Annotated in this window: 101 protein-coding genes, 1 tRNA gene and 5 pseudogenes (1 of these 107 running past the window's edge); 64 read left to right on the top strand and 43 right to left on the bottom strand. The window is 72.7% G+C overall.

The window, feature by feature from the left end:
* The 4 genes from tmk to B9W62_RS17465 form a co-directional block, all read left to right on the top strand.
* Positions 1-2,509 carry the 3' portion of a dTMP kinase gene (tmk, locus tag B9W62_RS17480; protein ID WP_087808025.1) on the top strand. The gene continues 770 nt to the left of window position 1, outside the view, so the window shows 2,509 of its 3,279 coding nt (coding positions 771-3,279); the start codon falls outside the window, past its left edge; it ends in the stop codon at positions 2,507-2,509.
* A gap of 174 nt (positions 2,510-2,683) precedes the next feature.
* Positions 2,684-3,889, top strand: coding sequence for a DNA polymerase III subunit delta' (locus B9W62_RS17475; protein ID WP_087808024.1), 1,206 nt, complete (start codon positions 2,684-2,686; stop codon positions 3,887-3,889).
* Between the two features lie 194 nt (positions 3,890-4,083).
* Positions 4,084-5,703, top strand: a complete 1,620-nt coding sequence (locus B9W62_RS17470; RefSeq protein ID WP_087808023.1) for an alpha/beta hydrolase — start codon at positions 4,084-4,086, stop codon at positions 5,701-5,703.
* Between the two features lie 113 nt (positions 5,704-5,816).
* Positions 5,817-5,893 (top strand) — tRNA-Thr (locus B9W62_RS17465).
* Positions 5,894-6,017: 124 nt separating this feature from the next.
* Here B9W62_RS17465 and B9W62_RS17460 read toward each other — a convergent pair.
* Positions 6,018-6,821, bottom strand: a complete 804-nt coding sequence (locus B9W62_RS17460; RefSeq protein WP_256976461.1) for a hypothetical protein — start codon at positions 6,819-6,821, stop codon at positions 6,018-6,020.
* Positions 6,822-6,908: 87 nt separating this feature from the next.
* Positions 6,909-7,079: pseudogene (locus B9W62_RS41220) on the bottom strand (helix-turn-helix domain-containing protein); the annotation flags it as partial.
* A gap of 1,081 nt (positions 7,080-8,160) precedes the next feature.
* Here B9W62_RS41220 and B9W62_RS17455 point away from each other — a divergent pair.
* The 3 genes from B9W62_RS17455 (at position 8,161) to B9W62_RS17445 (ending at position 11,894) form a co-directional block, all read left to right on the top strand.
* Positions 8,161-9,456, top strand: coding sequence for a Clp protease N-terminal domain-containing protein (locus tag B9W62_RS17455; protein ID WP_087808021.1), 1,296 nt, complete (start codon positions 8,161-8,163; stop codon positions 9,454-9,456).
* A 37-nt stretch (positions 9,457-9,493) separates the two neighbouring features.
* On the top strand, positions 9,494-11,140 hold the full coding sequence (locus tag B9W62_RS17450; RefSeq protein WP_179235531.1) for a sensor histidine kinase: 1,647 nt from the start codon (positions 9,494-9,496) through the stop codon (positions 11,138-11,140).
* Positions 11,141-11,252: 112 nt separating this feature from the next.
* Positions 11,253-11,894 (top strand): response regulator, encoded by a 642-nt coding sequence (locus B9W62_RS17445; RefSeq protein WP_087808019.1) that lies wholly within the window; start codon positions 11,253-11,255, stop codon positions 11,892-11,894.
* Positions 11,895-11,925: 31 nt separating this feature from the next.
* Here B9W62_RS17445 and B9W62_RS17440 read toward each other — a convergent pair whose 3' ends face one another.
* The 3 genes from B9W62_RS17440 to B9W62_RS17430 all read right to left on the bottom strand — a co-directional run bounded on the left by B9W62_RS17440 (position 11,926) and on the right by B9W62_RS17430 (position 15,256).
* Positions 11,926-13,617 (bottom strand): bifunctional 3'-5' exonuclease/DNA polymerase, encoded by a 1,692-nt coding sequence (locus tag B9W62_RS17440; RefSeq protein ID WP_087808018.1) that lies wholly within the window; start codon positions 13,615-13,617, stop codon positions 11,926-11,928.
* Positions 13,618-13,781: 164 nt separating this feature from the next.
* Positions 13,782-14,555 (bottom strand): Clp protease N-terminal domain-containing protein, encoded by a 774-nt coding sequence (locus tag B9W62_RS17435; protein WP_087808017.1) that lies wholly within the window; start codon positions 14,553-14,555, stop codon positions 13,782-13,784.
* A gap of 68 nt (positions 14,556-14,623) precedes the next feature.
* Positions 14,624-15,256: a LysE family translocator gene (locus B9W62_RS17430; protein ID WP_087811956.1), complete on the bottom strand. Its 633-nt coding sequence runs from the start codon at positions 15,254-15,256 to the stop codon at positions 14,624-14,626.
* Positions 15,257-15,341: 85 nt separating this feature from the next.
* Here B9W62_RS17430 and B9W62_RS17425 point away from each other — a divergent pair, with 85 nt between their 5' ends.
* The gene (locus B9W62_RS17425; RefSeq protein WP_087808016.1) at positions 15,342-16,526 is read left to right on the top strand and encodes a DUF2786 domain-containing protein; all 1,185 of its coding nucleotides are present in this window, start codon (positions 15,342-15,344) and stop codon (positions 16,524-16,526) included.
* Between the two features lie 159 nt (positions 16,527-16,685).
* On the opposite strand, the gene B9W62_RS17420 is transcribed toward B9W62_RS17425, so the two are convergent.
* Genes B9W62_RS17420 through rpmB form a run of 3 tightly spaced genes read right to left on the bottom strand, consistent with a single transcriptional unit; the run spans position 16,686 to position 17,966 of the window.
* Complete coding sequence (locus B9W62_RS17420) at positions 16,686-17,372, bottom strand: hypothetical protein (RefSeq protein ID WP_306426454.1); 687 nt, start codon at positions 17,370-17,372, stop codon at positions 16,686-16,688.
* A gap of 52 nt (positions 17,373-17,424) precedes the next feature.
* Positions 17,425-17,730, bottom strand: a complete 306-nt coding sequence (gene rpsN / locus B9W62_RS17415) for a 30S ribosomal protein S14 (protein WP_087808014.1) — start codon at positions 17,728-17,730, stop codon at positions 17,425-17,427.
* Complete coding sequence (gene rpmB / locus B9W62_RS17410) at positions 17,730-17,966, bottom strand: 50S ribosomal protein L28 (RefSeq protein WP_087808013.1); 237 nt, start codon at positions 17,964-17,966, stop codon at positions 17,730-17,732. Before rpmB ends, rpsN begins: the two co-directional genes overlap by 1 nt.
* A 72-nt stretch (positions 17,967-18,038) precedes the next feature.
* Between rpmB and rpmG the strand changes: the two genes are divergently transcribed.
* From rpmG to B9W62_RS17385, 5 genes are all read left to right on the top strand, one after another.
* Positions 18,039-18,203 carry a 50S ribosomal protein L33 gene (rpmG, locus tag B9W62_RS17405; RefSeq protein WP_007451968.1) on the top strand — a complete coding sequence of 55 codons (165 nt, stop codon included), beginning with the start codon at positions 18,039-18,041 and terminating at the stop codon, positions 18,201-18,203.
* 6 nt (positions 18,204-18,209) lie between these two features.
* On the top strand, positions 18,210-18,464 hold the full coding sequence (locus tag B9W62_RS17400; protein WP_087808012.1) for a type B 50S ribosomal protein L31: 255 nt from the start codon (positions 18,210-18,212) through the stop codon (positions 18,462-18,464).
* Complete coding sequence (locus B9W62_RS17395) at positions 18,461-19,651, top strand: CobW family GTP-binding protein (protein ID WP_087808011.1); 1,191 nt, start codon at positions 18,461-18,463, stop codon at positions 19,649-19,651. Before B9W62_RS17400 ends, B9W62_RS17395 begins: the two co-directional genes overlap by 4 nt.
* A 3-nt stretch (positions 19,652-19,654) precedes the next feature.
* A complete protein-coding gene (gene rpsR / locus B9W62_RS17390) occupies positions 19,655-19,894 on the top strand; it encodes a 30S ribosomal protein S18 (protein ID WP_087808010.1) in 240 nt (79 codons plus the stop codon).
* A gap of 303 nt (positions 19,895-20,197) precedes the next feature.
* On the top strand, positions 20,198-20,449 hold the full coding sequence (locus tag B9W62_RS17385) for a DUF397 domain-containing protein (protein WP_011028968.1): 252 nt from the start codon (positions 20,198-20,200) through the stop codon (positions 20,447-20,449).
* A 109-nt stretch (positions 20,450-20,558) separates the two neighbouring features.
* On the opposite strand, the gene B9W62_RS17380 is transcribed toward B9W62_RS17385, so the two are convergent.
* Positions 20,559-21,023, bottom strand: coding sequence for an ATP-binding protein (locus B9W62_RS17380; RefSeq protein ID WP_087808009.1), 465 nt, complete (start codon positions 21,021-21,023; stop codon positions 20,559-20,561).
* A 378-nt stretch (positions 21,024-21,401) separates the two neighbouring features.
* Between B9W62_RS17380 and B9W62_RS17370 the strand changes: the two genes are divergently transcribed.
* The 5 genes from B9W62_RS17370 (at position 21,402) to B9W62_RS17350 (ending at position 26,281) form a co-directional block, all read left to right on the top strand.
* Positions 21,402-22,226, top strand: a complete 825-nt coding sequence (locus B9W62_RS17370; protein WP_087811955.1) for a helix-turn-helix domain-containing protein — start codon at positions 21,402-21,404, stop codon at positions 22,224-22,226.
* A gap of 75 nt (positions 22,227-22,301) precedes the next feature.
* Positions 22,302-23,762 carry an aldehyde dehydrogenase family protein gene (locus tag B9W62_RS17365; protein ID WP_087808007.1) on the top strand — a complete coding sequence of 487 codons (1,461 nt, stop codon included), beginning with the start codon at positions 22,302-22,304 and terminating at the stop codon, positions 23,760-23,762.
* A 45-nt stretch (positions 23,763-23,807) separates the two neighbouring features.
* The gene (locus B9W62_RS17360; protein WP_087808006.1) at positions 23,808-24,449 is read left to right on the top strand and encodes a PadR family transcriptional regulator; all 642 of its coding nucleotides are present in this window, start codon (positions 23,808-23,810) and stop codon (positions 24,447-24,449) included.
* 93 nt (positions 24,450-24,542) lie between these two features.
* Entirely contained in the window at positions 24,543-25,484 is a 942-nt protein-coding gene (locus B9W62_RS17355; protein WP_306426473.1) for an ATP-binding cassette domain-containing protein, read from the top strand.
* 38 nt (positions 25,485-25,522) lie between these two features.
* Positions 25,523-26,281: an ABC transporter permease gene (locus B9W62_RS17350; RefSeq protein WP_087811954.1), complete on the top strand. Its 759-nt coding sequence runs from the start codon at positions 25,523-25,525 to the stop codon at positions 26,279-26,281.
* A gap of 22 nt (positions 26,282-26,303) precedes the next feature.
* Here the strand turns inward: B9W62_RS17350 and B9W62_RS17345 are convergent, their stop codons facing one another.
* Entirely contained in the window at positions 26,304-27,731 is a 1,428-nt protein-coding gene (locus B9W62_RS17345) for a glutamate decarboxylase (RefSeq protein WP_087808004.1), read from the bottom strand.
* A 119-nt stretch (positions 27,732-27,850) separates the two neighbouring features.
* On the opposite strand from B9W62_RS17345, the gene B9W62_RS17340 reads away from it, so the two are divergent.
* Positions 27,851-28,612 (top strand): MerR family transcriptional regulator, encoded by a 762-nt coding sequence (locus B9W62_RS17340; RefSeq protein WP_087808003.1) that lies wholly within the window; start codon positions 27,851-27,853, stop codon positions 28,610-28,612.
* A 78-nt stretch (positions 28,613-28,690) separates the two neighbouring features.
* Here B9W62_RS17340 and B9W62_RS17335 read toward each other — a convergent pair.
* A pseudogene (locus B9W62_RS17335) lies at positions 28,691-29,054 on the bottom strand (YbjQ family protein).
* Positions 29,055-29,189: 135 nt separating this feature from the next.
* On the opposite strand from B9W62_RS17335, the gene B9W62_RS17330 reads away from it, so the two are divergent.
* Complete coding sequence (locus tag B9W62_RS17330) at positions 29,190-30,116, top strand: DedA family protein (RefSeq protein ID WP_087808002.1); 927 nt, start codon at positions 29,190-29,192, stop codon at positions 30,114-30,116.
* On the opposite strand, the gene B9W62_RS17325 is transcribed toward B9W62_RS17330, so the two are convergent.
* Both B9W62_RS17325 and B9W62_RS17320 read right to left on the bottom strand, forming a co-directional pair.
* A complete protein-coding gene (locus tag B9W62_RS17325; protein ID WP_179235529.1) occupies positions 30,113-31,822 on the bottom strand; it encodes a threonine/serine exporter family protein in 1,710 nt (569 codons plus the stop codon). The two genes, B9W62_RS17330 and B9W62_RS17325, sit on opposite strands and share 4 nt — an antisense overlap.
* A gap of 113 nt (positions 31,823-31,935) precedes the next feature.
* Positions 31,936-32,427: an inorganic diphosphatase gene (locus B9W62_RS17320; RefSeq protein ID WP_007452023.1), complete on the bottom strand. Its 492-nt coding sequence runs from the start codon at positions 32,425-32,427 to the stop codon at positions 31,936-31,938.
* 79 nt (positions 32,428-32,506) lie between these two features.
* Here B9W62_RS17320 and dacB point away from each other — a divergent pair, with 79 nt between their 5' ends.
* The 7 genes from dacB (at position 32,507) to B9W62_RS17285 (ending at position 41,366) form a co-directional block, all read left to right on the top strand.
* Complete coding sequence (dacB, locus tag B9W62_RS17315; protein WP_179235528.1) at positions 32,507-34,108, top strand: D-alanyl-D-alanine carboxypeptidase/D-alanyl-D-alanine endopeptidase; 1,602 nt, start codon at positions 32,507-32,509, stop codon at positions 34,106-34,108.
* A 213-nt stretch (positions 34,109-34,321) separates the two neighbouring features.
* On the top strand, positions 34,322-35,449 hold the full coding sequence (locus tag B9W62_RS17310; protein ID WP_087808000.1) for a zinc-dependent metalloprotease: 1,128 nt from the start codon (positions 34,322-34,324) through the stop codon (positions 35,447-35,449).
* A gap of 192 nt (positions 35,450-35,641) precedes the next feature.
* Entirely contained in the window at positions 35,642-36,700 is a 1,059-nt protein-coding gene (gene tilS / locus B9W62_RS17305) for a tRNA lysidine(34) synthetase TilS (protein WP_087807999.1), read from the top strand.
* Between the two features lie 73 nt (positions 36,701-36,773).
* Positions 36,774-37,334, top strand: coding sequence for a hypoxanthine phosphoribosyltransferase (hpt, locus tag B9W62_RS17300; RefSeq protein WP_007452004.1), 561 nt, complete (start codon positions 36,774-36,776; stop codon positions 37,332-37,334).
* A 195-nt stretch (positions 37,335-37,529) separates the two neighbouring features.
* Complete coding sequence (ftsH, locus tag B9W62_RS17295) at positions 37,530-39,569, top strand: ATP-dependent zinc metalloprotease FtsH (RefSeq protein WP_087807998.1); 2,040 nt, start codon at positions 37,530-37,532, stop codon at positions 39,567-39,569.
* Between the two features lie 133 nt (positions 39,570-39,702).
* A complete protein-coding gene (gene folE, locus B9W62_RS17290) occupies positions 39,703-40,308 on the top strand; it encodes a GTP cyclohydrolase I FolE (protein WP_087807997.1) in 606 nt (201 codons plus the stop codon).
* A 68-nt stretch (positions 40,309-40,376) separates the two neighbouring features.
* On the top strand, positions 40,377-41,366 hold the full coding sequence (locus tag B9W62_RS17285; protein ID WP_256976459.1) for a hypothetical protein: 990 nt from the start codon (positions 40,377-40,379) through the stop codon (positions 41,364-41,366).
* Between the two features lie 10 nt (positions 41,367-41,376).
* Here B9W62_RS17285 and B9W62_RS17280 read toward each other — a convergent pair whose 3' ends face one another.
* The 6 genes from B9W62_RS17280 to B9W62_RS17255 form a co-directional block, all read right to left on the bottom strand.
* Positions 41,377-41,865: a DUF3180 domain-containing protein gene (locus B9W62_RS17280; RefSeq protein ID WP_087807996.1), complete on the bottom strand. Its 489-nt coding sequence runs from the start codon at positions 41,863-41,865 to the stop codon at positions 41,377-41,379.
* A gap of 70 nt (positions 41,866-41,935) precedes the next feature.
* Positions 41,936-42,547, bottom strand: a complete 612-nt coding sequence (gene folK, locus B9W62_RS17275; RefSeq protein ID WP_087807995.1) for a 2-amino-4-hydroxy-6-hydroxymethyldihydropteridine diphosphokinase — start codon at positions 42,545-42,547, stop codon at positions 41,936-41,938.
* Positions 42,544-42,903, bottom strand: coding sequence for a dihydroneopterin aldolase (gene folB / locus B9W62_RS17270; protein ID WP_052836365.1), 360 nt, complete (start codon positions 42,901-42,903; stop codon positions 42,544-42,546). Before folB ends, folK begins: the two co-directional genes overlap by 4 nt.
* Positions 42,904-43,172: 269 nt before the next feature.
* Positions 43,173-43,676, bottom strand: coding sequence for a nuclear transport factor 2 family protein (locus B9W62_RS17265; protein WP_087807994.1), 504 nt, complete (start codon positions 43,674-43,676; stop codon positions 43,173-43,175).
* Positions 43,673-44,536, bottom strand: a complete 864-nt coding sequence (gene folP, locus B9W62_RS17260) for a dihydropteroate synthase (protein ID WP_087811951.1) — start codon at positions 44,534-44,536, stop codon at positions 43,673-43,675. Before folP ends, B9W62_RS17265 begins: the two co-directional genes overlap by 4 nt.
* Before the next feature lie 205 nt (positions 44,537-44,741).
* On the bottom strand, positions 44,742-46,538 hold the full coding sequence (locus B9W62_RS17255; protein ID WP_087807993.1) for a phosphatidylglycerol lysyltransferase domain-containing protein: 1,797 nt from the start codon (positions 46,536-46,538) through the stop codon (positions 44,742-44,744).
* A 190-nt stretch (positions 46,539-46,728) separates the two neighbouring features.
* Between B9W62_RS17255 and B9W62_RS17250 the strand changes: the two genes are divergently transcribed.
* Positions 46,729-47,862, top strand: coding sequence for an alpha/beta hydrolase (locus tag B9W62_RS17250; RefSeq protein WP_087807992.1), 1,134 nt, complete (start codon positions 46,729-46,731; stop codon positions 47,860-47,862).
* Between the two features lie 250 nt (positions 47,863-48,112).
* Positions 48,113-49,321 carry a hypothetical protein gene (locus B9W62_RS17245; RefSeq protein WP_087807991.1) on the top strand — a complete coding sequence of 403 codons (1,209 nt, stop codon included), beginning with the start codon at positions 48,113-48,115 and terminating at the stop codon, positions 49,319-49,321.
* Between the two features lie 77 nt (positions 49,322-49,398).
* On the opposite strand, the gene B9W62_RS17240 is transcribed toward B9W62_RS17245, so the two are convergent.
* Complete coding sequence (locus B9W62_RS17240; protein ID WP_087811950.1) at positions 49,399-50,709, bottom strand: PH domain-containing protein; 1,311 nt, start codon at positions 50,707-50,709, stop codon at positions 49,399-49,401.
* 395 nt (positions 50,710-51,104) lie between these two features.
* Positions 51,105-51,734 (bottom strand): PH domain-containing protein, encoded by a 630-nt coding sequence (locus B9W62_RS17235; RefSeq protein WP_256976457.1) that lies wholly within the window; start codon positions 51,732-51,734, stop codon positions 51,105-51,107.
* 31 nt (positions 51,735-51,765) lie between these two features.
* Between B9W62_RS17235 and B9W62_RS17230 the strand changes: the two genes are divergently transcribed.
* A complete protein-coding gene (locus tag B9W62_RS17230; RefSeq protein ID WP_087807989.1) occupies positions 51,766-52,917 on the top strand; it encodes an NADH-quinone oxidoreductase subunit D in 1,152 nt (383 codons plus the stop codon).
* Here the strand turns inward: B9W62_RS17230 and B9W62_RS17225 are convergent.
* Positions 52,882-53,979, bottom strand: a complete 1,098-nt coding sequence (locus tag B9W62_RS17225) for an SAM-dependent methyltransferase (RefSeq protein WP_087807988.1) — start codon at positions 53,977-53,979, stop codon at positions 52,882-52,884. The two genes, B9W62_RS17230 and B9W62_RS17225, sit on opposite strands and share 36 nt — an antisense overlap.
* A gap of 118 nt (positions 53,980-54,097) precedes the next feature.
* Here B9W62_RS17225 and B9W62_RS17220 point away from each other — a divergent pair, with 118 nt between their 5' ends.
* The 3 genes and pseudogenes from B9W62_RS17220 to B9W62_RS17210 form a co-directional block, all read left to right on the top strand.
* The gene (locus B9W62_RS17220; protein WP_087807987.1) at positions 54,098-55,303 is read left to right on the top strand and encodes a sensor histidine kinase; all 1,206 of its coding nucleotides are present in this window, start codon (positions 54,098-54,100) and stop codon (positions 55,301-55,303) included.
* 56 nt (positions 55,304-55,359) lie between these two features.
* Positions 55,360-56,034, top strand: a complete 675-nt coding sequence (locus B9W62_RS17215; protein WP_087807986.1) for a response regulator — start codon at positions 55,360-55,362, stop codon at positions 56,032-56,034.
* 87 nt (positions 56,035-56,121) lie between these two features.
* Positions 56,122-56,413: pseudogene (locus tag B9W62_RS17210) on the top strand (ATP-binding protein); the annotation flags it as partial.
* 36 nt (positions 56,414-56,449) lie between these two features.
* On the opposite strand, the gene B9W62_RS17205 reads toward B9W62_RS17210, so the two are convergent.
* A complete protein-coding gene (locus B9W62_RS17205; RefSeq protein ID WP_087807985.1) occupies positions 56,450-57,556 on the bottom strand; it encodes a DUF5937 family protein in 1,107 nt (368 codons plus the stop codon).
* 159 nt (positions 57,557-57,715) lie between these two features.
* Here B9W62_RS17205 and B9W62_RS40195 point away from each other — a divergent pair, with 159 nt between their 5' ends.
* Entirely contained in the window at positions 57,716-57,931 is a 216-nt protein-coding gene (locus B9W62_RS40195; RefSeq protein WP_179235526.1) for a hypothetical protein, read from the top strand.
* 106 nt (positions 57,932-58,037) lie between these two features.
* Here B9W62_RS40195 and B9W62_RS17195 read toward each other — a convergent pair whose 3' ends face one another.
* Entirely contained in the window at positions 58,038-59,261 is a 1,224-nt protein-coding gene (locus B9W62_RS17195) for a threonine aldolase family protein (protein ID WP_087807984.1), read from the bottom strand.
* Between the two features lie 219 nt (positions 59,262-59,480).
* Between B9W62_RS17195 and B9W62_RS17190 the strand changes: the two genes are divergently transcribed.
* The 10 genes from B9W62_RS17190 to B9W62_RS17140 all read left to right on the top strand — a co-directional run bounded on the left by B9W62_RS17190 (position 59,481) and on the right by B9W62_RS17140 (position 67,879).
* Positions 59,481-60,455 (top strand): Rossmann-like and DUF2520 domain-containing protein, encoded by a 975-nt coding sequence (locus tag B9W62_RS17190; protein WP_087807983.1) that lies wholly within the window; start codon positions 59,481-59,483, stop codon positions 60,453-60,455.
* Positions 60,452-61,462: a pantoate--beta-alanine ligase gene (gene panC / locus B9W62_RS17185; protein ID WP_087807982.1), complete on the top strand. Its 1,011-nt coding sequence runs from the start codon at positions 60,452-60,454 to the stop codon at positions 61,460-61,462. Before B9W62_RS17190 ends, panC begins: the two co-directional genes overlap by 4 nt.
* Positions 61,459-63,192: an L-aspartate oxidase gene (locus tag B9W62_RS17180; protein ID WP_087807981.1), complete on the top strand. Its 1,734-nt coding sequence runs from the start codon at positions 61,459-61,461 to the stop codon at positions 63,190-63,192. The genes panC and B9W62_RS17180 overlap by 4 nt, the downstream gene beginning before the upstream one ends.
* 5 nt (positions 63,193-63,197) lie before the next feature.
* Positions 63,198-64,187 carry a carboxylating nicotinate-nucleotide diphosphorylase gene (gene nadC, locus B9W62_RS17175; RefSeq protein ID WP_087807980.1) on the top strand — a complete coding sequence of 330 codons (990 nt, stop codon included), beginning with the start codon at positions 63,198-63,200 and terminating at the stop codon, positions 64,185-64,187.
* Positions 64,188-64,192: 5 nt separating this feature from the next.
* Positions 64,193-64,990 (top strand): type III pantothenate kinase, encoded by a 798-nt coding sequence (locus B9W62_RS17170; RefSeq protein WP_003975453.1) that lies wholly within the window; start codon positions 64,193-64,195, stop codon positions 64,988-64,990.
* A 418-nt stretch (positions 64,991-65,408) separates the two neighbouring features.
* Positions 65,409-66,011: a hypothetical protein gene (locus tag B9W62_RS17160; RefSeq protein ID WP_087807979.1), complete on the top strand. Its 603-nt coding sequence runs from the start codon at positions 65,409-65,411 to the stop codon at positions 66,009-66,011.
* A gap of 23 nt (positions 66,012-66,034) precedes the next feature.
* Positions 66,035-66,214: a hypothetical protein gene (locus B9W62_RS17155; protein ID WP_042826696.1), complete on the top strand. Its 180-nt coding sequence runs from the start codon at positions 66,035-66,037 to the stop codon at positions 66,212-66,214.
* Positions 66,215-66,352: 138 nt separating this feature from the next.
* Positions 66,353-66,751, top strand: a complete 399-nt coding sequence (locus B9W62_RS17150; protein ID WP_076974913.1) for a BlaI/MecI/CopY family transcriptional regulator — start codon at positions 66,353-66,355, stop codon at positions 66,749-66,751.
* Between the two features lie 9 nt (positions 66,752-66,760).
* On the top strand, positions 66,761-67,270 hold the full coding sequence (locus tag B9W62_RS17145) for an amino-acid N-acetyltransferase (protein ID WP_087807978.1): 510 nt from the start codon (positions 66,761-66,763) through the stop codon (positions 67,268-67,270).
* A gap of 273 nt (positions 67,271-67,543) precedes the next feature.
* Complete coding sequence (locus tag B9W62_RS17140; protein ID WP_003975458.1) at positions 67,544-67,879, top strand: histone-like nucleoid-structuring protein Lsr2; 336 nt, start codon at positions 67,544-67,546, stop codon at positions 67,877-67,879.
* Here B9W62_RS17140 and B9W62_RS17135 read toward each other — a convergent pair whose 3' ends face one another.
* The gene (locus B9W62_RS17135; RefSeq protein WP_087807977.1) at positions 67,880-68,617 is read right to left on the bottom strand and encodes an SCO3374 family protein; all 738 of its coding nucleotides are present in this window, start codon (positions 68,615-68,617) and stop codon (positions 67,880-67,882) included.
* Positions 68,618-69,058: 441 nt separating this feature from the next.
* Here B9W62_RS17135 and B9W62_RS17125 point away from each other — a divergent pair, with 441 nt between their 5' ends.
* Positions 69,059-71,584: an ATP-dependent Clp protease ATP-binding subunit gene (locus tag B9W62_RS17125; protein WP_087807976.1), complete on the top strand. Its 2,526-nt coding sequence runs from the start codon at positions 69,059-69,061 to the stop codon at positions 71,582-71,584.
* Positions 71,585-71,660: 76 nt separating this feature from the next.
* Here B9W62_RS17125 and B9W62_RS17120 read toward each other — a convergent pair whose 3' ends face one another.
* The 4 genes from B9W62_RS17120 to B9W62_RS17105 all read right to left on the bottom strand — a co-directional run bounded on the left by B9W62_RS17120 (position 71,661) and on the right by B9W62_RS17105 (position 80,653).
* Entirely contained in the window at positions 71,661-74,612 is a 2,952-nt protein-coding gene (locus tag B9W62_RS17120; protein ID WP_087807975.1) for an NACHT domain-containing protein, read from the bottom strand.
* Positions 74,613-74,669: 57 nt separating this feature from the next.
* Complete coding sequence (locus B9W62_RS17115; protein WP_087807974.1) at positions 74,670-75,341, bottom strand: HAD family acid phosphatase; 672 nt, start codon at positions 75,339-75,341, stop codon at positions 74,670-74,672.
* Positions 75,342-75,472: 131 nt separating this feature from the next.
* Positions 75,473-78,058, bottom strand: a complete 2,586-nt coding sequence (locus B9W62_RS17110) for an NACHT domain-containing protein (protein ID WP_087807973.1) — start codon at positions 78,056-78,058, stop codon at positions 75,473-75,475.
* Between the two features lie 9 nt (positions 78,059-78,067).
* Complete coding sequence (locus B9W62_RS17105) at positions 78,068-80,653, bottom strand: NACHT domain-containing protein (RefSeq protein WP_087807972.1); 2,586 nt, start codon at positions 80,651-80,653, stop codon at positions 78,068-78,070.
* 398 nt (positions 80,654-81,051) lie between these two features.
* On the opposite strand from B9W62_RS17105, the gene B9W62_RS17100 reads away from it, so the two are divergent.
* Positions 81,052-81,738, top strand: coding sequence for a M23 family metallopeptidase (locus tag B9W62_RS17100; protein WP_087807971.1), 687 nt, complete (start codon positions 81,052-81,054; stop codon positions 81,736-81,738).
* On the opposite strand, the gene B9W62_RS17095 is transcribed toward B9W62_RS17100, so the two are convergent.
* A complete protein-coding gene (locus tag B9W62_RS17095; protein WP_179235525.1) occupies positions 81,735-82,346 on the bottom strand; it encodes a TetR/AcrR family transcriptional regulator in 612 nt (203 codons plus the stop codon). The two genes, B9W62_RS17100 and B9W62_RS17095, sit on opposite strands and share 4 nt — an antisense overlap.
* A gap of 171 nt (positions 82,347-82,517) precedes the next feature.
* Here B9W62_RS17095 and B9W62_RS17090 point away from each other — a divergent pair, with 171 nt between their 5' ends.
* Positions 82,518-84,113 carry an MDR family MFS transporter gene (locus B9W62_RS17090; protein WP_087807969.1) on the top strand — a complete coding sequence of 532 codons (1,596 nt, stop codon included), beginning with the start codon at positions 82,518-82,520 and terminating at the stop codon, positions 84,111-84,113.
* A 71-nt stretch (positions 84,114-84,184) separates the two neighbouring features.
* Here B9W62_RS17090 and B9W62_RS17085 read toward each other — a convergent pair.
* Positions 84,185-84,538: pseudogene (locus B9W62_RS17085) on the bottom strand (ATP-binding protein); the annotation flags it as partial.
* Positions 84,539-84,696: 158 nt separating this feature from the next.
* Here B9W62_RS17085 and B9W62_RS17080 point away from each other — a divergent pair.
* Positions 84,697-85,533, top strand: a complete 837-nt coding sequence (locus B9W62_RS17080; protein WP_087807968.1) for a helix-turn-helix domain-containing protein — start codon at positions 84,697-84,699, stop codon at positions 85,531-85,533.
* Positions 85,502-85,771: a DUF397 domain-containing protein gene (locus B9W62_RS17075; RefSeq protein ID WP_087807967.1), complete on the top strand. Its 270-nt coding sequence runs from the start codon at positions 85,502-85,504 to the stop codon at positions 85,769-85,771. The genes B9W62_RS17080 and B9W62_RS17075 overlap by 32 nt, the downstream gene beginning before the upstream one ends.
* Positions 85,772-85,783: 12 nt before the next feature.
* On the opposite strand, the gene B9W62_RS17070 is transcribed toward B9W62_RS17075, so the two are convergent.
* Positions 85,784-86,236, bottom strand: a complete 453-nt coding sequence (locus B9W62_RS17070; RefSeq protein ID WP_087807966.1) for a hypothetical protein — start codon at positions 86,234-86,236, stop codon at positions 85,784-85,786.
* A gap of 6 nt (positions 86,237-86,242) precedes the next feature.
* On the bottom strand, positions 86,243-86,686 hold the full coding sequence (locus tag B9W62_RS17065) for a GNAT family N-acetyltransferase (RefSeq protein ID WP_087807965.1): 444 nt from the start codon (positions 86,684-86,686) through the stop codon (positions 86,243-86,245).
* 273 nt (positions 86,687-86,959) lie between these two features.
* Here B9W62_RS17065 and B9W62_RS17060 point away from each other — a divergent pair, with 273 nt between their 5' ends.
* Positions 86,960-87,793 (top strand): aminoglycoside phosphotransferase/kinase family protein, encoded by an 834-nt coding sequence (locus B9W62_RS17060; RefSeq protein ID WP_087807964.1) that lies wholly within the window; start codon positions 86,960-86,962, stop codon positions 87,791-87,793.
* 20 nt (positions 87,794-87,813) lie between these two features.
* On the opposite strand, the gene cseC is transcribed toward B9W62_RS17060, so the two are convergent.
* From cseC to B9W62_RS17035, 5 genes are all read right to left on the bottom strand, one after another.
* Entirely contained in the window at positions 87,814-89,370 is a 1,557-nt protein-coding gene (cseC, locus tag B9W62_RS17055; RefSeq protein WP_087807963.1) for a two-component system sensor histidine kinase CseC, read from the bottom strand.
* Positions 89,371-89,386: 16 nt separating this feature from the next.
* Positions 89,387-90,091 carry a two-component system response regulator CseB gene (gene cseB, locus B9W62_RS17050; RefSeq protein ID WP_087807962.1) on the bottom strand — a complete coding sequence of 235 codons (705 nt, stop codon included), beginning with the start codon at positions 90,089-90,091 and terminating at the stop codon, positions 89,387-89,389.
* Positions 90,092-90,260: 169 nt separating this feature from the next.
* Positions 90,261-90,944 carry a hypothetical protein gene (locus tag B9W62_RS17045; protein WP_179235524.1) on the bottom strand — a complete coding sequence of 228 codons (684 nt, stop codon included), beginning with the start codon at positions 90,942-90,944 and terminating at the stop codon, positions 90,261-90,263.
* Positions 90,932-91,465, bottom strand: a complete 534-nt coding sequence (locus B9W62_RS17040; RefSeq protein ID WP_003975479.1) for a SigE family RNA polymerase sigma factor — start codon at positions 91,463-91,465, stop codon at positions 90,932-90,934. Before B9W62_RS17040 ends, B9W62_RS17045 begins: the two co-directional genes overlap by 13 nt.
* 274 nt (positions 91,466-91,739) lie before the next feature.
* Complete coding sequence (locus B9W62_RS17035) at positions 91,740-92,666, bottom strand: HhH-GPD family protein (RefSeq protein WP_087807961.1); 927 nt, start codon at positions 92,664-92,666, stop codon at positions 91,740-91,742.
* A 152-nt stretch (positions 92,667-92,818) separates the two neighbouring features.
* On the opposite strand from B9W62_RS17035, the gene B9W62_RS40190 reads away from it, so the two are divergent.
* Positions 92,819-93,661, top strand: coding sequence for a hypothetical protein (locus B9W62_RS40190; RefSeq protein WP_179235523.1), 843 nt, complete (start codon positions 92,819-92,821; stop codon positions 93,659-93,661).
* A gap of 39 nt (positions 93,662-93,700) precedes the next feature.
* Here B9W62_RS40190 and disA read toward each other — a convergent pair whose 3' ends face one another.
* Both disA and radA read right to left on the bottom strand, forming a co-directional pair.
* Entirely contained in the window at positions 93,701-94,825 is a 1,125-nt protein-coding gene (gene disA / locus B9W62_RS17020; protein ID WP_030404779.1) for a DNA integrity scanning diadenylate cyclase DisA, read from the bottom strand.
* An 81-nt stretch (positions 94,826-94,906) separates the two neighbouring features.
* Positions 94,907-96,316 carry a DNA repair protein RadA gene (radA, locus tag B9W62_RS17015; protein WP_087807959.1) on the bottom strand — a complete coding sequence of 470 codons (1,410 nt, stop codon included), beginning with the start codon at positions 96,314-96,316 and terminating at the stop codon, positions 94,907-94,909.
* 1,064 nt (positions 96,317-97,380) lie between these two features.
* Here radA and B9W62_RS17005 point away from each other — a divergent pair.
* Positions 97,381-98,649, top strand: a complete 1,269-nt coding sequence (locus tag B9W62_RS17005; RefSeq protein WP_373433690.1) for a BACON domain-containing protein — start codon at positions 97,381-97,383, stop codon at positions 98,647-98,649.
* Between the two features lie 19 nt (positions 98,650-98,668).
* On the opposite strand, the gene B9W62_RS17000 is transcribed toward B9W62_RS17005, so the two are convergent.
* Positions 98,669-99,547 carry a DUF3109 family protein gene (locus B9W62_RS17000; protein ID WP_087807958.1) on the bottom strand — a complete coding sequence of 293 codons (879 nt, stop codon included), beginning with the start codon at positions 99,545-99,547 and terminating at the stop codon, positions 98,669-98,671.
* A gap of 71 nt (positions 99,548-99,618) precedes the next feature.
* On the opposite strand from B9W62_RS17000, the gene B9W62_RS16995 reads away from it, so the two are divergent.
* From B9W62_RS16995 to ilvD, 4 genes are all read left to right on the top strand, one after another.
* Positions 99,619-100,551, top strand: a complete 933-nt coding sequence (locus B9W62_RS16995) for a Ppx/GppA family phosphatase (protein WP_087807957.1) — start codon at positions 99,619-99,621, stop codon at positions 100,549-100,551.
* Positions 100,552-100,706: 155 nt separating this feature from the next.
* Positions 100,707-101,567 carry a sugar phosphate isomerase/epimerase family protein gene (locus B9W62_RS16990; RefSeq protein ID WP_087807956.1) on the top strand — a complete coding sequence of 287 codons (861 nt, stop codon included), beginning with the start codon at positions 100,707-100,709 and terminating at the stop codon, positions 101,565-101,567.
* On the top strand, positions 101,564-102,184 hold the full coding sequence (locus B9W62_RS16985) for a TetR/AcrR family transcriptional regulator (RefSeq protein WP_087807955.1): 621 nt from the start codon (positions 101,564-101,566) through the stop codon (positions 102,182-102,184). The genes B9W62_RS16990 and B9W62_RS16985 overlap by 4 nt, the downstream gene beginning before the upstream one ends.
* A 122-nt stretch (positions 102,185-102,306) precedes the next feature.
* On the top strand, positions 102,307-104,160 hold the full coding sequence (gene ilvD / locus B9W62_RS16980; protein ID WP_087807954.1) for a dihydroxy-acid dehydratase: 1,854 nt from the start codon (positions 102,307-102,309) through the stop codon (positions 104,158-104,160).
* Positions 104,161-104,186: 26 nt separating this feature from the next.
* Here ilvD and B9W62_RS16975 read toward each other — a convergent pair whose 3' ends face one another.
* Entirely contained in the window at positions 104,187-106,316 is a 2,130-nt protein-coding gene (locus tag B9W62_RS16975) for a serine/threonine-protein kinase (protein WP_087807953.1), read from the bottom strand.
* Between the two features lie 183 nt (positions 106,317-106,499).
* Here B9W62_RS16975 and B9W62_RS16970 point away from each other — a divergent pair, with 183 nt between their 5' ends.
* From B9W62_RS16970 to B9W62_RS16935, 8 genes and pseudogenes are all read left to right on the top strand, one after another.
* Positions 106,500-106,829: an SH3 domain-containing protein gene (locus tag B9W62_RS16970; protein ID WP_087807952.1), complete on the top strand. Its 330-nt coding sequence runs from the start codon at positions 106,500-106,502 to the stop codon at positions 106,827-106,829.
* Between the two features lie 150 nt (positions 106,830-106,979).
* On the top strand, positions 106,980-107,663 hold the full coding sequence (locus B9W62_RS16965) for a DUF4232 domain-containing protein (protein WP_087807951.1): 684 nt from the start codon (positions 106,980-106,982) through the stop codon (positions 107,661-107,663).
* A 41-nt stretch (positions 107,664-107,704) separates the two neighbouring features.
* The gene (locus B9W62_RS16960) at positions 107,705-108,208 is read left to right on the top strand and encodes a hypothetical protein (RefSeq protein ID WP_087807950.1); all 504 of its coding nucleotides are present in this window, start codon (positions 107,705-107,707) and stop codon (positions 108,206-108,208) included.
* Between the two features lie 421 nt (positions 108,209-108,629).
* Positions 108,630-109,454: a class I SAM-dependent methyltransferase gene (locus B9W62_RS16955; RefSeq protein ID WP_087807949.1), complete on the top strand. Its 825-nt coding sequence runs from the start codon at positions 108,630-108,632 to the stop codon at positions 109,452-109,454.
* Between the two features lie 82 nt (positions 109,455-109,536).
* Entirely contained in the window at positions 109,537-110,382 is an 846-nt protein-coding gene (locus B9W62_RS16950; protein ID WP_087807948.1) for an ABC transporter ATP-binding protein, read from the top strand.
* Positions 110,379-111,179: an ABC transporter permease gene (locus B9W62_RS16945; protein WP_087807947.1), complete on the top strand. Its 801-nt coding sequence runs from the start codon at positions 110,379-110,381 to the stop codon at positions 111,177-111,179. The genes B9W62_RS16950 and B9W62_RS16945 overlap by 4 nt, the downstream gene beginning before the upstream one ends.
* Before the next feature lie 221 nt (positions 111,180-111,400).
* Positions 111,401-112,213 carry a pyrroline-5-carboxylate reductase gene (gene proC, locus B9W62_RS16940; protein ID WP_179235522.1) on the top strand — a complete coding sequence of 271 codons (813 nt, stop codon included), beginning with the start codon at positions 111,401-111,403 and terminating at the stop codon, positions 112,211-112,213.
* A gap of 27 nt (positions 112,214-112,240) precedes the next feature.
* Positions 112,241-112,420: pseudogene (locus B9W62_RS16935) on the top strand (AraC family transcriptional regulator); the annotation flags it as partial.
* Here the strand turns inward: B9W62_RS16935 and trpS are convergent.
* On the bottom strand, positions 112,375-113,385 hold the full coding sequence (gene trpS, locus B9W62_RS16930; RefSeq protein WP_087807945.1) for a tryptophan--tRNA ligase: 1,011 nt from the start codon (positions 113,383-113,385) through the stop codon (positions 112,375-112,377). The pseudogene B9W62_RS16935 and the gene trpS overlap by 46 nt on opposite strands.
* Positions 113,386-114,115 lie beyond the last annotated feature (730 nt).

The raw sequence follows: 114,115 nt of genomic DNA, 5'->3' as shown, positions 1-114,115 counted from the left end.
GGAGCTGCCCGCGATGCGCACCCCGCGCGCGCGGTCGCCGCTGGAGGGCCTGCGCCGCCCCAAGAGCGGCGACGGCGTCGACAAGGGCCGCACCGGCGCGCTCCCGCTGCTGGTGTTCGCCTGCGCCGCGGTCGCCGCGGTGGTGGCCGCCACGGTCGCCGTGGCGGTGCTGCACGCCAAGGACCTGGGCGGCGGCCCCGTGCTGTACGGGCTGACGGTGGGCGCGCTGACCGGCGGCGTCGTCGTCGGCATCCGCACCGCCCCCGCCCTGCTGCCCTCCCTGTCCCGCCGGCGGCTGCTCGCCCTGGCCATCGCCTTCGCCGGCGTCTCCCTGCTGGCCGCCGGACTCGTCCCGGACGACACCACCGTCCTGCTGCTCCTCGCGCTGGCCGGGGTCGGCGCGGGCGTGGCCGCGAACACCGGGCACGCGCTGCTCGACCAGGAGACCGAGGACCACCGCCGGGCACGGACGACCGAGCACCTGCACGCGGTCGTCCGGGTCTACGTGGCGCTCGGAGCGGTCCTCGGGCCGGTCGTGGCCGCGGCGATCGGACCGCACCGGCTGGAGAACGGCAAGTTCGTCTTCGCCCACGGCGGCGCCGCGTTCGTCCTGATGCTGCTCGGCGCGCTGCTGCTGCCGCTGGCCGCGCTGGTCCTGGCCAAGGTCGACGACCGCTCCGGCGTGCCGCTGCGGCACGACCTGCGGGACGCGCTGCTCGGCGGCGACGACCCGGTGCCCACCCCCGCCGGGACCGGCTTCTTCATCGCCCTGGAGGGCGGCGACGGCGCCGGCAAGTCCACCCAGGCCGAGGCCCTCGCCGAGTGGATCCGCGGCAAGGGGCACGAGGTCGTGCTCACCCGCGAGCCCGGGGCGACCCCCGTGGGCAAGCGCCTGCGCTCCATCCTGCTGGACGTCTCCAGCGCCGGACTGTCGCACCGCGCGGAGGCCCTGCTGTACGCCGCCGACCGCGCGGAGCACGTCGACACCGTGGTCCGGCCCGCCCTGGAGCGCGGCGCCGTGGTCGTCTCCGACCGCTACATCGACTCCTCGGTCGCCTACCAGGGCGCCGGACGCGACCTGTCGCCGACCGAGATCGCCCGCATCAACCGCTGGGCCACCAACGGGCTCGTACCGCACCTGACCGTCCTGCTGGACGTGTCGCCAGAGGCTGCCCGCGAGCGGTTCACCGAGGCGCCGGACCGTCTCGAGTCGGAGCCCGCCGAGTTCCACGCGCGCGTGCGCTCCGGTTTCCTCACCCTGGCCGCCGCCGACCCCGGGCGCTACCTCGTCGTGGACGCCGGTCAGGAGGCGGAGGCCGTCTCCACCGTCGTACGGCACCGGCTGGACCAGGTGCTGCCGCTGTCCGAGGCCGAGATCAAGGCCCAGGAGGAGGCGCGCCGCAAGGCGGAGGAGGAAGCCCGCCGCAAGGCCGAGGAAGAGGCCGCCCGCAAGGCCGAGGAAGAGCGCCTGGAGCGCGAGCGCCTCGAAGAAGAGGCGCGGGTGCGTGCCGAGGAGGAGGAGCGCAAGCGGCGCGAGCTGGAGGAGGCGCAGCGGCGCGAGGCCGAGCGGCAGGCCGAGGAGGCCAGGCAGCGGGCCGAGGAGGCGCGCCGCAAGGCGGAGGAGGAGCGGGCCCGGCTCCTCGCCGAGGAGAAGGCGCGCGCCGAGGAGGAGGCGCGGCTGCGGGCCGAGGAGGAGCGGCGCCGCAAGCAGGCCGAGGAGGAGGAGCGGCTGCGTGCCGAGGCCGAGGCCCGGCGCCTGGAGAAGCAGCGCAAGGCCGAGGAGGCCCTGCTGCGCGCCGAGGAGGCACGCCGGGCGGCGGAGCAGGCGGCGGCCGCGGCCGCGGCCGGCCCCAAGTCGGCGGCCCCCGCGGCGGCGGACGCGCCCCGCCCGAAGCCGGCCGCCTCGGCCCCCACCGACGCGGCGACCGTGCCGACCCCGATCGTGACCCCGACCAACGCCTCCGGCGGCCCGGTGGAGGACACGGCCGTACTGCGGCCGGTCCGCGACACGCCCGACGACGACCGGGCCGACGAGGTGCAGGACGGCGGCCGGACGTCCGGCGACTCCGAGTCCGAGTCCGAGGTGACGACCGAGCTGCCCATGCCGCCGGTGCCGTCCGGCGCGGCCGACGAGACGGCGGTGCTGCCGGCGGTGGAGCCGCGCGACGCCGACGAGACGGCCGTACTGCCGCCCGTGCCGCCGCCGGGAGCCGCCGACGAGACGGCTGTCCTGCCCCCCGTGCGCGAGGACGACCCCGCCGACCGGGTGCCGCCGGGCTACTTCCGCGAGGAGGCCCCGGCCGAGGAGGCCCAGGACCGCACGCGCGAGCTGCCCCAGATCGACCCCGACCAGGCACCGCCGTCCCGCAGGCGCCGCTCCGACTGGGCCGAGGAGACCCCGCTGGACGACCTGCCGACGCTGGCGGACGAGCTGCTCGGCCCGCACGACGAGGACGAGGGCGGCCGCGACGACGAGGGCCGCGGCGGCCGGGGCCGGGGACGACGCTGAGCATCGGGACCGCCGGGCCGGGCACGACGCTGAACATCGGGACCGCCGGGGGCCGTGCGTGCCCCGGCGGTCCCGCCGCGTTGTCAGTGCCGGCCCGCACAATGGAGGTCGCGACGGGAACAGCGCGGCTGCTCAGTGCGGTCGGCTCGGTGTGAGGGAAGGACGGCGTGACCCATGACCGTATGGGACGACCTCGTCGGGCAGGAGAAGGTGTGCGAGCCGCTCGCCGCCGCTGCCCGGGACGCCGACGCCTTCGTCACCGCGGCCGCGGGCGGGGGGCCCCCGCCGGAGGCGACGAGCATGACGCACGCCTGGCTGTTCACCGGCCCGCCCGGCTCCGGCGTGGCGCAGACGGCCCGGGCGTTCGCCGCCGCATTGCAGTGCGTGAGCCCCGACCGCGCCCTGGGCGGCGTCCCCGGCTGCGGCTTCTGCGACGGCTGCCACACGGCGCTGGTCGGCACCCACGCGGACGTCAGCACCGTGGTCGCGCTGGGCGCCGAGATCCGCGCCCAGGACATGCGGGACACCGTCCGCAAGTCGTTCACCTCACCCGCGAACGGCCGCTGGCAGATCATCCTCGTCGAGGAGGCCGAGCGGCTGAACGAGAAGTCGGCCAACGCCGTCCTGAAGGCCGTGGAGGAGCCGGCGCCGCGGACGGTCTGGCTGCTGTGCGCCCCCTCCGTCGAGGACGTCCTGCCCACCATCCGCTCCCGCTGCCGCCACCTGAACCTGCGCACGCCGTCGGTCGAGGCCGTCGCCGACATGCTCGTACGGCGCGAGGGCATCGAACCGGACGTCGCCACCGCGGCGGCCCGCGCCACCCAGGGCCATATCGACCGCGCCCGCCGCCTGGCCACCGACAAGGCCGCCCGCGACCGCCGGGCCGCCGTGCTGAAGCTGCCGCAGCGGGTCGAGGACGTCGGCGGCGCCCTCAGGGCGGCCCAGGAGCTCGTCGACGCCGCGGCGGAGGACGCCAAGCAGCTCGCCGAGGAGATGGACGCCAAGGAGACCGAGGAACTGAAGGCCGCCCTGGGCGCGGCCCAGGGCGGCCGGCTCCCGCGCGGCACGGCCGGCGTGATCAAGGACCTGGAGGCCGACCAGAAGCGCCGCAAGGCGCGCACCCAGCGCAACAGCCTCGACCTCGCCCTGAGCGAGCTGACCGGCTTCTACCGCGACGTCCTCGCCCTCCAGCTCGGCACCCGCGTGGCCATCGCCAACGCCGACGCGGAGGACGCCCTGGAGCGGCTCGCCCGGGGCAGCACACCCGAGTCCACGCTGCGCCGCATCGAGGCGATCGCCGCCTGCGGGGAGGCCCTGGACCGCAACGTGCCGCCACTGCTGGCGGTGGAGGCGATGACGATGGCGCTCAGATCGGGCTGAGCACCCGCCCGGGCTGAGCACCCGGCCGGGCCGAGCACCCGCCCGGGGCAGGCAGGTGTCCGGACCGCGCCGATGTGCCGCCGATGTGTCGCCGACGTGCCGCCGACGGTCCAGCCCGGTTGACGCCGTAACACGTACGAGGCACGTGAGCCACGCAACGCAACGAGTCGGTCGCGGAGAGTTACGCTCGCTGAATGCACACAAGGCGCACTCACCGCAGGACCCGCACCGGCAGCACCCGTTTCCGAGGCGCGCTGCTCGCTGCCGCGCTGCTCGCCACCGCCTGCTCGGCCGGGGGCGCGTCGACGTCCGCGGGATCTCCCGCGGCGAAAGCGGTGGGCTCGACGGAGGCGGCCACGGCGGCCCTGACCCCGCTGCCGAAGGCCACGCCCGCCGAGCTGTCGCCGTACTACGGGCAGAAGCTCGCCTGGCGCGACTGCGGCGTCCCCGGCTTCCAGTGCGCCACCATGAAGGCCCCGCTCGACTACGCCAAGCCCGGCGAGGGCGACGTCCGGCTCGCGGTGGCCCGGAAGAAGGCCACCGGACCGGGCAAGCGGCTCGGCTCGCTGCTGGTCAACCCGGGCGGACCGGGCGGCTCGGCGATCGGCTACCTCCAGCAGTACGCGGGCATCGGCTACCCGGCGAAGGTCCGCGCCCAGTACGACATGGTCGCGGTCGACCCGCGGGGCGTGGCCCGCAGCGAGCCCGTCGAGTGCCTCGACGGCCCCGAGATGGACGCGTACACCCAGACCGACGTCACACCGGACGACGCGGGCGAGAGGGACGAGCTGGTCGACGCCTACAAGGAGTTCGCCGAGGGCTGCGGCGCCGACGCGCCGAAGCTGCTGCGCCACGTCTCCACGGTCGAGGCGGCACGCGACATGGACGTCCTGCGCGCGGTGCTGGGCGACGAGAAGCTGACCTACGTCGGAGCGTCGTACGGCACGTTCCTGGGCGCGACCTACGCCGGTCTGTTCCCCGACCGGACGGGCCGCCTGGTCCTGGACGGCGCGATGGACCCCTCCCTGCCCGCCCGCCGCCTGAACCTGGAGCAGACGGAGGGCTTCGAGACGGCGTTCCAGTCCTTCGCGAAGGACTGCGTACGGCAGTCCGACTGCCCTCTCGGCGACAAGGACACCACCCCGGACCAGGTCGGCAAGAACCTGAAGTCCTTCTTCGACGACCTGGACGCGAAACCCCTCCCCGCCGGAGACGCCGACGGCCGCAAGCTCACCGAGTCCCTCGCCACCACCGGCGTGATCGCGGCCATGTACGACGAGGGCGCCTGGCAGCAGCTGCGCGAGTCCCTCACCTCGGCGATCAAGGAGAAGGACGGTGCCGGCCTGCTGATCCTGTCCGACAGCTACTACGAGCGCGAGGCCGACGGCGGCTACAGCAACCTGATGTTCGCCAACGCCGCCGTGAACTGCCTCGACCTCCCCGCCGCCTTCTCCTCCCCGGACGAGGTGCGCGACGCCCTCCCGGAGTTCGAGAAGGCCTCCCCGGTCTTCGGCGAGGGCCTCGCCTGGTCCTCCCTGAACTGCGCGTACTGGCCGGTGAAGCCCACGGGGGAGCCGCACCGCATCGAGGCGGCCGGCGCCACCCCGATCGTCGTGGTCGGCACCACCCGCGACCCGGCCACCCCCTACCGCTGGGCCGAGGCCCTCTCCGACCAGCTCTCCTCCGGCCGCCTCCTCACCTACGAGGGCGACGGTCACACCGCCTACGGCCGCGGCAGTGCCTGCATCGACTCGGCGATCAACACGTACCTGCTGAGCGGCACCGCCCCGGACGACGGCAAGCGCTGCTCGTAGCCCCCACCCGCCCCACCCGCCCCGGAGCCCACGCCTCCGGGGCGGGTTCGGAGCACCCCGGGAAACTGTGTAGACTTACCGACGTTGCTGATCGCACCATGGGTGCACAGCGCGCCGCCTTAGCTCAGATGGCCAGAGCAACGCACTCGTAATGCGTAGGTCTCGGGTTCGAATCCCGAAGGCGGCTCCACTCGAAGCCCAGCTCAGACGTTTCTGAGCTGGGCTTTTTTCATGGTCTTTCATGGTCGGGACCGGTGGAGACGACGGCGGTGCATCGCCGCGGCGGGTGGTGGCTCCCGTCGTACGAGCAGCGGTCAGTTCAGCCGGTCGGTGTAGGTGACGTAGACGACCTCGGAGACGGTGTCCAGCTTCTCGCGCACGGCGTCGGCGATGAGGGACTCCCAGGCGGACGTATCGGCGAGTCCGGCGGTGGCGAAGACTTCGGAGGGGGCGGCGACGGTGATGTGCAGCCGGGATTGCCGGCGCTCGACGCCGGCGACGCGGCATCTGCGGAACATCTCCGCCTCCGTGGGCGGCATGCCCTTCTCCTTCCATTGCTGCCGGTCGAAGAGGGCGGTCCATACCTCCTGGACGGTGCGCTCGGCCTCGTTGTCGCATTGCGTGCACTGCTTCGTGCGGCCGTCGGCCTGGTCCGAGAGCCTGATCCGCTTCACCGCGGTGCACAGCCGGCAGCGCACCGTCCAAGGCACGTGGTAGCCCCGGTAGCGCTCGGCGGGGACATAGCCCGCGGAGGACAGGAGTTGGGCGGCCTGCTCGGCTGTTACCCGTCCGGAAGGGTCCTCCGCCGCTTCGGCCTCTCGCAGGTCGAGCAGGGCTCTGGAGGCGTTCAGCTCCGCGGCCCGGTGCCGCCGTACGCGTGCCCACGCCTGGAGCCATTCCGCGTGGTCCCGCTCGGGTACGTCGCAGGCGCGCAGGAAGGCCACCAACTGCTCGGGTGAGCTGGGCACCTGCCGGCGGCTGACGATGCGCTGAGCGGCGCTGCTGGACAGCGTGGCTCTGGCGGCCCGGGCTCGGCGCTCCATCTCACGGCGCGAGGGGGCTCCCGCTCTCTCGTGGATGTCGGCCAGTCCGGTGCCGAGGTCTGCCGGATCTCGCATCATCCGCGGCTTGGGAACAGATCTGCGCTTCGTGGCGTGATCCTCCGAGTGTTCCTCGCGGCGTGCTTCCAGCCACAACCGGTCGGTCTCATCCACGTCCAGGCCACAGGCCGTGGCATACGCGCGGGCCACTTGGCGTCCGGGCACGCTCCGCCCGCCGGCCGCGCGCTGTAGTGTCGCTGCGCTGTAGGCCGATGTGCGCTGGGCCAGTTCCGCGTAGCTGAGCCCTTTGCGGGAGCGCCCCTTGCGTAAGAACACGGCGAGTTCGGCTCTGGCTGTGCCCGGCCAGGGCACCTCTCGTTCTGGCCTCCCCACGTTCGTTGCCCGTCACTGGCACGACGCCGCGGTACGCCCGCGTCGTGGGGGCCGTACCCGGTCGTTGCCGGCCAGCGCCGCCAGGGCGGAGATGCCCGCCGCGGCCTGTGCGGCCACAGCGATGGTGCTGGTCAGGGGGAGGCCTGACAGCACAAGAACGATCACGACAATGACAACTGCGCCAGTGGCCGTGGCGGGCACGCACGCCTGCCTGGAGAAGCAAGGCACGCGGCGTGACCGGGCGATGAGAGAATGCTGGGGCAATGGGTCCTCCTGACCTATGAAATGCGGACGTCGGCAGTGGCCGCACGACCACGCTCCTGGCTCCAAAGTGATTCGGCCGGTGAGGAGTAGGCGCTCCTGAACGGCTCCCGAAATCCTGCCAGGAGCAGCACCACCGCAGGACCGAACCGGGTGGGTTGACGCGTTTCTGAGTCAGCCCGCAAATCGGACCCAGCCGTCTGGTCAGCGCCGCGTATGCCACCAGCAGCCCGCTTTTCGCTCTGGCACGATCTGAGTCAACCCGCTGAACAGGAATTCCGCGGCAGGACCAGCGGGACACCCCGCACCTTGATCGTTCAAGGGTGATCGGAAAAGTCACTTCGGTCCACTCCCGCTTGTCTCAACGCACCCCGCCGGACAGGCTCATGGCTGCCGATGCCGAGAACATCGGTTCCTCCCTGACGCTCCTGGCTCCACCATCAGCGGTACGGGAACTTCCAGTGGGCCAGGTAGGCGCGTGGCTCGCTTCGGGGCCGGCCCGCGCATGGGACCGGCCCCCCCCCGCCAGGTCCTCCGTTTTTGGCGGACTGGGCGGCAGACATTCCCCAAGGGCGGCTCTGTTTTTGAGACCCGCAGGGCGGACATCCGGCCTGCGGGTCTTCCTTTTTCCTCGCGGTGCTCGCGGGGCGGGCCGATCGGATCGGGAGTCTGGCCGGTTGGCAGGCGCGGGGGCGGGGTGGGGGTGTCTAGCGTCGTTCGCGTAGTCGGGGTGGCGGAGCGCCGCGTGGTGAGGAGAGGTCTGATGGGGCAGCGAGGGACGACGGCAGATCTGGTCGGGCTCGGGGTGACGACGGAGTTCGAGCCGGACGTCATGGAGGTGCTCGTCGCGACGGTGCGCCGGGCGGTTCGCGGCGAGTCGGCGTTCGCGGGGACGGACACCTTGCTGGCGGAGCTGGTGATGGGGGACTCGGCGGCGGGGGCGGTGATCGCTCCGGGGATGCGGAAGTCCGGTGGGCTCAGTGGTTTCATCCAGGCTCGCGCGGGTCTGGGCTGGGTCAGTGAGGACGAGGCTGGCGGTGGCGGTGGCGGTGGCGGTGGCGGTGGCGGTGGCCAGGGGGCGTGGGCCGACGAGGTCGAGGTCGAGGCCGCCTGGCGTGAGGCGTGGTGGCGATTTGGGCTGGGGCTGCGCGAGTCGGCGCGGGAGGGCATCCCGGCCGTGCCGCCCGCGCTGAGCGGGGCGATGCGGAGCTGCCTGCTGCGCGCGCTGGCGTCCGCGCGTGCCGAGGGCACGGTCTCCGTGCGCTGCCGTCATCTGGCCAGGGCGCTGCTGGAGCTGCCGGACAGCAGGGCGCGGGAGGCGCTGCTGCTCCGGCGACTGGACGCGGCCGAGGCGCTGACCCGCCTTGACCGGCTGGACGCCGAGGCCGCGGGGTCGGACGAGGCGGGCGAACGGCCGGAGTCGTACGGCGTGCTGCTGCTGCGCCGGGCCGGGACGGTGGGCAGGAGCGGCAACCGGCTGTCCCGCGCGTTCACTTCCTGGACTGCCCAGTCCGGGGTGAACGGCTCACCAGTGCTGTTCGCCGTGAACGTCGAGGCCACACGTCAGGCGGTGCGGTGCGGGCGGGACACGGCGGAACCGGTGGATCTGCTGCTGGGGGCGCTGGCCCTGGACCGGGCGTTGGCCGTGGCGGGGCATGCCCTTCCGGAGGGTCTGGTGGAGGCCAATGCCGCGTCGGCCGTCCTGCGCCGGCACGGGGCGCGGCAGGTGTCCCTCGTCGCTTCGGCCGCGGCCTCGGTTTCGGCCGGTTCCGTCGCTTCGGCCGGGGCTTCGGATTCGGCAGGCTCCGTCGCTTCGGCTGCGTCGGTCGACGGCGGTGCCGACCAGGCCGGGGGAGGGCGGGCGAGGCTGTCCGCCGCTGCCGAACGCGCCGTCGCGGTCGCCCGGCTGCGGGCCGCCGAGCGGGGAGCACCCACCGTCGGTACAGTCCATCTGCTGTCCGCGCTGCTCGACGATGCCGGTGTGGCGGAGTTGCTGGCCGCCGGGCAGGTCGATCTGGCCGCGTTGCGGGACGAGCTGGACGGCCTGGCGGGTGCGTGAGAGAGGGGATGGCCGCCGGGCCGATAGCGTTCCGGGGATGCGGGTGCGTTTCAGCGGTCAGGACTCCGACGGCAGGCAGCACGGGCCCCGGCCGTCGGCCCGGGTGCGGCACGCGCTGGCCGCCGCGCCGCGCCGGGTGCGGCGGGAGGCGGTCGCCGGCTGGGCCGAGGTGCGCGGGGCCGGACGTCGTACGGTCGTCGTCGACGGGCTGCTCTGTCTCCTCACAGCCGCCTTCGGGCTGGTGCCCCTGTTGCTCGTGGTGCCCGAGCGGCCGGGGCTCGCGGTGGCGGAGGCCCTCTGGGCGGTACTGCTCGTCGCCCTGCGCCGTGGGCGACCGGGCGCCGCCGTCCTGGGGTCCTCCCTGCTGGTCGTGGGGGTCAACGTGTGGACGCTGGCGGTGGCGCCGCTCGTCGTGATGTCCGCGACCCGGCGCATCGCACCGACGCGACGTGCGTGGCAGGTCGTCGGGGCGGCCTCGGCCGTGGTCGGGGTGCTGACCGTCGTCATCGTGCCGTTCCGGACCGAGCGCCTCGCGTTCCAGCTGGTGGGCAACGCGATCTCCCTGGCGCTGCTCCTGGTGCTTCCCGCCCTGGCCGGGACGCTGCTGGGGCAACGGCGGCCGCTCGTCAGCCTGTTGCGTGAACGCAACGCCTACCTGGAGCAGGCCCGCGCCCTCACCGCCGAAGCGGCCCGGGCGGAGGAACGGAACCGGATCGCGGGCGAGATGCACGACCTCTTGGGCCACCGGCTGAGCCTCATATCCGTGCACGCGGGGGCACTTGAACTGGCGGCCGCTCGGCAAGCGCCGGCCCTCGCCGGGCAGACCGAGATGCTGCGCACGACGGCCGGTACGGCGATGGAGGAGCTGCGCGAGATCCTCGGCGTCCTGCGGCACGCCGATGTGGCCGGTACGGGGGACGACCGCCCCGGGGACGAGCGCGGGACCCGGGAGGACATCGCCGCGCTGGTGGCGGAGTCCCGGCGGACCGGCAGCGCCGTCGAGCTGGACTGGTCCGTCCCCGACGGGGCGGAGCTGGGGCCGCGGACGCGGCAGGCCATTCACCGGGTGGTCCGCGAAGCGCTGACCAACGTGCTGAAACACGCGTCCGGCGCGCCCACCCGGGTGCAGGTGACGAACGTCGGCGGCGGGATCGAGGTTTCCGTCACCAACGCCCCACCGCCCGTGGCCGGGCCTTCCCGCGGGGGCAGTCGCAGCGGACTGGCCGGCTGTCAGGAGCGGGTCGGGCTGCTCGGCGGCACGTTCGAGGCGGGCGCTCTGGTGAACGGCGGCTTCCGCGTCGCCGCCCGGCTGCCCGCGCCGGGGCACCGGGGCCAGGGAAGCGGCGGCGCCGCACAGGGCGCCGCCGACCGCGCTGTGCTCGATCGCGCTGTGCTCGATCGCGCTGTGCTCGATCGCGCCGTGCTCGACCATCCTGTGCTCGACGGTCCTGTGCTTGATGGGTCTTCGGCCGCCGTGCCTTCGGCCGTCGGGCGCACGGCACCCGATCGACCGGCTTCTCATCACCCCCTCGTCCGGCGAGGGGCCGAAGGCACCCGTGCCCCGCTGCCGGACGAGATCCTGACCTGGCCGCGCGTCCTCGGCTCGGGCTGCGCGGCGCTGGCCGTGGTCCTGCCCACGGCGGGCTTCCTCGTCGTCCTGCTGGTGTTGGCCGTCCTGGGATGAACGGAGGACGCCGGGTCGGTACAGAGGAACGACCGCGGATGACGGCGGATGACGGCGGATGACCGCGGGTGACTGCGGGTGACCTGACGGTCGGCGGTCCTAGGATGAGCCGATGATCCGAGTCCTGGTCGCCGACGACGAGGCGCTGATGCGCGCCGGAATCCGGCTCATCCTGGAGAACGCCGACGACATCGAGGCGGGCGACGGCAGGGAAGCCGCGGCGGCCTGTCGCGAGCAGGACGTCGACGTCGCCCTGGTCGACGTCCAGATGCCGGTCCGGGACGGTATCGCCGCGGCCGAGGACATCTCCCGCCTCTCGCCCCGCACCTGTGTCGTGATGCTGACGGCCTTCGGGCAGGACGCGCACGTGACGCGGGCCCTGCGCGCCGGGGCCAGCGGCTTCCTCCTCAAGGACACCGGCCCCGCCGACCTGATCCGCGCCGTCCAACTCGCCGCCAAGGGCGAGCCGGTGCTGGCCCCGCGGATCACCCGGCGGCTGCTGGAGCGGCAGGTGCGGTCCGGCCGGGACACCGAGGCCGCGCTGCTCCGGATCGACGGGCTGGCCCCGGCCGAGCGCGATGTGCTGCGGTTGCTCGGCACCGGTCTGTCCAACGTGGAGATCGCCGACCGGCTGTATCTGAGCACCGGTACGGTCAAGGCGCACATCAGCCGCATCCTCACCCGCACCGGTTGCGCCAACCGAGTCCAGGCCGCCGTACTCGCCCACGACGCCGGGCTCCTGGACGAGCAATGAGTCATTCCCTCCGGCGTCCGCCCGGCCCCGTTCATTTCGCGTCCGCGTAGCACTCCACCACCGCCGTCGTGAACGGGAACCGCACCGGCGTCGTCCCGAACGTCAGCCGTCCCGCCAGCTCCGCCGCGTCCCTGATCGCCGCGACGACGGTCTCGGCCTCCTCCTCGGGACAGTGCACGATCACCTCGTCGTGCTGGAAGAAGACCAGTTCGGCCGCCATGTCCGCGCAGGTCCGGCGCAGCGCGGCGAGGAGCAGCAGGGCCCAGTCGGCGGCGCTGCCCTGGACGACGAAGTTGCGGGCGAAGCGGCCCCGTGCGCGGGCGTTGGTGGAGGCGTACCCCGGCACCCACTCCTGGGGGCGGTCCCCGGCGTCGGCGGGGTCGTCCTGCGGCAGGCCCGCCTCCTCGGTGCCGTCGGCCGCGCCGGCCGCGGGCGGGCAGGTGCGGCCCAGCCAGGTGCGCACGAGCCGCCCCTCCTCGCCCGCGCGGGCCGCGTCGTCGACGTACGCCACCGCGAGGGGGAAGCGGCGTCTGAGTGCCGCCAGGTTCTTCAGGCCGTCGCCGGACGTCTGGCCGTAGACCGCGCCGAGCACGGCGAGCTTGGCCTGGGCGCGGTCGCCGGAGAAGGCGCGGTCGGAGACGGACTGGTAGAGGTCGGTCTCGCGGCCGGCCACCTCCATCAGACCGGGGTCCCGGGAGATCGCCGCCAGCACGCGCGGCTCCATCTGGTCGGCGTCGGCGACGACCAGCCGCCAGCCGGGGTCGGCGACGACGGCCCGCCGGATCACCTTGGGGATCTGCAGCCCGCCTCCGCCGTTGGTGACCCAGCGCCCGGTCACGGTGCCGCCGGCCAGGAACTCGGGGCGGAACCGCCCGTCGTGCACCCAGTCCTGGAGCCAGGACCAGCCGTGGGCGACCCAGATTCGGTACAGCTTCTTGTACTCGATCAGCGGCTTCACGGCCGGGTGGTCCAGCGACTCCAGCTCCCAGCGGCGGGTGGAGCGGACCTTCACGCCCGCCTGCCCGAACGCCTTGACCACGTCCGCGGGCAGGTCGGGCCGCACCCGGCGGCCGAACGCGGCCGACACCTCCTCGGCCAGCTCCGCCAGGCGGCGCGGCTCGCCCCCGCCCGCATACCGCTCGCCCAGCAGGTCGTGCAGGACCTCGCGGTGCACGTCGGCCCGCCAGGGCAGCCCCGCGCGGTTCATCTCGGCGGCCGTCAGCATTCCCGCCGACTCGGCGGCCGTCAGCAGCCGCAGCCGCTCCGGGTGCGCCGAGCGGTCGTGGCGGCGCTGCTGCTCGGCGTAGACGGCGAGCAGGTCGGACAGGGGGAGGTGGACGGCCTGGGGTTCGAACAGCGAGGACTGCGCGCCGGGCTCGGCGGAGCGCTGCGGCGGGTCGGGCGGCACGGGGCCGCCGCGCAGCCGGGCCAGGGCGGCCGCGGCCGAGTGCGGCTCCCCGTGCCGCCCCTCGTGGCCGAGCAGCAGGGCCTCGGCGGCCTCCATGTCGTAGCACCGCTCCACCCGCACCCCCGTGGCGAGCAGGCGCGGTGCGATCTCGGCGGTGGACCGCCACACCCAGCGCGTGACCTCCGGTCTGCTGCGCACCGCCTCGCCGAGGTCGGGCTCTCGCCGCACGGGCCCGGCGGGCAGCCCGTCGGGGCCGAGGGCGGCGACCTCCACGCCACCGCCCTCGGCCACCGCGAGCGCGCACCTCTCGGCCATGTCGCGAGTGTCGCAGGCGGGTCTGACAACGCAGGCGAGGCAACGCAGGCGAGGCAACGCACACGCGGCGACATACCTGCGGCGACGCACCTGCGGCGACGCACCTGCGGTGACCTACCCGAGGCAACGCGTCCGCGGCGACGCGCCCGCGGCGACGGCCGCCCTCAGCCCTCTTCGGGCGCGGGCCCCGCCGACCCGGTCTCCGCGGCCTTCTCTTGGGTGAGCTGGATGAACTCCCCCACCGCCTCGACCACGTACCGCTCGGTCGCCTCCTTGTCGAGACCGAGTCCGCTCAGCACGCCCGTGCCGTCCTCGTGCTCCAGCAGGGCGAGCAGGATGTGCTCGGTGCCGATGTAGTTGTGCCCCAGGCGCAGGGCCTCGCGGAAGGTGAGTTCGAGGACCTTCTTGGCCGCGGCGCCGTAGGGCACCAGCTCCGGGACCTCCGCGGCGGCCGGCGGGAGCGCCGCGGTCGCCGCCTCGCGGATCGCGTCCAGGGTCACGCCCTGCGCGGCGATCGCCTTGGCGGAGAGGCTCTCGCGCTCGGTGACCAGGCCGAGGACGAGGTGTTCGGGCAGGCCCTCGGCGTTGCCGGCGGTCTTGGCCGCGTTGTGGGCGCTCATCACGACGTTGCGCGCGCGGGGCGTATAGCGGCTGAAGCCCTGGCTCGCGTCCAGGTCGGCCGACTCCTTGGTCACGAAGCGCTTCTGCGCCGCCTGGCGGGTGACGCCCATGCTTTTGCCGATGTCCGTCCAGGACGCGCCCGAACGCCGGGCCTGGTCCACGAAGTGGCCGATGAGGTGGTCGGCCACCTCGCCGAGGTGCTCTCCGGCGATGACGGCGTCCTGGAGCTGTTCCAGCGGCTCCGGGTGCACCTTCTTGATCGCGTTGATGAGTTCGTCGAGGCGTACGGAAGACGTGATGCTCGGGTTCGTCGTCATGTGTCAACCGTAGGTTGCGCTCAAGGGGGTGTCAACTGTCGGTTGACACCCCACCGCGCGGCCCGCCGTCACTTCGGTGACGCCACCACCAGACGGACCGCCAACCCCGTGAAGACCGTCCCGGAGACGATGTTGAGCCAGCGGTTCACCCGGGCGCTGCGCCTGAGGAGATTCGCCAGCCGCCCCGAGAGCAGCCCGACGAAGCCGTCCCACAGTAAGCCCATCACCACCAGCGTCCCGCCGAGCACCAGCAGCTGGCCCGGCACGTGCCCGAGCGCGGGGTCGACGAACTGCGGCAGGAACGCCACGTTGAAGAGGATCACCTTGGGATTGAGCAGATTGGTGATCGCGCCCTGCCAGAAGGCCCGCCGCATGCCCGCGGCCCTCGGCGCCGCATCGTCCTCGCCCGGCACCGACCGGTCGCGGAACGCCTTCACCGCCAGATACAGCAGGTAGGCGGCGCCCGCCCAGCGCAGCACGTGGTAGAGCGTGGGCAGCGTCGTGAAGAGGGCCGACAGCCCGAGTGCCGCGGCGACCGCGTGCACGAGCATCGCGCAGGCCACCCCGAACGCGGCCATCACACCCGCCGTCGGCCCGCCCCGGCCGCCCATCGCCACGATGAACATCATGTCGGGGCCCGGAGTGATGCACAGGGCGAAGGCGGCGACCAGGAACGCCGTGTAGAGAGTTGTGTCCACCATGTACGTCATGTTGGCCCCGGCGGGCGCGGGCCCGGCCGGATTCCGCGGAGTGAGACGGGCCCGGCGGCCGTGGCACCATCGCCGGGTGAGTACGCCCCGCACCGTCGACCGTGCCTTCGAGACCGCCCTGTACGACATCGCCGACGACGCCCTCGACACCGCCGCCTCGCTGCTCGCGGCCGATCCCGCGGCGGACGCGGAACTGGCCCGGCGCGGCGAGGAGTTCGTGGCCACGGCCTGGCGGCGCGGCTGGCAGCCCGCCGACCTCGTACGGGTCGTGCGCCGCGAACTGGACGACGTGCACGTACGGCTGGTGGCCGCCCTGATCCGCGCCCAGGCACCGCACGACCGTGCGCGCGGTCCCCGCTGGGCCGCGCAGCTCGACGACCTGCCGGACGCGGAGGCGACGGCGCCGCCCCGCACCGACCGCTTCTCGCACGCCACCGCCGTACTGGAGCTGTACCGCCTGCTGCTGCGGCTGCCCGGCCTGGAGCCCCTGGAGCCCCTGGAAGCGGGGGCGGCGGGGGCGGCGCCGCGTCGGGGCCGGGAGAACCGGCCGGAGTCCCGCGCCCTCGCCCGCATCCGCGCGCTGCTCGCCAAGGCGGAGGCGACCGGGTATCCCGAGGAGGCGGAGGCGCTGAGCGCCAAGGCGCAAGAGCTGATGGCCCGGCACAGCGTCGACGAGGCGCTGCTGGCCGCGCGGGCGCAGGGGACGGCGGCCTCGCCCGACACGCCGGGGGCCTGCCGGATCGGGGTGGAGCCGCCCTACGAGCAGGCCAAGGCGGTGCTGCTGGACGCGGTGGCCGACGCCAACCACTGCCGGGCCGTGTGGAACGAGACCTTCGGCTTCTCCACCGTCGTCGGTTTCGAGGCCGACCTGGAGGCGGTCGAACTCCTCTACACCTCCCTGCTGGTGCAGGCCGAGGCCGCGATGACGAAGGCGGAGGCCGGACAGCGGGCCGGCGGGCGCAAGCGCACCAAGACCTTCCGGCAGTCGTTCCTCGCCGCCTACGCCCACCGCGCGGGCACCAGGCTGCGGGCCGCCGCGGAGGCGGCCACGGAAGCGGCCACGACGGGGGCGGCGGACGCGAACCTCCTGCCGGTGCTCGCCTCCCGCGAGGTCGCGGTCACCGACCGCGTGGAGCGCATGTTCCCGCAGACGACCACGACCCGGTTGCGCGGCGCCGCGGACGCGGCCGGTTGGACGGAGGGCACCCGCGCCGCCGACGCCGCCCGGGTCGGCCACCACCGGCCACTGAAACGGGGCTGAGGCGGCACCGGCCCCGACCGTCCGGCTCCGGCGGTCCGGCTCCGATCGTCCGGCTCCCCCTGTCCGGCTTCGATCATCCAGCTCCGACTGTCCGGCTCCGACCGGTCCGCTCCGACCGTCCGGCTCCGACTGTCCGGCCCCCGCCCGTCCGACCCCCGTTCAGGAACCGAGGCCGGCGGTCGGCAGGCCGGGCGGGAGCGAGCCGCCCTCGGACCTGGTGTACGTCTCCTCGCCGAGTTCGCCCTCCCAGGCCACCGTGAGCGAGGTGGCGTCGACCGCCCCGACCTTGCCGGTCGTCCGGTCGTCGTTGCCGTCGGTGCACTTGAGGTGGATCGTCCGGGTGCCCGAGGTCTCCTGCGTCGTACCGCTGCACACGGTCCCGCCGGTGGCGAACAGGGCCGCCTTGTCGCCGGTGACCATCAGGGCGACGGCCTGGCCGTCGGTGGTCGCCAGCCAGCTGCCCTCCAGCTTCCCGGCGGCACCGGCGGACGGGGACCCGCCCCCGCCGTCGCCCGGCTCCGTGCTCGCGGACGCGCTGGGTGCCGCCGAGGACGTGTCGCCGCCGGCCGAGCCTTCGCCCGAGCCGCCGTCGGAGCCCCCGTCGTCGGTGCACGCGGTCAGGACCAGCGCGCCGGCCAGGCCGAGGCCGAGCGCCGCGGCCCGCACGGACGAGCGCGCCCGCCGGTGCGGGACCCCGCCGCGCGGAACGTCCGCACGCGGCACGGTGGCCGCGCCCGCCGTACCCGCCGCGTTCGCCGTGCCCGTGGCCCGCGCCGTCCCCGTGGTCGGCGTCGTGCGCCCCGTGTTCTCCGTGCTCGCCCTGTTCCCCGCAGTCACCCACGTCACCGGAAGCTCCAAGCTGTAGCCGGACGGCCGTTCGGCCCCGAACAGCCGCAAGCTACCAGGAGGATTTGCGCACCCCGGGAAGATGCCCGGCATGCGCCTGCTCGCGCAGATTCACCCGGGAGAGCCCGAAGACGCGGAAGTACCCGCGCGGGCGCCCGTCCACCTGGTCGCGGTTGCGCACCCGCGTGGGGCTCGCGTCGCGCGGCTGCCCGCGCAGTTCCCGCTGGGCGGCGAGGCGTTCGGCCTCCGTCGACGAGGGCCGGCGGAGGATCTCCTTCAGCTCGGCCCGGCGCGCGGCGTACCGCGCGACGGTCTCCCGCCGCTGCTCGTTCTTCGCGATCTTGCTCTTCTTCGCCATCAGACCCTCACCCCACGGGCACGGATGCGCGCCACGGCCGCCTCGACGCCGATCGAGTCGACCGTCTTGATCCCCTTCGTGCTCAGCCGCAGCCGTACGTGCCGGTTCTCGGTCGGCAGCCAGTAGCGCTTGGTCTGGATGTTGGGGTCGAAGCGCCGCGAGGTGCGCCGGTGGGAGTGCGAGACGCGGTTGCCGAAACCGGGCTTGGTCCCGGTCAGCATGCAGTGGGCGGACACGGTGACGTACCTCTCCTCCGGGCCGGACGGGCCCTAGCTGTTAATGGAATTCATTTTCAGTAAGATAGCAGCATGGCACGCAACGAACTCCGCCCGGTCATCAAGCTCCGGTCCACCGCCGGGACCGGCTACACCTACGTCACCCGCAAGAACCGCCGCAACGACCCGGACCGCCTGGTCCTGCGCAAGTACGACCCGATGGCCGGCCGCCACGTCGACTTCCGAGAGGAGCGCTGAGCCGCCGTGCGCAAGGGAATTCACCCCGAGTACCGCCCCGTCGTCTTCCGCGACCGGGCCGCGAACTACGCCTTCCTCACCCGCTCGACCATGACGAGCGAGCGCACCGTCGAGTGGGAGGACGGCCACACCTACCCGGTCGTCGACGTCGAGATCTCCCACGTCAGCCACCCCTTCTACACCGGCACCGCCCGCGTCCTGGACACCGCCGGACGCGTGGAGCGCTTCGAGCGCCGGTACGGGAAGCAGGACGGGGCATGAGCGGGCAGGGCCGCTTCCGCGAACCGCCGGTGGTGATCGTCGGCGGGCTGCACGCCGACGCGCGCCGGGCGGCCGTGGCCCGGCTGCTCGCCGACGTGCCCGGCAGCGTCGTGCTCCACCACGACCTGGCGACGGCCACCGCGGGGACGGTCGTGCGGACCGTGCGGGACGCCACCGGCATCCTCTCCGCCGGCGAGGCGCCCCTGGTCAACGACTGCGCGTGCTGCGCGCTGCGCGAGGACCTCGTCCCCGAGCTGGTGCGGCTCGCGGAGGCCGGCGGCACCCCGCTGGCGGTCGTCGAACTGTGGGACTCCGTCGAGCCCAAGGCGATGGCGGAGGTGGTGACGGCCGGCGGTTTCACCGTCGCCGGCGTGATCACCGCCGTCGACCCCGCCCTGGTCCTGCCGTACCTCGGCAACGGCGACGACCTCGCCGAGGGCGGCCTCGCCGCGGCGGCCACCGACCAGCGCACCGTGGCCGACACCTTCGCGCGGCAGCTCGAGTACGCCTCCGTCCTCGCCCTCGCCGACTCCCTCCCCGGCTCGCCGGAGGCCGACGAGGAGGACCACGAGTTGCTGGCCCAGCTGCATCCGACGGCCCGCCGGGTCCCGATCGGCCACGGGAACCCGGCGGGCGCTCCGCACGCGAGCCCGGAGCTGGCGCGGGCCGCCCTCGCCGGGTTCGACGTGGAGGCCGCGGCCGCGGCCCAGCACCCGGCCTGCGCGCTGCTGCCCGCCGAGGCCGACGCGCACGGCGTCGCCACCCTGGTCTGGCACCGCCGCCGCCCCTTCCACCCGGAGCGGCTGTACGCGGCGCTCGAGGACCTGACCTGCGCCGCGGCCCGCAGCCGGGGGCGGTTCTGGCTCGCGGGCAAGGGGGACACGCTGCTGCACTGGGACGCCGCGGGCGGTGCCCTGTGCGTGGAGAGCGCGGGACCGTGGCTCGCCTCGCTCCCCGACGCCGCCTGGGAACTGGTGCCGCCCGTGCGCCGCGCCGCCGCCGCGCTGGACTGGCACCCCGAGCACGGCGACCGCTGCCAGCACCTGGTCTTCACCTCCCCCGGCCTCGACCGGGACGGCCTGGAACGGCTCCTGGAGTCCTGCCTGCTGACCGACGTCGAGTACGCCGCGGGGCAGGCCGCCTGGGACCGGCTGCCGCCCGCCTTCGACACCCTCCTGGAGGTCTGAACCATGCCCGCGCCCCGAAAGAGCGACCGCAAGCCCGCCCGGCAGCGTCCCAACCCGCTGGACCAGGCGGGGGTGACGTACATCGACTACAAGGACACCGAGCTGCTGCGCCGGTTCCTCTCCGACCGCGGCAAGATCCGCAGCCGCCGCGTCACCCGCGTGACGTCCCAGCAGCAGCGGCAGCTGGCCAGGGCGATCAAGAACGCCCGTGAGATGGCGCTGCTGCCGTACGGCACCCGCTGACCGGCCTGCCGTACCTCACGCACCAGCGACAACACCGGGGACGCCCGTACCGTTCGGGCCCCGGTGTTGTCGCATGTTGTTGCATATTCTTCGAATCCGGGGGCACATGCGGGAACGACTTCCCGGGCCTCGGCGTCGTAGTGGGCAGGGCTCGGTAAAGCGGTCGTCAAAGCTGTAACCGCGGGAACACCGCACGTGCACGTGCATTTGCTCATGCATCTGCACGTGAACAGGGTTATGATCCGGATCAGTTGACCACTGCATCAATGGCCACATCAGCCAGTGCACACCGGGGAGCGACCTGTGGACCACGACGTGTACGACGTGTACAACGGCATGGCCGCCACGCAGTTGCACGATGCGGCCTGGCAGAAGAGCCGGCGCAGCAACTCGCAGGGATCGTGCGTGGAGTTCGCGCGCCTGCCCGACGGTGCGGTGGCGGTACGCAACTCCCGCTTCCCCGACGGCCCCGCGCTCGTCTACACGCGTGCCGAGATCGAGGCCATGCTGCTGGGCGTCAAGGACGGCGAGTTCGACCACCTGATCGCGAGCTGACCCGGTGGCCGGCCCGCCCGGCCGGGGCAACCGGGTGACCAGGTCGACCGGGTGATCAGACCAGCCAGCCGGGTGACCAGACTGGCGGGGCGGTGCCCGGACGCGGAACCTAGACGCGGAACAGCGCCCAGACCACCTTGCCGTTGAGGGTCCCGGCCAGCGGGTGCCAGCCCCAGCTGTCGCTGAAGGAGTCGACGAGGAACAGGCCGCGGCCGGACTCCGCCGAGAAGTCGTCCGTCTCGCGGGCCACCGGGCTGTCGTGGCTGGGGTCGCGCACCGCGCACACCAGCCGCTCGGTCCAGCGCATCAGGTGCAGCCGTACCGGGCCGTGCCGTTCGTCGTGGCGCGGGGTGTCCGCCGGCAGCGCGTGCCGCAGGGCGTTGGTGACCAGTTCCGAGACCACCAGGCATACGTCGTCGAAGCGGTCGCCGGTTTCCCAGCCGTCGAGCGTTCTGCGGGTGAACCTCCGGGCCTCGCGCACCGCTTCGAAACGCGGTGGCAGCGCACAGGAGGCGGCGTTGGACACGGCCGAGGGGTCGAGTGGCGGAAGGCCCTGCCGTAACGGCTCGAGCATGGTCGATCCATTCGTCCCCATGCGAGGCACTCCCGGGAATTCGCGGTCGTAGCGATGCGGCGCGGTGGTGCGGGGACCATGGTTTCGGATGCGTACCTCAGATGCAAGGGCAGATGCACGTGCACGTGACCGAAATGGACCTGCCCGTACCGCTTGTTGGTCAATTTTTCCGTCATCTTCGCCTCCCCTTCATCTCCCACGGAGGCTGGTTCCGACCCGCCGCGTGCATGATCCTGCACATTTCCTTTGGCTCGATTCCGTTTCCGTAACCGGACGAGTACTGCTCGAAGTGTTTTAGTGGCAGACTGCGGCCCCTGAAGACGGTTGGGGAGGCTGGCGAACGTGAGCGCGGGAGAGCCCGGATCGGTGGTGCGGCGCATGCTGCTCGGATCACAACTCAGGCGACTGCGTGAGACGCGGGGGATCACGCGAGAGGCCGCGGGCTACTCGATCCGCGCCTCCGAGTCGAAGATCAGCCGGATGGAGCTGGGCCGGGTGAGCTTCAAGACGAGGGACGTCGAGGACCTGCTGACGCTGTACGGCATCACGGACGAGCAGGAGCGCGCCTCCCTGCTCTCGCTGGCCAAGGAGGCCAACGTCGCGGGCTGGTGGCACAGTTACTCCGACGTGCTGCCCAGCTGGTTCCCGACGTATGTCGGTCTGGAGGGCGCCGCCTCGCTGATCCGGGCCTACGAGGTGCAGTTCGTGCACGGCCTGCTCCAGACCGAGGAGTACGCCCGCGCGGTCGTCCGGCGCGGCATGAAGGGCGCCGGCGAGGCGGACGTCGAGCGGCGGGTGGCGCTGCGCCTGGAGCGGCAGAAGCACCTGGTCGCGGAGAACGCCCCGGAGTTCCACATCGTGCTGGACGAGGCCGCCCTGCGCCGCCCGTACGGCGACCGCGAGGTGATGCGCGGCCAGCTCCAGCACCTGATCGAGGTGTCCGAGCGCCCCAACGTGCGCCTTCAGGTCATGCCGTTCGGCTTCGGCGGGCACTCCGGCGAGAGTGGCGCGTTCACGCTCCTCAGCTTCCCCGAGTCGGACCTCTCGGACGTCGTCTACCTGGAGCAGCTCACCAGTGCGCTGTACCTGGACAAGCAGGAGGACGTCACCCAGTACGAGACGGCGCTGAAGGAACTCCAGCAGGACAGCCCGGGGGCGGACGAGAGCCGGGACCTTCTGCGGGGACTCCTTCAACTCTCCTGAAACGTCAGTACGATGACGCCCAATCAGGCGGCTCGCTCGCGGCGGCTGCGGGAGTTCAGGGGATTGAGGGAACACATGTCGTCGTACTTCACCGACCTCGCCCAGCAGTACATCGACGGCGAGTGGCGTCCGGGCACCGGCTCCTGGGACATCATCGACTTCAACCCGTACGACAACGAGAAGCTCGCCTCGATCACGATAGCCACCGTCGACGAGGTCGACGCCGCCTACCGGGCCGCCGAGCGCGCGCAGAAGCAGTGGGCCGCGACGAACCCGTACGCGCGCCGCGCGGTGTTCGAGAAGGCGCTGCGCCTGGTGGAGGAGCGCGAGGCCGAGATCAGCGAGGCGATCGTCGCCGAGCTGGGCGGCACCCGCCTGAAGGCCGCCTTCGAACTGCACCTCGCCAAGGAGTTCCTGCGCGAGGCGGTCCACCTGGCGCTGCGCCCCGAGGGCCGGATCATCCCCTCCCCGGTCGACGGCAAGGAGAACCGCGTCTACCGGGTGCCGGTCGGCGTCGTGGGCGTCATCAGCCCCTTCAACTTCCCCTTCCTGCTCTCCCTGAAGTCGGTCGCCCCGGCCCTCGCCCTGGGCAACGGCGTCGTCCTCAAGCCGCACCAGAACACGCCGATCGTGGGCGGCACGCTGGTCGCGAAGATCCTCGAGGACGCGGGACTGCCGGGCGGCCTGCTCAACGTCGTGGTCACCGACATCGCGGAGATCGGCGACGCCTTCATCGAGCACCCGGTCCCCAAGGTGATCTCCTTCACCGGCTCCGACAAGGTCGGCCGCCACGTGGCCACGGTCTGCGCCGCCAACTTCAAGCGCTCCGTCCTCGAACTGGGCGGCAACAGCGCGCTGGTGGTCCTGGACGACGCCGACGTCGACTACGCGGTCGACGCCGCCGTCTTCAGCCGCTACGTCCACCAGGGCCAGGTATGCATGGCCGCCAACCGCGTGCTGGTCGACCGCGCGGTGGCCGACGAGTTCACCGAGAAGTTCGTCGCCAAGGTGAGCACCCTCAAGACCGGTGACCCGCGCGACCCCGAGACCGTCATCGGCCCGGTGATCAACTCCTCGCAGGCGGACGCGATCTCCGGCGTCGTCGAGCAGGCCCTCGCCGAGGGCGCCACCGCCCTGGTGCGCGGCGCGGTCACCGACAACCTGGTCGAGCCGTCGGTCCTCATCGGCGTGCCCGCCGACTCCGCCCTGCTGCGGCAGGAGGTCTTCGGCCCGGTCGCCTTCCTCGTCCCCTTCGACGGCGAGGAGGAGGCCGTGCGCCTCGTCAACGACACGCCGTACGGGCTGAGCGGTGCCGTGCACACCGGGGACATCGAGCGCGGGGTCAACTTCGCCAAGCGGATCGACACCGGCATGTTCCACGTGAACGACGGCACCGTGCACGACGAGCCGATCGTGCCCTTCGGCGGCGAGAAGCACTCCGGCATCGGCCGTCTCAACGGCGACACCATGCTGGACGCCTTCACCACCCAGAAGTGGATCTCGGTGCAGCACGGGCGCAGCGGCTTCCCGTTCTGAGGGCCCCGGCGGGCGGAGCCCGGTGCCCGATCTAGGCTGGACCCCATGTCAGCGATCCGTCTCCTCGTGCTCGGCGCCGTCCGCCAGCACGGGCGGGCCCACGGCTACCAGGTGCGCAACGACCTGGAGTACTGGGGCGCGCACGAGTGGTCCAACGCCAAGCCCGGTTCGATCTACCACGCGCTGAAGCAGATGGCGAAACAGGGGCTGCTCCTCGCGCACGAGATCGCGCCGTCCACGGCGGGCGGGCCGCCGCGGGTGGAGTACGAGATCACCGAGCAGGGCACCGAGGAGTACCTCACCCTGCTCCGTGCCTACCTCACCGCCTACGACCAGCGGCCGGACGTGCTCACCGCGGCGCTCGGCTTCATGGTCGACCTCCCGCGCGAGGAGGCGCTCGCGCTCCTGGAGGAGCGGGTGCGCCGGATCGAGGAGTGGCGCAGCGCCGTCACCGAGTACTACCTGCCCGCGGAGGGGCCCGGCCAGTACGGGCACATCGGCGAGATCATGAACTACTGGGTGCACTCGGCAGACTCGGGCGCCGAGTGGACCCGCGGCCTCATCGAACGCGTCCGGGGCGGCGCCTACACCTTCGCCGGCGAGGGCGATCCGTTCGTCGGGGTGCTGGCGGAGGGGGAGGAGAACCCCTTCGCGGCGGGGCGGCCGCACTACGGGGACGCCCGCTAATCAAGTTTGACCAATCGGAGAGCGGGCACTACCTTCTGAGCAAGTAGTCAAATTTGGCTAGCTCGGGCTCTCGAAAGGGAATGGGGAGTGACAGTGGCCGACACGGCGATCACCGTCGAAGGCGCACGCAAGAGGTACGGCAGCAAGAACGCACTGGACGGGCTCGACCTGACCGTCACGCGCGGCACGGTGCACGGCGTACTGGGCCCGAACGGAGCGGGCAAGACGACCCTGGTCCGGATCCTGTCCACCCTGCTGCGGCCCGACGCGGGCCGCGTCGAGGTGGCCGGACACGACGTGGTCGCCGAGGCGTACGCGGTGCGGCTGCGCATCGGCCTGCTCGGCCAGCACGCGGCGCTCGACGAGGAGCTGGGCGGCCGGCAGAACCTGGAGATGTTCGGCCGCCTCCACCACCTGGGCGCACGACGGGCACGCGCGCGTGCCGACGAACTGCTCGCCCGCTTCGACCTCTCCGACACCGGCCGCAAACCGGTCAGCGCCTACAGCGGCGGTATGCGGCGCCGCCTCGACCTGGCCGCCTCCCTGATCACCGAACCGGAGGTGCTCTTCCTGGACGAGCCGACCACCGGCCTCGACCCGCGCGGCCGCGCCGAGGTGTGGGACTCGGTCCGCTCCCTGGTCGGCGCCGGTACGACGGTCCTGCTCACCACCCAGTACCTGGAGGAGGCCGACCAGCTGGCCGACCGCATCTCGGTCGTCGACGCCGGCCGCGTCGTCGCCGACGGCACGGCGGACGAACTCAAGGCCGCCACCGGCGGGGACCGCGTCGACGTCGTCCTGCGCGACGCCGGCCACCTGGGCGCCGCGGTGGCCCTGCTGCCGCTCACCGGCGTCCGCGTGGACCCCGACCGCCGGCTGCTCAGCGCCCCGGTCACCGACCGGATGGCGGCGCTCTCCGGCGTCGTACGGGCGCTGGAGGAGGCCGGGATCGAGGCCGAGGACGTGGCGCTGCGCCGGCCGACCCTGGACGAGGTGTTCCTGCACCTCACCGACCGCACGAAGGAGGCCGCGTGAGTACGAGCACCCTCACCACCACCCCCACCCCCACCCCCATGACCCACGCCCTGTCCGACTCCTGGACCATGACCCGCCGCGAGCTGGCCCGCTGGGGGCGGCAACCGGTGGCGGTCGTCGTCAACCTGGTCTTCCCGGTCATGCTGCTGCTGATGTTCGGCTACCTGGTCGGCGGCGGCCGGGGCCTGAGCGGCGACTACGTCGACTACCTGGTCCCCGGGATGCTCGCCCTCACCATGGCCTTCGGCCTGGAGGGCACGATGATCGCCGTCACCCGGGACCTCGACAAGGGCGTCGTCGACCGCTTCCGCTCCCTCCCGATGGCCAACGGCGCGGTCCTGGTCGGCCGTTCCGCCGCCGACATGCTCCAGTCGGTGCTCGGCCTGGTCGTACTGATCGGCGTCGGGTACACGCTCGGCTGGCGCGCCCACGGCGGTCCCGGCGCCTTCCTCGGCGCGGTCGGCCTGCTCCTGCTCTTCCGCTTCGCCATGCTCTGGATCGGCATCTTCCTGGCCCTGGTGGCCGGGAAGGCCGAGCTGGTGCAGGCGGTGCAGATCCTGGTCTGGCCGGTCGGCTTCCTCTCCAACGCCTTCGCCACCCCCGACTCCATGCCCGGCTGGCTGGGCACGGTCGTCGAGTGGAATCCGATGTCCCAGACCGCCACGGCCGTCCGCGACCTCTTCGGCGGCCCGGGCGGCGAGGCGGGGCACGTCTGGGCGGCCGTCGCCTGGCCGCTGGCGCTGCTCGCGGTGTTCTTCCCGCTGGCGGTGGCCAGGTTCGGGCGGCTGAGCCGCTGACGACCCCGGCCCGGCACGGGCCCTAGTGGTGGAAGCCGGTGGCCGCGCCCTTGTCCCGGGTCAGCGGGTGCGGCTGCCGGCGCAGCTCCGGCAGCAACCGTTCCAGGTCGTCGAGGAGCAGGTCCGCCATGTCCGCCGAGAAGCCGTTGCGGCACACCACCCGCAGCACGGAGAGGTCCTCGCGGTGCGGCGGGAAGGTGTACGCCGGCACCAGCCACCCGCCCTCGCGCAGCCGCCGGGACACGTCGAAGACGTCGTACGCCGTCACGTCGTCCGCCGTGGTGAAGGCGAACACGGGCAGCTGGTCGCCGCGCGTCAGCAGCCGGAAGTCGCCGAGCGCCGCCACCCGCCGGGCGACGGAGCCCGCGATGTCCCGCGCGTTCTGCTGCACGGCCCGGTAGCCCTCGCGGCCCAGCCGCAGGAACGTGTAGTACTGCGCCACCACCTGCGCGCCGGGCCGGGAGAAGTTCAGCGCGAAGGTCGGCATGTCGCCGCCCAGGTAGTTCACCCGGAACACCAGCTCCTCGGGCAGCGCCTCCGCGTCCCGCCACAGGGCCCAGCCCACGCCCGGGTAGACCAGCCCGTACTTGTGCCCCGAGGTGTTGATCGAGGCGACCCTCGGCAACCGGAAGTCCCACACCAGGTCCTCGTCGAGGAAGGGCGCGACCATGCCGCCCGAGGCGCCGTCCACGTGCACCGGGACGTCGAGTCCGGTCCGCTCCTGGAGGGCGTCCAGGGCGGCGCACAGGTCGGCCACCGGCTCGTAGGAGCCGTCGAAGGTGGAGCCGAGGATGCCGACGACCCCGATGGTGTTCTCGTCGCACAGCTCGGCGGCGGCCTGCGGGTCCAGGTGGAAGCGCTCGCCCTCCATCGGGACCTGGCGGGCCTCCACCTCCCAGAAGTTGCAGAACTTCTCCCAGCAGACCTGGACGTTCACGCCCATCACCAGATTGGGCCGCACGTCCTTCGCCGGGTACCGGTCGGCGTTGCGCAGCGCCCAGCGCCGCTTGAGCGCCATCCCCGCCAGCATGCACGCCTCGCTCGACCCGGTCGTCGAGCAGCCCACGGCCGCCGCCGGGTCGGGCGCGTGCCACAGGTCGGCGAGCATCGCCACGCAGCGCCGCTCCAGCTCGGCGGTGCGCGGGTACTCGTCCTTGTCGATCATGTTCTTGTCCCGGCACTCGCTCATCAGCACCCCGGCCTGCGGTTCCATCCAGGTGGTGACGAAGGTGGCCAGGTTCAGCCGTGCGTTGCCGTCCAGCATCAGCTCGTCGTGGACGAGGCGGTACGCGGTCTCCGGCGGCAGCGGGGAGTCGGGCAGCCGGTGGGAGGGCGGGGCCTCGGTCATGCCGCCGAGCGGGTTCGCCTCCGCGTGGAAGGGGTTCACGGCGAGCCGGCGCCGGTCGCGGTCGTCGCCGTGGGGCGGGCGGGGACCCTTGTGCAGTGACATGCAACCGACGGTAGGCCGGGGCCCGGGGCCCCGCACCCGGGGCCGCACCGGCGGGTCCGGGCTTGCACCTCACGTCACGTGAGGAGGCAGCGTGGAGGACGTCAGAGAAGGGAGCGGAAGTGAGCTACTCCGTGGGACAGGTGGCCGGCTTCGCCGGAGTGACGGTGCGCACGCTGCACCACTACGACGACATCGGCCTGCTCGCACCCGGCGAGCGCAGCCACGCGGGCCACCGGCGCTACAGCGACGCCGACCTCGACCGGTTGCAGCAGATCCTGTTCTACCGGGAGCTGGGCTTCCCGCTCGACGAGGTCGCCGCCCTGCTCGACGACCCGGCCGCGGACCCGCGCGCGCACCTGCGCCGCCAGCACGAGCTGCTGACCGCCCGGATCGAGAGACTGCGGAAGATGGCGGCGGCCGTGGAGCAGGCCATGGAGGCACGCAGCATGGGAATCAACCTCACCCCCCAGGAGAAGTTCGAGGTCTTCGGCGACTTCGACCCCGACCAGTACCAGGAGGAGGTCCGGGAACGCTGGGGCGACACCGACGCCTACCGCCAGTCCAGGGAGAAGACCGCCTCCTACACCAAGGAGGACTGGCAGCGCATCCAGGACGAGGCCGACGAGCTCACCCGGCGCTTCGTCGCCCTGATGGAAGCCGGTGAGCCCGCCGACTCCGAGGGCGCCATGGACGCCGCGGAGGACCACCGGCAGGGCATCGCCCGCAACCACTACGACTGCGGGTACGAGATGCACACCTGCCTGGGCGACATGTACGTCTCGGACGAACGTTTCACGCGAAACATCGACGCCGCCAAGCCGGGCCTCGCCGCCTACATGCGCGACGCGATCCTCGCCAACGCCGTCCGGCACACCCCCTGACGCCAACGCCGTCCGGCACACCCCTGAGCGGTGGTCGTGACCCAGGGACTCGTTTCCCGGCGCCCGCCCCGCGGGGGCTCACTCCCGGGTCACGACCACCGCCGTCCCGCACGCACACCTCGGTGCCCACGTCCGCGGCCGTCGTCACGTCGAAGCGGAACGCCAGCACCGCGTTGGCCCCCCGGGTGCGTGCCTGCTCGACGAGCCGCTCCATCGCCTCGTTGCGCGTCTCCACCAGCGTCTTCGTGAGCCCGCGCAGCTCACCGCCGACCATCGACTTCAGCCCGGCACCGATCTGGCTCCCCAGGTGCCGGGAGCGCACGGTCAGTCCGAAGACCTCTCCGAGCACCTCCTGCACCCGGTGGCCCGGCAGGTCGTTCGTGGTCACCACGAGCACGTCGGGCTGCGGGCCCTGGCCGCCGCCGTATTCTTCAATACCCATGGTTCTCAGGCTTCCCCGGGAAACGTCACAGCGCACCCCAAGGAGCCCCGTGGAACCTGGGACGCCACGGCTGCGTTGTACGTTTGGGCAGCCAGGTTCAGCCCGCCTCCCCCCAGCAGCAGGAGCCACAATCCCGTGACCACCCTTGCGCTCGGTCCTGAGTGGATCAGCCCGGACTACCTGATCGAGACGTTCAGTCTGCCCGGCATCCTGCTCATCGTCTTCGCCGAGTCAGGACTCTTCGCGTTCCTGCCCGGCGACTCGCTGCTGTTCACCGCGGGCCTGTTCGTCGCCCAGGGCCAGTACATCAGCCAGCCGCTGTGGCTGGTGTGCACCCTGATCGTGGCCGCCGCCGTCCTCGGCGACCAAGTCGGCTACATGATCGGCAAGTTCTTCGGTCCGAGGCTCTTCAGCCGCCCCAACTCCAAGCTCTTCAAACAGGAGAATCTGGAGAAGGCGCACGAGTTCATGGAGAAGTACGGCCCCAAGGCGATCGTCCTGGCCCGGTTCGTGCCCATCGTGCGCACCTTCGCCCCCATCGTGGCGGGCGCCGGCCGCATGAAGTACCGCACCTTCCTCACGTACAACGTGATCGGCGGCGTGGCCTGGGGCACCGGCGTCACCCTCGCGGGCTACTGGCTCGGCCAGATCGAGTTCATCCGGGCCCACGTCGAGGGCATCCTCGTCCTGATCATCCTGGTCTCGGTCGTCCCGATCGCCATCGAGTACCTGCGCGAGCGCAAGAAGAAGCAGCGGGCCGCCGCGGCCGCCCCCGCCACCCCGGCGCCCCAGCAGCAGCACCAGCCCGCGTACCCGGTGATGGACGACGCGACGACCCAGCTGCGCCGGGTCGACCCGTACGACCAGCCGCAGCAGCAGTACGACCCGCAGTACGACCAGGGCTACGGCGGCCGGCAGCCCTACGGCGGCCAGCAGCCCCCGCAGCAGCCCTACGGCGGCCAGCAGCCCCCGCAGCAGCCGTACGCCCAGCAGTACCCGCAGGGCTACGGCGATCAGCCTCAGCAGTACGGCGACCAGTACCCGTACAACCAGGGGCGCTAGAACCCCCGCGTCCGCTTGGCCGCCCGGCGTCCCGCCGCACTCGCGGCGCCGGGCACCTTCAGGAACAGCCGGGAGATCTCGCCACCGAGGTTCACCCCGATCGCGATGGCCATCGCCAGGGCCACCGCGTTGGACAGCGACAGCAGCCCCGAGTCGACCTCGCCCTGCGCGATGCCCAGCAGACCGAAGTACGTCGCCGAACCGGGCAGCAGCGGTCCGATCGCCGCGGTCGTGTACGGCAGCGCCGACGCGAACCGGTACCGGGACATCAGCTGCCCGAACAGGCCCACGAGCCCCGCCGCGGCGGCCGTGGAGGCCACCGGCGAGATGTCGCCGGCGTAGTGCATGGCGCCGTACACGCACCAGGCGATGCCGCCGTTCAGGGTCACCGCCAGCACCGTGGCCCGTTCCTGCTGGAGCAGGATCGCGAAGGCCAGCGACAGCAGCATCGAGGCGAAGATCTGCACGAACGGTTCGTCACCGGTGCCGAGCTTGGCGTCCGGATTCAGCTCGGCGCCCAGCTGGACCCCGAAGTACAGCACCACCAGCACCCCGGCGACGATGCTGACGAAGAAGTACATGACCTCCAGCAGACGTGCGGCGGCGGTGATGTAGAACCCGGTCAGACCGTCCTGCACCCCCGCGACCAGGGCCCGCCCGGGCAGCAGCGCGAACAGCCCACCGGTGATGACCGCGGACGCCTTCACGTCGACGTGCGTCACCGTCAGCGCGACGCCCATCGCGGCGGGCGGCATCGCCGCCACCGCGAACTGGTAGAACTCCGGCAGTCCGCGCCCGGCGCACAGCCACGCCAGCCGGTCGCCGAGCATCGAGCCGAACATCGCCGCGAAGAACACGGTCGCCCCGCCGCCGACGAGCAGCGAGGCCCCGCCCGCGAGCAGACCGCTGGCCACCGTCAGCACCCAGGTGGGGTACGGGTGCCGGTTGCGTCGGATCTCCGCGAGGCGCCGGTAGGCCTCCTCCAGGGAGATGTTCGTGTCGGGATCGCTGAGGTCGTCCACCAGGTGGAAGACGGCCGCGAGCCGCGTGTAGTCGGTGCCGCGGCGGCGTACCGTGCGCGACGCCGTCACCGGGTCGTCGACCAGGGACGGCTGGTGGGAGATCGACAGCAGCGTGAAGGTGACGTTCGGCTCGCAGCGGTCCAGGCCGTAGGACCGGCAGACGGCGAACATGGCCGCCTCCACGTCCTCGGCACCCTCACCGCCCGCCAGCAGCAGCTCCCCGATACGCAGCGTCAGGTCCAGCACGCGCGGCACGGCGGGGCCGGTCTCGTCGTCGTGCTTCTGCGAGGGCTCCGGCGCGGGCCGCTCGGCGACCGGCATCCGCAGCATGGCGCGCATCCGGTCCTGCCAGGGCACGTCCGTCAGGCTCACCGCCGGGAAACCGCTCGCCGGGGTGAAGGCGGCCGGGGCGGTCCACGCGCTGTGGGTGCTCGGCATGGTGAACGCCGAGCCCTCGGTGTCCGCGGGCGCGGCCTGCGGCGCCTCCAGACCGTCGGGGAGCGAGAACTCCGAGGTCGTCTCGGACTCGGTGCCGGCGTGTCGCGGGACCGCGAGCCCCTGCGGGATCTCGAACTCGGACGTCGTCGACGACTCGCCGTCGATCGACGCCGCGATCCCACCGGGCTGCCGGAAGGCACTGCGGGCCTCGTCCGACTGCGGTTTGGGCTCCTCCGCCTCCGTCACCTGCGCAACGCTCCCTGGTACCGACACACCCTCCTGTTGACCTCAGTATGGTCACTCAAACACGAACGGGCCGCACGCGTGTGCGTGCGGCCCGTTACGGGTGTCCGGACTGCTCAGTGGCCGCCCTGGTCCTTGAACCGCTTGTAGGACCGCTCGATCTCGGCCTCGGCGTCGGTACGGCCGACCCAGTCGGCGCCCTCGACGGACTTGCCGGGCTCCAGGTCCTTGTAGACCTCGAAGAAGTGCTGGATCTCCAGGCGGTCGAACTCCGAGACGTGGTGGATGTCACGCAGGTGCTCCACGCGCGGGTCGGTCGACGGCACGCACAGCAGCTTGTCGTCGCCGCCGGCCTCGTCCGTCATCCGGAACATGCCGATCGCGCGGCAGCGGATGAGGCAGCCCGGGAAGGTCGGCTCGTCCAGGATGACCAGCGCGTCCAGCGGGTCGCCGTCCTCGCCGAGGGTGTTCTCGACGAAGCCGTAGTCGGTCGGGTAGGCGGTCGAGGTGAACAGGCGGCGGTCCAGGCGGATACGACCGGTCTCGTGGTCCACCTCGTACTTGTTCCGCGAACCCTTCGGGATCTCGATCGTGACGTCGAACTCCACCGGACGCTCCTCCATGATCAGCACATAGTTCTGGTGGTTAAGTGTCCCTCACGCAGGTGTGTGATCGCGAAAGGGGCTGGTGACAGTGCCAGAGCTGAGGCCTTGGCGGACCGCGGGACCGCACGTGGCGCGGGCCGCGAGTGCCGTTCGTCCCCGTCTGGCACGCTTCGCCCGGACCGCCAAACCGCGGTTCGCACGGTTCGCACGGGCCACGGCGCCGCAGCTCGCCCGGATCACGGGGCCGAAGACCTGGCAGTACACCGCCGGTGCCGCCACTGCCGGGCTGGCACTGGCCGCCGGTGTGGTGACCGCCGCCGGCCCCTGGGACTCCACGGGTCAGCGTACGGCCGAGCGGGACCGGGCCGTCGCCCTGGAGCAGACGGGTGGCACAGATCACGGCAGCGGATCCGGGGCCTCCGGTACGTCGTCCGGCTCACCCCGTCCCGCACCCAGCGCCGGCGCGGTACTGACCGGACTCGGCGGCACCACCACCCCGGGCGGCGTCAAGGCGGCACCCGGCGGCAAGGACCTCGCCGGCCTCCTCGACCCCCTGCTGAAGGACGACCCCGCGCTCGGCGAGCACCGCGCGGCGGCCGTCGTCGACCTCGCCACCGGCACCCGCCTGTACGGCCTCGGCGGCGACGCCCCGCTCATCCCCGCCTCCACCACCAAGATCGCCACCGCCGTCGCCGCCCTCACCGCCCTCGGCCCCGACCACCGCCTCACCACCCGCACCGCCCTGGAGGCCGACACCGGCGAACTCGTCCTGGTCGGCGGCGGCGACCCCACCCTCACCGCGCGCGAGGACCCGCGCGGCCTCGCCAGTCTGCGCACCCTCGCCGAGAAGACCGCCGCCGCCCTCAAGAAGCGCGACGTGCGCACGGTGACGCTGTCGTACGACACGACGCTCTACGTCGGTACCGAGACGCACCCGATCGGGGTCAACGAGAACCTCGCCCGCGTCACCGCCCTGATGACCGACGAGGGCCGCACCGACGACTCCACCAGCGGCCCCGCCCCCCGCGTGCCCGACCCGGCCGCCGACGCCGCCCGTACCTTCGCCGGCCTCCTGAAGAAGCACGGCGTCACCGCGTCGGCCCCCGGCCCTTCCAAGGCCACGGCCCGCGCCGACACCCTCGCCACGGTCTCCTCGCCCCCGCTGTCGGCCCTGGTCGAGCGGATGCTGACCAACAGCGACAACGACCTCGCCGAGGCCCTGGCCCGCCACACCGCCGTGGCGACCGGCAAGCGCGCCGACTTCGACGGGGCGGGCGCCGCCGTCACGGCCCGCCTGAAGCAGCTCGGCCTGCCGGTCCAGGGGGCGCGGTTCCACGACGGAAGCGGCCTGGACCGCACGGACCTGATCAGCGCCGACCTGCTCACCGCCCTGCTGGCCGAGGCGGCCGACCCCGCTCGCCCCCAGCTCCGCGCGGTGCTCACCGGGCTCCCCGTCGCCCACTTCACCGGCACCCTGGCCGGCCGCTACACGGACGGAGCAGCGGGCCTGGTCCGCGCCAAGACCGGCACCCTCACGGGCGTGAACACCCTCGCCGGCACGGTCACCACCCCCGACGGCCGCCTCCTGGGCTTCGCCTTCCTGGCCAACGCCACGACGGACCCCTGGACGGCCCAGACGACCCTGGACCGAGCGGCGACGGCACTGGCGTCCGAGACCGCGTAGCCGCGGGCGGTCGCCAGCCGCCGTGACTGCGGGCAGCCGTAGCTGCGGGCAGTCGTGCCTCCCCCCAGTGCCTGAACGGCCTGGGAGGTACCCCCGGGCGGCACGGGTGGGCGCGGCGGCACCGCAACGCCGGGTGCCCTGGCAACGGACCCCGCCGGCCCGGCACCCCCGCACGACTGCCCCCCAGCGGCAGCGCTCCCGTACCGTTGACGCATGACGAGCATCGGCGCTAATTCCGGCATGGTCGACTGGAACCTCGCGGTGGCGACCGCGACCCGGCTCGTACGGCCGGGCCCCGAGGTGAGCCGCGACGAGGCCAGGGCCGTCGTCGCCGAGCTCCGCCGCCATGCCAAGTCCTCGGAGGAGCACGTCCGCGGCTTCACCCGGATGGGCACCGAGGAGACCCACGACACCCCCGTCCTGGTGGTCGACCGGCCCGGCTGGGTCCGGGCCAACGTCGCCGGGTTCCGGGAGCTGCTCAAACCCCTGCTGGAGAAGATGCAGGAGCGGCGCGGCGGCGGCGCGGGCAACGCGGTCCTCGGCGCCGTCGGCGGCAAGGTCACCGGCGTGGAGCTGGGCATGCTGCTGTCGTTCCTGTCCTCCCGCGTCCTCGGCCAGTACGAGACCTTCGCCCCCGCCACCCGCGAACTGCCCGCCGGCGCGAACGGCGGCGGCCGGCTGCTCCTGGTCGCGCCGAACATCGTGCACGTCGAGCGCGAACTCGACGTGGAACCCCACGACTTCCGCCTGTGGGTGACCCTGCACGAGGAGACGCACCGCACGCAGTTCACCGCCGTGCCCTGGCTGCGCGACCACCTCGAGGGCGAAATCCAGTCGTTCCTGGCCGAGACCGACGTGGACCCCATGACCGTCCTCGAACGGGTCCGCGAGGCCGCCCAGACGCTGGCCGGGGGCCGTCCCGAGGCGGAGGAGGACGACGGCGGCCGCTCGCTCGTGGAGCTGGTGCAGACCCCCGCCCAACGGGAGGTTCTCGGCCGCCTCACCGCCGTCATGTCCCTCCTGGAGGGGCACGCCGACTTCGTGATGGACGGCGTCGGACCGGCGGTCGTGCCGAGCGTCGGCGAGATCCGCGAGAAGTTCCAGCAGCGCCGCGCCAAGGGCGCCTCCCGCCTCGACATGGCGCTGCGCAAGCTGCTCGGCCTGGACGCCAAGCTCCGCCAGTACCGGGACGGCGAACGGTTCGTACGGGCCGTCGTCGAGGAGTGCGGCATGGACGGCTTCAACCGCGTCTGGACCTCGCCCAACACGCTCCCCACCAAGTCGGAGATCGCCAAACCGGCGGACTGGATCGCGCGGGTGCACCGCAAGCCGGAGGCGTGAGCCGCGCGGGCGGGGCGTGAAACGATTCCGGCCGACGGCAGGCGAACGACCCTCCAATCACCCGTCCGAGGGACCGTGAGGCTTCGGCAGGCGTGCGATGCTCGGGGAACGGCCCGTTTCTGTCACCATCTACACACTCTGCGTGACCGAACCTCGGGCTCACCCCCGACAACTTCATGAAGGGCACCGGACATGGGTCCCCATCCTGCGGTCGCGGCGATACGCCTGGCGGTCCGCCGCGTCCTCCACGACATCCTCACCGAACTGAACACTCCGGCCGGCGTCCCCGCCGCGACGGCCGTCGAGCCTACGCGCGAACGCCCGCCCGGGCTTCCGGCGGCACCACTCGTGCTCGTGGCCTGCTCCGGCGGTGCCGACTCCATGGCGCTCGCCTCCGCCCTCGCCTTCGAGGCCCCCCGGCTCGGCGTCCGCGCCGGCGGGGTCACCGTCGACCACGGCCTGCAGAGCGGCTCCGACCTGCGCGCCGAGGAAGTCGTCCTGCGCCTGCGCGAGTTGGGCCTCGACCCCGTGGAGGCCACCGCCGTGACCGTCGGCCGCGAGGGCGGCCCGGAAGCCGCCGCCCGCGACGCCCGCTACGCCGCGCTGGACGCCGCCGCCGCCCGCCACGGCGCCGCCGCCGTCCTGCTCGGCCACACCCGCGACGACCAGGCCGAGACCGTCCTGCTGGGCCTCGCCCGCGGCTCCGGCATCCGCTCCCTGTCGGGCATGGCCGCGGTCTCGGGGGCCGGCGGCCGTTACCGGCGCCCCTTCCTCCAGGTCGACCGCCAGACCGCCCGCAAGGCCTGCATGGTCCAGTCCCTGCCCGTCTGGGACGACCCCCACAACGCCGACCCCGCCTACACCCGCTCCCGGCTGCGCCACGAGGGCCTGCCCGCCCTGGAGAAGGCGCTCGGCAAGGGCGTCGTCGAGGCGCTCGCCCGTACGGCCCAGCTCTCCCGGGACGACGCCGACGCCCTCGACACCTGGGCCCGCCAGGCCGAGGCCGGCGTCCGCGACGCCACCGGCGGACTCGCGTGCGCCAAGCTGTACGCCCTGCCGCCCGCCGTACGCCGCCGGATCCTGCGCCGCGCCGCCCTGGAGGCCGGTGCGCCCGGCGGTGCCCTGTTCGCCCGCCACATCGAGGAAGTCGACCGGCTGATCACCGGCTGGCGCGGTCAGGGGGCCATCAACCTCCCGGGCAAAGTCGTCGCCCGGCGGCAGGGTGGCAGACTGGTGATTCGGCAAGGCTGAATCCGGACCCTCCCACCGATCCGCACACGGATCGCGGGGCGCTCCGGAATGGCCGGTGGGACGACCGAAAGTGATGCGGGTGGACGCGAACGACATGGGTGCCGACCTCGAGAAGGTACTCATCACCAAGGAAGAGATCGACGCGAAGCTGGCCGAGCTGGCCGCGAAGATCGACGCGGAGTACGCGGGCAAGGACCTGCTCATCGTCGGCGTCCTCAAGGGCGCCGTGATGGTCATGGCCGACCTGGCGCGCACGCTGTCCACCCCCGTCACGATGGACTGGATGGCGGTGTCCTCGTACGGCGCGGGCACCCAGTCCTCCGGCGTGGTGCGGATCCTCAAGGACCTCGACACCGACATCAAGGGCCGTCACGTCCTGATCGTCGAGGACATCATCGACTCCGGCCTGACCCTGTCCTGGCTGATCTCCAACCTCGGCTCGCGCGAGCCCGCCTCCCTCAAGGTGTGCACGCTGCTGCGCAAGCCCGACGCCGCGAAGGTCGCCATCGACGTGGAGTGGGTCGGCTTCGACATCCCCAACGAGTTCGTCGTCGGCTACGGCCTCGACTACGCCGAGAAGTACCGCAACCTCCCGTTCGTCGGTACGCTCGCGCCCCACGTGTACGGCGGCTGACGCGCCCCTGTAACGGACTTCACGGCGTTTCGGCGGGTCACCGGGAACCCCTCGGGCCCTCGCGCCGTTGGAGCATGCAGACGGGACGTCGGCCCGCCCGTGCGGCTGACGGCCGCCACGCTGGGGTACCGTCAGAAGAACTGTCTTATCAAACTCACTATGGCAGGAGGGACGGGGCGACACCGCTCCGTGTGGATGGACGTGAAGCGATACTTCCGTGGGCCAATCATGTGGATCGTGCTGGCCGTCCTTGCCGTGGTCGTGTTGATGCAGGTCGTGGGCTCGTCCGGTGGCTACAAGACGGTGGACACGGGCCAGGTCGTCCAGGCGATCAACGACAACCGGGTCGAGTCGGCCAAGCTGACCACCGGTGACGAGCAGACCATCAAGGTCCAGCTCAAGGACGGCGAAAAGGTCGAGGGCAGCTCGAAGATCCAGGCGAGCTACATCGGCGACCAGGGCGTGACCCTCGCCAACACACTTCAGAACAAGTACCAGGACAAGCAGATCTCCGACGGCTACACCGTGTCGCCGTCGAAGCAGAACCCGTTCGTCGGGATTCTGCTCTCCCTGCTCCCGTTCGTCCTCATCGTGGTCGTCTTCCTGTTCCTGATGAATCAGATGCAGGGCGGCGGCTCCCGGGTCATGAACTTCGGCAAGTCGAAGGCGAAGCTCATCACCAAGGACACCCCGAAGACGACGTTCTCCGACGTCGCGGGGTCGGACGAGGCCGTCGAGGAACTCCACGAGATCAAGGAGTTCCTCCAGGAGCCGGCCAAGTTCCAGGCCGTCGGCGCCAAGATCCCCAAGGGCGTGCTGCTGTACGGCCCGCCCGGCACCGGCAAGACCCTGCTCGCGCGTGCCGTCGCGGGCGAGGCCGGCGTGCCGTTCTACTCGATCTCCGGTTCCGACTTCGTCGAGATGTTCGTCGGTGTCGGTGCCTCCCGAGTGCGCGACCTGTTCGAGCAGGCCAAGGCGAACGCCCCGGCCATCGTCTTCGTCGACGAGATCGACGCGGTCGGCCGCCACCGCGGCGCCGGCCTCGGCGGCGGTCACGACGAGCGCGAGCAGACCCTGAACCAGCTGCTCGTCGAGATGGACGGCTTCGACGTCAAGGGCGGCGTGATCCTCATCGCCGCGACGAACCGGCCCGACATCCTCGACCCGGCGCTGCTGCGCCCCGGCCGCTTCGACCGGCAGATCGCGGTCGACCGCCCCGACATGCAGGGCCGTCTGGAGATCCTCAAGGTCCACCAGAAGGGCAAGCCGGTCGCCCCCGACGTCGACCTGTCGGCCGTCGCCCGCCGTACGCCCGGCATGACCGGTGCCGATCTGGCCAACGTGCTGAACGAGGCCGCCCTGCTGACGGCCCGCAGCGACCAGAAGCTGATCGACAACCACATGCTGGACGAGGCGATCGACCGCGTGGTCGCGGGCCCGCAGAAGCGGACCCGGATCATGTCGGACAAGGAGAAGAAGATCACCGCGTACCACGAGGGCGGCCACGCCCTGGTCGCGGCGGCCTCACCGAACTCCGACCCGGTCCACAAGATCACGATCCTGTCCAGAGGCCGGGCCCTCGGCTACACGATGGTGCTCCCGGACGAGGACAAGTACTCGACCACGCGCAACGAGATGCTCGACCAGCTCGCCTACATGCTGGGCGGCCGCGCGGCCGAGGAACTGGTCTTCCACGACCCGACGACCGGCGCGGCCAACGACATCGAGAAGGCCACCGGTCTGGCCCGGGCGATGGTCACGCAGTACGGCATGACCGAGCGCCTCGGCGCCATCAAGTTCGGCGGCGACAACAGCGAGCCGTTCCTCGGACGTGAGATGGCCCACCAGCGCGACTACTCGGAAGAGGTCGCCGCGCTGGTCGACGAGGAGGTCAAGAAGCTCATCGAGACGGCGCACAACGAGGCCTGGGAGATCCTGGTCGAGAACCGCGACGTCCTCGACAACCTCGTCCTCGCGCTGCTGGAGAAGGAGACGCTGGGCAAGGAGGAGATCGCCGAGGTCTTCTCCCAGATCGTCAAGCGTCCGGCCCGTCCCGCGTGGACCGGCTCCTCCCGCCGCACGCCCTCGACGCGTCCGCCGGTGCTCTCCCCGAAGGAGCTCGCACTGACGAACGGGGCGAACGGCGCGACGGCGGCGATCTCCACCGCCAAGAGCACCACGGTGGAGCCCGCTCCGGCACCGGAGCGAGCACCGGAGGACCGCCCGGAGAGCTGACCCCCCGGCCGCCCCGGACCGCTCCGGCGGCCCGACCAGGCCCGGAATGTATGCCGCACCCCCCAGGTTCTAGCCTTGGGGGGTGCGGCATTTTCGTATGCCGTCGCAGGACGGATCAGGAACGAGGCATCACATGACCGACCCCGTGACGCTGGACGGCGAGGGCCAGATCGGCGAGTTCGACGAGAAGCGTGCCGAGAACGCCGTACGCGAACTGCTGATCGCGGTCGGCGAGGACCCGGACCGCGAGGGCCTGAGGGAGACGCCGGCACGCGTGGCGCGGGCGTATCGAGAGCTCCTGGCGGGGCACGCTCAGGAGCCTGAGGATGTACTGACGACGACGTTCGACATCGGCCACGACGAGATGGTGCTGGTGAAGGACATCGAAATCGTCAGTTTGTGTGAGCATCACATGTTGCCCTTCCATGGTGTGGCCCACATCGGCTACATCCCGGCTGCGAGTGGCAAGATCACCGGTCTCTCGAAGCTCGCACGGCTGGTGGAAGTCTTCGCACGCCGCCTACAGGTGCAGGAACGTCTCACTACGCAGGTCGCGGACTCGCTGATGCGGATTCTCGAGGCCCGGGGCGTGATCGTCGTCATCGAGGCCGAGCACATGTGCATGTCCGTACGAGGGGTTCGCAAGCCCGGCGCCAAGACCACGACGTCGGCGGTGCGCGGTCAGCTTCGGGACGCTACGACGCGTGCCGAGGCGATGAGCCTGATAGTGGCGCGCTGACCCGATTGTCGGTGGTGCCCGATACCGTCCTTGGTCAGTGATCCGGTCACTGACCAAGGGGGATCGCAGTGGGACACGGGCTGCCCAGCAAGCAGACGGTGAGCGCGGTCGAGGGGCGCCTGCGGGCGAGGGACGTGCGAGTTGGTTGCCGTCTGTGGATGCTGGACGGGCAGCGCACGGTTCCGACCACGGTGACGGCCGTCGCCACCTTCCGGGCTCGCGAGGTCGTGGACGTCGTGACCGACAACGTCAGCTTCACCGTGGGGCCCGACCAGTTGCTGGGTACCCCCGACGGCTGGGTCCACGCGAGGGACGCCGCCGGGACCGTGCTCGCCTGGACGCACGCGCGGAAGCTGCGTCGTACGCGCTTGACCATCAGGCCGGGCTACGAGTTCGGCTACCTGGTCGGAGGCAACTGCGCGGACGGGACTGTCGGCAAGAACTACGTGTCCCTGGTGGTCAACGACGAGGCGTTCGCCGAGCGCTACGCGGCCTGTCTGACGGTCGCCACCGGGCTGCCCGCCCGTTTGGAGGCAGTGACGCGACCGTCCGGTTATCTCCAGCGGGACGTCCCCGGCTTTCGCGTGCGTGTGGTGTCGTCGTACCTCGCCGACGTGATGAGGCAGTACGTCGGTGGTGACGCGCACCATATGCGGCAGCGCTTTCCCCGGGTCGTCCTCCGGGACAGGGAAACATTCGAAGGGTTCCTGGACGGCTACGCGGAGGGCGACGGATGGCGGGCCAAGGGCTGGTCGGGCCGCCTGCTCGTCAGCGCGAACGTCCCGTTTCTCTCGGACCTGGCACAGGTGGTGGGCGCGCGGTTCACTCCACGGACCGATGGACTCGCCTCCCAGCTGGCCGTCGTCGACAGCTGGCCCGCACGAGGCACGTTCCGGCCTGAGCAGCACCCGCTGCAACTCCGGGAGTCCTGCTGGACTCAGGTCCACGAGGTGCGGCCGCGGACCACCGGGAACAAGCCCTTCACCCTCTACAGCTACCGACTCGACCCTCATCCCGGATTCCTGGTCAACGGACACCTGGTCCGCCAGCCCTGGTGAGCCGGGCGGGTTACGCCGCTGTTGCCGCGCCCGGGTGGTCGTCGTCCTCGTCTTCCGGGAGTCTGCAGACGCGTTCCATGAAGAGGGCGGCCGCTATCACGGCGATGCCCGCGACGACCGAGGCGCCCGCGTAGATGGCCTGGTCGCGGCGGGCCGGGATGTCGAGGTACTCCAGCAGGAAGACGCCCGTGCCGCCGTACATGCCGGCGACGAGGGCGGCCACCAGGGCGCTCGCCTGGCCGAAGACCACGGCGCGGGCCGCCATCATCGGGTCGACGCCCTTGGCGCCGGGGACGCGGTCCCGCTGGGCCTTGAGGCGGGCGCGGATCGAGAGCGCCGTGGCCAGCAGGATCACCGCGATCAGGGCGAGGACGACGGGGGCGGCCAGGGGGACGCTCGGGAGGGTCCCCACCGAGTTCCACAGGCGGGCGCCGGCCCAGGACAGCACTCCAGCGACGACGAACACGCCGGCCAGCACCCTGATGCGCAACTCTTTCACGGTGTCCCGGTGTCCCTTCGGCTTCCCGGCGCGGTCGTCCTGACCTCGTCGTCCTCGTCGACCTTAACGACTACTCGGGCAGCCGGAGTTCCAGGTCGGCGCGGGGGGCCACGCCGTCGCGGGTGACGGCGGCCAGGAGGTCGGCCACCGTGCCCTGTCCGGGCAGGGCGGCGTCGGGGTCCACGTCGAGCCAGGGGGCCAGCACGAAGGCGCGTTCGTGGGCGCGCGGGTGGGGGAGCGTGAGGTGCGGGTCGTCGGAGACGACCTCGGCGTAGGCGACGATGTCGACGTCCAGGGTGCGCGGGCCCCAGCGCTCGTCGCGGACCCGGTGGAAGGCCTCCTCGACCGCGTGCGCCCGCTCCAGGAGGGAGGACGGGGGCAGGGTCGTCTTCACGATCACGACCGCGTTGAAGTAGGAGGGCTGGCTGTCGGGGGCGACGCCCCACGGCTCGGTCTCGTAGACCGGCGAGACCCCTTTGACGCGTACGCCCGGGGTGTCCTCCAGGGCGTCGATCGCGCCCTGGAGGGTCTCCAGGCGGTTGCCGAGGTTGGCGCCGAGGGCGATCACCGCGCGCTTGGGGTTGGACAGGGTGGTGTCCGCGGCGTCGACCTGCTCGATGACGGAGGCCGGCACGGGCTGTACGGTCGGGTCGCTCGGACCCTTGGCGAAGGGGGCGCTCATACACGGCTCCGGATGATGGTGACGGTCACGTCGTCGAACGGGACGGTGATCGGCGCGTCCGGCTTGTGGACGCAGACCTCGACCTCCTGGACCCCTTCGTGCTTCAGACAGACCTGGGCGATGCGTTCGGCGAGGGTCTCGACGAGGTTGACCGGCTCGCCCTCGACGACGGCCACGACCTCCTCGGCCACGATGCCGTAGTGCACGGTCTTCGCCAGGTCGTCGTCGGCCGCGGCCGGGCGGGTGTCCAGGCCAAGGACGATGTCCACGAGGAAGGTCTGGCCGTCCTCGCGCTCCTTGGGGAACACACCGTGGTGCCCACGGGCCTTCAGGCCGCGCAGCGCGACACGATCCACGCGAATCACTCCTGCAGTCGTCGGTCTCGGCCGGTCGTGCCACGTGCGGGTGGTACGGCGGCCCCAGTCGAATCTACCCGCGTGCACCGACAGCGCCGGAACACGGGGTGGGGGGCGAGGTGGAGTACGGGGTGGAGGACGGGGTGCGGCGGGGTGCGGCGCCGGTGGGTTTCACCGGGCGTTTTCCCCGGCGGTCCCGGTGGATCACGGGTTGGTAGGCGTGCATACCCGCCGGGTGGTGATTCCAACCACTTCCCCGCCTCGCCCGGTCAGGGCGGGGTGTCCTCGCCGTCCTCGTCCTCCGTTTCCGCCAGTACGGGGGAGGCGTGGTGCGACCAGATTTTCCAGCCGGCGGGAGTGCGGCGGAAGGTGTTGGTGGCGACCACGAGCTGGCCGACGAGCGGGCCCAGCTCCTCGCCGCCGTCGGGGGCGGGGCCGCCGCTGAGGATGTTCTCCGTGCAGGTGACCAGGGCGGTGTCGCCGGTGACGGAGACATGCACGTCGGTGAGGAAGAACTGGATGTAGTCCGTGTTCGCCATGATCAGGGCGTACGAGCGGAGGACCTCGCCGCGGCCGGTGAGCACCGGCCAGCCCGGGTGCACGCAGGAGACCACGCCGGCGTCGGCCGGGTCGTGGTACGACTCGTCGACGCCCAGGTCGGACGGGGTCAGCCAGAACTCGGAGACCTTCTCGAAATCGCCCTCCTCCAGTGCCTCGTAGAAGGCGGTGTTCGCGGCCTCGACCTGTTCGACGTCGAGGTGCGGGGCGTTCACCGGGCTCCTTCGACGGCGCGGGCGACCCGGACGGCGTCGGCCGTGGCGCGGACCTCGTGGACGCGGACCGCCCACGCGCCGGCGTGCGCCGCGAGGGCGGAGACCGCGGCGGTGGCCGCGTCGCGCTCGCGCGCGGGGGGCGGGGCGGCTTCCGGGCCCGCCAGGACCCGGCCGAGGAAGCGTTTGCGGGAGGCGGCGACGAGGAGGGGGTGGCCGAGGGCGAGCAGGCGGTCGAGGTGGGCGAGGAGGACGAGGTCGTGCTCGGCGTCCTTGGAGAAGCCGAGGCCGGGGTCGACGATCACGCGGTCGGGGGCGATGCCGCCGTCGAGGACGGCGTCCACGCGTGCGTGGAGTTCGTCGACGACCTCGGTGACGACGTCGGTGTAGGTGCCCTTGACGTTGCCGTCCTTCAGGAGGCCGCGCCAGTGCATGACGACGAAGGGGGCGCCCGCGTCGGCGACGACCGGAATCATCCGGGGGTCGGCGAGGCCGCCGCTGACGTCGTTGACCAGCGCGGCGCCGGCGGCGAGGGCCTGCTCGGCGACCGATGCGCGCATGGTGTCGACGGAGACCGTCACGCCCTCGGAGGCGAGGCCGCGCACGACCGGGACCACGCGCCTGAGTTCCTCGTCCTCGTCGACGCGGGTGGCGCCGGGGCGGGTGGACTCGCCGCCGACGTCCACCAGGTCGGCGCCCTCGGCGACCAGGTCGAGGCCGTGCTTGATGGCGGCCGTGGTGTCGAAGAAGCGGCCGCCGTCGGAGAAGGAGTCGGGGGTGACGTTGACGACTCCCATGACCGCGCAGCGGTCCCATGCGGTCAGTCCCGCCAGGTGGCGTCGGCGGCCGGTCTGCTTGCTCATGTGTTCAGCGTAGGCGGTGGGCTGCGGCGGCTGCGCGGGGTGCCTCCGGCGGTTGAGCGGGGTGGTGGGGGTGCGCAGTGCCTGCGGCACCCGGCAGCGCCGGGCCATGCGTCCCACCCCGCGCCCACACCCACGCCGGGCCATGCGACCCATCCCTGCCCCCACAGCCACGCCGGGTGCCGGGGGCACGTCGGGCCACTGGGCGTCACGCCGCTCGTGCCGGCGTCTGGTGGGTGCAGGGGCGGCGGGTGGGCGTTCGGCGTCGCAGGGCTCGTGGTAGCGACACCGTGACGAAACCCTCCGCCTGCATCGCGGCGAAGCCGATGCGCGGGAGGTCGGCGGAGCGGCGGTAGACGACGAAGCGCGGCTCCCACCGGGGCCGGAACTTCGCGTTGAACTTGTACAGGGACTCGATCTGGAACCAGCGGGAGAGGAAGACCAGCAGGCCGCGCCAGGCGCGGAGGACGGGGCCCGCGCCGATCTTCTCGCCCCGGGCGAGCGCCGCGCGGAACATCGCGAAGTTCAGGGACACGCGGGCGATGTCCAGCTTCGGGGCGGCCTGGAGCGCGGCCACGATCAGGAGTTCGTTCATGCCGGGGTCGGCCGCGCGGTCGCGGCGCATGAGGTCGAGGGACACGCCGTCCGTGCCCCACGGCACGAAGTGCAGGATCGCCTTGAGGTCGCCGTATTCGCCGGGGTCGGCGTCCTGCTTGTGGGCCGTCGCTATCAGGCAGTCGCCGTCGGCCGGGTCGCCGACGCGGCCCAGGGCCATGGAGAAGCCGCGCTCGGTGTCCGTGCCGCGCCACGCGTCGGCGGCGCGCCGCACCCGGTCCAGTTCGGCGTCGGACAGGTCAGCCACGCGCCGTACCCGGGTCTCGTAACCGGCGCGCTCGATGCGCTTGACCATCTGGCGCACGTTGCGCATCGCGCGGCCGGCGAGGGAGAAATCCGCCACGTCCACCACCGCCTCGTCGCCCAGTTCGAGGGCGTCGAGGCCCGTTTCGCGGGTCCAGACCTCGCCGCCGGTCTCGGAGCAGCCCATGACGGCCGGGGTCCAGGAGTGGGCGCGGGCCTCGTCCATGAAGCGTTCGATGGCGCCCGGCCAGGCCTCGACGTCGCCGATCGGGTCGCCGCTGGCCAGCATCACGCCGGAGACGACGCGGTAGGTGACGGCGGCCTTGCCGCTGGGGGAGAAGACGACGGCCTTGTCGCGGCGCAGCGCGAAGTGGCCGAGGGAGTCGCGGCCGCCGTGCCGGGCGAGGAGGGCGCGCAGGCGGGTCTCGTCGTCCTCGGTGAGGCGGGCCGCCGGGTGCTCGGGGCGGAAGGCCAGGTAGATCGTGGTGATGGCGGTCAGGAGGCCGAGGGCGCCCAGGGAGAAGGCGACCGTCCAGGAGGTGTTGCCCCGGTAGCCGACCGGGCCCTCGACGCCGAACAGCCCGTACAGGACCTGGGTGAGGCGGTCGGCCAGGCTCGGGTCGCCGAGCATGCGGTGCGGGTGGGCGTTGACGACGAGCAGGCCGAGCAGGACGGAACCCGCGCTCATGAGGACGAAGTTGGCGACTGCCCGCCAGCGGCTGCGGGGGTCGGGGAGCGCCGCGAACTGGTCGCGGTGGCGCAGGAGGGGGGCGAGCAGGGCCAGGGAGATCAGTACGCCGAGGAGGGAGTGGCGGTAGGTGAACTGCGCGACGGCGCCGAGGGGGAGGAGGGCCACCGCCGCCCGCCAGGCCCGGCGCTTGCGGCGCTTGAGGCCGTGGGCGAGCAGGAGGAGCAGGACGCCGGCGCTGAGCGAGAGGGCCGCGGCGAAGGGGCCGAAGGCGCCGGGGAGGACTTCGGCGAGGGCGTGCATGCGGCTGTGCCGGAAGCGCGGGAAGACTCCGGCCGCGATGTCCAGCAGGCCCACGAGCACGCAGGCCCGGCCGACGAGGAGGGGGACGCGCTCCGGGCGGGGGCCGCGCAGGGCGCGGTGTATGCGGGTGGGCTTCGTCGGAACCCCGCCCGACATTTCCTCATCTGTCCTGACAGACATCGCACCTGTTGTTCTGCGAGAGACCGTGGATCCGGGCCCGTTTCGGGCATCCGGCGACATTGCGCCCTCTAGGACGGTGTCTCGGAGGGAGAGGTTCACTCCCCTGATCGGAAAGCCCGGACGAACGGACGAACGGGCGCACGGAAGGCGCGGGCGGTAGCAAGGCATGGGTTTGACGAGCGACAAGGTGCTCGCGCTGGCCGTGGTGGCCGGCGTGCTGCTGTTCGCCGGGACGGTGTGGCTGTGGCCGCGGCTGGCGCGGCGGAGCGTGCGGGCCGTTCTGGGCAGGGTCGGGCTGCTGTTCGCCACCCAGGTGGCGGTCTTCGCGGCGGTGGGGCTGGTCGCCAACCAGTCCTTCGGGTTCTACGGCAGTTGGGCCGACCTGTTCGGGCGGGAGGACGGGCAGGGGGTCGTCGTCGACCACTCGGCCGACGCGGGCAGTGGGCCGCTGCGGGTCGTCGGTGACCGGCGGGTGACGCCCGCGGGCGGGGCGCGGCCGGACGTCTCGGGGCGGGTCGAGGAGATACGGGTGGTCGGGCGTACGTCGCGGATCGCGTCACCGGCGTATGTCTATCTGCCGCCGGAGTACTTTCAGGCGCGGCACCGCGGCCGTACGTTTCCCGCCGCCGTCGTCCTGACCGGTTATCCGGGCACCGCCGAGGCGTTGGTCGACAAACTCCATTACCCGCGTACGGCGCTGGAGTTGGCGAAGGCCGGTCGGATGCGGCCGATGATCCTGGTGATGCTGCGGCCCACGGTGGCGCCGCCGCGCGACACGGAGTGCGTGGACGTACCGGGCGGACCGCAGACGGAGACGTTCTTCGCCAAGGACCTGCCGCAGGCGGTGAGCGCGCACTACCGGGTGGCCGAGGGGCCGCGGAGCTGGGGCGTCGTCGGCAACTCGACCGGCGGCTACTGCGCCCTGAAACTCGCCGCGCACCATCCGGAGGTGTACGCCGCCGGGGCCGGGCTGTCGCCGTACTACGACGCGCCGAACGATCCCACCACGGGTGATCTCTTCCAGGGGGACGAGGGGCTCGAGAAGCGGGCCAGCCTGTGGTGGTATCTCAAGAACACCCCGGCGCCCGACACTTCACTGCTCGTCACCAGCAGCAGGACCGGCGAGACGAACTACAAGGACACGCTGAAGTTCATTGATCTGGTGAAGGGCAAGAGGCCGACCCGGATCTCGTCGATCATCCTGGAAAGCGGCGGGCACAACTTCAATACCTGGCGGCGGGAGATTCCCGCGACGCTGCGGTGGCTGGATGAGCGGCTGGGCGGGGGACGGGACTCTTGAATGATCTTGAAATCCGGGGGTAATTCGTCCGTCGTCGGGGGTGTGGATTCCCGGTTCCCTGTGAACACGTCGGAGATGGCCGTGTTTTTACGGGGCGGGGCGCCAAGATTCGCCTACGCGCGGTAAGTTTCTGGCCATGCCACGTGGACGTCATCGCCATTCCCCGCCTCTGCACAGGCTGCTTCCTCCGTCGGCGATCGCAGGTGTTTCGGTCGTCTGCGCCCTCGGGCCCTGGTTCCTCAGCGAGACCATGCTCCTTCGCGTCCTGGCCGCGGCCGCCGCGGTGACGGCCGTGGTCGGCGCGGTCGTCATGCGGCACTGGGACGCGCAGGCGGGGCGGCAGGTCGCCGACCTCACCCGGGCGCGCGCGAGCGACGAGTGGCGCTTCGAGGAGCGGGTCGCCGAACTGGAGTCCGACCTGGAGGAGTCGCGCGAGCTGCGGCAGAAGCTGGAGCACCGGCTGCGGGCCAAGCGCACCGAGCTGGCGGGGCTGCGCAACGAGCACGCCTCGCTGCTGCGGCGCTACGCCACGGCCGAGACCGAGCGCGCCAGCGCGCTGGAGGGCCGGCGGCTGCTGGAGATCGAGGCCGCGCCGCAGGCTCCCGCGCTGCCGGCGGCCCGGACCGCCCCGGCTCAGGAGACGCCGGAGAAGGTGACGTCCGAGAAGGAGACGCCGGAGAAGGTGACGCCGGGGACGGAGACGTCCGAGGAGGAGACCTCCGAGCAGGTCGTGCCGGGCGAGGAGAGCGGGGGCGACGACGAGGTCTCCGCTCCCGCCGTCTTCTCGCCCGAGGGGTCCCGGCTGTTCCTGCGTGCGAACGCGGCGCTGGCCCGCCTCGACGGCGACGCGCCCGCCGGCCCGGACGGTGGCGACCGGGGCGACCAGGGCGACCGGGGCGACCGGGGCGAAGCCTCCGACGGCTCCGACGGCTCCGACGGCTCGGACGGTGACGGCGGTGGGAACGGCGGCGAGCGCGCCGCGGCGGCGCAGGAGGATGAGGCAGCGGGGCAGCCCGAGGCGGCCGACGGCCACGAGCGCACCGCCGCCGCCTCCCCTACCGCCTCCGCCGACGAGCGGCCCGCGCAGCCCACCCAGTCCACGCAGCCCACCCGGCGGGCCGACGGGCACTTCACGGTGCCGACCGCGGTGGCCGTCGTACCGCCGGCTCCGGCGCGGCGTCCGGTGGTCGAGGGCGGCTTCGACTTCTTCGGCACGAAGGACCCGGAGGGTGCGGTGGACTCGGCGGGCGGGGCCGACGCCGCCCTGGAGACCGTCCAGAACGAGGACCTCGCCGACGTGGTCGGCCAGGAGGCGCTCGCCCTGCACAAGGCCGAGGCCGAGGTCTCCTTCAAGCAGGCCGGTGCGGAGTCCCGGGGCGTGGGCCAGGTGATCGACCTGACGGCCCACGACGAGACCGAGCAGATCGACGTAGAGGGGCTGCGCAGCGCGGTCTCCTGAGCCGGGGTGGTCCTTCCCGGGCACGGGCTCGCCCCTCGCCCTCGGGCTGGGGATCGGGCTGAGGATCGGGATCGGGCTCAGGCCATCCAGCGGTCCGGCGGGGCGTCCCGGCGGCCGGTCCTGGACCGTTCCGCCTGGCTCCGCAGCAGCCGGGCGGCCTCGTCGGCGTCGCGGAGGCGGGCGGTCACGGTCTTGTTCGCGCCCGTGTCCACATGGACGTCGGCCAGCCGCAGGGCACGCCGCCAGGGCCCCTGTGTCAGGCGGACGCTCTGGACCTTGGCGTGCGGCACGAGTGCCAGGCTGCGGCGCAGCAGGCCGTACCGGGCGGCGAAGACCGTGTCGGTGACGGCGAGCCCGTGGCCGCGCCACCACAGCGGTCGGCAGCGTGCGGCCCGGCGCGGCGGGCGGGACAGCTCCGGGCCCGTCGGCACGGTCACCCCGGGCAGGACGCGCGCGACGACCGACTCGGCGATCTCGCGCGGGGCGACCGGCAGCAGGACCGAGTTGGACGACCCGGCCACGTCCAGCTCGACCCGTACCCAGCGGCGGCGCCGCCACAGCAGCGGTTCCACGAGGCGTACGGTCTGCACCCGGCCCGGGGGCACCGTCTCGTGGGCGCGGTCGAGCAGGCCGTGGTCGATGCGCAGCCCGTCCGGGGACTCGGCCACCGTCCAGTCGTACTCCCCGACGAACCGCCCGGCGCTGCTCGCGCCCGCGGCGCCCACCAGCGGCAGGGCGGTCGCCAGCACCGTCCACAGGTTGTGGGTGGCCAGCCACAGCAGGGTCGGTACGACGGCGGCGGCGAGCAGCGTGCCCCAGGTCGCGCCGGTCAGCAGGAGGGAGACGGCGAGGACGCCGGGCGGCACCCGCAGCAGCTGCCGCGCGGGGGCCTCCCCGACCTCGTGCGCGGTCTCGGGCGCGAAGCCGGCCGCGCGCGCGAGCAGCTCGGCCCGCAGCGCCCGCGCGTCGTCGGCGCCGAGGAAGGCCAGTTCGTCCTTCTTGCCGGTGCCTATGACGTCGAGCTTGAGCTTGGCGACCCCCGCGACCCGGGCCAGCAGGGGCTGGGTGACGTCGATCGCCTGGATGCGTTCGAGGCGGATGTGCGCGGTGCGCCGGAACAGCAGTCCGGTGCGGATCCGCAGCTCGGTGTCGGTCACCGCGTAGTGGGTGAACCACCAGGTGAGGAAGCCGTAGAGGGCGGCGGCCGGGATCAGTACGGCGAGGCCGATCAGCAGGTGGGTGGTGGTCAGCCGGGTCAGCTGGCGCTGCGCCTGGTCGGGATCGTGCACGGCCCATCCGACGAGCACGGCGACGGGGGCCCAGGCCCGCCGCAGGGGCGTGACCGGGTGGAGACGGCGCTCTACGAGCTCGCCGCGGGGCGCGCGCACGGCGGCGCCGGTGGTGGCGGCTGTGACGGTGGCCGCGGGGTTCTCGGCGGGTCGGACCGGGGCGGGCACGGCGGCCGAAGCGTCGTTCGGGGCGTCGTTCGGGGCGTCGTCCGGGGCGTCGTCCGGGCGTCGGCTCGCGCCGCCTTCCGTCGCCGTCGCTCCGCCGGCACCGGCGGCACCGGCGTCGGGGGTGTCGGGGGTGCCGGGGTCCGTTCCCGGGGGGCCGGGTGCGGTGTCCGACGTACCGGCGGGTGGTTCCGCCGTGGGAGGGGCCGCGGCGCGCCGCCCCAGGTCCTTCCGGTTGCCGGTCCCGTGCGGGGTGCCCTCGTGCGGGGTGCCCGTGCGGTCCGTCGGACGGCTCGCGTCGGCCGTGCCCTTCTCGGCCCCCGGCCCGGTCACAGTCCCGCCGATCGGGCCTCGCCCAGCTCGGTGAGACGGTCGCGGAGGCGTTCCGCCTCGGCCGGGTCGAGGCCGGGGATGGTCGCGTCGGTCGCGGCGGCGGCCGTGTGCAGCTGCACGCTGGCCAGGCCGAAGTGCCGCTCGACCGGTCCGGACGTCACCTCGACCAGCTGCATGCGCCCGTACGGGACGACGGTCTCCTCCTGCCACAGCACGCCCCGGCTGATCAGCAGGTCGTCGGCGCGCTCGGCGTACCGCCAGGAGCGCCAGTTGCGCCCCAGCATCACCCAGCCCCAGGCCAGCAGGGCGAGCGGCAGGAGCGCCAGGGCGGCCCAGGAGGGGGCCAGGAACAGCGCGGGCAGTACACCGGCGGCGAGCGTCAGCAGGCCGAGCCACACCACCAGCAGCAGGCGGCGCATGCGCAGCAGTCCGGGCGGCAGGCCGGTCCACACCGGCTCCTCCCGCGCCGGATCCGCCTGGTCCGCAGGATCTGCCGGAAGCACCGGACCCGCCTGGTCCGCAGGACGCGCCGGAAGCACCGGGCCCGCCTGGTCCGCCGGACCCGCCCGGTCCGCCGCTCGCGTTGCCCCCACCGTGCCCGGGTCGTCCGGGCTCCCCGTCTCCATGGGGCCAGCGTACGTAGGGGAGACTGTGTTCATGACTCCTACGACGGAGACCACGGTCGGAATCGGCGGTGCCGCGGAGAGCACCGACATGGTGCTCAACATCGGGCCCCAGCACCCGTCCACCCACGGCGTGCTGCGGCTCAAGCTGGTTCTGGACGGCGAGCGCATCACGAGCGCGGAGCCGGTGATCGGCTACATGCACCGCGGCGCGGAGAAGCTGTTCGAGGCCCGTGACTACCGTCAGATCATCATGCTCGCCAACCGCCACGACTGGCTGTCGGCCTTCTCCAACGAGCTGGGCGTCGTCCTCGCCGTCGAGCGGATGCTCGGCATGGAGGTCCCCCCGCGCGCGGTCTGGATGCGCACGCTGCTCGCGGAGCTGAACCGGGTGCTCAACCACCTGATGTTCCTGGGGTCGTACCCGCTGGAGCTGGGCGGCATCACCCCGGTGTTCTACGCCTTCCGCGAGCGGGAGGTCCTCCAGAACGTGATGGAGGAGGTCTCCGGTGGGCGCATGCACTACATGTTCAACCGCGTCGGCGGGCTCAAGGAGGACCTCCCGGCGGGCTGGACCACGCGCGCGCGTGCCGCCGTCGCCGCCGTGCGCCCGCGCATGGACGTCTTCGACGACCTGGTGCTCGGCAACGAGATCTTCCGGGGGCGGACGCGCGGGGTGGGCGCCCTGAGCGCCGAGGCCGTGCACGCCTACGGCGTCAGCGGACCGATCGCCCGCGCCTCCGGCGTCGACTTCGACCTGCGCCGCGACGAGCCGTACCTCGCCTACGGCGAGCTCCAGGACACGCTGAAGGTCGTCACCCGCACCGAGGGCGACTGCCTGGCCCGCTTCGAGTGCCTCCTGGAGCAGACGCACAACGCCCTCGACCTCGCCGACGCCTGTCTGGACCGGCTGGCCGATCTGCCGCCCGGCCCGGTCAACCAGCGGCTCCCGAAGGTGCTGAAGGCGCCCGAGGGCCACACGTACGCCTGGACCGAGAACCCGCTCGGCATCAACGGCTACTACCTGGTCAGCAAGGGCGAGAAGACCCCGTACCGGCTGAAGCTGCGCTCGGCGTCGTACAACAACATCCAGGCGCTGGCGGACCTGCTGCCCGGGACGCTGGTCGCGGACATGGTCGCCATCCTGGGGTCACTGTTCTTCGTGGTCGGAGACATCGACAAGTAGCGCCCCGGCGTCGAGGGGCCCCACCGGCTGGAGCAGCCAGACGAAGTCGCCCAGGCCGCCCGGGGCGGTCAGCTCGGCGGCCTCGGAGGCGCTCGCGAGGGCGCGCACGTACGCCGCCGGATCGGTGGAGGCCAGCGCGAGCGGGGGGCGTGCGCCGGTGATGCCCAGGGCGTGCAGGGCCTCGCGTTGGGGGCGCATCAGCGCCTTTGGGGGCGCGTGCCCCGGAGTGCACCTCGCGGTGTGGGCGGCCGCGCACGCGTCCAGTGCGACATGCGCGGTGATGTCGCACGACCCGTCGGGCACCGGTGCCGTCTCCCGCCCGTCCCGGAACCCCGTGAGCGTCCCGAACGGCGGGCGGGCGGCCGCGGTGTGCGCGTAGTCGACGGCCACCGCGAGCCCGCCGTCCCCGCCGTCCAGCGCCGCCACGGCGGACGCCCAGGCCGCGTCCCGGGGCAGGCCGATCTCCGCCCGCAGACCCTCCTCGCCGGCCAGCGGCCACCACCGGGCCAGCCACGCGGCCTCCGCCCCGGCCACCGGCTCCCCGAGCCGCTCGGCCCCGTCGTCCCGCACGAGCACCCGGCGTGCCACGCCCGCGGCGTCCACCTCCGCCACCTCCAGCGGCACGTTGTCCAGCCACTCGTTGGCGAACAGCAGCCCGGTGACGCCGCCCGGCGGCCGAGCGAGCCACCGCACCCTCCGGTCGAGTCCCTCGGGCCGGGCGGCGACCTCGACGGCGTACGCGCGCGTGCGGGCCGCCACGGCGGCGGGCAGCGCCGCCAGCACCCCGGTGACCAGCTCGCCCCGTCCGGCCGCCATGTCCACGAAGTCCAGCACCGCGGGCCGGCCCAGCGCCTCGTCGACCCGGCACAGCAGCCGTGCGACGGCCCCCGCGAACAGCGGCGACGCGTGCACGGACGTCCTGAAGTGCCCGGCCGGGCCCCGGGGCCCCGCGCGGTAGAAGCCCTCCGGTCCGTAGAGGGCCTCGTGCGTGGCGTCCCGCCAGCCCCGCCATTTCCCGTGCGTCTCCGGAGCCCCTCTGAACCCCGCCGTTCCTGGTGTCACAGGGCCAGGCTAGGGGCACAGAAGAACGGAGCCTCCACCTTGCGGAGTACGCGCGGCCGATGCGGATCGACCCTCCGGTTGACCCCTGCACCTATTCCACTTCCCTACGCTGGGTTACGTGCAGCGCCTCTACGACTTCCTCCGCAGACACCCGACCGGTGTCGACTCCTTCTGGGCCCTCGTCGTGCTCGGAATCTCGCTGGTCTCTGCGGCGACCCCGGGGACGCGGTCGGACGGTACGGACAACGTGGCGCTGATCGTCCCCTTCGTGGTGCTGCTCAGCCTCGTGATCGCGCTGCGCCAGCGGGCACCGGAGCGGATGCTGCTGCTCGCCGTCGCACTCGGCGTGGGGCAGCTGGTCCTCGACGTCTCGACGATGCCCTCGGACTTCGCCTTCCTGGTGATCATCTACACCGTGGCCGCCACCGGCGCCCGCTGGGCCTCCCGGACCGCGCTGGCCACCGGTCTGTGCGCGGCCCCGCTGGCCCAGCTGCGCTGGCACGACAGCGAGCTGGGCATGGGCACCACCATCGCCGTGACGGTCTTCCAGGCGGTGCCCTTCGCACTGGCCTGGGTGCTCGGCGACTCCGTCCGCACCCGGCGCGCCTACTTCGCACAGCTGGAGGAGCGCGCGACCCGGCTGGAGAAGGAGCGCGAGGCGCAGGCCAAGGTCGCGGTGGCCGCCGAGCGCGCCCGGATCGCGCGCGAGCTGCACGACGTCGTCGCGCACAACGTCTCCGTCATGGTGGTGCAGGCCGACGGCGCCGCCTACGTCCTGGACGCGGCGCCCGACCAGGCCAAGAAGGCCCTGGAGACCATCTCCTCCACCGGCCGGCAGGCGCTCGCGGAGATGCGCCGCCTGCTCGGCGTGCTGCGCACCGGCGAGCACAAGGAGGCCGGGGAGTACGTTCCGCAGCCCGACGTCGAGCAGATCGAGGACCTCGTCGAGCAGTGCCGCACCTCCGGGCTGCCGGTCGACTTCAAGGTCGAGGGCACCCCCCGCCAGCTGCCCAGCGGCGTGGAGCTGACCGCGTACCGCATCGTGCAGGAGGCGCTGACCAACACCCGCAAGCACGGCGGCGAGAACGCGGGCGCGAGTGTCCGCCTGGTCTACTTCGACGACGGGCTCGGCCTGCTCATCGAGGACGACGGCAAGGGCGCCCCGCACGAGCTGTACGAGGAGGGCGGCTTCGACGGCCAGGGCCACGGGCTGATCGGCATGCGCGAGCGGATCGGCATGGTCGGCGGAACCCTGGACGCGGGCCCGCGTCCGGGCGGAGGATTCCGCATCAGTGCGCTGCTGCCGCTGAAACCCGCACCCTGACCACCGCGCCCCCACGCACGTACGGCGTTGACACCTGTAAGGAAGAAGAGGCCCCGATGGCGATCCGCGTGATGCTCGTCGACGACCAGGTGCTGCTGCGCACCGGGTTCCGGATGGTGCTGGCGGCCCAGCCGGACATGGAGGTCGTCGCGGAGGCGGGCGACGGCGTCGAGGCGCTCCAGGTGCTGCGCTCGACCGCCGTGGACGTCGTCCTGATGGACGTCCGCATGCCCAAGCTCGACGGTGTGGAGACCACCAGCCGGATCTGTGTGGACCCGGACGCGCCGAAGGTGCTGATCCTGACCACCTTCGACCTCGACGAGTACGCGTTCTCGGCGCTGAAGGCGGGCGCCTCCGGCTTCATGCTCAAGGACGTGCCGCCCGGCGAGCTGCTCGCCGCGATCCGCTCCGTGCACAGCGGCGACGCGGTGGTCGCCCCGTCCACCACCCGGCGGCTCCTGGACCGGTTCGCGCCGATGCTGCCGGCCACCGGGCAGGAGCCCCGGCAGAAGGAGCTCCAGCGGCTCACCGAACGCGAGCGCGAGGTGATGGTGCTGGTGGCGCAGGGCATGTCCAACGGCGAGATCGCGGCCCGGCTCGTGCTGTCCGAGGCGACCGTCAAGACCCATGTGGGCCGCATCTTGACCAAGCTGGGCCTGCGCGACCGCGTGCAGGTGGTGGTCCTCGCCTACGAGACCGGGCTGGTGCGGGCCGGCGGCGGACAGGGCTGACGGGCCGGTGCGGAGGGCCCCGCGGCGGGCCGCCCGTCGAACGCGAGACCGTCCTGCGGCGGCTGCGCGAGCGGCCCCGGCCACGCCCTGCGGCGGCTGCGCGAGCGCGGCCCCGGCCACGCCCTGCCGGTACGTGACGGGGAAGGGGAGCGGGCCGCGCCGGGAGAGCCGGGCCGTGCGGCGGCTCGTCCACTGCCTGGAGCGGCCGGCCGAACCGGAGTGCGCCGAGCACCTGTGGACGGACCGCACGACCGTCCCGAAGACCGCCGACCGCATCGCCGTCCTCGCGGGACTCACCCTGAGGCCCGGCAACGAGGGCGCGCCGCGCAGCCGGATGCGGCAGGCGGGCGTCGGGGTCCGGCACATCCGGGCCGACTGAGGCCGGCCCGGGACCGGCTTCAGCGCAGGATCGGCTTCAGCGCAGGATCCCCTCCAGGAAGTCGCTGCCCAGCCGGGCCACCACCGTGACGTCCAGCTGGTGCAGGACGTACCGGCCGCGGCGGCGGGTGGTGATCAGTCCCGCCTTCTTCAGCACGCCCAGGTGCCGGGATATCTCCGGCGCCGTCATGCCGTGCACCTGCGCCAGCTCGCCCGTGGTGTACGCACTGCGGGCCAGGTACCGGCAGATCCGCATCCGGACCGGGTGGGACAGCGCGGTCATCCGCATCGTGAGCTGCTCGACCGAGGGCGGTGAGGCCAGCTCGGGGGAGCCGACCGGGTAGTGCAGCACCGGCTGCCAGTCGTGCCGGTGCAGGACCATCAGATGCGGCCAGCCCAGGCTGGTCGGGACCAGCAGCAGGCCGCCGTCCGCCGTCGCGGAGCGGCCGTCGCCCAGCTTGTCGACGGTGATCCGCGCCGCGCCCTCGTCGAGCGTCACCGCCGGGGAGACCGCGGCCAGCGCCTCGGCGAGGCCCTTGTGGCGCAGCAGGTCCGTCTTGCGCCGGGCGTCCGCCGCCAGTTGGTGGCGCAGCCGGGACCAGGCCTCCGCGAAGAACGCCTCGTCGCAGTCCCGGGCGAACTGCCGCAGCCAGTCCCGGATCCGCGGCGGATCGGCCAGCAGCCGCTCGCTGAAGCGCAGCTGCTGCGGTCCCCGCGCGGCGGCCAGGTCCAGCGCGCGCCGGCGCGCCTCGGCGTCGTCGAGCGCCGAGGCGCCCGCGGTGCTGTACGGCAGCGCGCAGGTGAATTCCAGGGCCGCGTCGACGAACTGCTCGTCGGACAGCTTGTCGAGCAGGTCCAGGTCGTCGGCGAGGGTGGCGCCGGGCAGGGCGCTGCGGCCCGGCACCCCGGCGAACGGCATGAACAGGTCCGAGAAGGTCGTCCGCCACAGGAAGTCGGCCTCGCACATCCGGTCGGCCAGGTGTGAGTCGAGCCGGGCGGTCACGGCCGTCACCCAGCCCTGGAGCCCCGGGTGGTGCCCCGGCTCGGACAGCGCGTGCAGCGCCATGCCCAGCTCGGCCAGGGGCGAGGGCACGACCGCGACCCGCTCCGGCCGCAGCCCCGTGATGTCGATGCGCACGCTCATGCCCCCATGGTGCACGCCGCCACCGACAACGCCGCCGCCGATTGACCGCCGCCGTCAATCGGCGCGACCGCGGGGCGGGGACCGGCGCAGTCTGGGGTCACCGGGGCAGCCGCGGAGCCCGTACGCACCTCTTACGTCTCCTGGAGAAGGCGGTCCGCCATGAGCATCACGCAGCAGTACCTCCTCGACACCCACCGGGCCCGGCAGCTCGGCGAGCCCGGGCCGCCCGCGCCCGGCGCCCACGACTGGCAGGTCGTCCGCGAGTGGCACGACCGCCGTCAGTTCCGGGCCGTGCTCGCCGGCCGCCCCGCGCGGGGCCGCCTGCGGCGGGCCCTGCGCCGGTGGCGGTCCCGGTGGCCGCGCGCCCTGGGCTGACGCCCGGGCGGCCCCCGCTCGGCCGGCCCGCCGTCAGCGGGAGGCCGGGTTCCGTGCCCGGCCGTCACGCCGTCAGCGGCAGTTCAGGCCCCGCGCCCGGCCGCCGTTACGCCGTCAGCCGGGCCGCGAAGTCGGCGACCGCGGCCCGCACGTCGTCGGCCGTCCACTCCAGACCCGACGCGCCCACCGAGACCTCGGTGAGGGCGATCCCGGGACCGGCCGCGTCCCAGGGCTGGGAGAACAGCATCGTCCCGGTCTCCTCGGCCTGCCGCAGCGCGGCCTCGCCCGCGGCCTCGGGGGTGCACGGCAGCCAGACCTGGAACTCGTGCGTGTGCGGCACCTCCGGGTGCACCCGCGCCCACGGCAGACCGGCCGCCGCGAGCCCTTCGCGCAGGGCGCCGGCCACCACGCGCGCGTGGGCCACGCACTCGGGCAGCCGGGGCAGCTCGCGCTCCAGACCGGCCAGCGCGGACAGCACCGTGGGGAACTGCTGGAACACCTGGCCGCCGTACCGGTGCCGCCAGGCCTTGGCCTCCTCGATCAGCGTCCGGGGGCCGGCCAGGGCGGCGCCGCCGTAGCCCCCCAGGGACTTGTAGAACGAGACGTACACGCTGTCCGCCAGGCCCGCGATCTCGGCCAGGGGGCGGCCGAAGTGGACGGTGCACTCCCACAGGCGGGCCCCGTCGAAGTGCACCACCGCGTCGCGCTCCCGAGCGGCCTCGACGACCTCGGTGAGCTCCTCCCAGGTGGGCAGGAGATATCCGGCCTCCCTGAGCGGCAGCTCCAGCATCAGCGCCCCGAAGGGCTCGTCGAAGCCGCGCACCTCGTCGGCGGTCGGCTGACGGGGCTCGTCGGTCAGCCGTACCGGACGCAGTCCGGCGACCCGGCTGAAGGCGTTCCGCTCGTGCACCTCGGGATGGCCGAGCCCGTGCAGGGCGACGACCGGGTTGCCGGTGCGGCCCGCCCAGCAGCGCAGGGCCACCTGCTGGGCCATGGTCCCGGTCGGGAAGAAAGCGGCGGCCTCCATGCCGAGCAGGGCGGCGGTCCGCTCCTCCAGGGCCGCCACGACGCCGTTGCCGTAGAGGTCGGACGGCTCGTCGAGGTCGTACAGCTCGTCGAGCCCGTCCAGCAGGGCGAGGCGCTCCCGCAGGGTCGTGACGAAGCCCGGGCGGGCGAGTACGCGCCGGGCGCCGCGGAGGGCGGCCACGCGCCGCTCGCGCGTCCGCGCGTCCCGTGCCCGCTGCCCGTCCCGCTCTTCCTGCTGATCTTCTTGCCGCTCTTCCCGCTGCTCGTCCCGCTCTGCCGTATCGCTCGCTGCCGTATCGCTCATGTGGGGATCATGTCGCGCGGACCGGGCGCGCGGCACCCGGTTTCCGCTCCCGTCCCGGCCTGTCCCGGCCCGCGCCCGGCCCGCGCCCGGTGTGTGCCCCGGCGTCGCACGGAAACCCACAGCCTGTGGACAACCGGACGTCGCCCGGACCGATCGCGTTAACATGACGAGAAATCGTCCGGTACCCCGAGCGGACTGGAACGGGAAGGCCGTCGTCGCGTGAACACAACCCCACAGCCAGACCCCAAGGACCGCCCCGCGCGGCTCACCGTAGGCGTCGTCGGCGCCGGACGGGTGGGCCCGGCGCTGGCCGCGTCCCTCCAACTCGCCGGGCACCGTCCGGTGGCCGTCTCCGGGGTCTCCGACGCCTCCAGGAGGCGTGCCGCGGCCCTCCTCCCCGACGTGCCGATCACGACGCCCGCGGACGTCCTTCAGCGCGCCGAGCTGGTCCTGCTGACCGTCCCCGACGACGCCCTGCCCGGCCTGGTGACCGGGCTCGCCGAGACCGCTGCGGTACGGCCCGGCCAGCTGCTGGTGCACACCTCCGGGCGGTACGGCGCGAAGGTCCTGGACCCCGCGCTGCGCGCCGGCGCCCTGCCGCTGGCCCTGCACCCGGCGATGACCTTCACCGGCACCCCGGTGGACGTCCAGCGCCTGGCCGGCTGCTCCTTCGGCGTCACCGCGCCCGAGGAGCTGCGCCTGGCCGCCGAGGCCCTGGTCATCGAGATGGGCGGCGAGCCGGAGTGGATCGCCGAGGACAGGCGCCCGCTGTACCACGCGGCACTGGCCCTGGGCTCCAACCACCTGATCACCCTGGTGGCCCAGTCGATGGAGCTGCTGCGCACGGCCGGCGTGGCGGCCCCCGACCGGATGCTCGGCCCACTGCTCGGCGCCTCTCTCGACAACGCCCTGCGCTCCGGCGACGCGGCCCTCACCGGCCCCGTCGCGCGCGGGGACGCGGGCACGGTCGCCGCGCACATCGTGGAGCTGCGCGCCCACGCCCCGCAGGCCGTCGCCGGCTACCTGGCGATGGCCCGCGCGACCGCCGACCGCGCCCTGGACCACGGGCTGCTGAAGGCCGAACTCGCCGAGGACCTGCTCGTGGTCCTCGCCGACGGAGCCGCGGGAGCCGACGGCGGCACGGACCCGGACGGAAAGCCCGGCACCGAAGGCCCCGACGGAGGCGCCCGATGACCACCACCCCGCCCGTCCTGCTGCGCACCGCCGCCGAGCTGCACGCGCGCGTACGGCACGGCCGCCGGGCCGTCGTGATGACGATGGGCGCCCTGCACGAGGGCCACGCCACCCTGATCCGCACGGCACGCGACCTCGCGGGCCCCGACGGCGAGGTCGTCGCGACGGTCTTCGTGAACCCGCTCCAGTTCGGCGCGGGCGAGGACCTCGACCGCTACCCGCGCACCCTGGACGCCGACCTGGAGATCGCCGGGCGGGCGGGTGCCGACGCCGTCTTCGCCCCGGCCGTCGACGAGGTCTACCCGGGCGGCGAACCCCAGGTGCGCATCACCGCGGGACCCATGGGAGAACGCCTGGAGGGCGCCTCCCGCCCCGGCCACTTCGACGGCATGCTCACCGTCGTCGCCAAGCTGCTCCACCTCACCCGCCCCGACCTCGCCCTCTACGGCCAGAAGGACGCCCAGCAGCTCGCGCTGATCCGCCGCATGGTCCGCGACCTGAACTTCGGCGTGGAGATCGTCGGCGTCCCGACCGTGCGCGAGGAGGACGGCCTGGCCCTGTCCAGCCGCAACCGCTACCTCTCCACGGCGGAACGCCGCACCGCCCTCGCGCTCTCGCAGGCGCTCTTCGCCGGTCTGGACCGGCACGCCGCCCAGGAGGCACTGTGCGCGCGGGCCCGCGAGGTGCCCGCCACCCGGGCCCGCGCGGAGGCGCTCAGCGCCCTGGGCGAGTCCCGCGCGGCGGCCGACGCCCACGCCGTCGCCACGTCCGCGCCCGGCAGCGCCACCGCCGTCCGGGACGCCGCCCGCCTGGTCCTGGACGACGCCGCCCGCGCCACCCCGCCCCTGGAGCTGGACTACCTCGCCCTGGTCGACCCGTCGGACTTCACCGAGATCGGTGACGACCACACCGGTGAGGCGGTCCTCGCCGTCGCCGCCCGGGTCGGCGCGACCCGCCTGATCGACAACGTCCACCTCACCTTCGGACCGTTCGGAGCCGCCTCGTGACCAGCACAGGCATACGACTGCACGCCCCCGCGCCCGGCTGGGCCGTCGCCGCCGACGTGGTGGTCGTCGGCTCCGGCGTCGCGGGCCTCACCGCGGCCCTGCGCTGCGAGGCCGCCGGACTGCGGACCGTCGTCGTCACCAAGGCCCGCCTGGACGACGGCTCCACCCGCTGGGCGCAGGGCGGCGTCGCCGCGGCCCTCGGCGAGGGCGACACCCCCGAGCAGCACCTGGACGACACCCTGGTCGCCGGCGCCGGCCTGTGCGACGCGGACGCGGTCCGCATCCTGGTCACCGAGGGCCCGGACGCCGTACGCCGGCTCATCGCGACCGGCGCGCACTTCGACGAGTCCACCGAGGGCGGCCTGGCCCTCACCCGCGAGGGCGGCCACCACCGCCGCCGCATCGCCCACGCGGGCGGCGACGCCACGGGCGCCGAGATTTCCCGCGCCCTGGTCGAGGCGGTCCGCACGCGCGGCATCCGCACCGTCGAGAACGCCCTCGTCCTCGACCTCCTCACGGACGCCGACGGCCGCACCGCGGGCGTCACCCTGCACGTCATGGGCGAGGGCCAGCACGACGGCGTCGGGGCGGTGCACGCCCCCGCGGTCGTCCTCGCCACCGGCGGCATGGGCCAGGTCTTCTCGGCCACCACGAACCCCGCCGTCTCCACCGGTGACGGCGTGGCCCTCGCCCTCCGCGCGGGCGCCGAGATCAGCGACCTCGAATTCGTGCAGTTCCACCCCACCGTCCTCTTCCTCGGCCCGGACGCCGAGGGACAGCAGCCCCTGGTCTCCGAGGCGGTGCGCGGCGAGGGCGCCCACCTGGTGGACGCGGACGGCGTGCGCTTCATGCTGGGGCAGCACGAACTCGCCGAACTCGCCCCGCGCGACGTCGTCGCCAAGGGCATCACGCGCCGCATGCAGGAGCAGGGCACCGAGCACGTGTACCTGGACGCCCGCCACTTCGGCAGGGCGATGTGGGAGCACCGCTTCCCCACGATCCTCGCCGCCTGCCGCGCCCACGGCATCGACCCGGTCACCGAGCCGATCCCCGTCGCCCCGGCCGCCCACCACGCCTCGGGCGGCGTCCGCACCGACGACCACGGCCGTACGACGGTCCCCGGCCTGTACGCCTGCGGCGAGGCCGCCTGCACCGGCGTGCACGGCGCCAACCGCCTGGCCTCCAACTCCCTCCTGGAGGGACTGGTCTACGCCGAGCGCATCGCCGCCGACATCGCGGCGGGCCACACGGCGGGCACCCTCCACGCACGCGTGCCGGCCCCCCTCCCGCACCCGTACCACCCGGAGCACCCCCTCCTCCCGCCCGAGGCCCGCCTCACCATTCAGCGGATCATGACGGACGGCGCCGGCATCCTGCGCTCGGCCGACTCCCTCGCGCGCGCGGCCGACCTGCTGGACGGTCTGCACACCGAGGCCCGCGAGGCCCTGCACGAGCACGGCAAGACGTCCGAGCCGGGCGTCGACACCTGGGAGGCCACCAACCTCCTGTGCGTGGCCCGGGTCCTGGTGGCCGCGGCGGCACGGCGCGAGGAGACCCGCGGCTGCCACTGGCGCGAGGACCACGCGGACCGCGACGACACCACGTGGCGCCGCCACATCGTCGTACGGCTGAACCCGGACCGCACCCTCGCCGTGCACACCACGGACACGCCAGAATTCCCCCCGACCGTCCACGGCGCCCAGCCGACGCACCGTCCCCAGGAGCAGTGACAGCAGTGAACCCCTCCGACCCCACCGAACTCCCCCTCGCCTCCGCCGGAGGCTGCGGCGACGGCTGTGCCTGCGGCGCGGACACCGAAGAGGACGCCTACACGGAGTGCGGCCTCGACCCGTCCCTCGCCGCCCTCCTGCTCGACTCCGGCCTCGACCCCGTCGAGGTCGAGGACATCGCGAACGTCGCCATCCAGGAGGACCTGGCGGGCGGCGTGGACGTGACGACCGTCGCGACCATCCCCGAGGACGCCGTGGCCACCGCCGACTTCACCGCGCGTGAGGCGGGCGTCGTGGCGGGCCTCCGGGTCGCCGAGGCGGTCCTCTCCATCGTCTGCACGGACGAGTTCGAGGTGGAGCGCCACGTCGAGGACGGCGACCGCGTGGAGGCGGACCAGAAGCTGCTCTCCGTCACCACCCGCACCCGCGACCTCCTGACCGCCGAGCGCAGCGCGCTGAACCTGCTGTGCCGCATGTCGGGCATCGCGTCGGCCACGCGCGCGTGGGCGGACGCCCTGGACGGCACGAAGGCCGAGGTCCGCGACACCCGCAAGACGACGCCGGGCCTGCGCAGCCTGGAGAAGTTCGCGGTCCGCTGCGGCGGCGGCGTCAACCACCGCATGTCCCTCTCGGACGCGGCCCTGGTCAAGGACAACCACGTGGTCGCCGCGGGCGGCGTCGCCGAGGCCTTCAACGCCGTGCGCGAGAGCTTCCCCGACGTGCCCATCGAGGTCGAGGTCGACACCCTGCACCAGCTGCGCGAGGTCGTGGACGCGGGCGCCGACCTGATCCTGCTGGACAACTTCACCCCGGACGAGTGCGAGGAGGCGGTCGCCCTGGTCGCCGGCCGCGCCGCGCTGGAGGCCTCGGGCCGCCTGACCCTCGCCAACGCCAAGGCGTACGCCGACACGGGCGTCGACTACCTGGCCGTGGGGGCCCTCACCCACAGCTCCCCGATCCTGGACATCGGCCTGGACCTGCGAGCGGCGGAGTAGACCCCATGCTGCTGACGATCGACGTAGGCAACACGCACACCGTCCTCGGCCTCTTCGACGGCGAGGACATCGTCGAGCACTGGCGCATCTCCACGGACTCGCGCCGCACGGCCGACGAACTGGCGGTCCTCCTCCAGGGCCTGATGGGCATGCACCCGCTGCTCGGCGACGAGCTGGGCGACGGTATCGACGGCATCGCCATCTGCGCGACGGTCCCCTCGGTCCTGCACGAACTGCGCGAGGTCACCCGCCGCTACTACGGCGACGTCCCCGCGGTCCTGGTCGAACCGGGCGTCAAGACCGGCGTCCCGATCCTCACCGACCACCCCAAGGAGGTCGGCGCGGACCGCATCATCAACGCGGTCGCGGCCGTCGAGCTCTACGGCGGCCCGGCGATCGTCGTGGACTTCGGCACGGCGACGACGTTCGACGCGGTCAGCGCGCGCGGGGAGTACATCGGCGGCGTCATCGCCCCCGGCATCGAGATCTCGGTCGAGGCGCTCGGCGTCAAGGGCGCCCAGCTCCGCAAGATCGAGGTGGCCCGGCCCCGCAGCGTGATCGGCAAGAACACGGTCGAGGCGATGCAGTCCGGCATCGTGTACGGCTTCGCCGGCCAGGTCGACGGCGTCGTCAACCGCATGGCGCGGGAGCTGGCCGACGACCCGGACGACGTCACCGTCATCGCGACGGGCGGACTGGCGCCGATGGTGCTGGGGGAGTCCTCGGTCATCGACGAGCACGAGCCGTGGCTGACGCTGATGGGCCTGCGACTGGTGTACGAACGGAACGTGTCCCGCATGTAGCGGGCCGGCGCGGGTGTGGGCGCGGGGGTGGGTCGCGTGGCCCGGCGCTTGCGGGGTGCCGCCGCGCCCACCCGTGCCGCCCCAGCGGCACGACTGCCCGCGGCTGCGGGGGCGACGGCCCGCAGCCGCGTACGGCGGGAAGGGGACGTGTCGGGGGGTGTTCGCCCGCAGCGGTTGGCGCGTCAACGCCGCGAACCTCTGTAGCCAACCGATTCCGCGCCGTTCCGAGGACGAACACCCCCCGGCGCGGCCCCGACCCACAACCGAACGCACCGCGCTACGCGCACCCCCACCGAACCCGCACAGGCGCCGCAGGCACCCCCGCTCAACCGCCGGAGGCACCCGCATCCGAGTGGGTGCCACGCCACACCCATGCCCCCTATGCGGGGTTTGTCTGATTAGCGCGTATCGTCGCCCCATGCCCACGCCCTACGGACCCCGCGGCGGCATGGCGTTCGGTGCTCAGGAGCTGTGCGTGCTCCGGCGTGCCCTCGCCCTCGCCCTGAACCCCAGCCCGGTCTCGGCCCAGGAGGCCCAGGACTGCCTCCAGCTCGCCCAGTCGCTGGACGAGGCGATGCGGGAGCATGCCCGGCACCGCGCCTTCCTGGTGGCCGACCTCGCCCGGTACCGCGCCGCCCTCCCCGGCACCGCCACCGGCTACCTCGCGCTCCTGGACGAGGCACTGGACGCCGGTCACCGCCCCGGCGCGGACGACCTCGCCGCCCTGGGCGCCCTGCGCGGCAACCCCGCCGCGGCCGCCCTCCTGGCCCGCTGCCGCCCCACGCTCCCCGCCGCCCGCACCCGCCTCCACGCCGCCCGCACCCGCCTCCACGCCCTCCCCGGCGGCCGGCAGCCGGACAAGGAGCCCGCACGGAAGCCCGCCCCGAAGCCGGCCCCCCAGCCCACCCCCGCCACTCCCAAGCGCCCCGTCCCCACCCCCGGCGAGGTCTTCCCCCGCCGCAAGCCCGCCCCGCCGGCACCGCCCGCCCCGGACTCCCGGCACCACCTCGCGGCCGGCTGACGGCCCCTGGCTACCCTGGTCGCATGGACTACGTCTCCGCGCTCCTGCCCCCGGCCGTCATGGCCGTCTTCTTCATCGGCTTGATCCGGGTGATCGTGAAGACCCAGGGCGGCGCCAACAAGGCCAAGGAGGACGCCGTCGTCGACGCCGCCCTCGCACGGGCGGAGGGCGCCCGGCAGGCGTCCCCGCACCCCGAGGCCTGACCGCACCGACGACCCCGCGTACGGCTCCCGCCCATGGAGCCGTACGCCGCCCCTTTCGTGCCCGTTTTCCGGCGAACGCGCACGTCCGGCACGCGATCGTCCCGATCTCCCACTATCGTTCGAAGCGTGCCTCGCCCATTGGGAGAACTCGAAGACGCGGTCATGACGAGGGTGTGGAAGTGGAACCGCCCCGTGACCGTTCGAGAAGTCCTGGAAGACCTGCAACAGGAACGGTCCATCGCGTACACCACCGTGATGACCGTTTTGGACAATCTCCATCAGAAGGGCTGGGTGCGCCGCGAGTCCGAAGGCCGGGCCTATCGATATGAGGCGGTCTCCACTCGCGCCGCCTACGCCGCCGCCCTCATGAACGACGCCTGGTCCCAGAGCGACAACCCCGCCGCGGCCCTCGTCGCCTTCTTCGGCATGATGAGCGAGGAACAGCGCCAGGCACTCGGAGACGCCATCCGCATCGTGCAGGGACCGGAAACCCCCGCGCCGGGACCCGGCGCGGTACCGGACGGCGGCGAGCGATAGCGTCCCCTCATGCCAAATGCCATCAGCGTCCGGCGGGCCCGCACCAGGGATGTCCCGGACGTACGCCGGCTCCTCGACACGTACGTCCGTGACCGCATCCTGCTCGACAAAGCGATGGTGACGCTTTACGAGAGCATCCAGGAGTTCTGGGTCGCGGAACGGGACGACAACGCCGAGGTGGTCGGCTGCGGCGCGCTGCACGTGATGTGGGAAGACCTCGCGGAAGTGCGGACTCTCGCGGTGAAGCCCGGTCTCAAGGGCGCGGGCGTCGGCCACAAGCTGCTGGAGAAGTTGCTGGACACGGCCCGCTGGCTCGGTGTTCGCCGCGTTTTCTGTCTCACCTTCGAAGTGGACTTCTTCGGCAAGCACGGCTTCGTGGAGATCGGGGAGACACCGGTCGACACCGATGTGTACGCGGAGCTGCTGCGTTCCTATGACGAGGGCGTTGCGGAGTTCCTCGGGCTCGAACGAGTGAAACCGAACACCTTGGGCAACAGCCGGATGCTTCTGCATCTGTGATCGCCGGGCGGCGCCAGGCGTCCACGGCCCTTCCGCGGTCCTTCGCACGTTCGCAGGTTTATTCCACCGAGGTGCCCTTCATGGGTTCCCTATGTCCGAAACGCGCATGTTTCCGGCCCGGAGTCAGGCTACCGGTCTCCGTCGGGGGTTTGTGTTTTTCCGGCAAAAGCGGTTTGCTTTCCGGCGTACTGCAGTACTGCATATAACAAGGGACGGCGATACGGCGGACGCCGCGGACTCCCGCCCCTCACGTTATCGATGAAAGGAAATCCGGTGGCACAGAAGGTTCAGGTCCTTCTTGTCGATGACCTCGACGGCGGCGAGGCAGACGAGACCGTGACGTTCGCACTGGACGGCAAGACCTACGAGATCGACCTCACCACCGCCAACGCGGACAAGCTCCGCGGTCTTCTGGATCCGTACCTCAAGGGTGGCCGTCGTACCGGCGGCCGTGCCTCGGGCGGCCGTGGCAAGGCGCGCGCCGCTTCCGGCGGCAGCCAGGACACCGCGGCGATCCGCGCTTGGGCGAAGGAGAACGGCTGGGACGTCAACGACCGCGGCCGGGTCCCCGCGAAGGTCCGCGAGGCGTACGAGCAGGCCAACGGCTGATCACCCGACCCGCGCCACGGGCCGTGCCCGGGGTGGGCCGCTCGCGGCGAGTCGGACACGGTGGCACTGCGTGGCCAGCGTGTGGACCAGCCGGGCGAGATCGAGAGCGGTCCCGGCACGCCCGGGGACCGACAGGGCCGGCAGCGAGGACCCCACCTCGCGGCCCGGCTCCGGGGGTCGCAGCCAGACGGCGGCCCCGCGCAGGCCGTCGCGCTCCGGGGGACGCGGCGGCAGCCCGGCCGGGCCGGGCTCCGGGGCAAGGGGCGCGTCCACGAGGCCGCCCGTTCCGACGGCCGTCAGGTCGAGCGGCAGCGAACCCCACTCCAGCCACTCCAGCAGCCCGGGCAGCTCCTCCGCGGCACCCGCCGCCACGAGCAGCAGCATCCGCCCGCCCTGGACGGCCACCGGAAAACCCGGCACCGGCGACCCCGGCACCGGCGAGCCCGCACCCGGCCGCCCGCCCGGCCCGGCTCGCTCCGCCCGCTCTGCCCGTCCGGCCCGCCCGAGCCGCTCCAGCGTCGCGTACCCGGCCCCGGCCGGCACGTCCAGGACGTCGAAGCGCACGCCCGTGCGCAGCCGTACCGGCTCCCCGGGCGCCGTCGGCCACCCGATCACGCTCTCGTACCACCACCGCACCCGCTCGGTCGCCGAACCGCCGCCGTCCCCGGTGGGCCGGCGGGGCGACGGCACGACGGGGGACGCGGGAGTCACGGGGACCGGGTGCGAGGCGCCAACCATGCCAAGTGCAACCGCCCGAAGAGCCCCCGGGTTACGCTGGGTACTGATCCGAATGCGCAGAGTGTCGAACGAGCCTGGCAAGAGGGGGCGTGCGGGGGTGCGGGGTGGCGCAAGGTTGTTCGCCCGTAGCGGAGGGAACCGGTGCGCGCGGCATGGAGTGTCCGTCCCAGCGGGTAAGACATCCCTAGTGGGAGGGGGCGACATGCAGATCGGGCCGTCTCGCGTTCGCCATCGGCGTACTGGCGAGTGGGGTAAGTGCCTGGCCTGCGGGAACATCGTCTCGCACCATCGGGTTGTGGCAGATGTCGGCGTCAGGGGTCAGGAGGCCATCGACGGTGTCGGCAGTTGGAATGAGCGGTCCCCGCTTGCGGGACTAAGCTGCGGAAGGACAGGGAGGGGAAGTTCCCCCCACTGCCTGACCGCTCTGAGGAGCGATTAACGATGTTCGAGAGGTTCACCGACCGCGCGCGGCGGGTTGTCGTCCTGGCTCAGGAAGAAGCCCGGATGCTCAACCACAACTACATCGGCACCGAGCACATCCTCCTGGGCCTGATCCACGAGGGTGAGGGTGTCGCCGCCAAGGCCCTTGAGAGCCTCGGGATTTCGCTCGAGGCGGTCCGCCAGCAGGTGGAGGAGATCATCGGCCAGGGCCAGCAGGCCCCGTCCGGCCACATCCCCTTCACCCCCCGTGCCAAGAAGGTTCTGGAGCTGTCGCTCCGCGAGGCCCTCCAGCTGGGCCACAACTACATCGGCACGGAGCACATCCTGCTCGGCCTGATCCGTGAGGGCGAGGGCGTCGCCGCCCAGGTCCTGGTCAAGCTGGGCGCAGATCTGAACCGGGTGCGGCAGCAGGTCATCCAGCTGCTCTCCGGCTACCAGGGCAAGGAGACCGCCACCGCCGGCGGTCCTGCGGAGGGGACCCCCTCCACGTCCCTGGTCCTCGACCAGTTCGGCCGGAACCTCACCCAGGCCGCTCGCGAGTCCAAGCTCGACCCGGTCATCGGGCGCGAGAAGGAGATCGAGCGGGTCATGCAGGTGCTGTCCCGCCGTACGAAGAACAACCCGGTGCTCATCGGTGAGCCCGGCGTCGGCAAGACCGCCGTCGTCGAGGGCCTCGCGCAGGCCATCGTCAAGGGCGAGGTGCCCGAGACCCTCAAGGACAAGCACCTCTACACCCTGGACCTGGGCGCCCTGGTCGCCGGCTCCCGCTACCGCGGTGACTTCGAGGAGCGCCTGAAGAAGGTGCTCAAGGAGATCCGCACCCGCGGCGACATCATCCTGTTCATCGACGAGCTGCACACGCTGGTCGGTGCGGGTGCCGCCGAGGGCGCCATCGACGCCGCGAGCATCCTCAAGCCGATGCTGGCCCGCGGTGAGCTGCAGACCATCGGTGCGACCACGCTGGACGAGTACCGCAAGCACCTGGAGAAGGACGCGGCCCTCGAGCGCCGCTTCCAGCCCATCCAGGTCGCGGAGCCGTCGCTGCCGCACACGATCGAGATCCTCAAGGGTCTGCGCGACCGCTACGAGGCGCACCACCGCGTCTCCATCACGGACGAGGCCCTGGTCCAGGCGGCCACCCTCGCCGACCGCTACATCTCGGACCGCTTCCTGCCGGACAAGGCGATCGACCTGATCGACGAGGCCGGTTCCCGGATGCGCATCCGCCGGATGACCGCGCCGCCGGACCTGCGCGAGTTCGACGAGAAGATCGCCGGCGTCCGCCGCGACAAGGAGTCCGCGATCGACTCGCAGGACTTCGAGAAGGCTGCCTCCCTGCGCGACAAGGAGAAGCAGCTCCTGGCCGCCAAGGCCAAGCGGGAGAAGGAGTGGAAGGCCGGCGACATGGACGTCGTCGCCGAGGTCGACGGCGAGCTGATCGCCGAGGTCCTCGCCACGGCGACGGGCATCCCGGTCTTCAAGCTCACGGAGGAGGAGTCGTCCCGCCTGCTGCGCATGGAGGACGAGCTCCACAAGCGGGTCATCGGCCAGGTCGACGCCGTCAAGGCGCTGTCCAAGGCGATCCGCCGTACCCGTGCCGGTCTGAAGGACCCGAAGCGTCCCGGTGGCTCGTTCATCTTCGCCGGTCCGTCCGGTGTCGGTAAGACCGAGCTGTCCAAGGCCCTGGCGGAGTTCCTCTTCGGTGACGAGGACGCGCTGATCTCCCTCGACATGTCGGAGTTCAGCGAGAAGCACACGGTCTCGCGCCTCTTCGGTTCGCCCCCCGGTTACGTGGGCTACGAGGAGGGCGGCCAGCTGACGGAGAAGGTCCGCCGCAAGCCGTTCTCGGTCGTCCTCTTCGACGAGGTCGAGAAGGCCCACCCGGACATCTTCAACTCGCTGCTCCAGATTCTGGAGGACGGTCGCCTGACCGACTCCCAGGGCCGGGTCGTGGACTTCAAGAACACGGTCATCATCATGACGACCAACCTCGGCACCCGGGACATCTCCAAGGGCTTCAACCTCGGCTTCGCCGCCGCGGGTGACACGAAGTCCAACTACGAGCGCATGAAGAACAAGGTCCAGGACGAGCTGAAGCAGCACTTCCGGCCCGAGTTCCTCAACCGTGTCGACGACGTGGTCGTCTTCCCGCAGCTCAGCCAGGACGACATCCTGCGGATCGTCGACCTGATGATCCAGAAGGTGGACGAGCGCCTCAAGGACCGGGACATGGGCATCGAGCTCTCCCAGTCCGCCAAGGAGCTGCTGTCCAAGAAGGGCTACGACCCGGTGCTGGGCGCGCGTCCGCTGCGCCGCACGATCCAGCGCGAGGTCGAGGACACGCTGTCGGAGAAGATCCTCTTCGGCGAGCTGCGTCCCGGTCACATCGTGGTCGTGGACACCGAGGGCGAGGGCGACGCCAAGACCTTCACCTTCCGGGGTGAGGAGAAGTCGGCCCTCCCCGACGTCCCGCCGATCGAGCAGGCGGCCGGCGGCGCGGGTCCGAACCTGAGCAAGGAGGCGTAGCCCTCCGGGGGTGAGCCTTGAAAGGGGTCGGCCCGGGACTTCGGTCCCGGGCCGGCCCCTTTCCGTCGTCGCGGCCTCAGATCAGCTCGATCTCGGCGTGCGGGAAGAGGGCGGCGACTCCGGTGGCGTCGACGGGGCGGGACTCGAGGATCTGGACGCTGCGTACGCCGGGGAACACGGGCAGCGCGTCCTGCTCGTGGTCGAGGAACGCCGAGTGGAGTTGCAGCGAGGCCAGCCGGGGCAACCGGGAGATTTCCGCCCAGTCGGAAGCGGTGGCCCGTTGGTTGGAAAGGCCGAGGTGTTCGAGTGTGCCCCAGTGGGACAGGCCTCGAAGCCCGGTGAACGTGGTGGCCTCCCGGCCGAGGTAGAGGTGGCGCAGGGGCGCGCCCGTCGGGAGGGAGTCGGTCAGGCGGTCGCCCGGCAGCTGCTGCCGGATGACCAGCTTCCGGAGTGAGTCCAGTTCGGCCAGCCCTTCGAGATCGGTGCTGCCGTAGACCGTGAGGCTTTCGAGCCGCAGCGCGGAGAGCCGCCCCAAGCCTCGTGCCGACGGGCACTCGCGCAGGGTGAGGCGCCGCAGGGAGCCGAAGCCCAGCAGAGGGGCCAGGTCGGTCAGTTCCGGGTTGTAGGCCACGAGGAGTTCCCGGAGCATGCCCGGCTCCGGCACGCACGCCAGGATGTCGGCCATCGCGTGCGGGCCGTCGAACCGGAGCTGGTCCCACGGCCGCATCACGGCGACCGCGCTCCGCTGGGCCGGATTCTGGCAGGTCAGGAACAGCCCCGATCGGTCCAGGTGATCCAGTACTTCCACGGCGTAGCGCCGCGTCTCGAACCTCTCCCATGTGCCCACCAACTGCCTGCGCACCGTGAGTGAGGGATGCTCCCGGAACCGGTGCAGTACCGCCAGGGCTCCGCTCGGTTCGCTCTCCGCCAGCAGGGAGGCCGTGACGGTCACCCTGTGCGCCTGCTCGTCCGTGAGCCCCTGGGGGCCCGGCAGCAGTTCGAGCACCAGGGCCCCCGCCTGTGCCAGTGCCCTCGCGTGCTCCAGTGATCTCGGCGGGATCAGCGTTCCCGCCCGCGCCTCCACCTCGGCCCGTACCGCCGGGTCCAGGGCCGTCGCGTGCTCCAGGCAGGCCAGGGCCAGCAGGGTCAGCCGCGGGGTGTTCTCCGCCAGCAGCCTCCGCAGGAGGACCGCTCGCTCGCCGGGACGGGCGTGGGCCACCGCCATGCGGATGACGTCCTCCCACTGGGTGTCGCCCGCGCGCCCCGCGATCACGTCGAGATGGCCCTCCTCGACCGCGTACCGCGCGCCCAGGTAGTCCTGGAAGGTGCGGTGCACGAAGTCCAGGGTGCCCTCGCCGGGCCGCCGGAGCAGCCCGCTGCGCAGGACCAGCGCCCGCAGCACCGTCGCCGCGTCGCCCTGCCCCGCCGCCGAGGCCACCGACGGCAGCGCGCGCTCCACGATGCCCTCGGCGGTCTCCACCGCCATCTCCGTGCGCCCGCTCAGCACCAGCGCGTACGCCAGCCGCTGGAGCAGCTCCAGTTGCGCCTCCTCGCTCAGCTCCACCGCCTCCATGCCCCGCTCCCGGTCCCGGCGGGCCAGCAGCATCGTCAGGGCGGCGTCGTACAACTCCTTGCGGCCGGTGGGGAGGTAGCCGCGGCGCTCCCGGTGCAGGGCGCAGAGGAGGCCGCACATCAGGGGGTTGGTGGCGAGCCGGGCCAGATCCCGCTTGGTGCGCAGGGAGTCCAGCAGCCGGACCTCGAACTCGGGTGCCTCGGCGGCCGCGTGCCAGCGCCGTACGAAGGTCGCGACATCGGGCTCCCGCATCGGGACGAGAGACCGCTCCCGGAAGCCCTCCGCGGCCAGCCAGTCACCGCGTACGGCGGTGGGGCGGGAGGTGAGCAGCCAGTGGTTGCCGGGGAAGGCGCGGATCAGGGCGAGGAGCCAGTCGCGGGTGCGGTGCCGTTCCGCGGCGGGGATCTCGTCCAGGCCGTCGACGAGGACCAGGCCCCGGCCGGCGCCCAGCACCCGCTCGGCCCAGCCCTCCGGCGGGGTGAGCGGGCAGCCCACGGCGGTGAGGAAGGCCGCGGGGGAGGGCAGCGCGCCCGCCCGGGTCAGTGTGCGCAGCGGCAGGACGTACGGGACCCGGTCCCCGTCCCGTGCCGCGGTCACCGCCAGCCACTGCACCAGCGTCGTCTTGCCGGAGCCCGCGTCGCCGCGCAGCAGGACGCGGTCGTGGGTGGTCAGCGCTGCCTCGGCGGGGAGGCGGACGGTGCGTTCCGGTTCGGCGTCCTCCCCGGGGAGCGCGGTGTGCTCCTCCCCGGCGGTCGCCTCCAGGCTCAGGTAGGCGACCTCCAACGGCCACCGGTCCGGCGAGTCGCGCAGGTCGATGCCGTAGATGGTGATGCGGTTGTGCCGGTCCGCGACGTACGGCAGGTACCGGCGTTCGAACGCCGTGTCCCGGGCGTTCGGCCTGGGGACGCGGGCGATCAGCTCGTCGACCTTCGCGATCAGCTCGGCCTGGCCCCGGGTCTGGGCGACCAGCGTGCGCGCGACGAACGTGGACCGCCGGGTGAAGAACTCCAGGACGTGCAGGCAGGCCCACTCGGTCGCCGAGTCGAGGAAGTAGCGGGCGTCGGTGGAGAGCCCGTCTGCGGAACCGGCCGCCTGCCGCCGCAGCCGGGCGGCCAGCTCACCGTGGCCCAGGCGCACCGCCTGCACGTCGTCCATGTCCAGGTCGCCCAGGGCGAGGAGCCGCGCCGCCAGGGCGTCGGCGACGGCCTCGGTCTCGTCGCGGGGGAAGGGCGGCTCGCCCGGGGAGTCCAGGGCCGCCGCCACCAGCTTCCCGGCGAGCAGCCGTACCTCCCTCTCGCCCAGCGTGCGCCGCTCGCCCCGGAAGGACACCAGGCGGTCCAGCCGGACCGGCCGGTCGACCAGTCCGGCGCCGGGGCCGCCCGTCACGAACAGCTTCTTCACCAGCGGGGCGATGAGGCTGGACGCCAACTTCCCCCCGAGTACCGCCGGTTCCACGCGCCACCCCCGTGATCGATCGACCACGGGAGCCTATCGGGCGTCAGCCGGCCCGCGTCAGGACAGCTGGCCGTCGTAGTCCGGGAGCTTGAACGTCTTCTCGGCGTGGCCGCCCGACAGGTCGGTGGCGCTGTTGCCGATGTTCGCGATGATCGTGTAGCCCTTGGCCTCGATCTCGGCGCGCTGTTCGGTCTTGTACTCGGCGACGTCCTTGAACAGGTCGAGGAAGCCGCGGACGTGCAGCCCGGAGGACTCGTACCCGGCGTGGGCCAGGTTCCACTCGGTGGGCGCCTCGATGATGCCGGGGCGGGCGGTCACGAAGAACAGGGCGACGCCGTGCTCCTGCGCGTACTCGGCGGCCTCTAGGACCGGCCGGTTGGCGGGCTGCGGGTAGCTGAAGCCGAAGTCGGTCTCCAGGGAGGTGTTGTCGATGTCGAGGACGATCGCCTGCTTCTCGCCGGGCGCGGTGTCGGCGATCCGCTCCTTCAGGTACGGCAGCGCCGCGTCCATCACGGCCCGGCAGTCCCGCTGCCAGGTGTCGTAGTCGACGTCGGCGGCCGCGGAGCCGGCGGCCGCGGCGACCGTGGCCGTCGCGGGCGGCGCCTCGGCCGGGGCGGCGACGGACGGGGTGACCGTCGCGGTGAGCGCCGCCGCGGTGACGGCGGCCGTGCCCGCGGCACGCCACCAGAGACGACGGGTCTGTCCGGTCTGTCCGGTCTGGTCGGTCATGGGGGGTGGGGTCCTCTCATGCCTGCGCGGATGCCTGACGGCACAAAGTTGTCGCGTGCATGCTCGCCCCATCAAGTGGCCGGACGGCAACGATTGGGTTACTGAGGAGTAGTCCGCCGTCCGGCCTGCGGTTATGCCGTGATCTCCACCCCGTCCGGCACGTTCCGCACCCGCGGCAGCCGGGGATTGACCCGCAGCACCCGCAGCCGGGGGAGGCCGGACAGCCATGAGACGTCCGTGTCGGGCAGCTCCGCGTTCAGCCACAGGTGGGTCAGCTGGTCGGGCAGCAGTCCCGCCAGCAGCTCCTCGGCCCGCATCACCCCGGCCACCTGGATGCGCGGACGCCCGCCGAGTTCCCGCAGGGCCGCCAGCTCGGCGGTGTCGGCGACCGGGAAGTAGAGGCCGTCCGGGTCCAGGTGGGCGATGATCTCCTGGGCGTACCGCTCGGTGTCGAAGTGCCGCCAGCCCCGGGCCAGTTCGGTGCGCACCGGCAGCGCGGCACGGGTGCGCAGCCGGACCAGGTAGTCGATGGCCGCGTCGTCCTGGACGCGGGTCGCGGTGTAGGCGAGCAGCAGGGCCTGCCGGTCGTCGGGGACCTGGCCCGGGTCGGGCAGCAGCTCCAGGACGATGGGGCCGACCCAGCCGAGACCCCGGGCGGCCAGTTCCGTCGTCGGGCGCACCAGGTTCTTCGTCCGGTCGTGGACGAGGCGCTGGACGGCCGGATCGAGTTCGGTGACGTGGTCCAGGCAGGCCGCGGCCATCAGCCGCCGGTGGTTGATCTGCGGGCGGCGCAGTCCGGGGGCGGGCGCCAGCAGCCGTTCCAGGAACTGGGCGCACTCCTCGGGGCGGGCGTGGGCGGCGGCCATGCGGATGACCTCCTCCCACTCGGACTGGTGGGCGTGGTCCACCAGCCCGGGGAAGCGGCCGCGGGCCACGATCTCCTTGGCGGCCAGGTAGTCCTGGAAGGTGCGGTGGACGAAGTCGACCGACTCGCCCGACCGTTCGCGCAGCAGGCCCGTGCGGTGCAGCAGATGCCGGAAGATCTTCGCGCCGTCCCCCTGCGCGCGGGCGGCGGGCATCGCGGGCAGCGCGGCGTCCAGGATGCCGACCGCCCGTTCGCGGGTCAGCTCGGAGGCGTCCTCCTCCAGCATGGCGTGGGCCAGCTTCTGCAACAGCCGTTCCCTGGTGCTCTGCTGGAGCCGCACGTCGTCGGCGTAGAGCACGTCCCGTTCCGGGTCGCGGCGCTGGAGCAGCATCTCCAGGGCGGCGTCGTACAGCTCCTTGCGGCCGCTGGGCAGGGAACCGGCGCGGTCCCGGTTGAGGGCGCAGATCAGCCCGCACATCAGGGGGTTGGTGGCGAGCTGGCGCAGCTCGCGGTAGATCCGTACGGAGTGCAGCAGCCGCTGTTCGTACTCGTCCAGGGTGCTGCGCTCCCGTTCCCGCTCGCGCGGCCCGGGGGAGCGGGACTGCCCGTCGAGGCGGGCCGCCGAGTGCCAGTCCCGGATGAACCGCGTGACCTGGTCGCGCGACATGGGCGCCAGCGACAGCTCGACGAAGTCCTCCTCGGCCAGCCCGCCCCCCGACAGCCAGCCGTCCGACACCGCGGAGGGCCGGGAGGTGACCAGGCAGCCGTTGCCGGAGAAGACGCGCAGCAGCCGGCGGAGCCGGTCGCGCAGCTCGCCGCGGGTCTTCTCCGGCGCCTCGTCGATGCCGTCGACCAGCAGCAGCGCCCGGCCCGCGAGCAGGGTGCGCACCACCCACCCCTCCGGAGCCCGGTCGGCGAGCGGGTGCCGCACCGCGTGCAGGAAGTCGTCGGGGGCGGGGAAGCCCTCGCGGGCGAAACGCCGCACCGGGAGGACGAAGGGCACCCGGGAGCCCTCCCGGGCGGCGGCCACGGCCAGCCACTGCACCAGGGTCGTCTTGCCCGAGCCGGCGCCGCCGCGCAGCAGGACCCGTTCGTGGTCGACCAGGGCGCGGTCCGCGAGCAGCACCGTGCGCTGCTCGTCCTCGGCGCCGCCCACCCCGCCGCTGCGCTCCTCCGCCTCCAGGCTCAGATAGGTCTCCTCCAGCGGCCAACGGTCCGGCGCGTTGGGGAAGTCCACACCGACGATGGTCAGCCAGCCGTGCCGCCGGGCGACCCAGTCGGCGTACTCCGCCTCGAACGCCACGTCCTCCTCCGACCGTTCGGTGTGCCGGGCCGCCGCCTCGGCGTCGCCCAGGTCGACCAGCTGGGCGATCCGGCTGGCCCGTCCGGGCAGTTGCCGCTGGAGGTACGCGGAGCGCCGCACCAGATGGTGCAGGACGTGCAGGCACACCGAGACCAGCAGCGCGTCGTGGAACCAGGCCGCGTCCGGCGACAGTTCCCGGTCGGCGCCCTGCACCGCGCCCCGCAGCCGCCGCGCGTAGTCCTGCGGGCCCAGCCGTACGGCGTCGGCGTCGGTGACGTCGACCTCGGCGATGGCGAGCAGGGTGCGGGCCAGGACGTCGACGACCGGGGCCAGTTCGGCGGTGGGCGCGGCGTGCCGCTCGGCGGCGAGGTGCACCAGGTCGGCGGCGGTGCGGTGGACGTCGTCCGGCGTGGCGGTGGCCCTGGCGCCCCGCCAGGTGACGAGGCCGGGGACCGGCTCGGAGAACACCGGTGGCCGTGCGGGGTCGCGGAAGAGCCGGTGGACGAGGGGGGCGGCGAGACGGGAGGGCGTGCGGACGACGGCATCCATGAAGGCGGGCTACCCCTGGGAGTCGTAGGACGGGGAGTGGAGCGGGAACCGGAGCCGGACTCCGACCGGGACCTGCCGCGCCCAGCCCTCGTCCGGCTCGGCGAAAACCGAGACGGCCTCCAGTCGGGGAAACGCCGACAGCCAGTTCAGTCCCTCGACCGGATGCGGAGCCTCGAGGGCGAGCAGGGTGAGACGCTCCGGCACGATGAACTCCGTGAGGTCCTCCACGCGGTAGGCGCCCCGCACGACGATGTGTTCCCACCCGCCGAGCGCGCGCAGGGTGCGGAGGTCGTCGTTCGTGTACACGTCGACGGCCCGCTGCCGCGGCAGGTGGGCGAGGATCTCCCGCGCGTACTGTTCCCGGTCGAAGCGCCGCCAGGCCGCGGCCAGGATCGTCTGCACGTCCTTGGCCGGATGGTCCCGGTACTTCGTCAGGAACTGCAACGCCGCTTCGCTCCCCACCTCGACGGCCGCACTGACCACGGTGGCACCGACGGCGTGGCTGACCTCCTCCGGTCCGGGCAGGAGCGTGAGCATCAGGTCACCCGTCGCCTGCGCGATCTCCCGGGCGTCGTCGAAGCCGGCCGGCGGGATGTGCGTCGCCAGCCCCTCCTCCACCCGCACCCGCACCTCCGGCGCCACCTCCGCCGCGTACCGCAGCCCGGCCGCCGCCAGCAGCGTCCCGCGCGGGGTGCCCAGCTCCGTGAGCCGACGCAGCATGTGCTCGGCCTCCTTGGGCCGGGCGTGGGCGAGGGCGAGCAGGATCACGTCCTCCCACTGGTCCGCGTCGGCGTGGTTGACCAGCAGGTCGAAGTCCATCTCCTGCACGGCCAGCCGGGCCCCCAGGTAGTCCTGGAAGGTGCGGTGCAGGAAGTCGACCCGGTCCTCGGCGGGCTCACGCAGCAGCCCGGAGCGCAGCAGCAGCGCGCGGTAGACCTCCTCCCCGCCGGCGCCGTCCAGGTTCAGCGCGGGCAGGGCCCGGTCCACGATGCCGCGCGCCTCGTCGCGGTCCATCTCGTGCCGGCTGTTGCGGATCAGCCACCACGCCAGCTTTTGCAGCAGCTGCACCTGCGTGGCGTAGGCGAGGCGCACCCCGTCGGAGCCGAGTAGCTCCCGCTCCCGGTCCCGGCGTTCCAGGAGCATGGTCAGCGCGGCCTCGTACAGCGATCTGCGGTCCTGCGGGAGGAATCCGCGCCGGTCGCGGTGGAGGGCGCACAGCATGCCGCACATGAGCGGGTTGGTGGCCAGCTCGTTCAGCTCCGAGGTGCTCCGCACGGAGGCCAGCAGGGACTCGCCGACGGACCCGTCCACCTCGGCCGCCCGGTGCCAGCGCCGTACGAAGGTGGCGACGCCGTCGCGGCCCATCGGGGCGAGGACGAGTTCGCTGAAGCCCTCGGCGGCCAGCCATTCCTCCGGTACGGCCGAGGGGCGCGAGGTGACCAGCCACAGGTTCCCCGGGAAGGCCCGCACCAGCTCGCGCAGCCAGCGTCGGGCGGCGGCCCGGCGGTCCCCGGCGATCTCGTCGATGCCGTCCACCAGCAGCACCCCGCGCCGGGCGCGCAGGACGCGCTCGGCCCAGCCGGGCGGCTGCTCGCCCGCGACGGGGGCGCCGACCGCCCGGAGGAAGTCCCCGGGCAGCGGCAGCTCGGCCCCCGGCCGCACGATCCGGCGCATCGGCAGCACGAACGGCACCCGCCCGATCAGGTGGGGCATCCCGTGGTCGTAGACGCGGCTGGAGGCGGTGACCGCCAGCCACTGCACGAGGGTGGTCTTGCCGGAACCGGCGACGCCGCGCAGGAACACCTGGTCGTGACCGGCGAGCACCTGCTCGGCGGCCAGGACCGGGTACTCCGGGCTCCGGCGCCCGTCCCGTGCCGCCTGCGGCCGGGTCGCCTCCAGGCTCAGGTACGCCGTGTCCAGAGGCCACTCGCGGGTCCCGGCGTCCAGGCCGTAGATGGTGAGGGTGCCGTACCGGGCGGCGACGTGGTCCGCGTAGCGCTCCTCGAACCCGGCGTCCTCGGCCGACTGGGACGGCAGCCGCTCCAGCAGGACGTCCGCGGCCTGCACCAGCCGGGACAGCTGCCGCGTCTGGACGGTCTGCTGGCGGGCGACGTAGGTGGAGCGCTGGGTGAGGAAGTTCAGGATGTGCAGCGAGGCGGTGTGCAGCAGCCGCTCGTACAGCAGCGTGCCGCCCTCGCCGAGCCCGTACGGGGCCAGGGGCACACCGGCGCCCAGCTCGCGGGCGAAGCGCTCGGGGCCGAGCCCGACGGCCTCGTAGTCCTCGACGGTGATCTCGCCGAGCCGGGCGAGGGTGCGGGCCAGGGCGTCCTTGACGGCCGCCGCCTCCGCGCCGGCCACGGGCTCCTCACCGGGTCCGGCCGAGGCCAGCGCCCTGCGGACCAGCTCTTCGGCGATCTTGTCGACGTCCTTGGGCGTGACGTTCCGCTTCTCGCCCCGGAAGGACACCAGGGCCGATATCCGCACCGGCCGGTCCACCAGACCCGCTCCCGGCCCGTCCCGGACGAAGAGCCGGCGGACGAGCGGCGCGACCGCGCTGGACGCGACACGGGCCCCGAGTGCTGTGACGTCGACCATGCTCCGAGCCTAGGTGAACGCCCTTGTCCGGGGGGCGGGTTAACCGGGACGGGAGTAGCCCCGGTCACATTCACCGGCCCTTCGGCCACGGCCGCCGGTGATGTGCCGCACAGGCCGATTGCCGTGTACTACGGGGAATAGTGGCCCCCGCAAGAACTACGAAAACGGACATAACGGAGCGATCGGGGGAGGGGCTTCCGGGGCTCTGAGCTGGTTTTGTCCAGAATGGCCGCTCTGGTGTGAGTAAGGAAGTTTCACTCTGAAGTACTAAATAGGGTCGTAGGTCACACCTTTGTGCGGTTCGGGGTCGCCGGGTTACCAAGGTTGAGCCCGCCCGGTGAGCGCCTGGTGCGTCCCGCCGGTGGGCATTCCTCTGCACCCGTCCCCATGAGGTTCGAATGTTTCCGCGTGTCACGTCCCGTTCTTCCCGTACGACCATCCGCACCCGCGCCGCGGTGATGGCCGCCGGCCTCGGAGCCTCGGTCGCACTGGGAGCCGGGGTCGCGGCCGCCACCGGCACCACGGCGGCCGCCAGCACCAACGCCGCCGCGAGCGCCGTAGAGGCCCAGGCCGCGGCGCAGGCCAAGGCGGCGAAGGCCGAGAAGGCCGCCGCGAGCGCCAAGAAGAGCACCACCGCCAAGCAGACTGCCACCAAGAAGAAGGCCGTCTCCTGGGTGGACCCGGTCAAGAAGTACGAGCTGAGCGCCAGCTTCGCCCAGAACGGCGGCATGTGGGCGCACAAGCACAGCGGCCAGGACTTCGCCGTGCCGATCGGCACCAACGTCGTCGCCGCCCACGGCGGCACCGTGGTCAAGGCCGGCGGCAACGGCGCCGGTGACGGCCCCGCCTACGGCAACGCGATCGTCATCAAGCACGGCAACGGCACGTACTCCCAGTACGCGCACCTGTCCAAGATCAACGTGAAGATCGGCCAGATCGTGAAGACGGGCCAGTCGATCGCCAAGTCCGGCAACACCGGTAACTCCAGCGGTCCGCACCTGCACTTCGAGATCCGTACGACCCCGAACTACGGCTCGGCCGTCGACCCGGTCGCCTTCCTGCGCGCCAAGGGCGTGACGGTCTAAGGACCGGGCTGTGCGCCCGCCGCTCCCCGGTGGGCCTGGGTCACCAGATCGATGGCGACCTCGAGAACGGCAGCACGCTGTTCCTCGGGGTCGCCTTCGAGGTCCCGGAGCACGAACATCCCGGCGTGCAGCGTGAACAGCGCGGTGACGCAGCGGACCTGGTCGACCATGTCCGCCTCGGGGTCCATGAGGATGTCGCGCAGGCCGAACATCCGCGTCTTGAACAGCTCGCCGATGCGCAGGTCCCGCACCGTCGCCTGGTTCTCCTGCATGAAGCGGAACAGCGGCGCGGCACCGGCCAGTGCCTGGCTGTAACCGCGGATGATCTCCTGCTTCGTCTCCAGGGTGTGCGGCTGCTCCCGCCCCCAGGCGATCAGGTCCTCCAGCGGCCGGGAGAGGTCCTCGAAGATGCTGACGAGGATCTCTTCCTTCGTCTTGAAGTGGTAGTAGAGCGCGGCCTTGGTGACGTCCAGGCGCTCGGCGATCTCGCGCAGCGAGGTCTTCTCGTACCCCTGCTCCGCGAAGAGCTCGAGCGCCACGTCCTGGATGCGCTGGCGGGTGTCCCCGCGGCGTCGCTGCTGCTTGGTGCCGTTCATTGTGCCGCCCATCCTCCTACGCACCTCCTGCCCCGCGCACTTTCCGAAAAACTTACTTGACGCCCGGCTAGTTACGCGCCTACCTTTCCCAGTGTAGACAGCTTGCCGGGCGGCAAGTAAGCAGCAGGACGCAGCGGTAAGACGCGGCGGCAGGGCACAGCAGCAGCTGGGGGAGTAGGAGAGATGGCCGAGAAAACGGAGGCGGCGGCCGGGGCCGACGCCGGAAAGCAGCCGAGGAGCGTGCGGGTCGTCCTGCTCGCCCTCATGATCGCGATGATGCTCGCGATGCTCGACAACATGATTATCGGCACCGCGATGCCGACGATCGTGGGCGAGCTGGGCGGTCTGGAGCACCTCTCCTGGGTCGTCACCGCCTACACCCTGGCCACCGCGGCCTCCACCCCGCTGTGGGGCAAGCTCGGCGACATGTACGGCCGCAAGGGCGTCTTCATGTCCTCGATCGTGATCTTCCTGATCGGCTCGGCGCTCAGCGGCATGGCCCAGGACATGGGCCAGCTCATCGGCTTCCGCGCGGTCCAGGGCCTGGGCGCCGGCGGTCTGATGGTCGGCGTCATGGCGATCATCGGCGACCTGATACCGCCCAGGGAGCGCGGCAAGTACCAGGGCATGATGGCCGCCGTCATGGCGCTCGCGATGATCGGCGGACCGCTGGTCGGCGGCACCATCACCGACCACTGGGGCTGGCGCTGGTCCTTCTACATCAACATCCCGCTCGGCGTGGTCGCGCTCGTCGCCATCAGCGCCGTGCTGCACCTGCCGAAGAAGCGCAGCAAGGCCCGGATCGACTACCTGGGCGCCGCGCTGCTGACCATCGGCATCACCGCCATCGTGCTCGTCACCACCTGGGGCGGCACCGAGTACGCCTGGACCTCCGCGCGGATCATGGAGCTGATCGGCATCGGCGTCGCCGCGCTGGTCGGGTTCGTGTTCTGGCAGACCAGGGCCGCCGAGCCGATCATGCCGCTGCACATCTTCCGCAGCCGCAACTTCACGCTGATGTCCGTCATCGGCTTCATCGTCGGCTTCGTGATGTTCGGCGCCACCCTCTTCCTGCCGCTGTACCAGCAGTCGGTGCAGGGCGCGTCCGCCACCAACTCCGGGCTGCTGCTCCTGCCCATGCTGGGCGCGATGCTCGTCACCTCGATGGTCGCCGGGCGGGTCACCACCAGCACCGGCCGCTACAAGATCTTCCCGGTGGCGGGCGGCGCGCTGATGACGGTCGGCCTGTACCTGCTGTCGACCATGGACACCGACACCACCCGCTTCACCTCCGGCCTCTACATGGCCGTCGTCGGTCTCGGCATGGGCTGCCTGATGCAGATCACCATGCTGGTGGCGCAGAACAGCGTGGAGATGAAGGACATGGGCGTCGCGTCCTCCTCCACCACCCTCTTCCGCACCCTCGGCTCCTCCTTCGGCGTCGCGATCATGGGCGCCCTGTTCAACCACCGCGTCCAGGACGTCATGGCCGAGCGGGCCGCGGGCTCGGGAGCCAAGGCGACGGAGCAGTCGGCGACGCTCACCGCGGACGCGCTGGAGGCGCTCCCGGCCGCGATCCGCGACGCCTACCAGCACGCGGTGTCCTCCGGCACCCACGGCGCGTTCCTGCTCGGCTCCGCGGTGGCCGTCCTCGCACTGGTCGCGGCGGTCTTCGTCAAGGAGGTCCCGCTCAAGGGCGCGGGTCCGAAGGCCGCCGACGCCCCGGCCGACGGCGACGACCCGGCCGCGGCGCAGGCACCGGTGGCCGAGAAGGTCTGACCCCGCGGCGGCCCGCCTGCCCCCTCACCAGGTCCCCGGACGGCTTCGGCCGCCCGGGGACCTGCCTCGTCCGCCGCGCCGACGCACTCGAACCACACCGTCTTGCCCCGCCCGTCCGGGTACGGCGTGACGCCCCACCGGTCGGTCACCGCGGCGACGATCACCAGCCCGCGCCCGCCCTCGCCCAGCGCGTCGGCAGCCGCCGGTACCGGCAGGTCGGGGCAGCCGTCGGCGACCTCCACCCGCACCCCGCCCGGCTGAAGCAGGAAGCACACGCGGCAACGACGGCCGGGCACGTGCCGTACGACGTTGGCGACCAGCTCCGTGAGCGCCAGCTCGGCCGCGTCGGTCACGTCGGACAGGCCCGAGCGGACGAGGTACAGCCGCAGCATGCGGCGCAGATGGCGGGCCGAGTGCGCGCCCATGGCGAAGTCGGCGCGGTACTGGCTCTCAACGTCCGCCGCCTGCGGACCGGTTGCGTGATTCACGCCACAACCCTGCGACGCGGTGCGTACGCTCGACTACGCAGAGAAACGAACGCCGTGAGGTGTTGCCGTCCGTAGTCCCGGAGTGAGGTGCCGCAGTGGCCAACATCCAGTCCCTCGACCCGACCGCGTCCCCGCTCGACTACTACGGCTGGGAGCTGCGCCGCCAGCGCGAGGCCCACGGCCTCAAACAGGGCCAGCTCGGCGACATCATCTTCTGCACGGGGTCACTGGTCGGCCAGATCGAGACCACGAAGAAGGTCCCGACGCGGGACTTCTCCGAACGGGTGGACGCCGCGCTGGGCACGGACGGCTTGTTCTCGCGGCTGATCGGCCTGGTGCTGCGCAGCCAACTCCCCACGTGGTTCCAGCCGTACGCGGAGATGGAGGCGAAGGCGGCGTACATCTCGACGTACCAGGCGCAGTTGGTCTACGGGCTGTTGCAGACGGAGGAGTACGCGCGGGCGGTACTCGGTGTCGAGGGCGGCAACGTGGACGAGATGGTCGCCGCCCGGCTGGAGCGCCAGCGCATTCTCCAGCGCGACCAGCCGCCCGCACTGTGGGTCATCCTTGACGAGGCGGCCCTGCTGCGAGAGATCGGCGGACTGGACGTCATGCGCGGCCAACTCGCCCACCTGTTGGGCTTCGCGGACGCCCCCTGGGTCCAGATCCAGGTCCTGCCCCTTGCCGTGGGCCAACACGCGGGCATGATGGGTACGTTCAATCTCCTGAGGTTCGACGCCGAACCCGATCTCTTCTACATGGACGGCTATGACCGTGGGCACATGACCGCCAGTCCGGACGTGATCAAGGAACGTTCATTCGGCTACGCTCGACTGCAAGCCTCAGCCCTCTCTCCCGAGGACTCGGCGAGACTGATCACCCGCGTGATGGAGGAACGCTATGCGGTCCCGCACAGCACTGAGCAACGTTGAGTGGCGCAAGTCCAGTTACAGCGGGAGCAACGGCGGCGACTGCGTCGAGTGCACCGTCAGCCAGGGCGCCACTTGGCGGACCTCCTCGTACAGCGGAAACACCGGCGGCGATTGCGTCGAAGTCGCCGACAACTGCCCCACCGGCGTCGTCCCCGTCCGGGACAGCAAGAACCCGTCCGGTCCGGTCGTCACCGTGGGGGCCGGGGCCTGGCAGTCCTTCGTCGACGGGCTGCGGTAGGCGCACCGCCCGCTACTGCTCACCCCGTGCCGCCTGCCGGGCCAGGAACTCCTCGAAAGCGGCCTTCTGCTTCGGGTCCATGAAGCCCTGGCGGACATTGCGGGCGCTCTCCTCCAGCCAGTGCGCCTCCGCGGGGTCGAGCAGTTCCGCGACCACCACGCCGTCGCGGGCCACCGCCGTACGGCCGCTGACGCGACGCCGGAAGAGCGTGAACGGGCCGAACTCCTCGGGGTGAGCCAGTTCAGGCTCCTCTCCCCGGTCGCCCGCCGCGTAGGCGGTGGGCGCCCAGTGCTCCCAGAGCGCCAGCGTCGCCGCGGGCACCAGCACCCCGTGCAGCAGGGGCCGCCCTCCCTCCCACGCGAACGTGACCGTGACCGGCTCACCGACCGTCTCGGCCATCCCCAGCACCCGCTCCACCTCGTCGTTGGCCGGGTAACTGACCTCTGCCTCGATGCGTATGCCCATGGCGCCTCAGGCTACGGGCGCCCGCACCATGAACACGTCCACCGGGTCCTCGCTTGCCACGGCGAATCCGTGCCGTTCGTAGAGTCGCCGGGCGGGACTGCCCCGCAGCACGTTCAGCCGGACCAGGAGGCCCTCGCGGTCGCACCGCTCCAGCAGCTCGCGCAGTACGGCCGTTCCGATGCCGCCGCCCTGCACCCGCGGGGCCAGATAGAAGTGCTCCAGCCAGTGGGCGTCCTCGGCCGGCCGCAGCGCCACGCACCCGGCGAACGCGCCACCCACCTCGATCACCCGGGTGTGCGCCGGGGCGAACCAGTCCCGCAGCCGCTGCCGCACCCGCCGCGCGTCGTACCGCCCGAGCCGCTCCAGGTCCGCCCGCAGCACCAGGGCGCGCAACTCGGCCACCGCTTCGACGTCCGCCGCCGAGGCCGGTCGCACTCCCCAGTCCGCCATGATCGTCAGACTAGTGCGCTCACCCTTGGGCGAGCAGCCGCTCCACCAGCAGCCGGGCGCCGACCAGGATCATCGCCGCGCCCGAGCAGCGGGACACCGCCGTGGCGACGGCCGGGCGTGCGGCCCCAGGACCCGCCCCGCGAGGGCGGCCTCGACATGGACCAGGACTTCGCCTGCTGACCCCCTCCGGGCGGCGCGCCCCCGCCCGAAAACCACTCGACCGGGACGGCCACCGCCAGGATCATCGGCTCCGAACCCACGAAAGGGGACGGTGTGGAGCCGACGGAACTTCACCGCGCGGTGGAGACCGCCCGGACGACCGCTTCGGAGCTGGGCCTCGAGGTCGACGAGGTGCGAGTCGTCCACAACTCGGACCGCGTCGCACTGCGCCTGCTCCCCTGCGACGTCCTGGCCCGGGTCGCGTTCTCGCGGCACCTGGCCGAGGCCGCGTTCGAAGTGGAGGTCGCCCGACGGCTCACCGACGTCGACGCCCCGGTGGCCGAGCTGGACCCCCGGGTCGACGCCCGGGTCCATGAGCGGGGCGCCTTCGCCCTCTCGCTCTGGACCTACTACGAACCGGTGGGAGAGGACATCACGCCGGCCGACTACGCGGACGTGTTCCTGCGGCACCATGCCGCGCTGCGCCGGATCGACGTGGACGCACCGCACTTCACCGACCGGGTGGCCGTGGCACTGGCAGCGGTGGACGACCGGGAGCGGTCGCCCGAGCTGTCCGACTCCGACCGGCGGTTCCTCCACGACACACTCGGTGGCCTGAGCGCCGAGACCAGCGCCGACCGGGCACGCGACCAGCTGCTGCACGGCGAGCCGCACCCCGGAAACCTCCTGAACACGCGCAGGGGCCCGCTCTTCGTCGACCTCGCCACGTGCTGCCGCGGGCCGGTCGAGTTCGATCTCGCCCATGCGCCGGAAGAAGTGGCGGACCACTACCCGGGCGCCGATCCCGCACTGGTCCACCGGTGCCGCGCGCTGAACTGGGCGCTGTTCTCCGCCTGGCGCTGGCGCCGGGACGACCAGATGCCCGACCGGGACCACTGGAGGGCGGAGGGACTCGACCGGGTCCGTGCCGCACTCGCCCGGATCTGACCTGGCCGCCCAGCCGGGTGTCACCGCTTCCGGGACGCCCCCTGGGCGGCTTCCCGGGACGTGTTCCCGGAAGACGACGTGCCGCCGCCCGACCGGTCCGGCAGCATCGGATAGCTCCCCGTGTTGGTCGGCGCGTGCTCCGGGAGCCACAGCACGGCGACCGCGCCCTCGGCCGGTATGTGGTCGGGGGCGCCGGCCGGGCGCACGTTGCGGAAGGTGAGCCGGGCACCCAGGACCCGGGCCTGGCCCGCGGCGATGGTCAGGCCGAGCCCGTGCCCGCGGCCGGCCCGGTCCGTGCTGCCGGTGCGGAACCGGCTCGGGCCGTCGGCCAGCAGGTCCTCGGGGAAGCCGGGGCCGTGGTCGCGAACCCGGATCACCCGGCCCTCGACACTGACCTCGACGGGCGAGCGGCCGTGCCGGGCGGCGTTGGCGAGCAGGTTGAACAGCACGCGCTCCAGCCGGCGCGGGTCGGTGGTGACCTCCGACTCGTGGATCACCCGCACCTCGACGGCCGGGTCCTTGGCCGTCACCCGCCGGGTCACGAAGTCGCCCAGCATGATGTCCTGCAACTCGGCCCGCTCCGAGGCCCCGTCGAGCCGCGCCACCTCCAGGACGTCCTCGACCAGCGTGCGCATCGCCTTCGCCCGGTCGAGGACCAGCTCGGTCGGCCGGCCCGGCGGCAGCAGCTCGGCGGCCGTGAGCAGTCCGGTCACCGGCGTGCGCAGCTCGTGCGCGATGTCCGCGGTGACCCGGCGCTCGGCTTCGATGCGCTGCTGCAAGGCGTCCGCCATCGCGTCCACCGCGCGCGCCACGTCGTCCGTCTCGTCCCGCACGACACCGCCGATGGCCTCCCGCACCCGGACCTCGGCCTCGCCGTTGGCCACCTGGTTCGCGGCGGCCGCGGCCTTGCGCAGCCGACGCGACAACTGACCGCCGATGAGCACGCCCAGCGCGCTGCCACCGAGGACGACCGCGATGGAACCGATGACCAGGGCCTGGTCCAGGTCGCTGAGGATGTCCGCGCTGCGGTCGGTGAAACCGGAGTGCAGGGACATCACGTGCCCGTCCTTGAGCGGCACCGCCGCCCAGATGTCCGTCACCCCGTCCGGCCGCTCGGCGACGTACGTGGCCCGGCGTCCCGCCTCGACCTTGCGGCGCAGCTCGGGCGGCAGGTCGGGGTCGTCGATCTGGGCGTTCGGGAAGTTCTGCCGCCCGGACAGCTCGTAGTTGCGCTGGGCGATCAGAACGCGGTCGTCGGCGAGGTCGCGTGCGTTGTCCAGCATCGACACCCGGGCGGCGTTGTGCACGACCAGGCTCAGCGCGATCGCCACCAGCGCGCCGACCAGCGCGATGGCCGCGCTCAGCTTCCAGCGCAGCCCGGTGCGGATGCCGCGGGCACGCAGCCCGCGCACACCGGTGCCGCGCGCCCGCCCGCCCGGTCCCGTGCGCTCACCGGGCCCGGTGTGCTCGCCGGGCCCCGCGTGCCCGCCGGGCCCCGCGTGCCCGCCGGGCCCCGTGCGGTCGTACGGGTGCCCCGGCGGCGAGACGCTCCGGCGTGGTCGGAAGAACCCCCGCATATCCCTGTATCCCCGCTCAGGCCTTCAACTTGTAGCCGAAACCGCGGACCGTCTCGATCCGGTCCTGGCCGATCTTGGTGCGCAGCCGCTGCACATGCACGTCGACGACCCGGGTGTCCCCGCCCCAGCCGTAGTCCCACACCCGCTCCAGCAGCTTGTCGCGGGAGAGCACGGTGCCCGGAGCGGAGGAGAACTCCAGCAGCAGCCGCATCTCGGTCGGCGTGAGCCCCACCGGCTGCCCGGCCCGGTGCACCTCCATGCCGTCCGTGTCCACCTCCAGGTCGCCGAAGGTGAGCACGCCCCCGGTGTCCGCGGCCCCGGACGCCTCGGCCCGGTCGCCACCCCCGGCGTGCCCGAAGCGGCGCAGCACCGCCCGGATCCGGGCGACCAGCACCGCCCCGTCGAACGGCTTGGTCACGTAGTCGTCGGCGCCCGCCTCCAGGCCGAGCACCACGTCGATGGAGTCCGCCCGCGCCGACAGCATGATCACCGGCACCGTGGACTCGTCCCGGATCCGGCGGCACAGGCTGACGCCGTCCAGACCGGGGAGCATGACGTCGAGCAGGGCGATGTCGGGACGGTCGGCCCGGAAGGACTCCAGGCCCGAGAGCCCGTCGGGCATCGCGGTGACCGCGAAGCCGTCCCGCTCCAGGGCGAGCTGGGTGGCCTCGCGGATGACGTCGTCGTCCTCGACGAACAGGACGTGGGTCTGATCTGCCATCCCGGTGCTCTCAGTCCTCATGGTGTGGTCGGTCGGACGGGTCGGACGGGTCGGTCGAAGGGATCGGTCGCCGAATCGCCTACGGCGCCTTCACCCGGTCATCGGTACGAGCGGCCCGATCGGTTCACGCGGCCCGATCGCGTCCCGCGGGCCGGCCGGGCGGAGCGGTTCAGCTGTCCGGCTCCGGAACCGGGGTGGGCGCGTTCCCCGCGGCCTTGCTGTAGTCGTTGTGGGTGCGGTACTCCTCGGCGAACCGGCCCGACCCCCAGCGGTACGTGATCACGTTCTCGCCGGACGGACTCGACACCGGGTCCCCCTTGTCGTACACCTGCTTCGTCACCACCAGGTCCCCGCGGTCGATCTCCGCGTAGACCGGAGGCTCCTCGGCCTTGAACACATTCTGGTACGCGCCGTCCTCCTCGCGGTACACGTAACTGCCCACACCCACCGCGTCACCGCACGTCAGCACGTTGACGACGACGTCGTCCGCCGAGCCGTCCGTCAGCTTCCCGTACGACACGTCGACCGGGTACTCGTCGGCGACGCACGGCTTCAGCTCGCGCTTGACCCCCGGGGACACCTTCGGGTCGGCCTTGACCAGCCGCACCGCGTCGACCCGGTCGGGGACCTTGGACGGCGAGGGGGACGCCTTCGCCGCGGGCGCGGGGGGCGACGAGGCCGCGCCGCCGACCGTGTCCGCGTGGGCCGGCCCCTCGTCCCGGGCGCCGGTGCCGCCGGTCCCGCAGCCGGACAGGGAAACGCCGAGGGCGACGAACACGGCCACCGCCGTACTCGCCGCCTGCGTGGTTCTCCGGGTGTCCCCGGGAGTCCGACCGTCGGTCAGGCCGCGCAACGCTCCCGCTCCTCACGCTCCAGCGCCCGTGCGTCCAGATCGCGGGCGACCAGCTCCTCGCGGAGCCGGGCGAGCGCCCGGTGCAGCGTGCTCTTGACCGTCCCCGCCGACATGCCGAGGGCGGCTGCGGTCTCCTCCGTTGACATCTGCTCCCAGTGTCGCAGCACCACGACGCTGCGCTGCTTCGGGGCGAGCACCTTCAGGACGTCCATCAGCAGGGCCCGGTCCGCGTGCTGCTCGGTGGCGTCGTCCATGGGCGACTCGGGGAGCTGCTCGGTCGGCACCTCCTCCAGCTTCCGCGCCCGCCACCACTCGGTCCGGGTGTTGATCATCACCCGGCGCAGGTAGGCGTCCGCGAGCCGCTTGTCCTCGATGGTCTCCCAGCGCCCGTACGTCCGCGCCAGCGCGGTCTGCAACAGGTCCTGGGCGTCGACGGGGTCGGGGACCAGGCGCCTGGCGCTGCGCAGCAGCGCGTCCTGCCGGGTGCGGACGTACTCCTCGAACTCGAGCACCTCGCCCATGTCAACCGCCTTCCGATCCCCGTACTCCGACGGTGGTCACCGCCGGCCCACTGCCTGTGGTCCGTTGTCGTGCCATGCCCTCTGGGCACGCAAACGAAGTTAGGGAAGCGTTGTCACGGCGCTGTGCGAAGCAGCCTGCGGCAAACCCTCGGCTGTCCGTCGGTTGTGTAACGGAAGGAGGAACCGGGAAAATCGACGCACCACTTGATGGTGACATCAGGCGATTTGCACCATATGAGAGCCGTCACAAAGGCGCCGCGGGAACCGCCGTGCGTCAGCTCAGCGGCAGCCGGTACAGACCGTCCGCCAGCGGCTCCACCAGACCGTCGGCCACCAGCCCGTCCAGGGCGCGGGCGCGCTGCACCGGTTCCTGCCACACCTGGTCGAGGGCCGCCTGCGGCACCGGCCCGGCCGCCTCCCGCAGCACCGCGAGCAGCCGCCCGCGCACCTGCCGGTCGGTGCCCGCGTACGTCTGGCCGCGTCGCGGCGGCCCGTCGTGGGCGGGCTTGCCGGCCAGCCGCCAGGCGCACTGGGCCGCGATCGGACAGCGGTGGCACGACTCGTTCTTCGCCGTGCAGACCAGCGCGCCCAGCTCCATCGAGGCGGCGGCCCAGCGGGCCGCACTCGCCTCCTCGGCGGGCAGCAGCGCCCGCGCCAGCTTCCGCTCGGCGGCGGTGGTGGCGTTCGGCGGGTACTGCACGCCGGTGACCGCGCGGGCGAGCACCCGGCGGACGTTGGTGTCCAGCACGGCGTGCCGCTGGCCGTACGCGAAGGAGGCGACCGCCGCGGCCGTGTACTCGCCGATGCCGGGCAGCGCCAGCAGCTGGGCGTGGTCGGCGGGTACGTCGCCGCCGTGCCGTTCCGTTATGGCCGCTGCGGCGCCGTGCAGCCGCAGCGCACGGCGCGGGTAGCCGAGCCGGCCCCAGGCGCGCACGGCCTCGCCGGGTGCCTCGGCGGCGAGGTCGGCGGGGCGCGGCCAGCGGGCCAGCCACTGCTCGTAGACGGGCAGGACGCGGCTGACCGGGGTCTGCTGGAGCATGAACTCGCTGACCATCACGCCCCAGGCACCGGCCTCGGGGCGCCGCCACGGCAGATCGCGGGCGTGCTCGTCGAACCAGTCGATGACGGGGGCGTGCAGCGGCACACCGGACGCGGCGGGGTCGGAGGGTCCGCCTGGCGAGGGCTTAGTGGGCGCAGTCATGACCCTCCGATCCTGCCACGGGAGGAGCACCGCACGACAAACCGCCACCGGGTGCGTTCCGGACGGTCTGCGGAATGATGATCCGTAAAAGTTGCGAGCCGGAACGGCGGGTGGGACAAGGGAACGCGCCGATCTCTCGTACAGTTTGCGCCGTGGGATCTCTGCGCAATCCGGTCGGGCCGCTTCCCTCCTCCATCTACTGGCGACGGAGGGCCGTACTGCTGTCTCTTTTCGCCCTGTTGGCGCTGTTGATCACGTTGATCGTGGTCTCCGGCGGCGGGGGAGGCGGCAAGGACCGCGAGGACGGGGCCAACGGCAAGAACCCGGCGCCGTCGATCACCCCGGGCCCCTCGGGTTCCGGCCCGGCGATCAGCCAGGCCCCGGGCGGACGCGACGAGTCGGGCGACTCCAACGGCTCCGGTTCCGGCTCGGGTTCGGGCGGTGACGGCTCGGGCGACGGTGGCTCCGGCGACGGCGGCTCGGGCGACAGCGGATCCGGCGGCGGCGACGGATCGGGCAGCGCCGGAGGCGGCGCAGGCGGCGCGGTGACCGGCGTCGGCGCGGGCGACGCGCTGCCGGCCGGATCCGCTCTGCCCAACTGCACGCCGGGCGCCGTGAAGTTGAGCCTGCGCAGCGTCCGCAACAGCTACGCGCCCGGGCAGACCCCCGCTTTCGAACTGACCGCGCGGAACACCTCCGGCAGCGACTGCAAGGTCGATCTCGGCCCGAAGAACGCGGTGTTCACCATCACCCCGGCCGACAGCGACGACGCGTACTGGGCCTCGGACGACTGCGTCAAGGGCACCGGCAGCCTGCGCTACCGGGTCCCCGCGGGCAGCGGCATCACCTACACCACCAAGTGGGACCGCAAGCCCAGCGCACCCGAGTGCGGTACGCCGCCGGCGGGTTCGGCCAAGGCGGGCACCTACCTGGTCGAGGCCAAGGCGCCCGGCTTCGAAAAGGTCCAGACGTCCTTCGTCCTGAAGAACGACTGACCGCGGGCGCGGGCCGCGCCCGCGGTCACGCCGCGGGCGTCAGACGTAACGCTCCAGGATCGACGACTCCGCCAGCCGCGACAGCCCCTCGCGGACGCTGCGCGCCCGTGCCTCGCCGACGCCGTCCACCGTCTGGAGGTCGTCGACACTGGCGGCGAGCAGCTTCTGGAGGCCGCCGAAGTGCTCCACCAGGCGGTCGATGATCGCGCCCGGCAGCCGCGGCACCTTGGCCAGCAGCCGGAACCCGCGCGGCGACACCGCGGAGTCCAGCGTCTCGGGCGACCCGGTGTAGCCCAACGCCCGCGCCACCGTGGACAGTTCCAGCAGCTCGGCGTGGCTGAGCTTGTCCAGCTCGGCGAGCGCCTCGTCGACCGTGCGGGAGCGCTTCGCGGTCGGCTCGGGCACGTAGTCCCGCACGACCAGCTCGCGCTCGGGCTCCACACCGGCGATCAACTCGTCCAACTGCAACGCGAGCAGCCGCCCGTCCGTCCCCAGCTCCACCACGTACTCGGCGATCTCGGTGGCGATCCGGCGCACCATCTCCAGCCGCTGCGCGACCGCCGAGACGTCCCGCACCGTCACCAGGTCCTCGATCTCCAGGGCCGACAGCGTGCCCGCGACCTCGTCGAGGCGCAGCTTGTACCGCTCCAGGGTCGCCAGCGCCTGGTTGGCCCGCGACAGGATCGCGGCCGAGTCCTCCAGCACCCGCCGCTGCCCGTCCACGTACAGGGCGATCAGCCGCATCGACTGGGACACCGACACGACGGGGAAGCCGACCTGCTTGCTGACCCGGTCCGCCGTCCGGTGCCGCGTGCCGGTCTCCTCCGTCGGAATCGTCGGGTCCGGGAGGAGCTGCACCCCGGCCCGAAGGATCTTCGACAGGTCGGAGGACAGCACGATGCCGCCGTCGAGCTTGCACAGCTCGCGCAGCCGGGTCGCGGTGAACTCGACGTCCAGCACGAAACCGCCCGTGCACATCTGCTCGACGGTCTTGTCGGAACCCAGCACGATCAGACCGCCGGTGTTGCCGCGCAGGACCCGCTCCAGGCCGTCGCGCAGGGACGTGCCGGGCGCCACGGCGCTCAGTGAGGCGCGCATCAGGCCATCGGCACCGGCACTCCCACCGGACTTTCCGGGAGCTGCTGCCCGGTCGTTGGCTGCCACTGCACTCCTCCGGTCGCAGGTTCTTCCGGCCCTCCCCCGTCGCGCACTCGGTCGTACGGACGGGCGAGACCAGGGCAAAGTCTACCGGCGGTCCTCCTCATCCCGTGGGGCCTCTCGCCGACGCGAGCGCGGAAGCACCCGCAGGGCGTCCCCCATGTCCGCGACTTCCAGCACCTTCATGCCGTCGGGCACCCGGCCCGGATCGGCCGGTACCAGGGCGTGCGTGAATCCCAGCCGGTGCGCTTCGGAGAGCCTGCGCTGCACCCCCGTGACCCGTCTCACCTCTCCGGCGAGACCGACCTCGCCGATCGCGACGAGGTTCTTGGGCAGCGGAGTGTCACTGGCCGCACTGGCCAGCGCCAGCGCGACGGCGAGGTCGGCGGCCGGCTCGGAGAGCTTCACGCCGCCCACCGTCGCGCTGTAGATGTCCCTCTTCCCCAGCGCGCTGATGCGCCCGCGCTGCTCCAGCACGGCCAGCATCATCGACACCCGCGAGGTCTCGAGCCCCGAGGTCGTACGCCGAGGCGACGGAATCTGCGAGTCCACGGTCAGCGCCTGCACCTCGGCGACCAGCGGCCGGCGCCCCTCCAGGGTGACGGTCAGACAGGTGCCGGGCACGGGCTCGGCCCGCCGGGTGAGAAACAGCCCACTGGGATCGGCAAGCCCCGTGATCCCCTCGTCATGCAGCTCGAAGCACCCGACCTCATCGGTCGTCCCGTACCGGTTCTTCACCCCCCGCACCAGCCTCAGCCGCGCATGCCGATCACCCTCGAAATGCAGCACGACGTCCACGAGGTGCTCCAGCAGCCGCGGGCCCGCGATGGCCCCGTCCTTGGTGACGTGGCCCACCAGCAGGGTGGACATGCCGCGTTCCTTGGAGGCCCGGATCAGCGCCCCCGCGACCTCCCGCACCTGCGCCATGCCGCCCGGGGCGCCGTCGATCTCGGGCGAGGCGACGGTCTGCACGGAGTCCAGGATCAGCAGCGACGGCTTGACGGCGTCCAGGTGCCCGAGCACCGCCGCGAGATCCGTCTCGGCGGCGAGATACAGATGGTCGTCGATGGCATGGATCCGGTCGGCCCGCAGCCGCACCTGGCTGGCCGACTCCTCACCGGTGACGTACAGCGTCCGGTGCTCGTCGCTCGCCGACTTGGCGGCGACGTCCAGCAGCAGGGTGGACTTCCCGACGCCCGGCTCACCGGCCACCAGCACCACGGCCCCGGGCACCAGCCCGCCGCCGAGCACCCGGTCCAGCTCGGGCACGCCGGTGGAACGGGCGGTCGCCTGCCGACCGTCGACCTGCCCGATCGGCACCGCGGACGTGGTCACGCGCCCCGGGGAGGTCGTACGCACCGCGGGCGCGCCGTACTCCTCGACCGTGCCCCATGCTTGGCATTCGGGGCAGCGGCCGAGCCACTTGGCCGTCTGCCAGCCGCACTCGGTGCAGCGGTAGGACGGCCGTTCCTTGGCGGACTTCGTACGGGCAGCCATGCACGAACCGTAACCGCCCCCACTGACAGCGGGCCCCGGAGCCCGTTCCGCGGGGTGGGTCGCGCGGCCCGGCGCTGCCGGGGTGCCGCCGCGCCCACCCGTGCCGCCTGGGGGTACCTCCCAGGCCGTTCAGGCACTGGGGGAGGCACGACTGCCCGCAGCGAGGGCGAGCCGCAGCCGCGTACGGCGGGAAGGGGACGTGTCGGGGGGTGTTCGCCCGCAGCGGTTGGCGCGTCAACGCCCCGCACCTCTTCAAGTAACCGATTCCGCGCCGTTCCGAGGACGAACACCCCCCGGCGCGGCCCCGACCCACCCACCGGACGCACCGCGCTACGCGCACCCCCACCGAACCCGTACAGGCGCCGCAGGCACCCCGAACGGACGACGCGCACCCCGCCCCGGCCACGGAAGAACAGCTTCCTGTCCCCTTATGAGGGATCGTTTCACCCGTACGGATTAAAAGTGCCCAACGCGCCAGTTCGCGCCACCCATAGCCCCCTACGGTCGCCGAGTGATGAGGAGCAGTCCGGAAACCACGACCCGCACGACCGGCGCACACCGGGCGCACCGGGAAGCGCGTGACCGCGCCGCGGCGAGGGCGCTGGCGCAGCCGCCGGTGCCGCGGCCGCCCGCGCGGTACGCCGCGTACGACGCGTATCTGGACGGCCTGTTCACGTACTGCCTGTCCGTGCTCTGCGACCACGACGCCGCGACCGCCGCCCTGGGCGACGTCCTGGCCCTCGCCGAGCGCCGCGGCCACCGCGCCCCCAGCTCCGGGGCCGACCGCAGGGCCTGGCTCTACGCGCTGGCCCGCTGGTCCTGCCTGCGCAAGCTGGCCGAGGCCAAGCAGAAACGTCCGAGCAGCCACGCGGCAGGCCGCCCCACCCCGCCCGCGACGAACACCCCCACCACCCCCACCACGCCCCCCACGCCCCCCAACACCCCCACCCCCACCCTCCACCACGGACGAGACCCACCAGCGCCACCGCACCGAACTCGCCCTCCTGGCCTGGCCGGAGGCCGCCGGCACCACCCCCGAGCAGCGCGAGGCCCTCGAGCTCGCCGTGCGCCACCACCTGGCCCCCCACGAGGTGGCCGCCGTCCTCGGCACGGACCTCGCCGCCACCCGCGAGCTGCTCGCCTCGGCCGCCTGCGAGGTGGAACGCACCCGCGCCGCCCTGGCCGTCGTGGAGACCGGCACCTGCGCCGGAGTCGCCCGCCTCACCGGCGACAACCGCTACGTCCTGAGCAGCGCCCTGCGCCGCGAGCTGGTCCGGCACGTCGACGACTGCCCCCGCTGCCGCCGCACCGCCGAGCGCGCGGTCCCCGGCCGGTGGCCCGGCACCAGCGTCACCCCCGCCGAACTGCCCGTCCTGGAAGCCCCCCGCGCCGCGCTGCACACCACGCCGGCCCACCCCTCCCGCGCGCGCGGCAGCGCCCCCCGCTTCGACCGGCGCGGCTTCCCCATGGACCCCAAGGACCGCGCGGCCCGGCGGGACCGGCTGCGCGCCCGTGCCGTCACCACCACCGTCGTCGCCACCGTCGTGGCGGCCCCCGTGCTCGCCCTGTGGGCGGCCTACCGGGGCACCCCCGTCGTCGAGGGCGAGGAGGGCCGCTCGGCCAGCGCCAGCGAGACGCACGACCCGGACGGCCTGGAGGGCGAGTCGGCGGGCGGCGGCTACGGCTACGAGAACGCGGGCAACGCGAGCACCACCCCGGGAACCGGCTTCGGCAAGAACGGCGAGGCCGACGTCTCCGTGGAGGTCGTCGGCGTCCCCGGCGCCGCGGAGAAGGGCGCCGGCCACCTCAGGGTGACGGCGGGCCACGACGGCGACACCACGCTGGTCACCCTGACCGCGACCGGCAACGCCCCGGTGCGCTGGTCCGCGTCCGTCGGCGCCTCCTGGCTCTACCTGAGCCAGTCCTCGGGCACCCTGCGCCCCGGCGAGGCCGTGACGGTCCGGGTGTACGTCGACCACCTGCGCGAGCCGTCCGGCCACTGGAACGCACGGGTGGCCGTGTCGCCCGCCGGTGCCGTCGTGACCATCGAGGGCTACGGCCCCGCGCCCACCCCGCCCCGCGCGGGCCCCCGCCCCAGCACGCCCGACGACACCACGTCGCCGTCCCACCCGGGCCAGAACCCGGACCCGGACCCGGACCCGTCGACCTCGCAGCCCACCGATCCGGACCCGACGCCCACCGACGACCCGCCGCCGACGTCGCCCGACCCGGACCCGACGACGAACGAACCGTCCCCGACCGGCGGCACGGGCGGCTCGTCACCACCGCCGGGCGACAGTGACAGCGGGGCCCCGAGCCCGTCCGGCTCCTGAGGGCGCCCGGGGCCCCGTCTCAGCGAGCCGGATCCGCCGGATGCGGGGCCAGCAACGGCAGCTGCGAGGCCAGCCGCTCCTCGCACAGCTCGACCAGCCGGTCGTACCCCGCCTTGCCCATCAGCTCGATCAGCTCCGGCCGGTAGGACACGTACACCGGGTCCCCCGCGCCGTGCGCCGAGGTCGCCGAGGTGCACCACCAGTGCAGGTCGTGCCCGCCCGGACCCCAGCCCCGCCGGTCGTACTCACCGATCGACACCTGCAACACACGCGTGTCGTCGGGCCGGTCGATCCACTCGTACGTCCGCCGGACCGGCAGCTGCCAGCACACGTCCGGCTTCGTCTCCAGCGGCTCCCGGCCCTCCTTGAGCGCCAGGATGTGCAGCGAGCAGCCCGCGCCCCCGGCGAACCCCGGCCGGTTCTGGAAGATGCACGAGCCCTGGAAGGGCCGGGTCTGCCGGGAGCCCTCGTCGTCCTCGGAGATCCAGCCGTTCCGCGTGCCCTCGGCGTGATGCTGCCAGACGTCGGGCGTGAGCCTCGCCACGTGCTCGGCGACCCGCTTCTCGTCGTCCTCGTCGGAGAAGTGCGCGCCCAGCGAGCAGCACCCGTCGTCCGCGCGGCCCGCCTGGATGCCCTGGCAGCCGCTGCCGAAGATGCAGTTCCAGCGAGAGGTCAGCCAGGTCAGATCGCACCGGAAGACCTGCTCGTCGTCCGCCGGATCCGGAAACTCCACCCACGCGCGCGCGAAGTCGAGCCCCTTCTCGTCGCTCACGTCGCTCACGTCGCTCACGTCGCCCGCAGCGCCCACGTCGCCCGCAGCGCCCTTCACTGCACCCGGAACGCGCTTCTTGTCCTTCTTGGCCGACTTTTCGTCCTTCGCCTTTTTCGTCTTTGGCACGGCTCCAGGGTAAGTCGCCGAAGCCGTCCGACGGCACCGCCGCACCCCCCGACGGCAGTAGCGTTCCGTACATGAGACTCGGTGTTCTCGACGTGGGCTCGAACACGGTGCACCTGCTGGTGGTGGACGCCCACCCCGGCGCCCGCCCGCTGCCCGCCCACTCGCACAAGGTGGAACTGCGCCTCGCCCAGCTCCTCGACGACGGCGGGGCGATCGGCCCCGACGGCGTCGACCGGCTGGCCGCGGTCGTCCAGGAGGCGCTCCAGGCCGCGGAGGACAAGGGCGTCGAGGACCTCCTGCCGTTCGCCACCTCGGCCGTGCGCGAGGCGAGCAACGCCGACGACGTCCTCGCGCGCGTGCACGCCGAGACCGGCGTCGAGCTGACCGTCCTCACCGGCGCCGAGGAGGCCCGGCTCACCTTCCTCGCCGCCCGCCGCTGGTTCGGCTGGTCCGCGGGCAGGCTGCTGGTCCTCGACATCGGCGGCGGCTCCCTGGAGATCGCCTACGGCATCGACGAGGAGCCGGACGCCGCCGTGTCGCTGCCGCTCGGCGCGGGGCGGCTGACCGCGGGCCGGCTGCCCGACGACCCGCCCCACCCGGACGACGTCAGGGCGCTGCGCCGCCACGTCCGTACGGAGATCGCCCGGACCGTCGGCGAGTTCAGCCGCCTGGGCGCCCCCGACCACGTGGTCGCCACCTCGAAGACCTTCCGGCAGCTGGCCCGCATCGCCGGCGCCGCCCGCTCCGCCGAGGGCCTCTACGTCCAGCGCGAGCTGAAGCGTGCCTCGCTGGAGGCGTGGGTGCCCCGCCTGGCCGCCATGACCAGCACCGAGCGCGCCGAGCTCCCCGGCGTCTCCGAGGGCCGGGCGCACCAGCTGCTGGCCGGCGCGCTGGTCGCCGAGGCCGCGATGGACCTCTTCCACGTGGAGAACCTGGAGATCTGCCCCTGGGCCCTGAGGGAGGGCGTGATCCTGCGGCGCCTGGACCACATGGGCCAGGGATGACGCGCCCCCGAAGGGGCGCGGGGCCGTATCGGCGTGCGGCTACGCCGCGTGGGCGCGAGGAACCACGAACCCAGCCGCACCCGCCCTATGGCACTCACCACAACGGCGCTTGGGCACCCCGCGACCGCCGGCCGGCACCCCGTACCCTGACCCCCGTGGCAAAACCCAGGGACGTGATCCGCACCCCGGACACGAAGGTCGCCCTGTCGACGGCATCCGTCTACCCGGAGTCGACGGCGACGGCCTTCGAGATCGCCGCGCGCCTCGGCTACGACGGCGTGGAGGTGATGGTCTGGACGGACCCGGTCAGCCAGGACATCGATGCGCTGCGCAGGCTCAGCGACTACCACCGCATGCCGATACTCGCCGTGCACGCACCGTGTCTGCTCATCACCCAGCGCGTCTGGTCCACCGACCCCTGGGTCAAGCTCCAGCGCGCCCGCGCCGCCGCCGAGAAGCTCGGCGCGTCCGCCGTGGTGGTCCACCCCCCGTTCCGCTGGCAGCGCCAGTACGCGCGGGACTTCGTCGCCGGCATCTGGCGGATGGCCGACGAGACGGACGTCCGCTTCGCCGTGGAGAACATGTACCCCTGGCGCTACCGCGACCGCGAGATGCAGGCGTACGCCCCCGACTGGGACGTGACGAACGACGACTACCGGCACTTCACGATCGACCTCAGCCACGCCGCGACCTCCCGCACCGACACCCTCGGCATGCTCGACCGCATGAGCGACCGCCTCGGCCACGTCCACCTGGCCGACGGCAAGGGCTCCGCCAAGGACGAGCACCTCGTCCCCGGCCGCGGCAACCAGCCCTGCGCCGAAGTGCTGGAGCACCTCGCGCACACCGGCTTCGACGGCCACGTCGTCATCGAGGTCAACACCCGGCGCGCGATGTCCGGCGCCGAACGTGAGGCCGACCTCGCCGAGGCGCTGGCCTTCACCCGCCGGCACCTGGGGCAGTCGGTGCCCTCGGCGTCCGGGGCCGCCGGTGCCACGCGGACGGAGCGCCGGTGACCGACGCCGGCGGGGCCGGCGGGGCCGTCCGCCGCCGCGGCCGCCCGCCCCGCACGGAATCCGGCGACACCCGCGACCGCATCCTCGCCACCGCCCGCGAGGAGTTCTCCGAACGCGGCTACGAGAAGACGTCCGTACGCGGCATCGCCAAGGCCGCGGGCGTGGACCCGGCGCTGGTGCACCACTACTTCGGCACCAAGGAGCAGGTCTTCGAGGCGGCCATCGAGGTCGCCTTCGCACCGGCCCTGAAGGTCCCCGAAGCGCTCGGTGACGGCCCCCTCGACGGCATCGGGGAGCAGCTCACCCGGTTCATCATGGGTGTGTGGGAGAACCCCACGACCCGCAAGCCGGTGCTGGCCATCGTCCGTTCCGCCGTCAACAACGACACCGCCGCCGCCGTCTTCCGCCGCCTGATCGCCACCCAGGTGATGCGGCGGGTGGCGGCCCGGCTGGAGCGCCCGGACGCGGAGCTGCGCGTCGAGCTGGCGGCGGCGCAGCTGGTGGGGTGCGCGATGCTCCGCTACGTGATCAAGGTGGAGCCGCTGGCCTCCGCGGACGCGGAGCAGATCATCGCCCGCATGGCCCCGGTCGTACAGGGACACCTCACGGGCCCCTGAGGGCACCCGCCCGCAGGCGTACGGCGAGACGAGCGTCCCGCATTCCGGACACCCCGTCCCGACCCCTGGATGACCGGCGTACGCTCGACGACAGTCATAACTCTCCGAAGGAGCGAGCGACGATGCCCGAACTGAGGTCCCGCACTGTCACCCACGGCCGCAACATGGCGGGCGCCCGCGCCCTTATGCGTGCCTCCGGTGTACCCGGCGCGGACATCGGGCGGAAGCCGATCATCGCCGTCGCCAACAGCTTCACGGAGTTCGTGCCGGGCCACACGCACCTGGCGCCGGTCGGCCGGATCGTCAGCGAGGCGGTCACCGCGGCCGGCGGCATCCCGCGCGAGTTCAACACGATCGCCGTGGACGACGGCATCGCGATGGGCCACGGCGGCATGCTGTACTCCCTGCCCTCCCGCGACCTGATCGCGGACAGCGTGGAGTACATGGTCGAGGCGCACTGCGCCGACGCCCTGATCTGCATCTCCAACTGCGACAAGATCACCCCGGGCATGCTCAACGCGGCGCTCCGCCTGAACATCCCGACGGTCTTCGTCTCCGGCGGCCCGATGGAGTCCGGCCGCGCCACCCTGGTCGACGGCACGGTCCGCACCCTGGACCTGGTCGACGCGATGTCGGAGGCGGTCAACGACAAGATCTCCGACGCGGACATCCTCCGCATCGAGGAGAACGCCTGTCCGACCTGCGGCTCCTGTTCCGGCATGTTCACCGCCAACTCGATGAACTGCCTGACCGAGGCCATCGGCCTCTCCCTCCCGGGCAACGGCTCGGTGCTGGCCACCCACACCGCCCGCAAGGCGCTCTACGAGAACGCCGCCCGCACGGTCCTGGACCTGACCCGCCGCTACTACGAGCAGGACGACGACTCGGTCCTGCCCCGCAACATCGCCACCCCCGCCGCCTTCGGCAACGCCATGGCGCTCGACATCGCGATGGGCGGCTCCACCAACACGATCCTGCACCTGCTGGCCGCCGCCCAGGAGGCCGAGGTCCCCTACGGCCTCGCCGAGATGGACGCCCTCTCGCGCCGCGTCCCGTGCCTCGCCAAGGTCGCGCCGAACGTCGCCAAGGACCGCACGTACTACATGGAGGACGTGCACCGCGCGGGCGGCATCCCGGCCCTCCTCGGCGAGCTGCACCGCGGCGGCCTGCTCAACGAGGACGTGCACTCCGTCCACAGCCCGTCCCTGGCCGACTGGCTCAAGACCTGGGACATCCGCGGCGGCTCCCCCTCCCAGGAGGCCGTCGAGCTGTGGCACGCGGCCCCCGGCTGCGTCCGCTCCGCCGAGGCCTTCTCGCAGTCCGAGCGCTGGGACACCCTGGACGACGACGCCGAGGGCGGCTGCATCCGCTCCGTCGAGCACGCCTACTCCGAGGACGGCGGCCTCGCGGTCCTGCGCGGCAACCTCGCCGTGGACGGCTGCGTGGTCAAGACGGCCGGCGTCGACGAGTCGATCTGGACCTTCGAGGGCCCGGCGGTCGTCTGCGAGTCGCAGGAGGAGGCCGTCCAGAAGATCCTCACCCAGCAGGTCAAGGAGGGCGACGTCGTCGTCATCCGCTACGAGGGCCCCAAGGGCGGCCCCGGCATGCAGGAGATGCTCTACCCGACCTCGTACCTGAAGGGCCGCGGCCTCGGAAAGGCCTGCGCCCTGGTCACCGACGGCCGCTTCTCCGGCGGCACCTCGGGCCTGTCCATCGGCCACGCCTCCCCGGAGGCGGCGGCGGGCGGCACCATCGCCCTCGTCGAGGACGGCGACCGCATCCGCATCGACATCCCGAACCGCTCCATCGAGCTGCTCGTGGACGACGCCGAGCTGACCCGCCGCGAGCAGGCCCTGAACGGCGTGTACGCCCCGAAGAACCGCGACCGCAAGGTCTCCGCGGCCCTGAAGGCGTACGCCGCGATGGCCACCAGCGCCGACAAGGGCGCGGTGCGCGACGTCAGCAAGCTGGGCTGACCCCGGGCCGGGCGGGACCGACGGGCCTACCAGGCTCCCGGGTCCCGCCCGGACACCGCGAACACCGTCCCGTCGGGCGCCCCGGCGTACACGTTCCCGTCGGCGAGCAGCGGGGTCGGCAGGGAGGCGGGCACCGTGTCGGGGTCGGGGCCGAGCCGCGGACGGGTCTGCCCGAGGAGCTCGCCCTTGCGCGCGTCGACGCCGAGGAGCCGCCCGTCGGGCGCGGTGACGTACACGTGCCGCCCGTCGGAGACCGGCGCCGAGCCCCGGCTCATGCCCGTCTCCAGCCGCCACGCCTGCTTCTGCGCCGCCATGTCGACGGCGACCAGCGCGCCGCCCGCGCCCATGAGGTACAGGGTGTGCCCGTGCACCCCGGCCTGCGCCTGGTCCACCGGGATCGGCAGCGTCACCTGCCGGGTCTCCCCGGTGGCGGGCGTGTAGCGGACCACGGTCCTGACGCCGTAGACCTCCCCTTCGACGATGAGGAACACCGAACCGTCGGCGGCCCCCACGGGCTTCAGCTCCCCCGCCAGCTCCGCGTCCCAGCGCACGTCCCCGCTCGCCGGGTCCACCGCGGTGACCCGGGTCCGCTTCCCGTCCGCGCTCGGGCTCGTCGCGTACGCCGCCGGCCGCCGCTCCCCGGCGATCGAGGTGAAGTACGGCACCGCCTGCCCGGGGATCCGGTGTGCCCACTTCGTCCGCCCCGTGGCGCTGTCGACGCCGGTGACCATCCCGTCGGCGCGGGTGAGCAGCAGCATGTCGCCGACGGTCCGCAGACCGTCGTACGCGGGCATCTCCTCCTGCCACTCCGGCTCACCCGTCGCCGGGTCGAGCGCCTCCAGCGGGCCCAGCAGGCCGACCTCGGGCTGCACGAGCCCGCCCGACACGACCGGCGGTTCGTCCCGCACCGTCTCCTCGACGGAGTGCCGCCACAGCGTGCTCCCGTCGGCCGGGTCGAGGGCGAAGACCAGTCCGGGACGCGCGCACAACAGCCGCCGGGCCGCGTACGAGCACTGCGTCATCCCGCCGCCCTCCGTCGCGGGTGACGCCTCCCACGGCCCGAACCCGGCCGATGCGCTCTGCGCGGTGGGCGTGCCCGCGGGCTCGGCACCGCTGAACGCCTGCACCGCCACGAGACTCCCGGCCACGGCGAGCCCCAACGCCCCGGCGACGAGCGCCGACCGCTTCCCCAGCCGCCGCACGACCCGCCCGGGGCCCCCGGACGGCTCGGCGGCGGCCTCCGGGACGGACTCCCCACCGGCGGGCTCCTTCGGGCTCCCGGCCCGCTCCGCCCGCGGTGCCGGTATGAACACCTGCGTGTCGAAGACCGCAGCGGCCGACCGCAGCTCCCGCATCAACTCGTCCGGCGTCGGCCGGTCCTCGGGCTCCTTGGCGAGACACCGCAGCACCAGCGGCGCGAGCGAGTCCGGTACGCCGGTCAGCTCGGGTTCGTCGTGCACGACCTGGTAGGCGACGACGTACGGGCTGTCGGAGTCGAACGGCCCCCGCCCGGTCGCCGCGTGCACCATCAGCGAACCGAGGGTGAAGACGTCGGCCGCGGGCCCCACCTCCCGGGGCCGCCGGAACTGCTCGGGCGCCATGTACGGCGGCGTGCCGATCAGCTTCCCGGTCTCGGTGCGCAGTTCGCTGTCCTTCGGCCGGGAGATGCCGAAGTCGATGACCTTCGGACCGTCCTCGGCGAGCAGGACGTTGCTCGGTTTGAGGTCCCGGTGCACGACGCCGACCCGGTGGATGTCGCGCAGCGCCTCGGCGAGCCCGGCCATCAGCCGGCGCAGCTGGGGCTCGTCCATCGGCCCGTTCCGCTTCACCTGCTCGGACAGGGTCGGGCCGGGGATGAACAGCGTGGCCATCCAGGGCCGCCCGGCGTCCGGGTCGGCGTCCACGACCGGCGCCGTGAAGGCCCCGCTGACCCGCCGGGCCGCGGCCACCTCCTGCCGGAAACGCCCCCTGAACTCGGGGTCCCTGGCATACGTGGCGTGCACGACCTTGACCGCGACGCGCATCCCGGAGGTGCTGCGGGCCAGGTGCACGACGCCCATGCCGCCCGAGCCGAGCCGGGACTCCAGACGGTAGTGACCGGCGTACTCCGGAAGTTCCGCTTCCGCGTCCGCTCCGGCATCCCGCTGCGGCGCCATGGAACCACCCCCGAGCTGTTCGTTCGCGCGAGCGATGATCGGAGCCTAGTCGATGGGGCGCGGGGGACGGAGTCGGCCTGCCGACCCGCGTGTGCGACTTGCGAACTGGTGTTTCATGGCTTGTTCTTGGGGAATCAACGGTGCCCCGCGACCGTCGCGGGGTCTTCAACGGGGGAGTTCTTCATGTCGGTCGACCAAATCCAGAACATCGACGGCGCGGGCGAGGGAGAGGAGACGGGCGGCGAGGGAGTCGTCGCGGCGGCGGCCCTGAGCTCCTACCCGGTCGCGCCGGGCTACCGCCTGAACGTGCGCAGCGGCCCGGGCACCAACTACTCCGTGGTGCGGGTCCTGCCCGAGGGCTCCCGGGTCACGATCAACTGCCAGCGCACGGGGGAGCGGGTCTCCGGCCCCTACGGCACCTCGAACATCTGGGACAGCATCGGCAGCGGCCAGTACGTCTCGGACACGTACATCCGCACCGGCAGCGACGGCTACGTGGCCCCGCGCTGCTGACCTTGTAACAGGGCTGTCTTAGGGACGTACTAGGAGGTTGCCGAGGGGAACGGTGTGCCGGGCCGAGTGGCTCTTGGTGGGCAGAAACGCCCGCTCGGACCGTTCGGTACGGGCGGCCCGGCACGCCAACCGACTCTGAGGTAGACAACGATGCGCGTTCGCAAGCTGACCCTCGCCGCCATGGCCCTCGCCGCCGGTCTCTCGCTCACGGCCTGCCAGAGCGATGACGGCGGCACGGACCAGGGCGCCGCCCCGCCGGCCGCCTCCACCGCGTCCTCGTCGAACGGCGGCTCGGGCTCGGCGGACTCGGACGCCGCGGGTTCGGACTCGGCGGGGAAGTCCCCCAACGGGACCGGCGACTCCGGCGGCTCCGGCGGCACGGGGGGTTCCGGCGGGGCAGGCGAGGACGGCAATGCCGCCAAGTGCAGCACGGACGAGCTGGAGATCACGGCGATCGACGCCACCGTCGGCGGCGACGCCGAGGGCACCGTCGCGGTGGACCTGAAGAACGGCGGCGGCCGGGACTGCTCCCTCGCGGGCTACGCGGGCGTCGACCTGAAGACGAACTCCGGCACCGTGTCCGCCGAGCGCACGGGCGACCCGGCCCCCCGGATCGTCCTCAAGGACGGGGAGACGGTGACCTTCGGCATCACCTACCCGATGAACGACTCCGGCGGCTCCGGCGTCCGCATCACCGGCCTGGTGGTGACCCCGCCCGACGAGACCAAGTCGGTCACCCTCGACTGGCCGGGCGGCTCCTCGCTGCCCGTCACGGACGGCTCCGGCACCCCGGTGCGGGTCGGCCCGCTCGGCAGCGCCGGCCAGGGCGGCTGACCGCACGGCCCGTCCCGGACGGCGCGGGCCATAATCGACCCGTGAGCGCAGAGAACGGCAAGAACGGCATCCCGGACACGCAGGCGGGCCCGCGCCCCGAACCCCTCCGGTTCTACGGCACGACCTGGGTGCACCACGACGACGGCTACACCGCCCGCCGGGCGGGCCTCGCCGTGGGCTCCCTCGCCGTGGCGGCCGCCGCCTGCTTCGTGCTCCGGGTCGCCTACCAGGGCCTCCAGATCGCCGACATCGGCAGCTTCGTCTCGCTGCTGATGATCGTGATGTTCGCGATCTGTAGCGCCCTGGCCTTCCGCCACACCTGGTCCGGCTTCACCAGCCGCCCGGACCCCGACCGCCAGGCCTCCATGCGCGGCCTGCTGGCCATCGGCTTCGTCGGCTCCCTCCTCGCCTACTTCTTCCGCACCTTCACCGAGGCGCCGGGCGAGAAACTGCACCGCGAGGAGTACGAGAAGGCCCGCGAGGAGTACGAAAAGCGCACCACCCGCCGCTCGGGCAACCCGTCGAAGAAGCGCCGCGGCAAGTAGCAGGGCAGGAAGCGACACCGCAGGATTCGCTTCGCGGGGAGTTCTTCCGGTGGGGGCTGCGCTGCGGGGAGTGGCGACGCGGGAGCTTGCCCTGTGGGGAGTAGCGCTCCGGGGGAGTTGCTCCGCAGGGGGCGGCGCGGCGGGGCGTTCTTCCGCGGGGAGGCTGCGGTGCTGCGACGAGTCGCTCCGCCGGGAGGTCCTGCGGAAAGTGGCCCTGCGGGAAGCTGCTCCGTTGCGAGTAGCCCTGCGGGGAAGTAGCGCTGCCAGTCCCACACTGAGTTGCTCCGCAGGGAAGTCGCGCCACCGGGAGTTGCTCCGCAGGAAGTCGCTTCGCGGAGGGGGCCCGGCGCCGGGAGCCGCGAAGCGCCCGGAAATCCCCTTCGCTCCGCGGTGTTCGGACCCGTACGGCCACCATGGCCCCATGACGACACCGCTGACCCCCGACGACCGGGCCACTGCGAAAGCCGCCCCCGCGCAGACGGCCAACCACGGCGCCCGCGCCCACTCCTTCAACGCGGCCGCGGCCCAGTACGCCGCCAACCGCCCCTCCTACCCGCCCGCCCTCTTCGACGCGCTGGAGGAGCTGACCGGCCGCCCCCTCAAGAGCGCCCGCGTCGTGGACGTCGGCGCCGGTACCGGCCTCGCCACCATCCGCCTGCACGAACGCGGCGCCGACGTCGTCGCCGTGGAACCCGGCGCCGGCATGGCCACCGAGTTCCGCCGCACCCTCCCCGGCGTGCCCGTGGTCCGCGGCAACGGCAACGCCCTCCCCCTCGCCGGCCACAGCGCCGACCTCCTCACCTACGCCCAGGCCTGGCACTGGACCGACCCCGCCCTGGCCGTCCCGGAGGCGCTGCGCGTGCTGCGTCCGGGCGGCGCGCTGGCGCTGTGGTGGAACACCAACGCCCTCGACGTGCCGTGGATCGCGGAGTCGGCGCGACGCGTCGAGCGGCACTTCCAGGGACTGGACCTCTTCGCCGAGCAGCGCGACCTCGACGCCCGCTTCGCCGACCCCACCGGCCACCTCGACTTCGTCCACCGCGTGGTCCGCTGGACCCGTCGCGTCCCCCTCGACACCCACCTGGCCAACCTCGGCAGCCACTCGGTCTTCCTGACCGACACCGAGGAACGCGCCGCCGCCTTCTTCGCCGACGAGCGCCGGCACCTGCTGACCGTGTTCCCGGACGGCATCGTCGAGGAGACGTACGACGTCCACCTCCTCGTCGCCAGGACGCCCACGGCCTGAGGGCGCTCGGCGAACCCCGCCCGACGCAGGGCGACCGCTGCGGCGCTTGACGCCACGGGCACCCGGGAGGAGTATTCATCACATGATGAATTATCTACGGGGCCACTCCTCCCGGCCACCCGAGGGGCACGGCGACGACCCCGCCCCACCCGCCGTCCACGCCGAAGACCTAACCGTCGTCCGCGGCCCCCGCACCGTCCTGCGGGGCCTCGGCTTCACCGTCCCGCGCGGCCGCATCACCGGCCTCCTCGGCCCCTCCGGCTGCGGCAAGTCGACCCTGATGCGGGCGATCGCCGGTACCCAGGCCAGGGTCGCCGGCACCCTGGACGTCCTCGGCCGCCCGGCCGGCCACCCGTCCCTGCGCACCCGCATCGGCTACGTCACCCAGGCCCCGTCCGTCTTCGACGACCTGACCGTCCGCCAGAACCTGGACTACTTCGCCGGGATCCTCGACCCCGGCCGGGCGGCCGCCGACCGCCGCCGCGAGGACGTCACCCGGGTCGTCGCCGACGTCGACCTCACCACCCACGCCGACGCCCTGGCCGGCAACCTCTCCGGCGGCCAGCGCAGCCGCGTCTCCCTCGCCGTGGCCCTCCTGGGCGCCCCCGAACTCCTGGTCCTCGACGAACCCACGGTCGGCCTCGACCCCGTACTCCGCCGCGACCTGTGGGCGCTCTTCCACTCCATCGCCGCCGACCGCGGCGCCACCCTCCTCGTCTCCTCCCACGTCATGGACGAGGCCGAGCGCTGCCACCGGCTGCTCCTGATGCGCGAGGGCGAGGTCCTCGCCGACGACACCCCCGACGCCCTGCGCACCCGTACCGGCGCCGAGACGGTCGAGGAGGCCTTCCTCCACCTGGTCGACGCGGCGAAGGAGAAGGCGGCGAAGGAGAAGGCGGCGACCCGTACGAAGGAGACCACCCGATGACCACGCCCACGGCCCCCGCACCCGCCCGCGCGACGGCGCCCCCGGCCCCCATCCGCCCCCTGAGCCTCGCGCGCACCACGGCCACCGCGACCCGGGTCCTGCGCCAGCTGAGCCACGACCCCCGCACCATCGCGCTCCTGCTGCTGATCCCCTGCGTGATGCTCTTCCTGCTGCGCTACGTCTTCGACGGCAGCCCGCGCACCTTCGACAACATCGGCGCCTCGCTCCTCGGCATCTTCCCGCTGATCACGATGTTCCTGGTCACGTCCATCGCGACGCTGCGCGAGCGCACCTCCGGCACCCTGGAACGCCTCCTGGCCATGCCGCTGGGCAAGGGCGACCTCATCGCCGGCTACGCCCTCGCCTTCGGCGCCCTCGCCATCGTCCAGTCCGCCCTCGCGACGGGCCTCGCGGTCTGGTTCCTGGGCCTGGACGTCACGGGCAGCCCCTGGCTGCTCCTCCTGGTCGCGCTGCTCGACGCCCTCCTGGGTACCGCGCTCGGCCTCTTCGTCTCGGCCTTCGCGGCCTCCGAGTTCCAGGCGGTGCAGTTCATGCCGGCGGTGATCTTCCCCCAACTCCTCCTCTGCGGCCTCTTCACCCCCCGCGACAACATGCACCCCGCCCTGGAGGCCGTCTCCGACGTCCTGCCCATGTCCTACGCGGTGGACGGCATGAACGAGGTCCTGCGCCACACCGACATGACGGCCGCCTTCGTACGCGACGCCCTGATCGTCGCGGGCTGCGCCCTCCTGGTCCTGACCCTGGGCGCGGCGACCTTGAAACGCCGAACGGCATAACCAACCAGCCCGTCCGGCGCTTGAGGACGAGGCCGTCAAGGCCGAAAGCGGGGGTCTGGGGGCGCAGCCCCCAGGGACGGGAACGGGAAGGGGCGGCGGGGGCGAAGAACCTCGACAGCCATCACGTCCCGCGGACCGGACGCGACGTCCCGCCCGCCCTCCCGAGTGCGAGGATGACCACGGACGACGCACCCCCAGGGCACTCGGAGGGCACGAAAGACATGACCCAGAAAGTCGCAGTCCTAGGCACCGGCAAGATCGGCGAAGCCCTGCTCAGCGGCATGATCGGAGCCGGCTGGGCGCCCGCCGACCTCCTGGTCACCGCCCGCCGCCGGGAACGGGCCGACGAACTCCGCGCCCGCCACGGAGTCACCCCGGTCACCAACGCCGAGGCCGCCAAGACCGCCGACACCCTGATCCTCACGGTCAAGCCCCAGGACATGGGCACCCTCCTCGACGAACTCGCCCCCCACGTCCCGGCCGACCGCCTGATCATCAGCGGCGCGGCGGGCATCCCCACCGCCTTCTTCGAGGAGCGCCTCGCCCCCGGCACCCCGGTCGTCCGCGTCATGACGAACACCCCGGCCCTCGTCGACGAGGCCATGTCCGTCATCTCCGCCGGCACCCACGCGACCGCCGCCCATCTGACCCACACCGAGGAGATCTTCGGCGCCGTCGGCAAGACCCTCCGCGTCCCCGAGTCCCAGCAGGACGCCTGCACCGCCCTCTCCGGCTCGGGACCGGCGTACTTCTTCTACCTGGTCGAGGCCATGACCGACGCCGGCATCCTCCTCGGCCTGCCCCGCGACAAGGCCCACGACCTGATCGTCCAGTCCGCGATCGGCGCCGCGAAGATGCTCCGCGACAGCGGCGAACACCCCGTCAGGCTCCGCGAGAACGTCACGTCCCCCGCCGGCACCACCATCAACGCCATCCGCGAACTGGAGAACCACGGCGTCCGCGCCGCCCTCATCGCCGCCCTGGAAGCCGCCCGCGACCGCAGCCGCGAACTGGCCTCCGGCACCAAGGACTGACACCGCGACGGCCCGCAGCGCGCCCACCGCGTTACCGCTCCACCACACGCCCTCGAACGCACCGACCCGCCGATGCCGGAGGTCGCCCGCCGGGCCGGCTTCGGCAGCGAGGTCATGATGCGCCGGCACTTCGCAGCACGCCTCGCCACCAGCCCCCGCTCCTACCGCGCCGCGTTCACCGGGGGCAGCAACCCGATCGCCCGGTAGGCGGCGTCCACGGTCGGCCGCGCCGCCGCCCGGGCCTTGTCGGCGCCCTCGCGGAGCACACCGTCCACATACCCGGGATCGGCGCACAGCTCCTTGTGCCGTTGCTGCACCGGCCGCAGCACCTCGACGACCGCCTCCGCGGTGTCCTTCTTCAGCGCGCCGTACGAGTCGTAGCCGCCGGCCAGCTCCGCAGGGTCCCCACCCGTGCAGGCCGCGAGGATCTCCAGCAGGTTTGCGAGCCCCGGGCGCTCCTCCCGGTCGTACACGACGTCACGCCCGCTGTCGGTCACGGCCCGCATCACTTTCTTCCGCACGACGTCCGGCTCGTCCAGCAGATAGACGATCCCCGGCCCGACGTCGTCGCTCTTGCCCATCTTCGACGCGGGCTCCTGCAAATTCATCACCCGGGCCGCCAGCGCGGGACTGGTCGCCCGCGGCACCACGAACGTGTGCCCGTACCGCTGGTTGAACCGCACCGCGAGATCCCGCGCCAGCTCCACGTGCTGGGTCTGGTCGTCCCCGACCGGCACCTCGTCCGTCCCGTACGCCAGGATGTCGGCCGCCATCAGCACGGGGTACGTCAGCAGCGACAGCCGCACGCTCCCACCCCGCTCCCGCTCCCGCGCGGCCTTCTCCTTGTACTGGATCATCCGCCGCATCTCCCCGTCGGTCGCGACGCACTCCAGTACGTACGACAGCCGGGCGTGCTCGTCCACGTGGCTCTGCACGAACACGGTGCACAGCTCGGGATCCAGCCCCGCCGCCAGCAGCAGCGACGCTCCCTGCCGGCTGAGTCTGCGCACCCGCGCGGGATCGTGGTCCACGGTCAGCGCGTGCAGGTCGACGACGCAGAACAGCGCGTCCGACCGGTGCTGGTCCGTTTCGGCCCACCGCCGCATGGCTCCCAGATAGTTCCCCAGCGTCAGGTGCCCGGTCGGCTTGACCCCACTGAAGACTCGCGTCACTTCTCCACCTCCTGGTCAGGGCCGCCGCCACCGGCCGGCCGCCCTTCCTGGAGGGAGATACGAGAACGGCCGCCGAAGCGGCGGCCGTAGGGTGCGTACGTATGTATGCGCGGCCGCCGTCAGGCGGCCCGCCAGAGCTGAGTACACGTACGCGTCGTCACGGGCCCCACAGTACGCCTGTCCGGCCCGCAGCACAGGGGATTTGACACGGCCGCCCCGCACTCCTAGTGTTCTCCGAGTTGTCCGACGTGAGCGCCGGCCCCGGTCGGTCCCCGGACAGCGATTCCGCAAGTACCCACCACTCTTCGACGAACAGTCGCGTAGTCGGCGTCGTCGTCCTGTCGGTGCGCGTATTAACGGAATGAGGAATCCACGTTCGAAAGAACGCGGCCCCCGATTAGCTCGGGAGCCGGGAATCCGCTAGAGTCTCACCTCGTTGAAACGGCCCAAGGGCCGCGGAGACAACCCCTTCTGACGGGAAATCAGGGCCCGAAAGGATCTGATAGAGTCGGAACCGCCGGAAAGGGAAACGCGAAAGCGGGAACCTGGAAAGCACCGAGGAAATCGGATCGGAAAGATCTGATAGAGTCGGAAACGCAAGACCGAAGGGAAGCGCCCGGAGGAAAGCCCGAGAGGGTGAGTACAAAGGAAGCGTCCGTTCCTTGAGAACTCAACAGCGTGCCAAAAGTCAACGCCAGATATGTTGATACCCCGTCTCCGGCCATTCGGT

Source organism: Streptomyces sp. CS113 (genome assembly GCF_002188365.1).
Classification (GTDB): Bacteria; Actinomycetota; Actinomycetes; order Streptomycetales; family Streptomycetaceae; genus Streptomyces; species Streptomyces tendae.
This window is presented reverse-complemented; position numbering and strand designations above follow the sequence as displayed.

Bases quoted from the DNA above. Each gene is read 5' to 3' on its own strand.
- B9W62_RS17475 (WP_087808024.1), top strand. From the start codon at position 2,684: ATGACCGTATGGGACGACCTCGTCGGGCAGGAGAAGGTGTGCGAGCCG.
- B9W62_RS17470 (WP_087808023.1), top strand. From the start codon at position 4,084: ATGCACACAAGGCGCACTCACCGCAGGACCCGCACCGGCAGCACCCGT.
- B9W62_RS17460 (WP_256976461.1), bottom strand. From the start codon at position 6,821: ATGCGAGATCCGGCAGACCTCGGCACCGGACTGGCCGACATCCACGAG.
- B9W62_RS17455 (WP_087808021.1), top strand. From the start codon at position 8,161: ATGGGGCAGCGAGGGACGACGGCAGATCTGGTCGGGCTCGGGGTGACG.
- B9W62_RS17450 (WP_179235531.1), top strand. From the start codon at position 9,494: ATGCGGGTGCGTTTCAGCGGTCAGGACTCCGACGGCAGGCAGCACGGG.
- B9W62_RS17445 (WP_087808019.1), top strand. From the start codon at position 11,253: ATGATCCGAGTCCTGGTCGCCGACGACGAGGCGCTGATGCGCGCCGGA.
- B9W62_RS17440 (WP_087808018.1), bottom strand. From the start codon at position 13,617: ATGGCCGAGAGGTGCGCGCTCGCGGTGGCCGAGGGCGGTGGCGTGGAG.
- B9W62_RS17435 (WP_087808017.1), bottom strand. From the start codon at position 14,555: ATGACGACGAACCCGAGCATCACGTCTTCCGTACGCCTCGACGAACTC.
- B9W62_RS17430 (WP_087811956.1), bottom strand. From the start codon at position 15,256: ATGGTGGACACAACTCTCTACACGGCGTTCCTGGTCGCCGCCTTCGCC.
- rpsN (WP_087808014.1), bottom strand. From the start codon at position 17,730: ATGGCGAAGAAGAGCAAGATCGCGAAGAACGAGCAGCGGCGGGAGACC.
- rpmG (WP_007451968.1), top strand. From the start codon at position 18,039: ATGGCACGCAACGAACTCCGCCCGGTCATCAAGCTCCGGTCCACCGCC.
- B9W62_RS17395 (WP_087808011.1), top strand. From the start codon at position 18,461: ATGAGCGGGCAGGGCCGCTTCCGCGAACCGCCGGTGGTGATCGTCGGC.
- rpsR (WP_087808010.1), top strand. From the start codon at position 19,655: ATGCCCGCGCCCCGAAAGAGCGACCGCAAGCCCGCCCGGCAGCGTCCC.
- B9W62_RS17380 (WP_087808009.1), bottom strand. From the start codon at position 21,023: ATGCTCGAGCCGTTACGGCAGGGCCTTCCGCCACTCGACCCCTCGGCC.
- B9W62_RS17370 (WP_087811955.1), top strand. From the start codon at position 21,402: ATGCTGCTCGGATCACAACTCAGGCGACTGCGTGAGACGCGGGGGATC.
- B9W62_RS17365 (WP_087808007.1), top strand. From the start codon at position 22,302: ATGTCGTCGTACTTCACCGACCTCGCCCAGCAGTACATCGACGGCGAG.
- B9W62_RS17360 (WP_087808006.1), top strand. From the start codon at position 23,808: ATGTCAGCGATCCGTCTCCTCGTGCTCGGCGCCGTCCGCCAGCACGGG.
- B9W62_RS17350 (WP_087811954.1), top strand. From the start codon at position 25,523: ATGACCCACGCCCTGTCCGACTCCTGGACCATGACCCGCCGCGAGCTG.
- B9W62_RS17345 (WP_087808004.1), bottom strand. From the start codon at position 27,731: ATGTCACTGCACAAGGGTCCCCGCCCGCCCCACGGCGACGACCGCGAC.
- B9W62_RS17310 (WP_087808000.1), top strand. From the start codon at position 34,322: ATGACGAGCATCGGCGCTAATTCCGGCATGGTCGACTGGAACCTCGCG.
- tilS (WP_087807999.1), top strand. From the start codon at position 35,642: ATGGGTCCCCATCCTGCGGTCGCGGCGATACGCCTGGCGGTCCGCCGC.
- hpt (WP_007452004.1), top strand. From the start codon at position 36,774: ATGCGGGTGGACGCGAACGACATGGGTGCCGACCTCGAGAAGGTACTC.
- ftsH (WP_087807998.1), top strand. From the start codon at position 37,530: ATGGACGTGAAGCGATACTTCCGTGGGCCAATCATGTGGATCGTGCTG.
- folE (WP_087807997.1), top strand. From the start codon at position 39,703: ATGACCGACCCCGTGACGCTGGACGGCGAGGGCCAGATCGGCGAGTTC.
- folK (WP_087807995.1), bottom strand. From the start codon at position 42,547: ATGAGCGCCCCCTTCGCCAAGGGTCCGAGCGACCCGACCGTACAGCCC.
- folP (WP_087811951.1), bottom strand. From the start codon at position 44,536: ATGAGCAAGCAGACCGGCCGCCGACGCCACCTGGCGGGACTGACCGCA.
- B9W62_RS17255 (WP_087807993.1), bottom strand. From the start codon at position 46,538: ATGTCGGGCGGGGTTCCGACGAAGCCCACCCGCATACACCGCGCCCTG.
- B9W62_RS17250 (WP_087807992.1), top strand. From the start codon at position 46,729: ATGGGTTTGACGAGCGACAAGGTGCTCGCGCTGGCCGTGGTGGCCGGC.
- B9W62_RS17245 (WP_087807991.1), top strand. From the start codon at position 48,113: ATGCTCCTTCGCGTCCTGGCCGCGGCCGCCGCGGTGACGGCCGTGGTC.
- B9W62_RS17235 (WP_256976457.1), bottom strand. From the start codon at position 51,734: ATGGAGACGGGGAGCCCGGACGACCCGGGCACGGTGGGGGCAACGCGA.
- B9W62_RS17230 (WP_087807989.1), top strand. From the start codon at position 51,766: ATGACTCCTACGACGGAGACCACGGTCGGAATCGGCGGTGCCGCGGAG.
- B9W62_RS17215 (WP_087807986.1), top strand. From the start codon at position 55,360: ATGGCGATCCGCGTGATGCTCGTCGACGACCAGGTGCTGCTGCGCACC.
- B9W62_RS17205 (WP_087807985.1), bottom strand. From the start codon at position 57,556: ATGAGCGTGCGCATCGACATCACGGGGCTGCGGCCGGAGCGGGTCGCG.
- B9W62_RS40195 (WP_179235526.1), top strand. From the start codon at position 57,716: ATGAGCATCACGCAGCAGTACCTCCTCGACACCCACCGGGCCCGGCAG.
- B9W62_RS17195 (WP_087807984.1), bottom strand. From the start codon at position 59,261: ATGAGCGATACGGCAGCGAGCGATACGGCAGAGCGGGACGAGCAGCGG.
- panC (WP_087807982.1), top strand. From the start codon at position 60,452: ATGACCACCACCCCGCCCGTCCTGCTGCGCACCGCCGCCGAGCTGCAC.
- B9W62_RS17170 (WP_003975453.1), top strand. From the start codon at position 64,193: ATGCTGCTGACGATCGACGTAGGCAACACGCACACCGTCCTCGGCCTC.
- B9W62_RS17160 (WP_087807979.1), top strand. From the start codon at position 65,409: ATGCCCACGCCCTACGGACCCCGCGGCGGCATGGCGTTCGGTGCTCAG.
- B9W62_RS17155 (WP_042826696.1), top strand. From the start codon at position 66,035: ATGGACTACGTCTCCGCGCTCCTGCCCCCGGCCGTCATGGCCGTCTTC.
- B9W62_RS17145 (WP_087807978.1), top strand. From the start codon at position 66,761: ATGCCAAATGCCATCAGCGTCCGGCGGGCCCGCACCAGGGATGTCCCG.
- B9W62_RS17135 (WP_087807977.1), bottom strand. From the start codon at position 68,617: ATGGTTGGCGCCTCGCACCCGGTCCCCGTGACTCCCGCGTCCCCCGTC.
- B9W62_RS17125 (WP_087807976.1), top strand. From the start codon at position 69,059: ATGTTCGAGAGGTTCACCGACCGCGCGCGGCGGGTTGTCGTCCTGGCT.
- B9W62_RS17115 (WP_087807974.1), bottom strand. From the start codon at position 75,341: ATGACCGACCAGACCGGACAGACCGGACAGACCCGTCGTCTCTGGTGG.
- B9W62_RS17110 (WP_087807973.1), bottom strand. From the start codon at position 78,058: ATGGATGCCGTCGTCCGCACGCCCTCCCGTCTCGCCGCCCCCCTCGTC.
- B9W62_RS17105 (WP_087807972.1), bottom strand. From the start codon at position 80,653: ATGGTCGACGTCACAGCACTCGGGGCCCGTGTCGCGTCCAGCGCGGTC.
- B9W62_RS17100 (WP_087807971.1), top strand. From the start codon at position 81,052: ATGTTTCCGCGTGTCACGTCCCGTTCTTCCCGTACGACCATCCGCACC.
- B9W62_RS17095 (WP_179235525.1), bottom strand. From the start codon at position 82,346: ATGGGCGGCACAATGAACGGCACCAAGCAGCAGCGACGCCGCGGGGAC.
- B9W62_RS17090 (WP_087807969.1), top strand. From the start codon at position 82,518: ATGGCCGAGAAAACGGAGGCGGCGGCCGGGGCCGACGCCGGAAAGCAG.
- B9W62_RS17075 (WP_087807967.1), top strand. From the start codon at position 85,502: ATGCGGTCCCGCACAGCACTGAGCAACGTTGAGTGGCGCAAGTCCAGT.
- B9W62_RS17070 (WP_087807966.1), bottom strand. From the start codon at position 86,236: ATGGGCATACGCATCGAGGCAGAGGTCAGTTACCCGGCCAACGACGAG.
- B9W62_RS17065 (WP_087807965.1), bottom strand. From the start codon at position 86,686: ATGGCGGACTGGGGAGTGCGACCGGCCTCGGCGGCGGACGTCGAAGCG.
- cseC (WP_087807963.1), bottom strand. From the start codon at position 89,370: ATGCGGGGGTTCTTCCGACCACGCCGGAGCGTCTCGCCGCCGGGGCAC.
- cseB (WP_087807962.1), bottom strand. From the start codon at position 90,091: ATGGCAGATCAGACCCACGTCCTGTTCGTCGAGGACGACGACGTCATC.
- B9W62_RS17040 (WP_003975479.1), bottom strand. From the start codon at position 91,465: ATGGGCGAGGTGCTCGAGTTCGAGGAGTACGTCCGCACCCGGCAGGAC.
- B9W62_RS17035 (WP_087807961.1), bottom strand. From the start codon at position 92,666: ATGACTGCGCCCACTAAGCCCTCGCCAGGCGGACCCTCCGACCCCGCC.
- radA (WP_087807959.1), bottom strand. From the start codon at position 96,316: ATGGCTGCCCGTACGAAGTCCGCCAAGGAACGGCCGTCCTACCGCTGC.
- B9W62_RS16995 (WP_087807957.1), top strand. From the start codon at position 99,619: ATGAGACTCGGTGTTCTCGACGTGGGCTCGAACACGGTGCACCTGCTG.
- ilvD (WP_087807954.1), top strand. From the start codon at position 102,307: ATGCCCGAACTGAGGTCCCGCACTGTCACCCACGGCCGCAACATGGCG.
- B9W62_RS16975 (WP_087807953.1), bottom strand. From the start codon at position 106,316: ATGGCGCCGCAGCGGGATGCCGGAGCGGACGCGGAAGCGGAACTTCCG.
- B9W62_RS16970 (WP_087807952.1), top strand. From the start codon at position 106,500: ATGTCGGTCGACCAAATCCAGAACATCGACGGCGCGGGCGAGGGAGAG.
- B9W62_RS16965 (WP_087807951.1), top strand. From the start codon at position 106,980: ATGCGCGTTCGCAAGCTGACCCTCGCCGCCATGGCCCTCGCCGCCGGT.
- B9W62_RS16955 (WP_087807949.1), top strand. From the start codon at position 108,630: ATGACGACACCGCTGACCCCCGACGACCGGGCCACTGCGAAAGCCGCC.
- B9W62_RS16950 (WP_087807948.1), top strand. From the start codon at position 109,537: ATGATGAATTATCTACGGGGCCACTCCTCCCGGCCACCCGAGGGGCAC.
- B9W62_RS16945 (WP_087807947.1), top strand. From the start codon at position 110,379: ATGACCACGCCCACGGCCCCCGCACCCGCCCGCGCGACGGCGCCCCCG.
- proC (WP_179235522.1), top strand. From the start codon at position 111,401: ATGACCCAGAAAGTCGCAGTCCTAGGCACCGGCAAGATCGGCGAAGCC.